102 protein-coding genes and 4 pseudogenes (1 of these 106 cut by a window edge) are annotated in these 113779 nt (G+C 63.1%); 42 read left to right on the top strand and 64 right to left on the bottom strand.

Annotation, left to right across the window (positions count from 1 at the left end; genetic code table 11):
- From HU737_RS25680 to HU737_RS25670, 3 genes are all read left to right on the top strand, one after another.
- Window positions 1-9, top strand: the final stretch of a protein-coding gene (locus HU737_RS25680) for an ABC transporter ATP-binding protein (protein WP_186555580.1). 867 nt of this gene lie to the left of the window's left edge; only the last 9 of its 876 coding nucleotides appear in the window; its start codon lies off the left edge, out of view; it ends in the stop codon at window positions 7-9.
- Entirely contained in the window at window positions 6-722 is a 717-nt protein-coding gene (locus HU737_RS25675) for an ABC transporter ATP-binding protein (protein WP_186555579.1), read from the top strand. The genes HU737_RS25680 and HU737_RS25675 overlap by 4 nt, the downstream gene beginning before the upstream one ends.
- A gap of 596 nt (window positions 723-1318) precedes the next feature.
- Complete coding sequence (locus HU737_RS25670; RefSeq protein ID WP_186555578.1) at window positions 1319-2086, top strand: SDR family oxidoreductase; 768 nt, start codon at window positions 1319-1321, stop codon at window positions 2084-2086.
- A gap of 76 nt (window positions 2087-2162) precedes the next feature.
- Here HU737_RS25670 and HU737_RS25665 read toward each other — a convergent pair whose 3' ends face one another.
- The 3 genes from HU737_RS25665 to HU737_RS25655 form a co-directional block, all read right to left on the bottom strand.
- Window positions 2163-3272: an AGE family epimerase/isomerase gene (locus tag HU737_RS25665; RefSeq protein WP_186555577.1), complete on the bottom strand. Its 1110-nt coding sequence runs from the start codon at window positions 3270-3272 to the stop codon at window positions 2163-2165.
- Between the two features lie 96 nt (window positions 3273-3368).
- Window positions 3369-4001, bottom strand: coding sequence for a TetR family transcriptional regulator (locus tag HU737_RS25660; RefSeq protein WP_186555576.1), 633 nt, complete (start codon window positions 3999-4001; stop codon window positions 3369-3371).
- Between the two features lie 121 nt (window positions 4002-4122).
- Window positions 4123-4578 carry a phage infection protein gene (locus HU737_RS25655; protein ID WP_186555575.1) on the bottom strand — a complete coding sequence of 152 codons (456 nt, stop codon included), beginning with the start codon at window positions 4576-4578 and terminating at the stop codon, window positions 4123-4125.
- A gap of 341 nt (window positions 4579-4919) precedes the next feature.
- Between HU737_RS25655 and HU737_RS25650 the strand changes: the two genes are divergently transcribed.
- Entirely contained in the window at window positions 4920-6983 is a 2064-nt protein-coding gene (locus HU737_RS25650) for an AsmA family protein (RefSeq protein WP_186555574.1), read from the top strand.
- A gap of 103 nt (window positions 6984-7086) precedes the next feature.
- Here the strand turns inward: HU737_RS25650 and HU737_RS25645 are convergent, their stop codons facing one another.
- Window positions 7087-7617, bottom strand: coding sequence for a ferritin-like domain-containing protein (locus HU737_RS25645; protein WP_186555573.1), 531 nt, complete (start codon window positions 7615-7617; stop codon window positions 7087-7089).
- Between the two features lie 43 nt (window positions 7618-7660).
- The gene (gene osmE / locus HU737_RS25640) at window positions 7661-8002 is read right to left on the bottom strand and encodes an osmotically-inducible lipoprotein OsmE (protein ID WP_186555572.1); all 342 of its coding nucleotides are present in this window, start codon (window positions 8000-8002) and stop codon (window positions 7661-7663) included.
- Window positions 8003-8123: 121 nt separating this feature from the next.
- Between osmE and HU737_RS25635 the strand changes: the two genes are divergently transcribed.
- Window positions 8124-9014: an esterase/lipase family protein gene (locus HU737_RS25635; RefSeq protein WP_186555571.1), complete on the top strand. Its 891-nt coding sequence runs from the start codon at window positions 8124-8126 to the stop codon at window positions 9012-9014.
- Here HU737_RS25635 and HU737_RS25630 read toward each other — a convergent pair.
- Window positions 8995-9888 carry a DMT family transporter gene (locus HU737_RS25630; RefSeq protein ID WP_186555570.1) on the bottom strand — a complete coding sequence of 298 codons (894 nt, stop codon included), beginning with the start codon at window positions 9886-9888 and terminating at the stop codon, window positions 8995-8997. The two genes, HU737_RS25635 and HU737_RS25630, sit on opposite strands and share 20 nt — an antisense overlap.
- Before the next feature lie 165 nt (window positions 9889-10053).
- Between HU737_RS25630 and HU737_RS25625 the strand changes: the two genes are divergently transcribed.
- The 3 genes from HU737_RS25625 (at window position 10054) to HU737_RS25615 (ending at window position 12265) form a co-directional block, all read left to right on the top strand.
- The gene (locus HU737_RS25625; RefSeq protein ID WP_186555569.1) at window positions 10054-10839 is read left to right on the top strand and encodes an AraC family transcriptional regulator; all 786 of its coding nucleotides are present in this window, start codon (window positions 10054-10056) and stop codon (window positions 10837-10839) included.
- 74 nt (window positions 10840-10913) lie between these two features.
- Entirely contained in the window at window positions 10914-11186 is a 273-nt protein-coding gene (locus tag HU737_RS25620; RefSeq protein ID WP_186555568.1) for a PsiF family protein, read from the top strand.
- A gap of 71 nt (window positions 11187-11257) precedes the next feature.
- Complete coding sequence (locus tag HU737_RS25615; RefSeq protein ID WP_186555567.1) at window positions 11258-12265, top strand: AI-2E family transporter; 1008 nt, start codon at window positions 11258-11260, stop codon at window positions 12263-12265.
- 221 nt (window positions 12266-12486) lie between these two features.
- Here HU737_RS25615 and HU737_RS25610 read toward each other — a convergent pair whose 3' ends face one another.
- A complete protein-coding gene (locus tag HU737_RS25610; RefSeq protein ID WP_186555566.1) occupies window positions 12487-13758 on the bottom strand; it encodes an Hsp70 family protein in 1272 nt (423 codons plus the stop codon).
- A gap of 163 nt (window positions 13759-13921) precedes the next feature.
- Here HU737_RS25610 and cbpA point away from each other — a divergent pair, with 163 nt between their 5' ends.
- Complete coding sequence (gene cbpA / locus HU737_RS25605; protein WP_186555565.1) at window positions 13922-14887, top strand: curved DNA-binding protein; 966 nt, start codon at window positions 13922-13924, stop codon at window positions 14885-14887.
- Window positions 14888-14889: 2 nt separating this feature from the next.
- On the top strand, window positions 14890-15195 hold the full coding sequence (locus tag HU737_RS25600; protein ID WP_186555564.1) for a chaperone modulator CbpM: 306 nt from the start codon (window positions 14890-14892) through the stop codon (window positions 15193-15195).
- Between the two features lie 96 nt (window positions 15196-15291).
- Here HU737_RS25600 and HU737_RS25595 read toward each other — a convergent pair whose 3' ends face one another.
- From HU737_RS25595 to cbiE, 17 genes are all read right to left on the bottom strand, one after another.
- Window positions 15292-15807 (bottom strand): GNAT family N-acetyltransferase, encoded by a 516-nt coding sequence (locus tag HU737_RS25595; RefSeq protein ID WP_186555563.1) that lies wholly within the window; start codon window positions 15805-15807, stop codon window positions 15292-15294.
- 32 nt (window positions 15808-15839) lie between these two features.
- Window positions 15840-16538: an urea ABC transporter ATP-binding subunit UrtE gene (gene urtE / locus HU737_RS25590; RefSeq protein ID WP_186555562.1), complete on the bottom strand. Its 699-nt coding sequence runs from the start codon at window positions 16536-16538 to the stop codon at window positions 15840-15842.
- A gap of 110 nt (window positions 16539-16648) precedes the next feature.
- Window positions 16649-17506: an urea ABC transporter ATP-binding protein UrtD gene (urtD, locus tag HU737_RS25585; protein WP_186555561.1), complete on the bottom strand. Its 858-nt coding sequence runs from the start codon at window positions 17504-17506 to the stop codon at window positions 16649-16651.
- The gene (urtC, locus tag HU737_RS25580) at window positions 17503-18528 is read right to left on the bottom strand and encodes an urea ABC transporter permease subunit UrtC (protein WP_186555653.1); all 1026 of its coding nucleotides are present in this window, start codon (window positions 18526-18528) and stop codon (window positions 17503-17505) included. The genes urtD and urtC overlap by 4 nt, the downstream gene beginning before the upstream one ends.
- 7 nt (window positions 18529-18535) lie before the next feature.
- Window positions 18536-20023, bottom strand: a complete 1488-nt coding sequence (gene urtB, locus HU737_RS25575; RefSeq protein WP_186555560.1) for an urea ABC transporter permease subunit UrtB — start codon at window positions 20021-20023, stop codon at window positions 18536-18538.
- Between the two features lie 138 nt (window positions 20024-20161).
- Window positions 20162-21427: an urea ABC transporter substrate-binding protein gene (gene urtA / locus HU737_RS25570; protein WP_186555559.1), complete on the bottom strand. Its 1266-nt coding sequence runs from the start codon at window positions 21425-21427 to the stop codon at window positions 20162-20164.
- A 308-nt stretch (window positions 21428-21735) separates the two neighbouring features.
- Entirely contained in the window at window positions 21736-23148 is a 1413-nt protein-coding gene (gene cycA, locus HU737_RS25565) for a D-serine/D-alanine/glycine transporter (protein WP_186555558.1), read from the bottom strand.
- A gap of 194 nt (window positions 23149-23342) precedes the next feature.
- The gene (locus tag HU737_RS25560; protein WP_186555557.1) at window positions 23343-24707 is read right to left on the bottom strand and encodes a PepSY-associated TM helix domain-containing protein; all 1365 of its coding nucleotides are present in this window, start codon (window positions 24705-24707) and stop codon (window positions 23343-23345) included.
- 57 nt (window positions 24708-24764) lie between these two features.
- A complete protein-coding gene (locus tag HU737_RS25555) occupies window positions 24765-26831 on the bottom strand; it encodes a TonB-dependent copper receptor (RefSeq protein WP_186555556.1) in 2067 nt (688 codons plus the stop codon).
- A gap of 66 nt (window positions 26832-26897) precedes the next feature.
- Window positions 26898-27335, bottom strand: coding sequence for a DUF2946 domain-containing protein (locus tag HU737_RS25550; RefSeq protein ID WP_186555555.1), 438 nt, complete (start codon window positions 27333-27335; stop codon window positions 26898-26900).
- 19 nt (window positions 27336-27354) lie between these two features.
- A complete protein-coding gene (locus tag HU737_RS25545) occupies window positions 27355-27837 on the bottom strand; it encodes a copper chaperone PCu(A)C (protein ID WP_186555554.1) in 483 nt (160 codons plus the stop codon).
- A 49-nt stretch (window positions 27838-27886) separates the two neighbouring features.
- Window positions 27887-28276 carry a DUF2946 domain-containing protein gene (locus tag HU737_RS25540; RefSeq protein WP_186555553.1) on the bottom strand — a complete coding sequence of 130 codons (390 nt, stop codon included), beginning with the start codon at window positions 28274-28276 and terminating at the stop codon, window positions 27887-27889.
- A 246-nt stretch (window positions 28277-28522) separates the two neighbouring features.
- On the bottom strand, window positions 28523-29374 hold the full coding sequence (locus HU737_RS25535) for an SPFH domain-containing protein (RefSeq protein WP_186555552.1): 852 nt from the start codon (window positions 29372-29374) through the stop codon (window positions 28523-28525).
- A gap of 26 nt (window positions 29375-29400) precedes the next feature.
- Complete coding sequence (locus tag HU737_RS25530) at window positions 29401-29838, bottom strand: NfeD family protein (RefSeq protein WP_186555551.1); 438 nt, start codon at window positions 29836-29838, stop codon at window positions 29401-29403.
- A gap of 166 nt (window positions 29839-30004) precedes the next feature.
- Window positions 30005-30727, bottom strand: coding sequence for a cobalt-precorrin-6A reductase (locus HU737_RS25525; protein WP_186555550.1), 723 nt, complete (start codon window positions 30725-30727; stop codon window positions 30005-30007).
- On the bottom strand, window positions 30724-31818 hold the full coding sequence (locus tag HU737_RS25520) for a cobalt-precorrin-5B (C(1))-methyltransferase (protein ID WP_186555549.1): 1095 nt from the start codon (window positions 31816-31818) through the stop codon (window positions 30724-30726). The genes HU737_RS25525 and HU737_RS25520 overlap by 4 nt, the downstream gene beginning before the upstream one ends.
- On the bottom strand, window positions 31811-33022 hold the full coding sequence (gene cbiE / locus HU737_RS25515) for a precorrin-6y C5,15-methyltransferase (decarboxylating) subunit CbiE (protein ID WP_186555548.1): 1212 nt from the start codon (window positions 33020-33022) through the stop codon (window positions 31811-31813). Before cbiE ends, HU737_RS25520 begins: the two co-directional genes overlap by 8 nt.
- A 252-nt stretch (window positions 33023-33274) precedes the next feature.
- On the opposite strand from cbiE, the gene cobG reads away from it, so the two are divergent.
- From cobG to cobJ, 4 genes are read left to right on the top strand one after another with little or no spacing between them, the layout of a single operon-like run.
- Window positions 33275-34600 carry a precorrin-3B synthase gene (gene cobG / locus HU737_RS25510; protein ID WP_437182260.1) on the top strand — a complete coding sequence of 442 codons (1326 nt, stop codon included), beginning with the start codon at window positions 33275-33277 and terminating at the stop codon, window positions 34598-34600.
- On the top strand, window positions 34593-35219 hold the full coding sequence (locus HU737_RS25505) for a precorrin-8X methylmutase (RefSeq protein WP_186555546.1): 627 nt from the start codon (window positions 34593-34595) through the stop codon (window positions 35217-35219). Before cobG ends, HU737_RS25505 begins: the two co-directional genes overlap by 8 nt.
- The gene (locus HU737_RS25500; RefSeq protein WP_186555545.1) at window positions 35216-35950 is read left to right on the top strand and encodes a precorrin-2 C(20)-methyltransferase; all 735 of its coding nucleotides are present in this window, start codon (window positions 35216-35218) and stop codon (window positions 35948-35950) included. The genes HU737_RS25505 and HU737_RS25500 overlap by 4 nt, the downstream gene beginning before the upstream one ends.
- Window positions 35938-37644 (top strand): precorrin-3B C(17)-methyltransferase, encoded by a 1707-nt coding sequence (cobJ, locus tag HU737_RS25495; RefSeq protein WP_186555544.1) that lies wholly within the window; start codon window positions 35938-35940, stop codon window positions 37642-37644. The genes HU737_RS25500 and cobJ overlap by 13 nt, the downstream gene beginning before the upstream one ends.
- A gap of 6 nt (window positions 37645-37650) precedes the next feature.
- Here cobJ and HU737_RS25490 read toward each other — a convergent pair whose 3' ends face one another.
- From HU737_RS25490 to HU737_RS25450, 9 genes are all read right to left on the bottom strand, one after another.
- A complete protein-coding gene (locus HU737_RS25490; protein ID WP_186555543.1) occupies window positions 37651-38247 on the bottom strand; it encodes a MarC family protein in 597 nt (198 codons plus the stop codon).
- Window positions 38248-38419: 172 nt separating this feature from the next.
- Complete coding sequence (locus tag HU737_RS25485) at window positions 38420-41191, bottom strand: hybrid sensor histidine kinase/response regulator (protein ID WP_186555542.1); 2772 nt, start codon at window positions 41189-41191, stop codon at window positions 38420-38422.
- A 138-nt stretch (window positions 41192-41329) separates the two neighbouring features.
- The gene (gene purD / locus HU737_RS25480; RefSeq protein WP_186555541.1) at window positions 41330-42622 is read right to left on the bottom strand and encodes a phosphoribosylamine--glycine ligase; all 1293 of its coding nucleotides are present in this window, start codon (window positions 42620-42622) and stop codon (window positions 41330-41332) included.
- 121 nt (window positions 42623-42743) lie between these two features.
- On the bottom strand, window positions 42744-44351 hold the full coding sequence (gene purH / locus HU737_RS25475) for a bifunctional phosphoribosylaminoimidazolecarboxamide formyltransferase/IMP cyclohydrolase (protein ID WP_186555540.1): 1608 nt from the start codon (window positions 44349-44351) through the stop codon (window positions 42744-42746).
- 79 nt (window positions 44352-44430) lie between these two features.
- A complete protein-coding gene (gene fis, locus HU737_RS25470) occupies window positions 44431-44751 on the bottom strand; it encodes a DNA-binding transcriptional regulator Fis (RefSeq protein ID WP_101316071.1) in 321 nt (106 codons plus the stop codon).
- Window positions 44748-45761, bottom strand: coding sequence for a tRNA dihydrouridine synthase DusB (gene dusB, locus HU737_RS25465; protein WP_186555539.1), 1014 nt, complete (start codon window positions 45759-45761; stop codon window positions 44748-44750). The genes fis and dusB overlap by 4 nt, the downstream gene beginning before the upstream one ends.
- A gap of 175 nt (window positions 45762-45936) precedes the next feature.
- Window positions 45937-47283, bottom strand: coding sequence for a DUF3426 domain-containing protein (locus HU737_RS25460; protein ID WP_186555538.1), 1347 nt, complete (start codon window positions 47281-47283; stop codon window positions 45937-45939).
- 27 nt (window positions 47284-47310) lie between these two features.
- Entirely contained in the window at window positions 47311-48204 is an 894-nt protein-coding gene (gene prmA, locus HU737_RS25455) for a 50S ribosomal protein L11 methyltransferase (protein ID WP_186555537.1), read from the bottom strand.
- Between the two features lie 189 nt (window positions 48205-48393).
- Window positions 48394-48792: a ketosteroid isomerase-related protein gene (locus HU737_RS25450; RefSeq protein ID WP_186555536.1), complete on the bottom strand. Its 399-nt coding sequence runs from the start codon at window positions 48790-48792 to the stop codon at window positions 48394-48396.
- A gap of 115 nt (window positions 48793-48907) precedes the next feature.
- Between HU737_RS25450 and HU737_RS25445 the strand changes: the two genes are divergently transcribed.
- Window positions 48908-49498, top strand: a complete 591-nt coding sequence (locus HU737_RS25445; protein ID WP_186555535.1) for a GNAT family N-acetyltransferase — start codon at window positions 48908-48910, stop codon at window positions 49496-49498.
- Window positions 49499-49647: 149 nt separating this feature from the next.
- Here HU737_RS25445 and accC read toward each other — a convergent pair whose 3' ends face one another.
- From accC to HU737_RS25415, 6 genes and pseudogenes are all read right to left on the bottom strand, one after another.
- Entirely contained in the window at window positions 49648-51003 is a 1356-nt protein-coding gene (gene accC / locus HU737_RS25440) for an acetyl-CoA carboxylase biotin carboxylase subunit (RefSeq protein WP_186555534.1), read from the bottom strand.
- A gap of 17 nt (window positions 51004-51020) precedes the next feature.
- A complete protein-coding gene (gene accB / locus HU737_RS25435) occupies window positions 51021-51482 on the bottom strand; it encodes an acetyl-CoA carboxylase biotin carboxyl carrier protein (protein WP_186555533.1) in 462 nt (153 codons plus the stop codon).
- 100 nt (window positions 51483-51582) lie between these two features.
- Window positions 51583-52035 carry a type II 3-dehydroquinate dehydratase gene (aroQ, locus tag HU737_RS25430; protein WP_011535870.1) on the bottom strand — a complete coding sequence of 151 codons (453 nt, stop codon included), beginning with the start codon at window positions 52033-52035 and terminating at the stop codon, window positions 51583-51585.
- A 178-nt stretch (window positions 52036-52213) separates the two neighbouring features.
- Window positions 52214-53989, bottom strand: coding sequence for a protein-disulfide reductase DsbD (locus HU737_RS25425; protein WP_186555532.1), 1776 nt, complete (start codon window positions 53987-53989; stop codon window positions 52214-52216).
- Between the two features lie 254 nt (window positions 53990-54243).
- Window positions 54244-54759 (bottom strand): annotated as a pseudogene (locus tag HU737_RS26735) (methyl-accepting chemotaxis protein); the annotation flags it as partial.
- A gap of 1609 nt (window positions 54760-56368) precedes the next feature.
- Window positions 56369-57985 carry a response regulator gene (locus HU737_RS25415; RefSeq protein ID WP_186555530.1) on the bottom strand — a complete coding sequence of 539 codons (1617 nt, stop codon included), beginning with the start codon at window positions 57983-57985 and terminating at the stop codon, window positions 56369-56371.
- A 249-nt stretch (window positions 57986-58234) separates the two neighbouring features.
- Here HU737_RS25415 and HU737_RS25410 point away from each other — a divergent pair, with 249 nt between their 5' ends.
- The 4 genes from HU737_RS25410 (at window position 58235) to speA (ending at window position 62470) form a co-directional block, all read left to right on the top strand.
- A complete protein-coding gene (locus HU737_RS25410; RefSeq protein ID WP_186555529.1) occupies window positions 58235-59302 on the top strand; it encodes a DUF2333 family protein in 1068 nt (355 codons plus the stop codon).
- 2 nt (window positions 59303-59304) lie between these two features.
- Entirely contained in the window at window positions 59305-59841 is a 537-nt protein-coding gene (locus HU737_RS25405; RefSeq protein WP_186555528.1) for an NUDIX hydrolase, read from the top strand.
- Window positions 59842-60031: 190 nt separating this feature from the next.
- On the top strand, window positions 60032-60403 hold the full coding sequence (locus HU737_RS25400; protein ID WP_186555527.1) for a translation initiation factor Sui1: 372 nt from the start codon (window positions 60032-60034) through the stop codon (window positions 60401-60403).
- Between the two features lie 153 nt (window positions 60404-60556).
- On the top strand, window positions 60557-62470 hold the full coding sequence (gene speA, locus HU737_RS25395; RefSeq protein ID WP_186555526.1) for an arginine decarboxylase: 1914 nt from the start codon (window positions 60557-60559) through the stop codon (window positions 62468-62470).
- A gap of 74 nt (window positions 62471-62544) precedes the next feature.
- Here the strand turns inward: speA and HU737_RS25390 are convergent, their stop codons facing one another.
- Window positions 62545-63882 (bottom strand): MATE family efflux transporter, encoded by a 1338-nt coding sequence (locus HU737_RS25390; RefSeq protein WP_186555525.1) that lies wholly within the window; start codon window positions 63880-63882, stop codon window positions 62545-62547.
- A gap of 194 nt (window positions 63883-64076) precedes the next feature.
- Between HU737_RS25390 and HU737_RS25385 the strand changes: the two genes are divergently transcribed.
- Window positions 64077-68978, top strand: a complete 4902-nt coding sequence (locus tag HU737_RS25385) for an alpha-2-macroglobulin family protein (RefSeq protein ID WP_186555524.1) — start codon at window positions 64077-64079, stop codon at window positions 68976-68978.
- Window positions 68979-69068: 90 nt separating this feature from the next.
- Here HU737_RS25385 and HU737_RS25380 read toward each other — a convergent pair whose 3' ends face one another.
- On the bottom strand, window positions 69069-69362 hold the full coding sequence (locus HU737_RS25380; RefSeq protein ID WP_186555523.1) for a hypothetical protein: 294 nt from the start codon (window positions 69360-69362) through the stop codon (window positions 69069-69071).
- A 59-nt stretch (window positions 69363-69421) separates the two neighbouring features.
- Here HU737_RS25380 and pbpC point away from each other — a divergent pair, with 59 nt between their 5' ends.
- From pbpC to HU737_RS26765, 5 genes and pseudogenes are all read left to right on the top strand, one after another.
- Window positions 69422-71776, top strand: coding sequence for a peptidoglycan glycosyltransferase PbpC (gene pbpC, locus HU737_RS25375; RefSeq protein WP_186555522.1), 2355 nt, complete (start codon window positions 69422-69424; stop codon window positions 71774-71776).
- Window positions 71777-71889: 113 nt separating this feature from the next.
- Window positions 71890-73560 carry a ShlB/FhaC/HecB family hemolysin secretion/activation protein gene (locus HU737_RS25370; protein WP_186555521.1) on the top strand — a complete coding sequence of 557 codons (1671 nt, stop codon included), beginning with the start codon at window positions 71890-71892 and terminating at the stop codon, window positions 73558-73560.
- Between the two features lie 179 nt (window positions 73561-73739).
- Window positions 73740-74198: a helix-turn-helix domain-containing protein gene (locus HU737_RS25365; RefSeq protein WP_186555652.1), complete on the top strand. Its 459-nt coding sequence runs from the start codon at window positions 73740-73742 to the stop codon at window positions 74196-74198.
- Window positions 74199-74231: 33 nt separating this feature from the next.
- Window positions 74232-74414, top strand: a pseudogene (locus HU737_RS26770) (PIN domain-containing protein); the annotation flags it as partial.
- Window positions 74415-74462: 48 nt separating this feature from the next.
- Complete coding sequence (locus HU737_RS26765; protein ID WP_496198509.1) at window positions 74463-74660, top strand: VapC50 family PIN domain-containing toxin; 198 nt, start codon at window positions 74463-74465, stop codon at window positions 74658-74660.
- 10 nt (window positions 74661-74670) lie between these two features.
- On the opposite strand, the gene HU737_RS25355 is transcribed toward HU737_RS26765, so the two are convergent.
- Both HU737_RS25355 and HU737_RS25350 read right to left on the bottom strand, forming a co-directional pair.
- Entirely contained in the window at window positions 74671-75081 is a 411-nt protein-coding gene (locus HU737_RS25355; RefSeq protein ID WP_186555520.1) for a response regulator, read from the bottom strand.
- A gap of 51 nt (window positions 75082-75132) precedes the next feature.
- The gene (locus HU737_RS25350; protein WP_186555519.1) at window positions 75133-75315 is read right to left on the bottom strand and encodes a Flp family type IVb pilin; all 183 of its coding nucleotides are present in this window, start codon (window positions 75313-75315) and stop codon (window positions 75133-75135) included.
- Between the two features lie 286 nt (window positions 75316-75601).
- On the opposite strand from HU737_RS25350, the gene cpaB reads away from it, so the two are divergent.
- The 8 genes from cpaB (at window position 75602) to HU737_RS25310 (ending at window position 83039) form a co-directional block, all read left to right on the top strand.
- Complete coding sequence (cpaB, locus tag HU737_RS25345; RefSeq protein WP_186555518.1) at window positions 75602-76534, top strand: Flp pilus assembly protein CpaB; 933 nt, start codon at window positions 75602-75604, stop codon at window positions 76532-76534.
- An 18-nt stretch (window positions 76535-76552) separates the two neighbouring features.
- Complete coding sequence (locus HU737_RS25340; RefSeq protein ID WP_186555517.1) at window positions 76553-77797, top strand: type II and III secretion system protein family protein; 1245 nt, start codon at window positions 76553-76555, stop codon at window positions 77795-77797.
- Window positions 77794-78984 carry a CpaE/TadZ family protein gene (locus HU737_RS25335; protein WP_186555516.1) on the top strand — a complete coding sequence of 397 codons (1191 nt, stop codon included), beginning with the start codon at window positions 77794-77796 and terminating at the stop codon, window positions 78982-78984. Before HU737_RS25340 ends, HU737_RS25335 begins: the two co-directional genes overlap by 4 nt.
- Window positions 78981-80237, top strand: a complete 1257-nt coding sequence (locus HU737_RS25330; RefSeq protein WP_186555515.1) for a TadA family conjugal transfer-associated ATPase — start codon at window positions 78981-78983, stop codon at window positions 80235-80237. The genes HU737_RS25335 and HU737_RS25330 overlap by 4 nt, the downstream gene beginning before the upstream one ends.
- Window positions 80234-81115 carry a type II secretion system F family protein gene (locus HU737_RS25325; RefSeq protein ID WP_186555514.1) on the top strand — a complete coding sequence of 294 codons (882 nt, stop codon included), beginning with the start codon at window positions 80234-80236 and terminating at the stop codon, window positions 81113-81115. The genes HU737_RS25330 and HU737_RS25325 overlap by 4 nt, the downstream gene beginning before the upstream one ends.
- A gap of 2 nt (window positions 81116-81117) precedes the next feature.
- A complete protein-coding gene (locus HU737_RS25320) occupies window positions 81118-82005 on the top strand; it encodes a type II secretion system F family protein (protein WP_186555513.1) in 888 nt (295 codons plus the stop codon).
- A gap of 13 nt (window positions 82006-82018) precedes the next feature.
- Entirely contained in the window at window positions 82019-82696 is a 678-nt protein-coding gene (locus tag HU737_RS25315; protein ID WP_186555512.1) for a tetratricopeptide repeat protein, read from the top strand.
- Window positions 82697-82784: 88 nt separating this feature from the next.
- Complete coding sequence (locus HU737_RS25310) at window positions 82785-83039, top strand: DUF3613 domain-containing protein (RefSeq protein WP_186555511.1); 255 nt, start codon at window positions 82785-82787, stop codon at window positions 83037-83039.
- 51 nt (window positions 83040-83090) lie between these two features.
- Here HU737_RS25310 and HU737_RS25305 read toward each other — a convergent pair whose 3' ends face one another.
- Both HU737_RS25305 and HU737_RS25300 read right to left on the bottom strand, forming a co-directional pair.
- Entirely contained in the window at window positions 83091-83873 is a 783-nt protein-coding gene (locus tag HU737_RS25305) for a response regulator transcription factor (RefSeq protein WP_189661855.1), read from the bottom strand.
- Between the two features lie 112 nt (window positions 83874-83985).
- Entirely contained in the window at window positions 83986-84456 is a 471-nt protein-coding gene (locus tag HU737_RS25300) for an A24 family peptidase (protein WP_186555509.1), read from the bottom strand.
- A gap of 75 nt (window positions 84457-84531) precedes the next feature.
- On the opposite strand from HU737_RS25300, the gene HU737_RS25295 reads away from it, so the two are divergent.
- Window positions 84532-84969, top strand: a complete 438-nt coding sequence (locus HU737_RS25295; protein ID WP_186555508.1) for a TadE/TadG family type IV pilus assembly protein — start codon at window positions 84532-84534, stop codon at window positions 84967-84969.
- Window positions 84966-87590 (top strand): PAS domain-containing sensor histidine kinase, encoded by a 2625-nt coding sequence (locus tag HU737_RS25290; RefSeq protein ID WP_367616069.1) that lies wholly within the window; start codon window positions 84966-84968, stop codon window positions 87588-87590. Before HU737_RS25295 ends, HU737_RS25290 begins: the two co-directional genes overlap by 4 nt.
- Here HU737_RS25290 and HU737_RS25285 read toward each other — a convergent pair.
- From HU737_RS25285 to HU737_RS25255, 7 genes are all read right to left on the bottom strand, one after another.
- Window positions 87587-89317, bottom strand: coding sequence for a pilus assembly protein TadG-related protein (locus HU737_RS25285; RefSeq protein ID WP_186555507.1), 1731 nt, complete (start codon window positions 89315-89317; stop codon window positions 87587-87589). The genes HU737_RS25290 and HU737_RS25285 overlap by 4 nt on opposite strands.
- Before the next feature lie 88 nt (window positions 89318-89405).
- Complete coding sequence (locus HU737_RS25280) at window positions 89406-89966, bottom strand: DUF4136 domain-containing protein (protein ID WP_186555506.1); 561 nt, start codon at window positions 89964-89966, stop codon at window positions 89406-89408.
- Window positions 89967-89985: 19 nt separating this feature from the next.
- Window positions 89986-90618 carry a DUF4136 domain-containing protein gene (locus HU737_RS25275; RefSeq protein WP_186555505.1) on the bottom strand — a complete coding sequence of 211 codons (633 nt, stop codon included), beginning with the start codon at window positions 90616-90618 and terminating at the stop codon, window positions 89986-89988.
- A 22-nt stretch (window positions 90619-90640) separates the two neighbouring features.
- Entirely contained in the window at window positions 90641-91390 is a 750-nt protein-coding gene (locus HU737_RS25270) for a methyltransferase (protein WP_186555504.1), read from the bottom strand.
- Window positions 91387-91692: a MazG-like family protein gene (locus tag HU737_RS25265; RefSeq protein ID WP_186555503.1), complete on the bottom strand. Its 306-nt coding sequence runs from the start codon at window positions 91690-91692 to the stop codon at window positions 91387-91389. The genes HU737_RS25270 and HU737_RS25265 overlap by 4 nt, the downstream gene beginning before the upstream one ends.
- A 74-nt stretch (window positions 91693-91766) precedes the next feature.
- Window positions 91767-92624: a MaoC family dehydratase gene (locus HU737_RS25260; RefSeq protein WP_186555502.1), complete on the bottom strand. Its 858-nt coding sequence runs from the start codon at window positions 92622-92624 to the stop codon at window positions 91767-91769.
- Between the two features lie 2 nt (window positions 92625-92626).
- Window positions 92627-93979, bottom strand: coding sequence for a 3-oxoacyl-ACP reductase (locus HU737_RS25255; protein WP_186555501.1), 1353 nt, complete (start codon window positions 93977-93979; stop codon window positions 92627-92629).
- A 118-nt stretch (window positions 93980-94097) separates the two neighbouring features.
- Between HU737_RS25255 and HU737_RS25250 the strand changes: the two genes are divergently transcribed.
- Window positions 94098-95375 (top strand): acetyl-CoA C-acetyltransferase, encoded by a 1278-nt coding sequence (locus HU737_RS25250; protein ID WP_186555500.1) that lies wholly within the window; start codon window positions 94098-94100, stop codon window positions 95373-95375.
- A gap of 88 nt (window positions 95376-95463) precedes the next feature.
- Window positions 95464-96252, top strand: a complete 789-nt coding sequence (locus HU737_RS25245; protein WP_186555499.1) for an AraC family transcriptional regulator — start codon at window positions 95464-95466, stop codon at window positions 96250-96252.
- 3 nt (window positions 96253-96255) lie between these two features.
- Here HU737_RS25245 and HU737_RS26730 read toward each other — a convergent pair.
- From HU737_RS26730 to HU737_RS25225, 5 genes and pseudogenes are all read right to left on the bottom strand, one after another.
- A pseudogene (locus HU737_RS26730) lies at window positions 96256-96852 on the bottom strand (methyl-accepting chemotaxis protein); the annotation flags it as partial.
- Window positions 96853-97113: 261 nt separating this feature from the next.
- Window positions 97114-98046: pseudogene (locus tag HU737_RS26725) on the bottom strand (HAMP domain-containing protein); the annotation flags it as partial.
- A 354-nt stretch (window positions 98047-98400) separates the two neighbouring features.
- The gene (gene cueR / locus HU737_RS25235; RefSeq protein ID WP_186555497.1) at window positions 98401-98805 is read right to left on the bottom strand and encodes a Cu(I)-responsive transcriptional regulator; all 405 of its coding nucleotides are present in this window, start codon (window positions 98803-98805) and stop codon (window positions 98401-98403) included.
- Entirely contained in the window at window positions 98802-101201 is a 2400-nt protein-coding gene (locus HU737_RS25230; protein WP_186555496.1) for a heavy metal translocating P-type ATPase, read from the bottom strand. The genes cueR and HU737_RS25230 overlap by 4 nt, the downstream gene beginning before the upstream one ends.
- Window positions 101202-101254: 53 nt before the next feature.
- Window positions 101255-101641, bottom strand: coding sequence for a hypothetical protein (locus HU737_RS25225; RefSeq protein ID WP_186555495.1), 387 nt, complete (start codon window positions 101639-101641; stop codon window positions 101255-101257).
- A 146-nt stretch (window positions 101642-101787) separates the two neighbouring features.
- On the opposite strand from HU737_RS25225, the gene HU737_RS25220 reads away from it, so the two are divergent.
- Both HU737_RS25220 and HU737_RS25215 read left to right on the top strand, forming a co-directional pair.
- Window positions 101788-101985 (top strand): heavy-metal-associated domain-containing protein, encoded by a 198-nt coding sequence (locus tag HU737_RS25220; protein WP_186555494.1) that lies wholly within the window; start codon window positions 101788-101790, stop codon window positions 101983-101985.
- Between the two features lie 106 nt (window positions 101986-102091).
- On the top strand, window positions 102092-103273 hold the full coding sequence (locus tag HU737_RS25215; RefSeq protein WP_186555493.1) for a multidrug effflux MFS transporter: 1182 nt from the start codon (window positions 102092-102094) through the stop codon (window positions 103271-103273).
- On the opposite strand, the gene HU737_RS26325 is transcribed toward HU737_RS25215, so the two are convergent.
- A complete protein-coding gene (locus tag HU737_RS26325) occupies window positions 103224-103421 on the bottom strand; it encodes a hypothetical protein (RefSeq protein WP_225915757.1) in 198 nt (65 codons plus the stop codon). The two genes, HU737_RS25215 and HU737_RS26325, sit on opposite strands and share 50 nt — an antisense overlap.
- Before the next feature lie 599 nt (window positions 103422-104020).
- Here HU737_RS26325 and HU737_RS25210 point away from each other — a divergent pair.
- The gene (locus tag HU737_RS25210) at window positions 104021-104737 is read left to right on the top strand and encodes an ArsR/SmtB family transcription factor (RefSeq protein ID WP_186555649.1); all 717 of its coding nucleotides are present in this window, start codon (window positions 104021-104023) and stop codon (window positions 104735-104737) included.
- Between the two features lie 29 nt (window positions 104738-104766).
- Here HU737_RS25210 and HU737_RS25205 read toward each other — a convergent pair whose 3' ends face one another.
- The 6 genes from HU737_RS25205 to HU737_RS25180 all read right to left on the bottom strand — a co-directional run bounded on the left by HU737_RS25205 (window position 104767) and on the right by HU737_RS25180 (window position 110611).
- On the bottom strand, window positions 104767-105714 hold the full coding sequence (locus tag HU737_RS25205; protein WP_186555492.1) for an adenosine deaminase: 948 nt from the start codon (window positions 105712-105714) through the stop codon (window positions 104767-104769).
- Window positions 105715-105797: 83 nt separating this feature from the next.
- Complete coding sequence (locus HU737_RS25200) at window positions 105798-107153, bottom strand: 8-oxoguanine deaminase (protein WP_186555491.1); 1356 nt, start codon at window positions 107151-107153, stop codon at window positions 105798-105800.
- Between the two features lie 119 nt (window positions 107154-107272).
- Window positions 107273-107959 carry an SDR family oxidoreductase gene (locus HU737_RS25195; RefSeq protein ID WP_186555490.1) on the bottom strand — a complete coding sequence of 229 codons (687 nt, stop codon included), beginning with the start codon at window positions 107957-107959 and terminating at the stop codon, window positions 107273-107275.
- 407 nt (window positions 107960-108366) lie between these two features.
- Window positions 108367-108951 carry an IMPACT family protein gene (locus HU737_RS25190; protein WP_186555489.1) on the bottom strand — a complete coding sequence of 195 codons (585 nt, stop codon included), beginning with the start codon at window positions 108949-108951 and terminating at the stop codon, window positions 108367-108369.
- 9 nt (window positions 108952-108960) lie between these two features.
- Window positions 108961-109623, bottom strand: coding sequence for a TetR/AcrR family transcriptional regulator (locus HU737_RS25185; protein WP_186555488.1), 663 nt, complete (start codon window positions 109621-109623; stop codon window positions 108961-108963).
- 70 nt (window positions 109624-109693) lie between these two features.
- Window positions 109694-110611: a LysR family transcriptional regulator gene (locus tag HU737_RS25180; protein WP_186555487.1), complete on the bottom strand. Its 918-nt coding sequence runs from the start codon at window positions 110609-110611 to the stop codon at window positions 109694-109696.
- A gap of 118 nt (window positions 110612-110729) precedes the next feature.
- Here HU737_RS25180 and aptA point away from each other — a divergent pair, with 118 nt between their 5' ends.
- Complete coding sequence (gene aptA, locus HU737_RS25175) at window positions 110730-112076, top strand: omega-aminotransferase AptA (protein WP_186555486.1); 1347 nt, start codon at window positions 110730-110732, stop codon at window positions 112074-112076.
- A 69-nt stretch (window positions 112077-112145) separates the two neighbouring features.
- Window positions 112146-113639, top strand: coding sequence for a CoA-acylating methylmalonate-semialdehyde dehydrogenase (locus tag HU737_RS25170; RefSeq protein ID WP_186555485.1), 1494 nt, complete (start codon window positions 112146-112148; stop codon window positions 113637-113639).
- Window positions 113640-113779 lie beyond the last annotated feature (140 nt).

The following is a 113779-nucleotide window of genomic DNA, read 5'->3' as shown; positions in this document are numbered from 1 at the left end:
CTGGTATGAGTGCACCCATTCTCGAACTGAAGGACCTGGACGTGTTCTACGGGCCAATCCAGGCGCTGAAGAAAGTCTCGATGCACATCAACGAGGGCGAGACGGTCAGCCTGATCGGCGCCAACGGCGCGGGCAAGTCGACCTTGCTGATGTCGATCTTCGGCCAGCCGCGCGCGGCGTCTGGGCAGATCGTCTACCGTGGCACCGATATCACCCGCAAGTCGTCGCACTACATCGCCTCCAACGGCATTGCCCAGTCGCCGGAAGGGCGGCGGGTGTTCCCCGACATGACCGTCGAGGAAAACCTGATGATGGGCACCATTCCCATTGGGGATAAGTATGCCGCCGAGGATATGCAGCGCATGTACGAGCTGTTTCCACGCTTGAAAGAGCGGCGGACCCAACGCGCCATGACCATGTCCGGTGGTGAACAGCAGATGTTGGCGATTGCCCGAGCGTTGATGAGCCGGCCCAAGTTGCTCTTGCTCGATGAGCCGTCTTTGGGGCTGGCGCCGATCGTGGTCAAGCAGATCTTTGCCACCTTGCGTGAGCTGGCCAAGACCGGCATGACCATCTTTCTGGTCGAGCAGAACGCCAACCATGCGCTGAAGCTGTCGGACCGCGCCTATGTGATGGTCAACGGGCAGATTCGCATGACCGGCACGGGGCAGGAGTTGTTGGTCAACGAAGAGGTGCGTAACGCTTATCTGGGCGGGCACTGAGGTTTGGGGCCGCTTGCGGCCCCATTCCAACGCCCATGTGGACAACTTGTCGCATATCTCGCCAGAGCCACCTCAGAACCCCGCTCCAAGTCATTGTTTCCACAGGCACAAAACTGTCCCCGGATAATGTGGAACCGCCTGTGGAAAACATGGTGGCACTCCGCTGTGAGCCACGATTATCAAGGCCTGCAAAGATCTGTTCGTTTTTTGATCAAGCGCTGCTTGTGCTTGATTTTCATGGGATAACTTACCCCTTCGCGGGCTCTCACCAAACGCCAACTATCTGTGGATAACTCTGTGCAAAAGCCTTGGACAGACTGCTGCAAGCGGCACCGCTGAAAGCCTTGCGCCATCAGCGATGAGATATCCTCAGGCCGCTTGCTTGAAAATCCGTTCAATCCCCTGACAAGTTGCCCCCATTCTGTGGGGAAAGCCCTGTGGATAACATGCGCATAGCCCGCGCGGTCCCCTCTGCTACAAGGCTTTGCCAGGTTTGGATGTTTTTTGAGCAGGGTGCAAAACGGCTTGCTGGCGTCGCCAGTGGCGGGCATGCTTCAAGGCCTGTCGACGACCCCCTTATTGCGAAGGAGAACAGCATGACGTCCACCGTATTCATCACAGGCGCCACTTCCGGTTTTGGCGAGGCGACGGCCCGCCTGTTTGCCGATGCCGGCTGGAAACTGGTCCTGACTGGCCGTCGTAAAGAGCGCCTGGACGCGCTGTGTGCCGAGCTCTCGGCCAAGACCGAAGTGCATGGCATCGTTGTCGACGTGCGTGATCGCGCGGCCATGGAGCAAGCCATCGCAAACCTGCCGCCGGCCTTCGACAAGCTGCGCGGGCTGGTCAACAACGCAGGCCTGGCGCTGGGCGCGGACCCGGCGCAGAAGTGCGACCTGGACGATTGGGAAACCATGGTCGACACCAACATCAAAGGCCTGATGTATACCACCCGCTTGCTGCTGCCACGGCTGATCGCCCATGGTCGCGGTGCGTCGATCCTCAACGTCGGCTCGGTGGCTGGCAACTATCCGTATCCGGGCAGCCACGTGTATGGCGGCACCAAGGCTTTCGTCGGCCAGTTCTCGCTGAGCCTGCGCTGCGACCTGCGCGGCACGGGCGTGCGCGTCAGCAACATCGAGCCGGGGCTGTGCGAAAGTGAGTTCTCGCTGGTACGTTTTGGTGGCGACCAGGCCAAGTACGACGCCACCTACGCTGGCGCCGAAGCGATCCAGCCGCAGGACATCGCCGAGACCATCTTCTGGATTCTCAATCAGCCGGCGCACATCAACATCAACAGCCTGGAGTTGATGCCAGTGAGCCAGGATTGGGCCGGGTTCTCGATCGATCGTTCGGCCAAGGGCTGATCTTAAGGCCATCGCGGGGCAAGCCCGATCCGACAGGGATAGCGACACCCTGGAGCGGACTTGCCCCGCGATGGCTTCAGCTCAACCGCTGCAAGCCTTCCAGGCAAGTGGCCAAGTGATAAGGCGTAGTCGACGGCATGTCATGCCGGCTGACGGTGCCGCTGGCATCCAGGCATTCGTTCCAGCCACCGGCGTGCAGGAATTGCTCTTCCAGCGCGACCAACTGCTCCAGCAACTTGCCATCACTGTCTGCACGCAAGGCCAATGCCCGCAGATATTCCGCCTTGGCCCAAATGCGTTGGGTCGGGTCGATGACCTTGCCCTCGACATCCAGCATCGCCAGTACCGCTGAATCCTTCACCCCATGCTGCTCGGCATAGCCGAATGCCCGGCTGATGGACGCGTGCAGCGGGCTGTCACGCAGCAGTGGCGAGGTATCGAGCAGGTAGAACCATTCGAACTGATGGCCCGGCTCGAACCAGTTATCCACAGCGCCGCGCGGTTTTTCCAGCATCAGGCCCTGTTTAGGCTCGATGAAGTGCGTTTGCAGCGCCTCGCACAGCTGCAGCAAGGCCTGCTGAACAGCTGGGTCGTCACGTACTTGCAAGGTCTGCAGGAAGGCTTCGGCCAAGTGCATCTGTGGATTTTGCAATGGGCCGCTGCCCAGGTCCGACCAGTCTTCGGCAAGGCTCGCTTCATACAAGCCGTCGTCGCGAGCGAAGCGCTCGGCGACGATTTCCAGCGCGGCGTTGAGCGTGGACTCGACCAGACTCTCGCGCACCTTGCCCCAGTAATGGGCACAGGCGAAGACGATGAAGGCGTGGGTGTACAGGTCTTTGCGGCGGTCCAGTGGCTGGCCGGCGGCGTCGATGCTGTAGAACCATCCGCCGTGTTCGGCGTCGTGAAAGTGCCGTTGCAGGGAACGCAACAGGGTTGCGGCCCGCTCGGCCGCGCCCGGTTGCTCGATGCGGCTGCTGAACAGGTACAGCTGACGAGCGACGGCCATGGCGCGGTAGCGCTGTACCGGCAGCGGCTGGTGCTGTGCGTCGAGCGCCTCAAAGGGCAGCGCCAGCTCGGCATTCCACCCCGGACCTTGCCACAGCGGCACGATGCGCTCGGCAAAATGCTGGCGGAAGCGGGCCAGGCGGGTGGTCAGCTCGGGCAGGGTGGGGCGGGGGTCGGACATGGAAGCGCTCGTCGCAATCGGGCAGTGCGCCATGGTAGCAGAACTGGTGAATGACTCTTGATTCTCAGGCGCATGCAAGGGGCGAAGATGTCTGCTTCAAGGCGAAGGGCTAAGTCCCTGCCAATGGCGCGCACCGACAAAGATGAAGCGCAGCTGTTGAGTGATCTTCTCCTGCGCGGTCAGCGGCTGCGGGTCCAGCGGGTCGGGGCTGTCGATCAGTTCGGGCAGGGTGGCGAACACGGTCTTGACCACCAGATCGGCCATCACGCTCAGCGCGGCTGCGTCCAGATGCTTCCAGCGTGGCATCAGGCCGAGGTCGGTGGCCAGGTCCGAGCTGATGTCCTGGCGCAACCTGGCGATGGCCTGGCGCACCGGCTGCGAACCGCCGTATTGCTCGCGGGCGAGGAACAGGAACTGGGCGCGGTGGGCAGCAACCATGTCGAGGAAGATCCGCACCGAGGCATCGGTAATGCCACCCAGCTCGAATTCGTTTTGTCGCACCAGGCGGATGGCGTGGCGGAAGGTAGCGTCGACCTCTTCGACCAGCGCCAGGCCGAGGGCGTCCATGTCCGGGAAGTGTCGATAGAAGCCAGTTGGCACGATGCCAGCGGTCTTGGCCACTTCGCGCAGGCTGATGCTGCCGAACCCGCGGCCACTTTCCATCAACTGGCAGGCGGCATCGAGCAGGGCCTGGCGGGTCTGGAGCTTCTGTTCGGCGCGCGGCAGCATGGGCAGGATTCTGTGACTGTACGGCTGGGCATTCTGGATAAAAAAACAAAGCCCGGTCAATGGACCGGGCTTGGAGGATAGCAGGCGCAGTGTCGAGGGTTGTTCTTTTCGGCCATGGTGATCAGCTCATGCGGCTGATTTCGACCAGACGATCCGAGCCACCTTCGGCAACCCGGCCAGTGCGTTCGATCAGGCGATCCGAACCACCCTCGGCAACCCGGCCAGTGCGTTCGATCAGACGATCCGAGCCACCTTCGGCAACCCGGCCAGTGCGTTCGATCAGGCGATCCGAGCCACCTTCGGCAACCCGGCCAGTGCGTTCGATCAGGCGATCCGAACCACCTTCGGCAACCCGGCCAGTGCGTTCGATCAGACGATCCGAACCACCTTCGGCAACGCGCGCTGCACGTTCCTGCAAGCGTTCAGCGCCACCTTCGGCCAAGGTGTTCAGCGGTTGCGCAACTGTAGCCGAGCTCGAACGCGATTCGGCGGTCAGGTGTTGATCCTGAGCGGGCAGGGCGAAGGCGTTGGCGGCGGCGATGGAAAGGGTCAGGCTCAGCAGCAGATGGCGTTTCATGATTTCGGTGCTCCTCTGGGGGGCTGGAAAGTGGGTACGAAGCCAATGCTACTCCCGGTAACTCCAGAGAAAAGTTCATAAGGCTAATGGTAACAATCGACGGTATTGATACTCAGTTGCGACCCTTCTATCTCGCGTGTTTCTGAGGCTGAGGTGGCGATTTGATGGTTGGCCCGATGGGTAACAGCCGAGCCGGGAACAGACCAAAAGCTGAGAGGGGAGTCAGGAAATTCTTGGTTATCATGGGTTGTTCGATTAAACCCCGCAGCTTTTCATCAGTCCGACATACTAAGTGCCATCGTCGTGCCCGCCTTGTGCCATGCAGTCAGGAGAATTACGCAATGACGCGCCCTGCCAGAATCTTCACCTGGATCTTCACCAGCCTGATCACCGTGCTGGCGATACTGGTGGTGGTCATCGCCACGTTCGATTGGAATCGCGCCAAGCCGCTGCTCAACGAGAAGGTTTCCGAGGCCCTGCACCGGCCCTTCGCGATCAACGGCAACCTCGCTGTGCAGTGGCGCACCGAGCCTGAAGAGGGCGGTTGGCGAGCCTGGGTGCCCTGGCCGCACTTCATCGCCGAAGACCTGACCCTGGGCAACCCCGACTGGCTCAAGGAGCCCACCATGGTCGGCTTGGAGAAGGTCGAATTCCGCCTCTCGCCGTTACCGCTGATGTTCCAGCAGATCGTCATTCCGCGCATCGACCTGACCAAGCCCACAGCCAGCCTCAATCGGCTGGCCGATGGCCGTGCTAACTGGACCTTCGATTTCGGCCCGAAAGATGAAAACGCCGAGCCGTCGAAATGGGTACTGGACATCGGCGCCATCGGTTTCGACCAGGGCAACGTCAGCTTCGATGACCAGACCCTGAAAACCAGCATGAAGGTGCAGATCGATCCACTGGGCAAGCCAATCCCGTTCAGCGAGATCGTTGGCAAGGCCAGCGCCGAGAAAGCCGGTGGCGCCCAGGATTATGCCTTCGGCCTCAAGGCGCAAGGCCGCTACAAGGGCCAGCCGGTGTCCGGTACCGGCAAGATCGGTGGCCTGCTGGCCCTGCAGGACGCCAGCCAGCCGTTCCCGCTGCAAGCGGATGTGCGCATTGCCGACACCCATGTAGTGCTCGCCGGTACCCTCACCGACCCGCGCAACCTGGGCGCGCTCGACCTGCGCCTGCGCCTGGCGGGCAGCAGCCTGGGCAATCTCTACCCGCTGACCGGCGTGACCCTGCCGGATACCCCGGCCTATTCCACCGACGGCCACTTGCTTGCCAACCTGCATGCGCCTGAAGGCGCGCGGTTCAGCTACGAAGGCTTCAACGGCAAGATCGGCGACAGTGACATCCATGGTGACCTGGCCTTCGTCGCCAGCCAACCGCGGCCGAAGTTGACTGGCAAGCTGGTCTCCAACCAACTGTTGTTCAAGGACCTGGCGCCGCTGATCGGCGCTGACTCCAACGCCGAGCAGAAGGCCCGTGGCGGAGCCAGCAAGCAGCCCACCGGCAAGGTGCTGCCGGTAGAAGAGTTTCGCACCGAACGCTGGCGCGCCATGGACGCTGACGTCAGCTTCAGCGGCAAGCGCATCGTGCACAGCGAGCAATTGCCCTTCAACGACCTCTCGGCCCATGTCCTGCTGGAAGACGGCGTGCTGCGCCTGGAGCCGCTGCGCTTTGGCGTGGCAGGTGGCAACCTGGCTTCTAACATCCGCCTGGACGGGCGCAGCGTGCCCTTGCAGGGCCGAGCCAAGCTCACTGCCCGGGGCTTCAAGCTCAAGCAATTGTTCCCCAGCTTTGCGCCGATGCAGACCAGCTTTGGTGAGCTCAATGGCGATGCCGACTTGAGTGGCCGGGGCAATTCGGTGGCGGCCCTGCTGGGTACTTCCAACGGCGATCTGCGCCTGCTGATCAACGACGGCGCGATCAGCCGCAGCCTGATGGAGATCGCCGGGCTGAACGTGGGTAACTATGTGGTCGACAAGTTGTTTGGCGACAAGGATGTGAAGATTAACTGCGCCGCGGCGGATGTCGGTATCAAGGATGGCCTGGCGACCACCCGGCTGTTCGTCTTCGATACCGAGAACGCGATCATCTACGTCAATGGCACGGCTAACTTTGCCAGCGAGCAGCTGGATCTGAAGATCACCCCGGAGTCGAAAGGGGTGCGCTTGTTCTCGCTGCGCTCGCCCTTGTACGTGCGCGGGCCGTTTGCCAAACCCAATGCTGGCGTGCAGGCGGTGCCGCTGGCATTGCGTGGAGTAGGGATGGTGGCGTTGGGGCTTGCTGTAGGGCCTGCGGCGGGGTTGCTGGCGCTGATTGCGCCGAGTGGCGATGTGCCCAATCAGTGTACGCCGCTACTGGAGCAGATGCGGGCTGGGAAGGCGCCGGCGGCGGTCAAAGCCAAGAAGTGAAGCGAATCTTACTCATGCGTGGAAGCGGGCTTGCTCCGCGATAGCGATGGTGAACTCACCGACGCTATCGCGGGGCAAGCCCGCTCCCACGTAAGGGTTTGAATCAAAGGCCTTGGAGCAGATCCGCCATGTCATCAGCGTGCTCTTCTTCCTGCGCCAGGATGTCCTCGAAGATCCGCCGAGTAGTCGGGTCACTCTCACCAATGAACTGAATGATCTCGCGATAGCTATCGATCGCGATGCGTTCAGCCACCAGGTCTTCCAGCACCATTTCCTTCAGCGAGTTACCCGCCACGTACTGTGCATGGGAGTTCTTGCTCAGGTTATCCGGATTGAAGTCCGGCTCGCCGCCCAGCTGGACGATCCGCTCAGCCAGCTTGTCGGCATGCTCCGATTCTTGGTTGGCGTGCTCGAGAAACTCCGCGGCAGCAACGCTGGCCTTGATGCCACTGGCCATGAAGTAATGGCGCTTGTAGCGCAGGACACACACCAGCTCGGTTGCCAGTGACTCGTTGAGCACACGCAGGATCTTCTCGCGATCAGCGCTGTAGCCCTCGGTCACCGCCCCTTGCTCGACATGCTGACGGGCACGCTCGCGCAGGGTTTTCACATCGGTCAGTTCAACGTTGCTCATGGTTATCTCCGAAGATTCAGGGTGGTCAGGGTGTCAGGAGGGCTTAGGCGCCGGGCACGGCTTCCTTGTCCTCTTCTCGTTGCTTGCAGGTCTTGAAGCCCTTCGCATCGACATGGCCAGTGGCATCGAAACGCACGTAGTAGGGCTGTTGGTGGCCGTCGCGGTTGAGGATGTAGTCGTTGCAGGTGCCGCCATGGGGCAGATCGATGACATTCGATGGGCTGCCGCCGATGGCAATCACCTTCTGCATGGTCATGCCGTGTTCGACCTGCTTGACCAGCGGTTCATCGCGGTAGGTGACGTAGTCGACCGGGTTCTCTGGGCGGCTGCCGCAGGCGGCCAGGGTGGCGCTGGCCAGAAGGATTGCCAGGGTCTGCTTGTACATGGTCCCGCTCCTTGCTCAGGGTCTGTTTGGTTTGGAACCGCACGACGCGCCAGGAGTTCGATTGCGATGTTCATCGACATGGCGCTAGTGTTGGCCGACTGACCATGGAGAGGGATGGGCGATGAACCAGGATCTGGCCACGCGTTACCCGTTGGTGCTGGTGCCGGGAATGCTCGGTTTTGTGCGGCTGCTGCTCTATCCCTATTGGTTTGGCATCGTCGCCGCGTTGCGCAAAGGTGGCGCGCAGGTGTTCCCGGTGCAGGTGTCGCCGCTGCATTCGAGCGAAGTGCGCGGGGAGCAGTTGCTGGCGATCATCGAGGACATCTGCCAGCGCACCGGGGCTGAGCGGGTCAACTTGATCGGTCATAGTCAGGGTGCGCTCAGCGCCCGCTATGCGGCGGCCAAGCGGCCAGACCGGGTGGCTTCGGTAACCTCGGTCGCAGGCCCCAATCATGGCTCGGAGCTGGCCGACTATCTCGACCATAAGGCGCCTGGCGACTCACCCCATGGGCGCATTCTCAAGGCCGTGCTACATGGCCTAGCGGTGTTGCTGGTGTGGCTGGAGACCGGTTGGCGCCGCGATCCACTGCCAATCGATGTGCACGCCTCGCATCAATCGCTGACCCACCATGGCGTGGCCCGCTTCAACCAGGCTTATCCACAGGGCCTGCCAGAGGTGTGGGGTGGCGAGGGCGCATATGAAGTCAATGGCGTGCGCTACTACTCCTGGTCCGGCACCCTGCAACCAGGGCGCACTGATCAAGGACGTAATCGCTTCGATGGCAGTAACCGCTTCTGCCGCTTGTTCGCCCGCACCTTCGAGCGCGAGAAAGGCCAATGTGACGGCATGGTCGGGCGCAACAGCTCGCACCTGGGTCAGGTGATCGGCGATGACTATCCGCTGGATCACCTGGACATCGTCAACCAGTCACTGGGCGCGGTCGGCAAGGGCGCCGAGCCGGTGCGACTGTTCACCGAACACGCCGCTCGGCTCAAGGCTGCCGGGCTGTAGCGGCGCGGCGTACGGGGGTGGTCCAACGCTCGGCGAGCAGTACCCCGGCCAGGGTCAGCAGGCCGCCATACAGGTGATAGGCGGCCAGCTGCTCGTCCAGCACCCAGGCGGCGATCAGCGCCGTCACCACCGGCAGCAGGTTGAAGAACAAGGTCGTGCGGCTCGGCCCCAGGCGATGCACAGCCTGCATCCACAGTAGTGGGGCAATCATCGAGGCCAGTACGCAGGCGTACAGCACCAGGCTGAGGTTGTGTGGGTTGAGCCCGGTTTTCGCCGACAGCAGGAACAGCGGCAGCAGTACGATGATCGCCACCAGCACTTGCAGGTACAGCAACTGCAACGGCGGCAAACGCAATTGCCACTTCTTCAGCAAGAAGCTGTACAGGGCGTAGGCGAAGGTCGCCACCAGCATCAGCAGGTCGCCGCGATTCAAGCCCTGGTCGAGCAACCCCAGCGGGTGGCCGGCCGACACCACTTCCAGGACCCCAACGAAGGACACCAGCGCCCCGAGCAGTGCGCCGAAGGTCAACCGCTGGCCGAGCCAGGCGATCGACAGGGCCAGGGACATCAACGGCATCAGCGAGAGAATGATGCCCATGTTGGTGGCGCTGGTGATCTCTGCGGCGAAGTAGGCCAGGCTCTGGTACAGGGCCATGCCGAGGATGCCGAGGATGAAGATCTTGCCCAGGTGCGGGCGGATTGCCGGCCAATTACGCCAGACTTTGGGCAGCAGGAACGGGGTGAACAACAGGCCAGCCAGCAGCCAGCGGTAGAAACCGATCTCGGCCGGGAAGATGGCGCCGGCCGAGAGTTTGGTGACTACTGTGTTGCCGGCCCAGATGAGGATGGCCATGAGGGGGAATGCGTAGTTCATGTAACTGGGGCTCTTTGGATAACGACGAGCGTGGGAGCAGGCTGCGGTGGTGAGTTCACTGCCGCTAGCGCGGGGCAAGCCCGCTCCCACGATGACCGTCATTATCCTTCTGTCTGTATGCAGACCTATACTTGCATCCAGACAACCCACCCCTAGATCCAGACAATGACCGGCAAATACCTCGCCATCCCCCAGTTCGACCAGCTCCCCGCCCCGGTCTACTTTCGCTACGACGAATTCGGCGCCGACACCATCAGCGCGCCCCATCGCCACACCTGGGGCCAGCTCAACTACGCCGCCCACGGCGTGATGCACCTGGATGTCGACGGCCAGCGCTTCATCTCACCGCCGCATCTGGCGGTGTGGGTGCCACCCGGCTGTGAGCATGGTTGCTACAACCCCCAGGCCATCGTCTATCGCTCGGTCTATTTGCACCGCGACCTGTGCCACGACTTGCCGCAGCAGCCCTGTAGCCTGGTGATCAGCGACATTCTCAAGGCGATCCTCAGCGATTTTGCCCGTCGTGACCTCAAGGTCGCCCAGGATCAGTGCGACCTGCGCCTGACCCAAGTCCTGCTCGATCAGCTGCACCTGTCGCCGACCCAGGCCTGCTACCTGCCGTTCGCCCGCAGCGAAGGCTTGAGCCAGATTCTCGACGCCCTCAGCGCCGAGCCAGGCGACAACCGCCCCTTGGCCGACTGGGCCGCGCGTATCCATGTCAGCGAGCGCACCCTGGCCCGGCAGTTTCTGCGCGAGCTGGGCATGAGCTTTGGTGAATGGCGGCTGCGCTTGCGCTTCTTGCGCGCGATCGAGGCGCTGGAGGCCGGCACGCCGATCCAGTCGATCGCCTTCGATCTTGGCTACAGCAGCGCCTCGGCGTTCATCGCCATGTTCCAGCGCCAGGCGCACTGCACGCCGCAGCAGTATCGCCGGCAGGCGCGCGCGGCCTGAGCAGGGGGTGGGCATTGTTGGCTACACTCAGGCGCATGTCCGTGCATCGGGCGCGGAGACAAGGAGACCACTCCATGAAGATGCTGCAAGTGCCGTTGCTGGTGTTGGGTGTGTTGATCAGTGCACAGGGATTCGCCGCCACTGCCCAGCAGGAGAAAATGAAGACCTGCAATGCCGAGGCTACCGAGCAAACCCTCAAGGGCGATGAGCGCAAGGCGTTCATGAGCAAATGCCTGAAAGCCACCCAGCAGGAAAAGATGAAGAGCTGCAACGCCACCGCGACCGAAAAGGCGCTCAAGGGTGATGAGCGCAAGGCCTACATGAGCGACTGCCTGAAGAAGAAATGACCTGCGCCTATGTTTGCCGGGCGAAGGCTGGCAGACTGCGGATCTTTTCCGCTGTCTGCCCCTGAGGCTGTATGACTTTCACCCCTCGCCAAGTCACTCTGGCCAGCTGGATCATCGTGTTTGCCGGCCTGCTGCTGGCGCTGCCGCTGAAGTTGCTGCCGAGCCTGCTGGCCGGCCTGCTGGTCTTCGAATTGGTCAACATGCTCACCCCCAGGTTGCAGCCATTGATCGCCGGGCAGCGTGCGCGCTGGCTGGCCGTGGCGCTGCTCGGCACTCTGGTCGTCACTACCCTGACCCTGTTGATTGCCGGCGCTTTCAGCTTCCTGCTGCACGAAGCGGAGAATCCTGGCGCGTCGTTGGACAAGTTCATAGGTCTGGTCGAGCGCGCCCGTGGGCAGTTGCCGCCGTTCATCGAAGGCTACCTGCCGGCCAGTGCGGCCGAGTTCAAAGTGGCGATTGGTGACTGGCTCAAGAGCCATCTGGGTGAGCTGCAGCTGGTAGGCAAGGGCATGGCGCACATGTTCGTCACCTTGCTGATCGGCATGATTCTCGGCGCCATCATTGCCTTGCAGCGCATCCCGGACATTTCCCGGCGCAAACCTCTGGCCGCCGCGCTGTTCGAGCGTCTGAGCCTGCTGGTCAAGGCGTTTCGCAATATCGTTTTCGCCCAGATCAAGATTTCCCTGCTCAACACCTTCTTCACCGGCATCTTCCTGGCGGTGGTGTTGCCGATGTTCGGCGTGCACCTGCCGCTGACCAAGACCCTGATCGTGTTGACCTTCCTGCTGGGGTTGCTGCCGGTAATCGGCAACTTGATGTCCAACACCTTGATCACCATCGTTGGTCTGTCGCTGTCGATCTGGGTGGCGGTGGCGGCGTTGGGTTATCTGATCGTGATCCACAAGGTCGAGTACTTCCTCAACGCGCGGATCGTAGGTGGGCAGATCAGTGCCAAATCGTGGGAATTGCTCTTGGCCATGCTGGTGTTCGAGGCGGCGTTTGGTTTGCCGGGGGTGGTGGCGGGGCCGATCTACTACGCCTATTTGAAGAGTGAGTTGCGCCGGGCTGAGTTGGTCTGAGGGTTGAGTTCGTCAGTACCTGCCTCTTCGCGGGCAAGCCCGCTCCCACAGGGTTCAGTGCAACGGTTACTACGGTGCTGAGCCTGTGAAATTTGGCTCAGCGCAATCATCAGAACAACGCTGAACCTGTGAAATTTGGTTCAGCGCAATCATCAGAACAACGCTGAACCTGTGGGAGCGGGCTTGCCCGCGAAGAGGCCGGGACAGACTGGCGAAATGACTCAGACAGTTCCGTAGCGCTTGCGCGCCTCGATCGCCAGACCACTACCAATGCTGCCAAAGATATTGCCTTCGACATGCCGGGCATTGGGCAGCATCGCCGCCACGCTGTTGCGCAGCGCCGGGATCCCGCTCGAACCACCGGTAAAGAACACCGTATCCACCTGGCTCTCAGTGACCCCGGCCTTGTTCAGCAACTCGCTGACACTGCCGCGTACCCGCTCCAGCAAACCGTCGATGGCCTCCTCGAACACTGCCCGGGTCAGCTCCACACCCAGCTCTGGCTCGATCCGACGCATGTCGATGCGCCGGCTCGGCTGCTCGGTCAGTTCGATCTTGCTGGCTTCCACTTCCATGGCCAGCCAGTGCCCGGCACGCTGCTCGATGACCTTGAACAGGCGGTCGATACCCAGCGCGTCTTCGATGTCATAGCGCATGCTGCCCAACGCCAGCTGCGATTTCTGCGAGTACACCGAGTTGATGGTGTGCCAGGTCGCCAGGTTCAGGTGGTAGCTGGTCGGCATCAGGGCGCCGCTCTTCATCCGGCTGCCATAACCAAACAACGGCATCACGCCCTGCAGGCTGAGCTGTTTGTCGAAGTCGGTCCCGCCGATGTGCACACCGCCAGTGGCGAGGATGTCGCTCTGGCGCTCATCCAGCAGATGACGTTCCGGCGACAGGCGGATCAGCGAGAAGTCGGAAGTACCCCCGCCGATGTCGACGATCAGCACCAGCTCTTCGCGGTCGATGCCCGACTCATAGTCGAAGGCCGCGGCGATCGGCTCGTACTGGAACGACACGTCCTTGAAGCCGATCTTGCGCGCGACGTCGGCCAGGGTGTCCTCGGCCTCCTGGTCGGCAGCCGGGTCTTCATCGACGAAGAACACCGGACGGCCCAGTACCACCTGCTCGAACTCGCGGCCGGCAGCGGCCTCGGCACGCTTTTTCAGCTCGCCGATGAACATCCCCAGCAGGTCCTTGAACGGCAGCGCAGTGCCGAGCACGCTGGTGTCATGCTTGATCAGCTTGGAGCCGAGCAGGCTCTTGAGCGAGCGCATCAAGCGCCCTTCGTAGCCTTCCAGGTACTCGTGCAGGGCCAGGCGGCCGTATACCGGGCGACGCTCCTCGATATTGAAGAAGACCACCGAGGGCAAGGTGATCTTGCCTTCTTCCAGGGCGATCAGCGATTCGGCACCTGGGCGGTGCCAGCCGACCGTGGAGTTGGAGGTACCAAAGTCGATGCCCAGGGCGCGGGCCGGGGATACGTCGGACATGAAAAATAGCTTCCGGAGGCAAAACGGCCGCGCAGTTTATGCCAGTGGCCAGCAGAATCAAGACCAGTCGTCTGCTCTCGAGCAACCCCAAGCTGCCCTTGAAAGGCTATGCTTGACCCCTATCTTCAGAAGCAACGTGCAATTTCTCATTGGTGATCCATAGATGGACTTCAAAGACTATTACAAGATACTCGGCGTAGAGCCCACCGCGGACGACAAGGCGATCAAGGCCGCGTACCGCAAGCTGGCGCGCAAGTATCACCCCGATGTCAGCAAGGAGCGCGACGCCGAGGACAAGTTCAAAGAGGCCAACGAGGCCTACGAAGTGCTCGGCGACGCGCAGAAACGCGCCGAATTCGACGAGATCCGCAAGTATGGCGGCCAACATGGCCGGCCGTTCCAGGCACCCCCTGGCTGGCAGAGCCGGGGTGGTGCGGGTGCTGGCGGTGGCTTCGAAGGCGGCGATTTCTCGGATTTCTTCAGCTCGATCTTCGGCGCCCGGAGTGGCAGCCCGTTCGGTCGTGGCCAGCAGCAACAACAACGTAGCGCGGGCAGGCGAGGGCAGGACGTGGAACTGGAGCTGGCAGTCTTTCTTGAAGAGACGCTGAATAACGAGTCCAAGCAGATCAGCTTCCAGGTCCCGCAGACCAATGGCGCCGGCCAGCGTACCGGGTTCACCACCAAGACCCTCAACGTCAAGATTCCAGCTGGTGTTGCCGACGGCGAGCGTATCCGCCTCAAAGGCCAAGGCGCGCCCGGTGTCGGCGGCGGCGCCAATGGCGACTTGTTCCTGACCATTCGCATGGCACCGCACCCGCTGTTCGATGTCGAAGGTCATGACCTGATCATCACCGTGCCGCTGGCGCCGTGGGAGGCTGCGCTGGGTGCCAAGGTTGAAGTGCCGACCCTGAGCGGCAAGATCAACCTGACCATCCGCCCCGACAGCCAGAGCGGCCAGCGCCTGCGGATCAAGGGCCGGGGCCTGGCGACCAAGCACGGCGAGCGCGGTGACTTGTATGCCCAGCTCAAGGTGGTCATGCCGACCCAGTCGGATGCCGAGACCCGCGAATTGTGGAGCAAGCTGTCCGAGAAAGCCGCGTTCAATCCGAGGACACAATGGAGTAGTTGATCATGAGCAGCACCCTGATCGTTCAACTGGACATGCGTACCCTCTGTCAGGAAGCCAACCTTTCGGCCGACTGTGTGATCGAAATCGTCGAACATGGGATTGTTGAACCTTCAGGGCGAACGCCTGAAGACTGGCTGTTCGACGACCGCGCGCCGGTGACGGTCAAGCGTGCGGTGAAGCTGCATGATCAGCTTGAGCTGGAGTGGGAAGGCGTAGCGCTGGCGCTGGAGCTGCTTGAAGAAGTGCAGCATCTGCGCAGTGAGAACAGCATGCTCCGGCAGCGCCTGGGGCGTTTCACCCAGCTGTAGAAACATCTGGTATCACGTGGGAGCGGGCTTGCCCCGCGATAGCGAGGGTAATTGCACTGCTGCTATCGCGGGGCAAGCCCGCTCCCACGTACGCGACTACTGTGGCTGTGCGCCGGGGTTCAACACCAGCTGCATGAAGGTCAAATCCAGCCAGCGGCCAAACTTCACCCCCACCTGCGCCATCTGCCCGGTGACCACGAACCCCAGCCGCTCATGCAGGCGCACCGACGCCGCATTGCCACTCTCGATCGCGGCCACCATCACATGCTTGCCACACGCCCGGGCCCGTTCCAGCAGTGCCTGCATCAGCACCGGGCCCAGGCCCTTGCCGCGCTGATCATCGCGCACGTACACCGAATGCTCGACGGTGTAGCGAAACCCCTCGAACGGCCGCCAGTCGCCAAACGACGCATAACCCAGCACGCCACTGGCATCCACCGCCACCAGGATCGGATAGCCCTGCTGCGCCCGCGCCGCAAACCAGGCTTGGCGGTTGGCCAGGTCGACCGGGGTTTCGTTCCAGATCGCCGTGGTGTTGCGCACGGCATCGTTGTAGATGTCGAGGATGCCCGGCACATCGCCTGGCAGGGCATCGCGGATCTCGTAACTCATGACAAGCGTCTCGCAGGGGAAGTGGGTGCAGATTAAATGGTTACCAGCCCGCGCACACCTTCGGCCTGCATGTTTTCCCCACGCCCCTGCTGGATGATCTCGCCACGGGCCATGACCAGGTAGTGGTCGGCAAGCTCGGCGGCAAAATCGTAGAACTGCTCGACAAGTAAAATGGCCATGTCGCCACGGTCGGCCAGCGTGCGGATCACCGCGCCAATCTCCTTGATCACCGACGGCTGGATGCCCTCGGTCGGTTCGTCGAGGATCAGCAGCCGCGGACGGCTGGCCAGGGCGCGGCCGATGGCCAACTGTTGCTGCTGACCACCGGAGAGGTCGCCGCCGCGGCGTTGCTTCATCTGCTCCAGCACCGGGAACAGCTCGTAGATGAACGCCGGCACCTCGCGGGCTTCGCGCGCCGGAAAGCGCGACAGGCCCATCAGCAGGTTTTCCTCGACGCTCAGGCGCGGGAAGATCTCGCGGCCCTGGGGCACGTAGGCGATGCCGGCGTGGACCCGTTGTTGTGGCTTGAGATTGGTGATGGCTTTGTCTTCCCAGTGCACGCTGCCTTCGCGTGCCGGGACCAGGCCCATCAGGCAGCGCAGCAGGGTGGTCTTGCCCACCCCGTTGCGCCCGAGCAGGCAGGTGACTTCACCGATCTTGGCCTCGAACGACAGGCCGCGCAGGATGTGGCTGCCGCCGTAGTACTGGTGCAGGGTGTCGATTTTCAGCATGAGTAGTCCCTTGATGTCCGTGGGAGCGGGTCTGCCCCGCGACAGCGACGGTGAATCCACTACCGCCATCGCGGGGCAAGCCCGCTCCCACGTAATGAAAATGAACGGCTTCAGCGGCCTAGATAAACCTCGATCACCCGTTCATCCGCCTGCACCTGTTCCAGCGATCCTTCGGCCAGCACACTGCCCTGGTGCAGCACGGTGACATGGTCGGCAATGCTGCCGACAAAGCCCATGTCATGCTCCACCACCATCAGCGAATGCTTGCCGGCCAGGCCTTTGAACAGCTCGGCAGTGAATTCGGTCTCGGCATCGGTCATGCCCGCCACCGGTTCGTCGAGCAGCAACAGCTGCGGCTCCTGCACCAGCAGCATGCCGATCTCGAGAAACTGCTTCTGCCCATGCGACAACAGCCCGGCCTGGCGCGCAGCCAGCGGCAGCAGGCGCACGGTGCTGAGCACCTCGTCGATGCGCTGTCGCTGCTCGCCCGACAGCCGCGCAGCCAGGCTGGCCCACACCGACTTGTCGGTTTTCAGCGCCAGCTCGAGATTTTCGTAAACCGTCAGCGCTTCGAACACGGTGGGTTTCTGGAACTTACGGCCAATCCCGGCCTGGGCAATCTGGTACTCGCTCATGCGGGTCAGGTCGAGGGTGTCGCCGAAGAACGCCGTGCCGGTATCCGGCCGGGTCTTGCCGGTGATCACGTCCATCAGGGTGGTCTTGCCGGCGCCGTTAGGGCCGATGATGCAGCGCAGCTCGCCGACCCCGATGTACAGGTTCAGTGCATTGAGCGCCTTGAAACCATCGAAACTGACGCTGATGTCTTCCAGGCTCAACACAGTGCCGTGGCGCACCTCCAGGCCTTTGCCGCGGCGCTGGCCAAGGCCGATGGCATCGCGGCCAGCACCTAACTGATCGAACACCGGTTCGAGCATGAACTCGGGGTGTACCGGGGGCACGCCTTTCATGGCTGGCTCCTTTTCTTCAACAGGCCGACCACACCCTTGGGCAGGTAGAGGGTGACGACAATGAACAGCGCACCGAGGAAGAACAGCCAGAACTCCGGGAAGGCCACGGTGAACCAACTCTTCATGCCATTGACCAGACCGGCGCCGAGTAGCGGCCCGATCAGCGTGCCACGCCCGCCCAACGCGACCCACACTGCGGCTTCGATGGAGTTGGTCGGCGACATCTCGCTGGGGTTGATGATGCCCACCTGCGGCACGTACAACGCCCCGGCCAGGCCACACAGGACGGCGCTGAGCACCCACACCAGCAGCTTGAAGCCGCGCGGGTCGTAGCCGCAGAACATCAGCCGGTTTTCCGCATCACGCAGCGCGGTAAGCAGCCGGCCAAACTTGCTCACGGTCAGCCGCCAGCACAGGAACAAGCTCGCCAGCAACAAGCCGACCGTGAGCAGGAACAACACCGCCCGGGTGCCTTGCGCGGCGATATCGAAGCCCAGGATGGTGCGAAAGCTGGTAAAGCCGTTGTTGCCGCCAAAGCCGGTCTCGTTACGGAAGAACAGCAGCATGCCGGCGAACGTCAGCGCCTGGGTCATGATCGAGAAGTACACGCCCTTGATCCGCGAGCGGAAGGCGAACCAACCAAACACCAGCGCCAGCAGGCCCGGCGCCAGCACCACCAGGCACATGGCCCAGGCGAAGTGCTGGGTGCCGGCCCAGTACCAGGGCAGCTCGGTCCACGACAGGAAGATCATGAAGCCCGGCAGGCTATCGCCGGCGGCCTGGCGCATCAGGTACATGCCCATGGCGTAGCCGCCCAGGGCGAAGAACAGCCCATGGCCGAGCGACAGCAGCCCGGCGTAGCCCCAGACCAGGTCCAGGGCCAGGGCGACGATGGCGTAGCAGAGGATCTTGCCGACCAGCGTCAGGGTATAGGCCGATACCTGCAGCGGGTGATCTGCCGGCAGCAGCGACAGCAGCGGCAGGGCCAGCAACAGCAGGACGACGGCGATGCCGATAGCCAGCGGTTCATCAGTCGATTACCCGTCCCTTGAGGGCGAACAGGCCTTGCGGACGCTTCTGGATGAACAGGATGATCAGCGCAAGGATGAGGATTTTGCCCAGTACCGCACCCATCTGCGGCTCCAGCAATTTGTTGGCGATGCCCAAGCCAAACGCGGCCCACAGGCTACCGGCGAGTTGCCCGACACCGCCGAGCACCACCACCAGGAACGAGTCGATGATGTAGCTCTGGCCAAGATCCGGGCCGACGTTGCCGACCTGGCTCAGGGCCACCCCACCAAGGCCAGCGATCCCCGAGCCGAGGCCGAAGGCGAGCATGTCTACCCGGCCTGTGGAGACGCCGCAGCAGGCGGCCATGTTGCGGTTTTGGGTCACCGCACGCACGTTAAGGCCCAGACGGGTGCGATTGAGCAGCAGCCAGGTCAGCAGCACCACAGCCAGAGCGAAGCCGATGATCACCAGGCGGTTATAGGGCAAGACCAGGTTGGGCAGCACCTGGATGCCGCCCGACAGCCAGGCCGGGTTGGCCACTTCGACGTTCTGCGCGCCGAACAGCAGGCGGATCGCCTGGATCAGGATCAAGCTGATGCCCCAGGTCGCCAGCAGGGTTTCCAGCGGCCGGCCATACAGATGGCGGATCACCGTGCGCTCCAGCGCCATGCCGACCCCGGCACTGACGGCGAAGGCCACAGGCAGGGCGATCAGCGGGTAGAACTCGATGGCCCCGGGCAGGTAGCGCTGCAGCAGCACCTGGACCATGTAGGTGCTGTAGGCGCCGAGCATGAGCATCTCGCCATGGGCCATGTTGATCACCCCGAGCAGGCCGAAGGTGATCGCCAGGCCCAGTGCCGCGAGCAACAGGATCGAACCTAGCGACAGGCCGCTGAAGGCCTGGCCGAGCAGCTCGCCGATCAGCAACTTGCGTTTGACCTGGGCCAGGCTGGTTTCAGCCGCGGTGCGTACGGCCGCATCGTTTTCGGCGCCAGGCTGCAGCAGCGCCTCCAGGCGCGTGCGGGCCAAGGGGTCGCCGGTTTCACCGAGCAAGCGCACCGCCGCCAGGCGTACGGCCGGTTCGCTGGCGCCCAGTTGCAGGTTGGCCAGGGCCAGGCCGAGGGCGGCGTGCACGGCGGCGTCCTGTTCGCTGGCGAAGCGTCGGTCGAGAAAGGCCATTTGCGCTGGTTGGGCGCTGCGTTGCAGCTCGCTGGCAGCGGCCAGGCGCACGCTGGCATCGTCGCTGAACAGTTGGTGGCTGGCCAAAGCGTTGCCGATCAGCCCACGCAAGCGGTTGTTCAGGCGCACTTTGCGGGTGTCGTCGGGCGCGATGCGGCCTTGCTTGAGCGAGCTGAGCAGGGCCAGCCGAGTGGGGTCTGGCTGCGCCGCCCAGTCCTGGAGCAGGCGCGCCTGCTCAGCGGGTTTGGCGCTGAGGAAAAATTCGCCTTCGCTGGCCTGGGTTGCCAGGGGCAGCAGCAGGAGCAGGGCGAGCAGAAGTCGATACATGGGGTATCCCTGGACGAGGGTGGTGTATTCATCGCGGGGCAAGCCCGCTCCCACGGAGATTGCACAGGTTTTCGAAACGTGCTCGTTACCTGTGGGAGCGGGCTTGCCCGCGAATGGCCGCGTAGCGGCCACAGCCAATCAGTTACCTTTCACGGCGTAATCTGGCCGCTTGTCATTCCCCGGAATGAACGGGCTCCAAGGCTGCGCCCGCAGTGGCTGCTCGGTCTCCCAGACCACGCTGAACTGCCCGTCATCCTGGATCTCGCCGATCATCACTGGCTTGTGCAGGTGGTGGTTGGTCTTGTCCATGGTCAAAGTGAAACCGGACGGTGCCTTGAAGCTCTGTCCGGCCAGCGCCTCGCGCACTTTGTCGACATCGGTCGATTTGGCCTTCTCGGCCGCCTGCGCCCACATATGGATACCGACGTAGGTGGCTTCCATCGGGTCGTTGGTCACGGCTTTGTCAGCGCCCGGCAGGTTCTTGGCCTTGGCATAGGCCTTCCAGTCGGCGACGAACTTCTGGTTGACCGGGTTATCCACCGACTCGAAGTAGTTCCACGCCGCCAGATGCCCCACCAATGGCTTGGTGTCGATGCCGCGCAGTTCCTCTTCGCCGACCGAGAACGCCACCACCGGCACGTCGGTCGCCTTCAGGCCCTGGTTGGCCAGCTCTTTGTAGAACGGCACGTTGGAGTCGCCGTTGACGGTGGAGATCACTGCCGTCTTGCCGCCTGCGGAAAACTTCTTGATGTTGGCGACGATGGTCTGGTAATCGCTATGGCCGAACGGCGTGTAGACCTCTTCGATGTCCTTGTCGGCCACGCCTTTGCTGTGCAGGAAGGCGCGCAGGATCTTGTTGGTGGTGCGCGGATAGACGTAGTCGGTGCCCAACAGGAAGAAGCGCTGGGCGCTGCCACCGTCTTCGCTCATCAGGTACTCGACCGCCGGGATCGCCTGCTGGTTGGGTGCTGCGCCGGTGTAGAACACGTTCGGCGACATCTCTTCACCCTCGTACTGCACCGGGTAGAACAGCAGGCCGTTGAGCTCTTCGAACACTGGCAGCACCGACTTGCGCGACACCGAGGTCCAGCAGCCGAACACCACCGCCACCTTGTCCTGGGTCAGCAACTGGCGGCTCTTCTCGGCGAACAGCGGCCAGTTGGACGCCGGGTCGACCACCACCGGTTCGAGCAGCTTGCCATTGACCCCGCCCTTGGCGTTGATCTGCTCGATGGTCATCAAGGCCATGTCCTTGAGCGAGGTCTCGGAAATCGCCATGGTCCCGGACAGCGAATGCAGGATGCCGACCTTGATGGTCTCGGCGGCCTGGATGCTCCAGCTAAGGCCCATCGCCGCAATCGATGCGCTGAGGGTAAAAGCCTTGATCAGACTGCGACGCTTCATGTGCTCTCTCCGTTGAGTTTTTTATGGTGTTGGCAACCCGGGAGAGGGCATGTGCAAGGGGTGTGCCCAGTTTTTGGACACGGCAAAGCCGCCGTTTTTCGGGGCTTGCAGAGGTGGGGGTGGAGAAATGAGGTCCAGCTTGGTGCCAGTAGGCCCTGCGTGCACAGGATTGGGGCCGCTGTGCGGCCCTTCGCGGCGGTTCGGCGTCCTGACAAGCCCGCCCTAACAGGTGCGCGCTATCCCTGTGGGAGCGGGCTTGCCAGGACGCCGAACCGCCGCGAAGGGCCGCACAGCGGCCCCACAGGCTTTCAGTCTTGCGCGTTGCTGACAGCCGCGCGCGGATGACGACGGCTACGCACGAACTGATAAGTCACCGCCAGGATCACGAACCACAACGGCGTCACGATCAACGCCTTGCGCGTGTCGTCTTCCAGGGCCAGCAGCACCAGGATGCCGGCGAAGAACACCAGGCACACGTAGCACATGAAGCGCCCGCCCGGCATCTTGTAGGTCGAAGCCTGGTGCAGCGCCGCGCGCTGGACGCGGTACTTCAGGTACGACAGCAGGATCAGCGTCCAGACGAACATGAACAGTAGCGCCGATACGGTCGTGACCAGGGTGAACGCCTCGACCACATCAGGGATCACGTAGATCAACACCGCCCCCAGCAGCAGGCAGGTGCACGAGAACAACAGACCATTGGCCGGTACCGCGCGACGCGAGAGTTTCTCGAACGCCTTGGGCGCATCGCCCTCCTGGGCCAAGCCGAACAGCATGCGGCTGGTGGAGAACACGCCGCTGTTGGCTGAGGAGGCCGCCGAGGTCAGCACCACGAAGTTGATGATGCTCGCCGCTGCCGGCAGGCCCGCCAGCACGAACAACTCAACGAACGGGCTCTTGCCCGGCACTACGTCGCGCCATGGCGTGACGGCCATGATCGCGATCAGCGCCAGCACGTAGAACACGATGATGCGGATCGGGATCGAGTTGATCGCCCGTGGCAGGGTGCGTTGCGGGTCCTTGGCTTCGGCGGCAGTGGTGCCCACCAGCTCGATGCCGACGAAGGCGAACACGGCGATCTGGAAGCCGGCGAAGAAACCCATCAGGCCATGCGGGAACATCCCGCCGTCGTTCCACAGGTTGGCCAGTTGCGCGGTGCGCCCGCTCGGCGATTCGAAGCCGGTGATGACCATGTACAGGCCAGTGGCGACCAGGCCGAGGATGGCGACGATCTTGATCATGGCGAACCAGAACTCAAGCTCGCCGAACATCTTCACGGTGACCAGGTTCAGCGACAGCAGCAGCGCCACGCAGGTCAGCGCCGGTATCCACTGGGGCAGGTCAGGGAACCAGAACTGTGAATAGGCGGCAATGGCGACGACGTCGGCGATACCCGTGACCACCCAGCAAAACCAGTAGGTCCAACCGGTGAAGTAGCCGGCCCAAGGCCCGAGCAGGTCGGCCGAGAAGTCGATGAAGGATTTGTAGTTGAGGTTCGACAGCAGCAGCTCGCCCATCGCCCGCATGACGAAGAACAGCATGAAGCCGATGATCATGTAGACGAAGATGATCGACGGGCCGGCGAGGCTGATGGTCTTGCCCGAGCCCATGAACAGGCCGGTGCCGATCGCGCCGCCGATGGCGATCAATTGGATGTGGCGGTTGGTCAGGTTGCGTTGTAGATGCTGGTCATCAGCAGGCGTGGAGGAGGTCCGGGTCATTGGCTGCATTCCATTGAGGGTCAGTCTTTTTGTGCGAGCCGAGTAGGCTAACACGCGCGTCCCAATTCGGGGCGCGACAGATCGACACGACATCTGTGCTGTTTTTGTCCTCATCGCGGGGCAAGCGCGCTGCCACGAATTGCAAATGCTTCGTGGGAGCGGGCTTGCCCCGCGATGAGGCCATCAGTTCAGAATCAGGCCCTAGCCATCACCCTGCGCCGCACCACCAGGCTATCGACCATCCACATCACCAGCATCGACACCCCCACCAGCGGGAACGCCACGCCCAGCACCAGCATCACCACCGTCGCCGTCTTCCAGCGCGGCAGGTCATGACGCAACGGCGGTACCCCCAGCCCACCCGTCGGCCGGCGTTTCCACCACATCACCAGGCCACTGACCGAGCCCAGCAGAATCATCAGGCACACCAGCAAAATGATGATCTGGTTCAGCGCCCCGAACATCTTGCCCTCATGCAGCATCACCCCAAGCTCGGTGGCCCGGGCGACTGGGCTGTAGTCCTGCCAGCGCACATCCGCCAGCACCTTGCCGGTGTACTGGTCGACATGCAGGGTGGCGTCGTTACGCGGATCATCAGCGAACACCGCCAGGGTGAACACGCCATCGGCAGTGGTCGGCAGGGTGATGCTGTAGCCAGGCTCGACCTGGCGATGGGTGGCGATGTCCTCAACCTGCTGCAGGCTGACCTGCGGCGCGGCCGGGGCGCTCGACATCATGTGATGGCCAGCATGTTCGGCATGCGCGCCGGACTGCGGCATGGGCGTGTTCTCCATCGCCCAAGGCACGGTCTGGCGATGCGCCTGGTTGAGCACGCGAGCTTGTTGGTCCGACGTGGGCACGTCATTCCACATGGCAGCCGGGAAGCGATTCCACAAATCGGCATACTGCTTGCCCCACAGGCCGGTCCAGGTCATGCCGCTGAGCAGCATCAACAGCAGCAGCGCCGAGCCCCAGAAGCCACTGACCGCATGCAGGTCGCGCCACAGCACCCGGCCGCGGGCAGACAGGCGTGGCCACAGCACACCGGCACTGTTGCGCCCGCGCGGCCACCACAGGTACAGCCCCGACACGACCAGGACGATGCCCCAGCCAGCCGCCAGCTCCACCAGGCGATCGCCCACGGTGCCGACCATCAGCTCGCCGTGCAGGGCGCGGGCCACGGCTTGCAGGTTCTGCTTGGCGTCTTGCTCACCGAGCACCTTGGCGCTGTATGGGTCGACGAACACGTTCAGTTCGCGGCCGCCGTCATGCACCACGAACTGCGCGCTGCGCTCGGCGTTGAGTGGGGGCAGGTATTGGGCCACATGCCCCTGCGGGTAGGCCTGGTGCACCTGGCTGAGCAGGGTGTCGGCGTCTTGGCGGTGATGACCGGCCTCGACCACCATCAGCTCGCGGTACATCAGCGGGTCGAGCTGTGGCTTGAACAGGTAGATGATCCCGGTGATCGCCAGCAGGATCATGAATGGCGCGACGAACAGCCCGGCGTAGAAATGCCAGCGCCAAGCCAGGTTATAGAAGGAAATGCGTGGTCCGCTCATGGAACCTCCCATCGGCAAGGTGAAAGGGCGCGTCCGTAGCCGCGCCCATTGTTGTTGTCAGAAGCTGATATCGACCTTGGTCCAGAAGGTCCGGCCTGGCTCGCTAACCGGCTGTGGATCGCTGGCCGGATAGCCGAACCCGGCGTTCCCGGCCAGGTTCAAGTGCTCGGCGTAGGCTTTGTCGAACAGGTTGTCGACGCCCGCGCTGAGCTTGAGGTTGTTGTTCACCTTGTAGGCACCATTGAGCGAGAACACCCCAAAGCCTGCGCTTTTTTCGTAGTCCTTGCCGACCACGTTGCCTTGGTTTTCGGCGATGCGATTCTGCGCCGCCACCAGTCGCCACAACGCCCCAGTGCTCCACTTGTCCTGGCTGTAGGTCAGGCCCAGGCGGCTTTCCAGGGGCGGCATCTGTGGCAGCGCTTTGCCATCACTGCTGTTCTTGCCCCAAGCGTAGGCCAGGGTCGCGTCGGCTTTCCAGTTTTCCGACAGCTTGTAGGCTGCGCCAAGTTCGCCGCCCATGATCCGAGCGTCGATGTTCTGCGCCTGGGAGGTGCTCATGCCCATCATGCCGGTGCGGTAGTCGAACAGGATGTAGTCGCGGATCTGCCCGACATAGCCCGAGGCCCAGGCCTCCATGCGCTCGTCGCGGTACTGGATACCGAAATCGAGCTGGGTGGTCTTCTCCGGCTTGATGCCGTCAAAGGCATTGGCTGCACCGGCCGGGCCTTGCTTGGGCGAGAACAGCTCCCAGTAATCGGGGAAGCGCTGGGCATGGCCGAGGCCGATGTAAGTGGTTGCCGAAAGCGCCGCCAGATCATGCTCATAGCGCACGAAACCGCTGGGCAGGGTGTCGGCGCGGGTGTCGCCGCCGGTGGCGCTGGTCTGGCGGAAATCGCGGGCAGAGGCGCGGTCCAGGCGCGCACCGGTAATCAGACGGTCAGCGCCTGTGGCGTACCAGGTCAGTTCGCTGAACAGCCCATAGTTATGGAAGTCGGCATCCTTGGTCCATGACTGGCCCTTGTGCGCATCGACGCCCATGCCGCCGCGCTTGCGGTGCTCGTTGGTCTGGGCATCGATGCCGCTGATCAACTGCACATCGGCCCAGCGCCAAGTGGCCTTGATCCGCGCGCCCAGGGTGCGACGGTCGACGTTGCTGACCATCGGCATGCCCATCATGCCGCTGCCTGACGGTGTGCGCAGGCTGTAGTTGTCCATCACGTGGTCGGCGTAGTTGTAGTAGACCTGCGCCTCGATCTTGTCGAGCACCTCGCCGAGGTTGGATTTCTCGAAACGCAAGCCGAGGCTTTCGCGCTTGAACTGCGAGCCGTCCATGCCACGTCCGGCGTAGCGCGCCTCGCCATCGCCCTTGCCGGCGGTGAGTTCGAGCAGGGTGTCGGCGTCCGGGGTCCAGCCGAGGGTGAGGTCGCCGTTCCACTTGTCCCAGCGCGAGGGCACGCTGTCGCCGTTGCCGTCTTGATAGTCGTCGGAGCGCGATTGGTTGCCGACAAAGCGCGCATAGGCCTGGCTGTTGCCGGCAGCTGCGTCGAGGACTTTGTCGAAGCGGCCGTTGGAACCGGCCAGCAGGCTGGCGTTGACCCGGCTGCCGAGCGTGCCGAAGCGTTCCGGCTCGCGTTCGAAGAGGATGGTCCCCGCCGAACCGCCCGGCCCCCAGATCACGCTTTGCGGGCCTTTGATCACGGTCAGGCGGTCGTAGGTTTCCGGCGAAATGTAGGAGGTCGGGGCGTCCATTCGGTTGGGGCAGGCGCCGAGCATCACGCCGCCGTTGGTGAGGATGTTCAGGCGCGAGCCGAACATGCCGCGCAACACCGGATCGCCATTGGTGCCACCGGAGCGAATCGCCGAGAAGCCCGGGATGGTCTTCAGGTAATCGGCGCCGTCGCTGGCCGGTACTGGCTGGCGTGGGTCCTTGGGGTTGGTGACGATGGTCAGCGGCGAGCTGGGCGCGACAGCGGTGATTACCGTCGGGCTGAGCTCGGCAGAATCGTGCTCATGGCCTTGGTGGCCGGGCTCGGCCGCCAGCGCCAGGGGGGCCAGCAGCGAGCCGCAGAGCACGGCGATGGTCCCGCGCAGGGACAGGGCAAAAACAGGGGTGCAGCCGGACATAATGATTCCAGTCGATCAGTCATGAGTGGGCGCGAAGCCTCCTGGCTCCGTGCGGTCAATAGGTGTTCAGACGTCGATCGACAAGAAGGGCGGAGCGCGACTGCGCGCACCAGGGAAGACGGCCTGACCGGCGTGGCCCTGGCGGGTAAGCGCATGCAGGGGTGGGGCGGGCGGGGTACTACTGGCGTTGAGCGGACTGAAGGTTTGCGGCAAGGCTGGGCAGTTGAACAGCAGGCTGCAATAGCCGCATTTTTCCCACAGCGCGTGCAGCTCGCCATCGCTGCCATGGCCATGGTGCCCGGCGTCGGCATGGCTGTGGCCGGCGGACATGCTCATGTCCATCGGCATATTCATGCCGGCGTGGTGATCCATCGGCATCGACTGGGAAACCAGTGGGCCGATGAAGATCATCCACATGGCGAACAGGCTCAGCCAGCCGCCACCGGCGCGCCTGCGATCAGGGCGGGTGGTACGGCGGATGGTCCGTTCGCGCAGCACGCTCATGGCGAGTGCCTGTCAGCGATCAGTGCGCGTGCTGGTGCTCTGGCTGGTCGGTCGGTGGTTGTTTCTGCACCGCGACCTGCACGGTGATGTCACCGGCCTTTTCGAAGTGCAGGGTCAGCGGGAAGCGTTTGCCGTCGCTGAGCAGGCTGCGGTCCTTGGGCTGCATGAGCATCACGTGGTAGGCGCTGGGGGCGAATACCAGGTCCTGGCCTGCCGGGATCGCCACGCTGGGCACCTGCTGCATTTTCATCAGGCCTTCGGCGGTCTTGGCGTGCTCGTGCAGTTGCGCATCATCGCTGATCGGGCTGGCGACGCTGAGCAGGCGATCATCCTGCTTGCCGTTGTTGTGCACGACGAAATAGGCCGCCACGTTGGGCGCGTTGGGCGGCAGTTCCAGCGACCACGGGTGGGCGATGTGCAGGTCGCCCTGGGAGTATTCATGGGCGTTGGCGAAGGCGCCGGGCAACAGCAGGGCGGCCAGGACGAGGGCTTGCTTGAGCATGGAATGAGATCTCCGATCTGTGCAGGTTCAGGGCGATAGCGTCGAGAACTCAGGCCAGCGGAGAGGCACGCGGGTTTAACGCCGGCCAGAGCTGGCGAGGCGTAGGTTGATAGCGGGCGAGGTTGGGTAGTTGGCCAATGCTCAGGTGCGCCGGGCTGTGCAACTGTGGCGGCTGGCCGGGTAGGGCCAGTAGCGGCGCTGCGCCCGAGCAGCACCAGCAGTGCTGCATGTTGGCGTGCGCGTCGCCTTGATCGCCGAGATCGATCTTGGCCAGGGCCTTTACATCGAGCTTGGCTTTGGCGCCCATGCTGGAACAGAAAGCCCCCCACAGCAGCTGCTCGGTCGCGCTCTTGGGCGCGGCCGATGACAGCGGCATGGCCAGCAAATTGAACAGCACTGCAAGGCAGGCTATCCAGGCGATGTGCCGACGTGGGGGCATGGAGAGATCCGGTCAGGAATCGTGGCGGGTATTGTACGGCGGAGTATAGGTAAAAATGCCGGGGTGCGGTGAAGTGCCGCAGGCATGAGGTGAGTGTTGCCTTATCAGCAGGCCCGATACCTTCCAGTCGGTGTCGTTTGCTTTGGGGCCGCAGCGCGGCCCTTCGCGGGTTAACCCGCTCCCACAGGTCTCGCATTGATCTTGCGCTCGATGCTGTGCCTGTAGGAGCCGAGTTGTCGGGGTGTCTTAGGCCTTGCGCCCAAGCAACCCGCGCACGGTCTCTTGCAGATCCGCAGGCAACACCACAACCTTGGCGTTGTCGCTGCCGGCCAGATTCTCCATCGCGCCAATGTAGCGCTCACCGAGCAGGTACATGGCCGGGGTGGTTTCCGTCCCTACTGCATCGCGCACCAGCGAAATCGCACGCGCCGACGCTTCTGCCAGGTTGATCTGCGCCTCGGCATCCAGCTTGGCCGATTGCAGGCGGGCTTCGGCTTCCAGAATCGCGGCCTGCTTGGCGCCTTCGGCACGGGTTACATCGGCTTTACGCTCACGCTCGGCAGCCGCCTGGCGCTCCATGGCCATCTGCATGTTCTCGGACGGCTTGATGTCCTGGATCTCTACCGAGCGCACGGTCACGCCCCAGTCTTCGGTCTGTTCGGACATCGCCTCGCGCAGGCGTGCCTTGATCTGCTCGCGGCTGGACAATGCTTCGTCCAAATCCATCGCGCCGACGATAGCCCGCAGCGAAGTCATGGTCAGGCTGGTCACGGCGAAGGAGAAATTCTGCACGCCGTAGGAGGCTTTTTGCGGGTCGACCACCTTGGCGAAGCACAGGGCGTTGGCGACGATCACCGCGTTGTCCTTGGTGATGATTTCCTGCTGCTGCACATCGAGGATGATGTCTTTGGTCGGCAGGCGGTAGGCGACCACGTCCATGTACGGGATGACGATATTCAGGCCGGGCTTGAGGGTGCTGTGGTAGCGCCCCAGGCGCTCGACGATCCACTCCTCGCCCTGAGGCACGATGCGCACCCCTTTGAACACGGTGATGAGAACGAACACGGCGAGGGTGCCGACGACGATAAGACTGGTCATGCTACGAACTTCCTTTTAGTACGGATTCAGGCCCGGCTGACCCGGGCGGTGTTGCCTTCGATGGCGGTCAGGCGCACGCGCTCGCCAGCGGCGATGTCGCTGTCAGCGATGCAGGTCCATTCTTCGTTGCCCAAGATCGGCTTCTGGAAACGCACTCGGCCTTTCTGGAACTCAGAGACACTGGCGGTGAGCAAGCCGACTTCACCAATCACGCTATCGGCGGTCCAGCGCACATCGGCCTTCTTGCGCCGAAATAGCTTGAACCACAGAACGGTGGTGACAGAGGAAAACAGCACCCACAGCAGCACCTGCATATCCAGCTGCAGGTTTGGCGCGAGCAGGGCAATCAGCGACACCAGCACGGCACCGATGCCGAACCAGAGAATGAAGAACGTGGGCAGGACCAGTTCGAGTAGGATCAGGGCCACGCCGAAGACGAGCCAGATCCACCATTGCATTTCCATATGGGTGGGCCTTCCAGGAGAGAAGGGCGGAGTTTACGGCAGATTGCAGGCACAGGGCCATCTGCTTGTACGGTATGAGGGGGCTGAAATCTCCGAATATTGTGTAGGGAGAAACCTGCGAAAAGCTAGAGCGATGTCACCCAGTCTTCGACCCCAGGGCGCGCTCCTAGTCGGTAGCTAACGCCGTCAGCAACGACTCGATCTGGCTGAATTCGCGATCCACAGCCGGTAACACCGGCCGCTTGAGCACCAGCACAGGCACGCCCAGCTCGCGCGCCACCTCAAGCTTTGGTTCTGTGGCCACGCTGCCGCTGTTCTTACTGACCAGCACATCGATGCGCCGTCGTGCGAACAGTGCGCGTTCATCGGCAATCTGGAAAGGACCACGGGCGCCGATGACCTCGCAGCGATCATTGCCAGGGCAGGCGTCGAGGGCGCGCAAGGTCCAGAACTGCTGCGCGGGGATTTCGTCCAGATGCTGCAAGGGCTCGCGGCCCAGGGTGAACAGCGGGCGCGCGAAGGGTTCGAGCGCTTGCATCAGCTCAGCCCAGTCGGTCACCTCACGCCAGTCATCACCGGGCTGCGCCTGCCACGCAGGGCGGCGCAAGGCCCAGCACGGGATGCCCGCCGTCTGCGCCGCGCGGGCTGCGTTGTGACTGATCTGGGCGGCGTAGGGATGGGTGGCGTCGATCAGCAGCGTGATGCGCGCCTCTTGCAAATAGGCGGCAAGCCCTTCGGCACCGCCATAGCCGCCGACCCGCACCGTGCAGGCCAGGTCCTGCGGCACACGGCCGATGCCGGCCAGGCTGTAGACGTGCTCGGGGCCCAGGCGCCGGGCGATTGCCAAGGCCTCGGTGACGCCGCCTAGCAGCAAGATGCGTTCGCTCATTGCACACCTGCCTGGCCAACGATACCGCCCTGGCGGTCGATGGCGAAGACTTCGACGTGCACCTGAGCCGGGACCACGCTGCGGGCGAACGCCTGGGCATGGGCGCACACTGCGTCGCCCAGTTCGATCCCTGCTGCATGGGCCAGGGCCAGCGCTTGCTGGCTGGTATTGGCGGCGATGATCGCCTCTTGCAGGGTTTGATCGGCGCCAATCTCCCGCGCCCAGCCGGCCAGTTGCGGCAGGTCGATACTCGAGTGGCGGCTGTGCAGGTCCATGTGCCCGGCGGCGAGCTTGCTGATCTTGCCAAAACCACCGCACAGACTCAGGCGCGCCACCGGCACTTTGCGCAGGTGCTTGAGTACCGCGCCGACGAAGTCGCCCATCTCGATCAGGGCGATCTCCGGCAGGTTGTAGACCCGGCGCATGGTGTCCTCGCTGGCATTGCCGGTGCAGGCAGCGATGTGCGTGTAGCCATTGGTGTGGGCAACATCGATGCCCTGGTGGATCGAGGCGATGTAGGCCGAGCAGGAGAACGGCCGGACGATCCCGCTGGTGCCGAGGATCGACAGGCCGCCGAGAATACCTAGCCGTGGGTTCATGGTTTTCAGCGCCAGTTGATCGCCATCGCGCACATTCACCGTAACCTCGAAACCGCCGCTGTAGGCGCAATCGCTGGCCAGCTGTTGCAGGTGCTCGGTGATCATCCGGCGAGGCACCGGGTTGATCGCCGGTTCCCCAACCGCCAGCACCAGCCCTGGGCGGGTGACAGTGCCGACGCCGATGCCGGCGACAAAGCGGATACCTGGGGCATCGAGCAGGCGCACCTGGCTGTAGAGCAGGGCGCCGTGGGTGACGTCGGGATCGTCGCCGGCATCTTTCAGGGTGCCGGCCTCGGCGCGCTCGCCATCGCGTCGACAGAACTCCAGGCGCATCTGTACTTGCTTGCCCTTGGGCAGGGTGATGGCTACGGCGTCATGGCGTTGCCCGGTCAACAGCAGCCGGGCAGCAGCCAAGCTGGTGGCGGTCGCGCAGCTGCCGGTGGTCAGGCCGCTGCGCAGAGGCGCGGGTTGTTCGCGGGTCTCTTCACGCATCGAAGGGTTTCACCACGTCGAGCAGGGTGATCGGCAAGGCCTGGCGCCAGGTATCGAAGCTGCCCAGGGGTTGCGTCTGGGCGACATGGATGCGGGTCAGCTCGCCGCCATGCTGCTGGCGAAACTGCGCCAAGGCCACTTCGCTTTGCAAGGTCACCGCGTTGGCCACCAGCCGGCCGCCGGGGCGCAGGCGCTCCCAGCACAGCGGCAACACGCCGTCGCGGGTGACGCCGCCGCCGATGAAAATGGCATCGGGTCGTTCCAGCTCGACCAAGGCTTGCGGAGCCTTGCCGCAGATCAGTTGCAGGCCAGGCACGCCGAGCGCGTCGCGGTTGTGTTCGATAAACCCCTGGCGGCCTTCGTCGGCCTCGATCGCCAATGCCCGGCAGCTGGGGTGGGTACGCATCCATTCGATGCCGATCGAGCCACAGCCAGCGCCGACATCCCACAGCAGCTCGCCGGGCTGCGGGGCCAGGCGGGCGAGGGTGATGGCGCGGACATCGCGCTTGGTCAGCTGGCCATCGTGACGAAAGGCGCTGTCGGGCAGTCCGCAGGCTGTCGACAAACGCGGTGCGTCGGGCGTTGCCAGGCACTCGATGGCCACCAGGTTGAGGGCGGCGCTGTGGGCATGCGGCCAGTCTGCAGCGGTGCCGCTGAGCTGACGTTCTTCAGGGCCGCCGAGGTGCTCGAGGACGTGCATCCGGCTTGGGCCAAAGCCGCGTTCGCGTAGCAGTGCGGCGATCTGCGCCGGGCTGTCGCCATCGTTGCTCAGCACCAGCAGGCGCACGCCGCTAAAGAGCTGGGCATTGATTGCGGCCAAGGGGCGGGCGACGATCGACAGAATGTGCACCTCCTGCAATGGCCAGCCGAGGCGGGCTGCGGCCAGGGCGCAGGAGGAGGGCGTACTGAGCACGCGCATGTGCTCGGCAGGAACCTGCCGCGCCAGGCTGGCACCGACGCCGTAGAACATCGGGTCGCCGCTGGCCAGGACGCACACCGGTTCGCCGCTTTGGGCCAGCACGGGCGCCAGTGAGAATGGGCTCGGCCACTGCACGCGTTCGCCGTTCACACAGCGTGGCAGCAAGGCCAACTGGCGTGGGCTGCCGAAGATCCGCGAGGCGCCCAGCAGAGCACGCCGGGCGGGTTTGCCCAGGCCGCTGAAACCGTCTTCACCGATACCTACTACTGTCAGCCACGGGGCCATTAATTTCACTTCCATCATTTTGGGGCCGCTTCGCGGCGGTGCGGCGCTCCGACAAGCCCGCTCCTACAGGATTAGCGCAGCTCTTGCGGCTGGCGCAGTCCCTGTGGGAGCGGGCTTGTCGGAGCGCCGAGCCGCCGCGAAGGGCGCGAAGCGGCCCCTGAATTCCATACGATCTTCGACCGCCGGTTTTTCATGCCGCCGGACAAAGCAGGCATAATACCGCGCCTTCTACACTCAAGCGCACTTTGACGATTGCCGGATGCCCTCTTGAACCCGTCCCTGCCCCCCGCCATTTCGCCCCGCCCCTCGGCCTGCCCGGGGTTGTGGCGTATCGTCGCCGCGCGCGATGGCGGTATCTGCCGGATCAAGCTGCCCGGTGGTGTGCTGCTGGCCGACCAGGCCGATGCCGTCGCTGCGGCGGCAGAGCGATTTGCCGGCGGCGTGATCGAGGCGACCAACCGCGCCAACCTGCAGATTCGCGGCATTGGCGCGCAGCATCGCGAGCTGATCGAGCACCTGCTCGCAGCCGGCCTCGGCCCGCGTGAAGCCGCGGGCGACGATGTGCGCAACGTGATGCTCAGCCCATTGGCCGGTCTCGATCCGCTCATGCTCGTCGATACCCAGCCGCTCGCTGCGCAGATTTTGCAGATGCTCGAAAGCACCCCGCGTTTGCACCAGCTGTCGGCCAAGTTCGCCGTGCAGCTCGATGGCGGCGAAGGCCTGGCGATGCTTGAACACCCGCATGACCTGTGGCTCTCGGCGGTTGAGCTCGATGGCGAGCGTTGGCTGGCATTCGGCCTGGCAGGTTGCCCAAGCCGGGCACTGGGTGCGGTCCCTGTGCAGGCAGGGCTGGCGCTGACCCGTGCGGTGCTGGAGCGCTTCCTCGACTTGGCCAGCCCTGAGCAATCGCGGATGCGCCAGTTGCTCGAAACCTGTCCGGTCGAGCACTTCATCGCCGGACTGGCGCTTGAGATCCGTCGCGACGCCGCGGTGCTTGGCTGGCAGCGTTCAGCGACCCGCACCGGCTGGTTGGGCAGGCTGACCCAACGGCAGGGCCTGGCCCTGGGCATCGCCCCGCCCCTGGGCCGCTTGACCCCCGCCATGCTGCGCGGTGTTGCCCGTATTGCGCGCCAGGCAGGCGACGGTCAACTGCGCCTGAGCCCCTGGCAGAGCGCGGTACTGACCAATATCGACCCCGCGCAGATCGACGCCGCCCAAGCCGAGCTCAACGCCCTCGGCCTGCTTTGCGATGCTGCGCAGCCCTTGGCGCGTCTCACCGCCTGCACCGGCTCCAGCGGCTGCGCCAAAGCCCAGGCCGACACCAAGAACGATGCCCTCACCCTGGCCAGCGGGCTGCCTGCTGGCGCACTGGCCAGTGTGCACCTGTCCGGCTGCAGCCGATCCTGCGCCGCGGCCCATGTCGCCCCGGCCACCCTGCTGGCCCGCGCGCCGGGCCGCTATGACCTTTATCTGCGCGATGCGCGCCTGCCGGGCTTCGGAGCCCTGCGCGCGAGCGACCTTACCTTGAAAGAAGCAGGCGCCATGCTCGACCTGCCCACGGAGCACCTTGATGATTGACTACATCCGCGATGGTCAGGAGATCTATCGCAATTCCTTCCGGATCATCCGTGAGGAAGCCAGGCTCGAGCGGATCCCCGCTGACCTGGAAAAACTTGCTGTACGGGTGATCCATGCCTGCGGCATGGTCGAGGCCATCGACGGCCTGCAATTCTCCGAAGGTGCGGGTACGGCGGGGCGTGCAGCCCTGGCCAAGGGTGCGCCAATCCTGTGCGACGCGCATATGGTTGCCGAAGGCATCACCCGCGCGCGGCTGCCGGCCAACAATCCGGTGATCTGCACCCTGCGTGACCCGAGCGTGCCAGACCTGGCCAAAGCGCAGGGCAACACGCGCTCGGCGGTGGCCCTGGAACTGTGGCGGCCGCACCTGGAAGGCAGCGTGGTGGTGATTGGCAACGCGCCGACCGCACTGTTCTACCTGCTGGAAATGATCGATGCCGGCGCGCCGAAACCAGCACTGATCCTCGGCTTCCCGGTGGGCTTCGTCGGCGCCGCCGAATCCAAGGCCATGCTGGCTGCAGACAGCCGTGGGGTGCCGTTCGTGATCATGCAGGGCCGACTGGGTGGCAGCGCCATGGCGGCGGCGGCGGTCAACGCACTGGCCACGGAGGTCGAATGATGCAGGCGCGTGGACGTCTTCTCGGCCTGGGCGTAGGCCCTGGCGATCCTGAACTGATCACCGTCAAAGCCCTGCGCCTGCTGCGCGAGGCGCCGGTGGTGGCGTATTTCGTCGCCAAGGGCAAGCGCGGCAATGCCTTTGGCATCATCGAGGCGCACCTGCAAGCCGAGCAGACCCTGCTGCCGCTGGTGTACCCGGTAACCACCGAAGTGTTGCCGGCGCCGTTGTCCTACGAGCAGGTGATCAGCGATTTCTATGATGAAGCCGGCCAACAAGTGGCCGCGCATCTGGACGCCGGCCGGGATGTGGCGGTGATCTGCGAGGGTGATCCGTTCTTCTATGGCTCCTACATGTACCTGCATGATCGCCTGGCCCAGCGTTATGAAGCCGAAGTGATCCCTGGAGTGTGTTCGATGCTTGGCGGCGCTTCGGTGCTGGGTGCGCCGCTGGTCTACCGCAACCAGACGCTGACCGTGCTGTCTGGCGTGCTGCCTGCCGAAGAACTCAAGCGCCGCCTGGCCGATGCCGATGCGGCGGTGGTGATGAAACTGGGGCGTAACTTGCCCAAGGTCCGCCAGGTGCTTGGCGAGCTCGGTCTGCAAGGGCGTGCGCTGTACGTTGAACGCGCGACCATGGCCAACCAGAAGATCGTTCCGCTGCAAGAGGTCGACCCGCAGTCTTCGCCATACTTCTCGCTGATCATCGTGCCGGGGGAAAAATGGCAGGGATGAACATGCGCAAGGCCCCCGCAATCGTCATCCTCGGCGCTGGCAGCCTGGCCACCGCGCAGCGGATCCAGCAGCTTTATCCACAGGCCACCCTTCACGGCCTGCGCGGTCGGGTCGAGGCGGTCGACAGCCTGTATGAATCCTTTGGCGAGACGCTGCGTGGCCTGTATCAGCAGGACACGCCGATCATTGCCCTGTGCGCGGCGGGTATCGTGATTCGCACCCTGGCCAGCCTGCTCAGCGAAAAGGACGTCGAGCCGCCCGTGCTGGCCGTGGCCGAAGATGGCAGTGCAGTGGTACCACTGCTCGGCGGCCTGGGCGGGGTCAACCTAATGGCGCGTGAGATCGGCGAGGCGTTGGGCGTAGCGCCTGCCATCACCACCAGTGGTGAGCTGCGCTTTGGCACCTGCCTGCTCAATCCGCCAGAGGGTTATACCCTGGCCGATCTGGAGCAGGGCAAGCGGTTCGTTTCTGATCTGCTGGCCGGCCAGAGCGTGCGTATCGAAGGCGATGCGCCGTGGCTGGCGCAAGCGCAGCTGCCGGCTGATGCCCACGCGCAGCGCACTATCCACGTGGGCTACCAAGCCCGCCCGGACCATCGCGATGAGCTGCTGATCCACTCGCGCTCGGTGCTGGTGGCGGTCAGCGCCACCCAGTCGGACCTCACCACTGAAGTGCGCGCGGCGCTGGCCGAAGCCAACATCGCCGAGCAAGCTTTGGCCTGCTTGCTGGCCAGTGAGCAGGATATGGCTGCCCCCGCGCTGCACCAAGCTGCGCGCGTCCTGGACGTACCGCTGCGTTTCACGGCGCCGGCCGACAGCCTGCAGAGCATGGTTGCGCACGTCGTGCCTGAGGCGCAGACGCTGGCAGTTTCAAACGTGGTAATCGCCGCGACCCCAGCACCCATCGAGGTCGCCAAGGTTGGGCGAGTACGGGGCCGGCTGGCGGTGATTGGCCTCGGCCCAGGCGCGGCCGAGCTGATGGTACCGGCGGTCAAGGCCGAGCTGGCGCGGGCCGAGGATGTGCTGGGTTATGAAACCTATGTGCGCATGGCTGGCCCGTTCCGCGCTGATCAAGTGCTGCACTGCACCGATAACCGCGAAGAAATGCAGCGTGCCCGGCATGCCTTCGAGCTGGCCGCTTCCGGGCGTTCGGTGGTGGTGGTGTCGTCGGGTGATCCGGGCGTGTTCGCCATGGCCGCGGCGGTGCTCGAAGCGCTGCACGAGTCCAGCGATCCGGCCTGGCATCGGGTCGATCTGGAGATCCTCCCTGGCGTCTCGGCATCGCTGGCCACCGCCGCGCAAGCGGGAGCGCCGTTGGGCCACGATTTTTGCGTGATGTCGCTGTCCGACAACCTCAAGCCCTGGTCGATCATCGAGAAGCGTCTGGACCTGGCCGCTCAGGCCGATCTGGTCTTGGCGTTCTACAACCCGATCTCCAAGTCCAGGCCGACCCAACTGGGTGTGGCCCTGGATATCGTCCGTCGCCATCGCCAGGGGCAGACGCCGGTAGTGCTGGGGCGCGACATTGGCCGGCCAGGGCAGACGCTACGGGTGGTGACCCTCGCCGAGCTGCAGCCGGAAATGGTCGACATGCGCACCATGGTGCTGATCGGCTCGTCGCTGACCTGTACCTTCGCGCGTGACGGTGGTGGTCAGTGGGTGTACACACCACGCTGGTATGGCGAAAAACCCTGATAGGGTTCAGGCCACCAGGTAGCCTTTGATCCCGGTGAAAATGATCTGCGCCGCCAGGGCGCAGACGAACAGCCCCATCAGCCGGCTGACGATCTGCAAGCCCTGGTCGCCGAGGATCCGCTCGATGCGGTGGGACAAATAGAGCACCAGGCCGACGGTGAAGCTGGCCAGGGTAATGCTGACGATGGCCAGCAGCTTGTCGTCCCAGTGCGGCTGGCCGACGCCCATCACCAGCAGCGCGCCGATGGTGCCGGGGCCGACGGTCAGGGGGATGGTCAGCGGTACGATGGTCACATCCTGCTGGACGTTATCGGCCTGCACCGCCGGCTTGCCTTGAGCCATGCCCAGCGCCGAGATGAACAGCACGCTGCCAGCGCCGATGCGAAAGGCGTCGGCGGTGATGCCGAACACGCCGAAAATCACCCGCCCGAACAGGTACAGCAGGACGCTGGCGATCAGCACGGCAATGGCCACGCGCCAGGCCAGCTGCTTGCGCTCTTTGCTGGAGTGACCGCGGGTCAGGCTGATGAAGCAGGACAGCACGAAGAACGGGCTGTAGAGCACGAGCATTTTCAGGTAGACGCTGAACAACTCATGGAGCATGGCCGAGGTCCATGGCGGGGGAGGGTGCGAGGAAGTGTATCAGCTGTGAAGGCCTGAGCGCGTTGAGCAGTGCGGGCGCTATCGCGGGGCAAGCCCGCTCCCACGCAGACGCAGGGTGACTACAAGGTCCTCGTGGGAGCGGGCTTGCCCCGCGATAGAGCCCACACGATCTTCAGGAGGTATGCAGTGTGTCGGACTTGGCCTCACGCTGGCCCGCCCAATACTGGATCAGCTCGCGCAACTGCGACAATTCCACCGGCTTGGCCATGTGCCCATCCATCCCGGCCAGGCGCGCGCGTTCCTTGTGCTCGTTGAGAATGTGCGCGGTAAGGGCCACCACCGGCGTGCGCTGGCGCTGATTCTCGGCCTCCCAGGCACGCAACTGCTGGGTCGCGGAGAAACCATCGAGTACCGGCATTTCACAGTCCATCAGCACCAGGTCATAGCGCCGCGCCTTCATCGCGCGCAGGGCTTCTTCGCCATTGCTGGCGGTGTCCGGCTCCAGGTTGAGCTTGCCGAGCATGCCACGGATGACCTTGGTCGAAATGCTGTTGTCCTCGGCCACCAGCACATGGAAATCGACCGGCAGTTCCACCGCTGGCGTAGGTGCGGCGAACACTGCTGGGATCGCCTGTTCGCGACCCCGCTGGGCCAGCTCTTCGGCCAGGGTGGTTTTCAAGGTATAGCCGGCCACCGGCTTGGCCAGGATGCGTTTGACGCCAGCGTTGCGGGCAATCACTTTGCTCGGCGCATTGCTGATACCGGTGAGCATCACCACCAGGATGTCGTGGTTAAGGCTTGGGTCTTCCTTGATCTTCGCCGCCAACTGCATACCGGTCATGCCGGGCATGTTCTGGTCCAACAGCACCGCATCGAAGTAGTCGCGCAAATGCGCCTTGGTGCGCAGCAGGGCAAGCGCTTCCTTGCCCGAGGGCACGGCACTGACATTCATGCCCCAAGCGCTGCACTGCTGCACCAGCACCTTGCGGCAGGTGTCGTTGTCGTCCACCACCAACACCCGCGCATCGCGCAGCGGGCCGTCGAGGTCGGCCGGTGGTTGCTCCAGGCGCGAGGGGTCGAGTGGCAAGGTCAGCCACAGGGTGTTGCCCATGTTACTGCTGCTCTTGATGCCGAACTCGCCCTGCATCAGGCCGATCAGCTGCTTGGCAATCACCAGGCCCAGGTGGCCACCGAGCTTGTTGCTGGAAAGGAACTGGTGGCTGTGCAATTCGGCCTGCAGCAGCGCTTCGCGCTCGGCTTGGGGCATGGCTGTACCGCTATCCTGCACGGCAATGCGCAGGCGTGGCTGGTCGGCACGTTGGTCGAGCGCCACTACCAGCAGAATCTCACCTTGCTCGGTGTTTTTCAGGGCGTTTTCCAGCAGGCTCGACAGGGCCTGGCGCAGCCGCGTCGGGTCGCCGCTGATAACCCGAGGGACTTGCGGCTGGGTAAAGCTGATCAGCTCGATATTCTGTTGTTCGGCCTTGGCCCGGAAGATGTTCAGGCAATCTTCGATCAGTGCATTGAGGTCGAACTGCACATCGTCCAGCTCGATCTGCCGCGACTCCAGCTTGGAGATGTCGAGGATCTCGTTGATCAGCGTCAGCAGCTCGTTGCCGGCGCTGTGGATGGTCTGCACGTAGTCGCGTTGCTTGACCGACAGCGGCGTGCCGAGCAGCAGTTCGGTCATGCCCAGCACACCGTTCATCGGGGTGCGAATCTCGTGGCTGATCTTGGCCAGGAATTCGGCCTTGGCGTTGATCTCGGCATCGCTGGCGGCCAGTGCGCGGCTGGCGCGGAAGCGCTCCTCGCTGATCTTGCGCAGGCGCTCGCTGACCGCCAGGTTGAGCAGCAGGCCACTGGTTACCGTCAAGGCCATGAGGATGCACAGCAACCAGGGCGTCGAGGTTCGGGTCAGGCCCAGCAGGGCCGGCAGCAGCACCAGGCCGCCCAGGTTGAACACCAGCATCGCCAGGGCAAACAGGCGCGCCGGGCCGTAGCCTTTGTACCAGTGATAGCTGCTGACCAGCAGCATGCTCACGCTGCCCACGGCGAGCAGGGCGTAGGTCATCAGGTTCAGCGGCAAGGTGTCGACGAACAGCAGCACCAGGCCGCTGACGGCAGCCACCAGCATCTCGCCTTGCAGTAGCCGGTTAAGCCGCGGCGAGCCACAGGGGCTGAAGAAGTGCTGGGTGAAATACAAGCCGGCCAGGCCCGCCATCACCAGGGTCAAATAGGCGGCTGGGGTCTGGGCGCTATGCCACAGGTGCCACCAGGGCCCGCTGAGGTTGAGCAGGATCAACCCACTGAGCAGCATCAGGCCGTGATACAGCGCCAGGATCAGGGTGGTACTGGAGCGGCTGTAGAAGAAGCGAATCAGGTTGTGCAGGATCAGCATCACCAGCCCGCCGAACAGCAGGCCGAACAACAAGGGGCGGGTCTGGTCGGTCGCGGCCGAGGCGGCGGTCTCCAGGCTGATCGCGGGACGCAGTTGATGTTCCGAGACCAGGCGCAGGTAGATATCCAGCGGCTGGCTGCTATTGGGTAGCGGTAACACGTGATCACTGCCGCGCAGGGTCGGGCTGGCATCGCCGGCCTGTTGCCCATGGTGCAGTTGACGCAGCAGCTTTTCGCCGTCCAGTGCGTAGAGGTCGAGGCGCGATAGGTCTGGGGCGAATACCCGCAGCAGGCGTTCTTGCTCGCCGGGCTCCAGGCGATAGTGCAGCCAGAGTGCTTGATCGGCGGCGGAGGCTTGTAGCTCGTTGAGCTGCAAGGGACTGAATTGGTTGCGGTAGCGGTCCGAGCGCACATCGCTCAATTGCAGGTTGGCCTGTTCGTCGAGCAGCACCGTCCAACCACCGCCTTGATCGGCCGAAGCCGGGAGCAGGCAGAGCAGGGTCAGCAGGCTGACGATAAGGGCAGTGGCAATCCGAAGCCGACGCACGACGAAATCCCTTCTTAGCTAATGTGCCGGATAACAACTATGCGCGGCGCGCCAAGGCGAAGGCAAGGCCCATCGGGGCCTTGTCGACGAGCCGAAGGCCGTGCGCCAGGGGCTTCACGGCCATTCGGTAATGCAATGTTACTGTTGCTCACCGCGCTCGCGGGCAATGGCCCGGTAGCCGATGTCGCTGCGATGGAAACTACCGTCCCAGCTGACTTCCTTGGTCAGGCGATAGGCTTGCTGTTGCGCAGCCTCGACAGTCTGGCCCAAGGCAGTGGCGCACAACACGCGGCCGCCGTTGGTCACGACTTGGCCATCCTTCAGCGCGGTGCCAGCGTGGAACACTTTGCCTTCCAGCTTGGCGGCAGCGTCCAGGCCGCTGATCACAGCGCCTTTAGCGTAGTCGCCCGGGTAGCCACCGGCAGCCAGTACCACGCCCAGGCTCGGGCGCGGATCCCATTGTGCTTCGACCTTGTCCAGGGCCTTGGCGAACGCTGCTTCGATCAGCAGCACCAGGCTCGACTCCAGGCGCAGCATGACTGGCTGGGTTTCTGGGTCGCCGAAGCGGCAGTTGAACTCGATGACCTTGGGGTTGCCCGCCTTGTCGATCATCAGGCCGGCGTAGAGGAAGCCGGTGTAGACATTGCCTTCTTCGGCCATGCCGCGCACGGTCGGCCAGATCACCTGGTCCATGACCCGCTGGTGCACATCGGCAGTGACCACTGGCGCCGGGGAGTAGGCACCCATGCCGCCGGTGTTCGGGCCGCTGTCGGCATCGCCAACGCGCTTGTGGTCCTGGCTGGTGGCCATTGGCAGCACGTTGTGGCCGTCGACCATGACGATGAAGCTGGCTTCTTCGCCATCGAGGAATTCTTCGATGACGACGCGCGAACCGGCTTCACCGAAGGCATTGCCGGCGAGCATGTCGCGTACAGCGTCTTCGGCTTCCTGCAGGGTCATGGCGACGATCACGCCTTTACCGGCGGCCAGGCCGTCGGCCTTGATCACGATCGGTGCGCCTTTTTCCTTCAGGTAAGCCAGGGCTGGCTCGATCTCGGTGAAGTTCTGGTAGTCGGCGGTGGGGATCTTGTGGCGCGCCAGGAAGTCCTTGGTGAAGGCCTTCGAGCCTTCCAGCTGGGCGGCGCCGGCGGTTGGGCCGAAGCAATCCAGGTTGCGGCTGCGGAACAGGTCGACGACACCGGCGACCAGCGGCGCTTCCGGGCCGACGATGGTCAGTTGGACATTCTTTTCGGCGAAGTCGGCCAGTTGCTCCAGGGCAGTGACCTGGATGTCGACGTTCTCGCACTTGGCTTCGGTGGCGGTGCCAGCGTTGCCGGGAGCGACGAAGACTTTCTCAACGCGTGGGTCCTGGGCGACTTTCCAGGCCAGGGCGTGCTCACGGCCGCCGTTGCCGATGATCAAAACTTTCATGTCAAAACCTCGAATTCTGTAAGCGCTGTGATCTCTAGGGGCGGGAACGTGGGAGCGGGCTTGCCCCGCGATCGCTATCGCGGGGCAAGCCCGCTCCCACGTTCTACACACACACTGGTGATCAGTGGCGGAAGTGGCGCATGCCGGTAAACACCATCGCGATGCCAGCTTCGTCGGCAGCGGCGATGACTTCAGCATCACGCATCGAACCCCCTGGCTGGATAACCGCGGTGATACCGACTTTAGCTGCATTGTCGATGCCATCACGGAACGGGAAGAACGCGTCCGAGGCCATGACCGCACCCTGCACCTGCAGGCCAGCATGCTCGGCCTTGATTGCAGCGATACGGGCCGAGTTGACGCGGCTCATCTGGCCGGCGCCGACGCCGATGGTCTGGCGCTGCTTGGCGTAGACGATGGCGTTGGATTTGACGAACTTGGCCACTTTCCAGGCGAAGATCAGGTCGTGGATTTCTTGCTCGCTCGGCGCGCGCTGGGTGACGATCTTCAGGTCGTCAGCGCCAATCATGCCGATATCGCGGCTCTGTACCAGCAGGCCGCCGTTGACGCGCTTGAAGTCCCAACCGGCAGCACGCTCGGCTGGCCACTCGCCGCACTCGAGCAGACGCACGTTCTGCTTGGCCGCGACCACGTCACGGGCAGCTTGGGAGATTTTCGGCGCGATGATCACTTCGACGAACTGACGCTCGACGATGGCTTTGGCGGTCTCGCCATCGAGCTCGCGGTTGAAGGCGATGATGCCGCCGAAAGCCGACTCGGTGTCGGTGGCGTAGGCCAGCTCGTAGGCCTGGCGGATGCCGCCTTCGTTTTCCGGGACCACGGCAACGCCGCACGGGTTGGCGTGCTTGACGATCACACAGGCCGGCTTGACGAAGCTCTTCACGCATTCCAGCGCGGCATCGGTGTCGGCGACGTTGTTGAACGACAGCTCTTTGCCCTGCAACTGAACGGCAGTCGAGATGCTCGCCTCGCCCTTGTTCGCTTCAACGTAGAACGCCGCGCTCTGGTGCGGGTTCTCGCCGTAGCGCATTTCCTGGGCTTTGACGAACTGGCTGTTGAAGGTGCGCGGGAAGGCGCTGCGCTCTTGCGTCGACAGGGTGTCTTTGGCCTGGTCGATGGTGCCCATGTAGTTGGCGATCATGCCGTCGTAGGCGGCAGTGTGCTCGAATGCCTTGAGCATCAGGTCGAAGCGCTGGGCGTAGGTCAGGCCACCGGCCTTGAGGCTTTCGAGTACTTGGCTGTAGTCGCTGGCGTTGACCACGATGGCCACGTCTTTGTGGTTCTTGGCCGCCGAGCGGACCATGGTCGGGCCGCCGATGTCGATGTTCTCGATCGCGGTCGGCAGGTCGCAGCCTGGCTTGGCGATGGTGGCTTCGAACGGGTACAGGTTGACCGCAACCAGGTCGATCGGCTTGATGCCGTGCTCGTTCATGATGGCGTCGTCAGTGCCGCGACGGCCGAGGATGCCGCCGTGAATTTTCGGGTGCAGGGTCTTGACCCGGCCGTCCATCATTTCGGCGAAGCCGGTGTAGTCGGCCACTTCCACCGCGTCGACGCCGTTGTCCTTGAGCAGCTTGTAGGTGCCACCGGTGGACAGGATCTCGACACCGAGCTGTTGCAGCTCACGAGCGAATTCGAGGATACCGGTCTTGTCGGAGACGCTGATCAGGGCGCGGCGGATCGGCAGGCGGGTAGTCTGGTCGGTCATTTCGGATTCCATAACGCGGTGGAGTCAGCAAAAAAGGCGCCTCCTTCGGGAGCCGCCTTTTCTGATTGGGATTCTGGCTTTACAACAAGTCGTACTGCTTGAGCTTCTTGCGCAGGGTGCCTCGGTTGAGTCCGAGCATCTCGCTGGCCTTGGTCTGGTTACCCTTGACGTAGTTCATCACACTTTCGAGCAGCGGCGCCTCGACCTCCGAGAGCACCAGGTTGTACACGTCCGTGACGGAAGCGCCTTCGAGGTGGGCGAAGTAGTTATGCAGCGCCTTCTCGACGCTGTCGCGAAGGGTCTGGCCCTCTTCGCTTGGCGTATTGAGGTGCTGTTTGAGGTTGGCGTTGTCGCTCACGGGCGTTGTTCCACTCACTAAAGTCTCGGTCATCATCGTCATGCGGCCACCCCTTGTTCGTCCTTTGTTTCAAGGCTCTGTCGACATTCGCGAAAGAACTCGCGAACGTTGGCGCACTGCGCTTGTGTCTCATCCAAAGCGTTGAACCGGGAGCGAAACTCCTTGCCGCCGGGTCGTGTTGCCAGGTACCAGCCAACGTGCTTGCGGGCGATACGTACGCCCATCACATCGCCATAGAAGGCATGCAACGCGGCCAGGTGCTCCAGCAGAATGCGTTCCACCTCGTCCAGCTCGGGAGCTGGCAGGTGTTGGCCGGTCCGCAGGTAATGCTCGATCTCGCGGAAGATCCACGGCCGCCCTTGGGCGGCACGGCCGATCAGCAGGCCGTCGGCACCGGTGGCGTCGAGCACCAGTCGGGCCTTTTCTGGCGAGGTTACATCGCCGTTGGCAAACACCGGGATCGACACCGCCTGCTTGATCGCAGCGATGGTGTCGTACTCGGCTTCGCCGGTGTACAGGTCGGCGCGTGTGCGGCCATGCACCGCAAGCGCCTGGATGCCAGCCTGCTCGGCGATCTTCGCCACGTTCAGGCCGTTCTTGTTCGCCCGGTCCCAGCCGGTACGAATCTTCAGCGTCACCGGGACCTCTACTGCGCCGACCACGGCATGGAGGATCTCGCTGACCAAGGCTTCATCTCTCAATAAAGCAGAGCCTGCGGCCTTGTTGCAGACTTTTTTTGCCGGGCAGCCCATGTTGATATCGATGATCTGGGCGCCCGCCTCGACATTGGCCAGGGCCGCCGCTGCCATCATCTGCGCATCACCGCCGGCGATCTGTACCGAGCGTGGCTCGGGATCGCCTTCATGGATGCGGCGCAGACGCGACTTGCGGCTGTCCCACAGGCTCATGTCGCTGCTGACCATTTCCGAGACCACCATGCCTGCGCCGAGGCGTTGGCAAAGTGTGCGGAAAGGTTGGTCCGTAACCCCGGCCATGGGCGCAAGGATCAGGTTGTTTCGCAGTGTATAAGGGCCGATGCGTACCGCCGACATAGGTGTTCCCTGTTGTGGGGCCGAATCATTGGAGTTCGAAAAAGGGTTGGCATAATACCCGCTCTCGATGACCGGATAAAGATGAATCTGGATAAAATCTGAACAGCTGCGGCCTTATGCCCCTGGGTTTGGGACAGCCCTCCGGCGCCGGTAAACCGGCGACCGGGTAGGGTGGTTATTCCGGAGAGCGGAAGCTGAGGCTGTAGTTCACCGCCTTCGGGCCTGGGTCGAGGATATCCAGGGCGATGTGGATGGGCGTCTGGCTGGGCATTTCGCCACGACCGGCCAATTCGCCGGAGAGGTATTCGCTGGGTTTGAAGCGACGGCTGGCAATCAATTGACCGTTGAGGTCGGCGAAGCGCAGCTCCAGCAGCGGGAAGGGCTGGGAGAATGGCGCGCGGTTGTAAATGATTGCATCGACGATCAGGGCACCTTTGAAGTCCGGGTGGCTGCGTACTACCAGGTTACTGCTCTTGATCCGGGCGATATCGACCCGAGTGGGCACTTGGCAGCCGACCAGCGGACACAGCTGCTGGAACCACGGGCGGTACTGATCCTGACGGGCCATCTCGTCGAAATGGAACCAGACATACTGGAACGCCAGCAGCCCGGCAGCGAGCAAGGTCAGGGTGCCCCACAGCAGGCGCTTGGCCCAATTGGCCTTGGGCTTTTGCCAGTCCAGTTGCAACGGGTCGTCGACCACATCGATCAACGGCTCCTTGCGCCGCGTTGCGCGGGCACTGAGGCCGGGTTCGATGCGTTCGTTGCGTTCGTTGCGAGCTGGGTCGAGGTCGTCGTCGGCATGGGCCGAGAGGTGCTCGCTGCGCATTTCTTCGTCGAGCGCGGATATGCCTTTTTCCGTCAGCTCGTCGTCATCGCGCGCGGCCAGCCGGTCGTGCAGATGGAGTTCAGGCTCAGGCTCGTCCAGGGCAATGGTCGGTTGCTGACGAGCCGGTTCGTCGTCGGCTTCCAGGTCCAGGCTCAGGGTTGGCTCGGTGCGTTCGCCGGGGGCCGGTTCCAGGTCCAGTGGTTGTGCCTCGATCAACGGCGGCTGTGGCTCGAGCAGCGCCGGGAGCTCTTGCGCGGGCTCGTCGGTGGCATTGCCGAACGGCTGGTCGTGGTGTTCGTCCAGGCTGTGATCGTCACGCCGGGCTTGCAGCGCATCGTTGCGGGCTTCGGCCTGGCCTTCTACCGGCTGGTCACGGCGCTCCAGATGAGCCAGCGCCTGGTCCAGGTCGAGGTCATCAAGGGCTTGCGAGGTGGCCGCCCAGTTGTCGGCGGTTGGCGCGTCGACAGGCGCCGGTGCTGGCGCGTCGACAGCTTCTGGCGTCGGCGCGACGGCCGTCGCCGGAGCGGGCTGGGCAGTGCCGGCACGGTTCTGCTCAAGCAACTGCTTGGCGGCGTTGAACACCTGTAGGCACTGGCCGCAACGAACCACCCCACGGGCCACGCTCAACTGATGATGAGTGACGCGAAAGCTGGTCTGGCAATGCGGGCACTGGGTGACGAAACTGTCGGTCATGCGGCAATCCGGGGGTTGTGCAAGGAATTATTCTAGGCCGACTGAACGACGGCGACCACTGATGCGCACCCAACCGTCGCGTTCAGCGATCGGATCCAGGTCGAAGTCCTTGGTGTAGGCTGCGGCGACTTCCTCACCTTGTTCGGCGAGGATCCCCGACAACGCCAGCAGGCCACCGGGGCGAACCAGCCCGGACAATTGCGGGGCCAGCGACACCAATGGGCCTGCGAGAATATTGGCGACCAGCACGTCGGCCTGCATGGCCGGCATGTGTTCCGGCAGGTACAGCGGGAAGCGCTCTGCGCCTATGCCATTGCGCCCGGCGTTGTCGCGCGAAGCTTCCAGCGCCTGTACGTCGATGTCGGTGCCGACCGCTTCGCGGGCGCCGAGCAGCAGCGCGGCGATGGCCAGAATGCCCGAGCCGCAACCGAAGTCCAGCACCTGGCTGTCCTGGAGCTGTTGGCCATCGAGCCATTCCAGGCACAGTGCGGTGGTCGGGTGGGTGCCGGTGCCGAAAGCCAGGCCCGGATCGAGCAGCAGGTTCACTGCATCTTTTTCCGGCGCTTCATGCCAGCTCGGCACGATCCACAGGCGACGGCCGAAGCGCATCGGCTGGAAGTTGTCCATCCAGCTGCGTTCCCAGTCCTGGTCCTCGATCACCTCGGCGTGGTGCTCGGGCAGTTCGGCGTTGGTCAGCAGGCGCAGGTGGGCGAATACCTGCTCAGGCTCGGCATCGGCTTCGAACAAGGCCAAAAGGTGGGTGTGCGACCACAGCGGGGTGGTGTTGAGGTCCGGCTCGAAGATCGGCTGGTCCTCGGCGTCCATGAAAGTCACCGAGACAGCACCCACTTCCAGCAGGGCATCTTCGTAGGTTTCGGCTTGTTCTGGGCTGATGGCCAGGCGTACTTGCAGCCAGGGCATGGCGGGTACCTTTGATGAATCGAGTTGGGGGCAGCACTGGGCTGCGCGAAGGGGTGCAGTTTACTTGAGTGCGTGGGGTTTGTGCGATTTGCTGCTAGTGGCAGAGTGGATGATGGCGCACTAGGCAGATGGCGTTTTTGCTCTGGCGCGTTGAATCAACAGCGCACGGGCTACAGCGCGGGGCAGGGCTCACACCACCTGCTCGAGCCAATCATTGAGGTTGGAGTAATGACTTATCCGGGCAATCTTGCCGCAGTGGATATAGAAGAACGCCCCGGCCGATAGCACATAGGTCTGCCCTTTGGCCGGGGGCAACCCAGGGGCATCGGCAAGATACGCCCCATGCACGGTAAATTCGGCCGCTGCGCGAGTGCCTTCGGTATTTTCCATGACCACCAGATCGGCCAAGCGCTCGCTATAGCAGCGGTTGAAGTTGTCCAAGAATGCGGCAAACGCTCGCTTGCCCATCTGCCGCTCGCCTTGGTTGATGTCATGGATCACATCTTCGCTGAGCAGGGCGAGCAAGGCTGGCAGGTCCTTGGCGTTGAGGGCGCGGTAGTAGGCGTTGACCAGTTCAGTAGCGGTCATGGCAATGTTCCTGTCGTGTTCGGGAAAGGAGGGGGCATGCAAGCGATGATAGGGTCTTGACTCAGGCCCGGCTTAGCCGAGTACGTCATCCACATCGACAAAACGACCGCCCCGCATGGAAATCCGCCTGCTGCACGGCGCCGCGATTGCGCCTTACATCGATGACCTCGCTCGCCTGCGCCTGACGGTGTTTCGCGAATTTCCCTACCTCTATGATGGCACCCTGGAGTCTGAGGCCGACTACCTGGCCAATTACGCCCGCTCTGGGCGTAGTCTGGTGGTCCTGGTCCTGGACGATAGCAAGCTGGTTGGTGCCTCGCTTGGCCTGCCGCTGGTCGATGGATCGAGCCAGTTGCAGCAGCCGTTCCTGGCGCAGGGGCGCGATCCGGCAAGCGTTTATTACTTTGCTGAGTCGGTGTTGCTACCCGCCTATCGAGGCAGGGGCCTGGGGGTGCGCTTTTTCATCGAACGCGAGTCTTATGCGCACAAGCTGGCTGAATTCGACTATTGCGCGTTCTGCACGGTGGAGCGCCCGAATGGTCATCCACTAAGGCCGACGGACTACAAGCCACTGCACGGGTTCTGGCGCAACCGGGGGTTTCTTGACGAGCCATCCTTGCGCAGCTCACACGCCTGGCGCGATCTGGATGAGCAGGAGGAATCGGCCAAGATCATGTCGTTCTGGCTCAAGCCGCTGCCGCTCTGAGCGCCAGACGGCCCGGCAGCTGCGCAGGGCGCAGCACTTGCTCGCTCTAAGAGGCTACTAATTCGAAGGGACGCCGTGTAACCACGGCGATAGCTCAAAAAAAACCCCGGCACCAGGCCGGGGTTCTTCACAACAGCATTAGCTCAAGATCAATCCTGGTTAGCCAGTTTGTGCTCGAGGTAATGGATGTTGACGCCACCTTTGCAGAAACCTTCATCACGCACCAGGTCGCGGTGCAGTGGGATGTTGGTCTTGATGCCGTCGACGACGATCTCGTCCAGGGCATTGCGCATGCGCGCCATGGCCTCGTCGCGATCCTTGCCGTAGGTGATCAGCTTGCCGATCAGCGAGTCATAGTTCGGCGGAACCGAATAGCCGCTGTACAGGTGCGAATCGACCCGCACGCCATTGCCACCTGGGGCATGGAAGTGCTTGACGGTACCTGGGCTTGGGATGAACTTCTTCGGGTCTTCGGCGTTGATCCGGCACTCCAGCGAGTGACCGCGGATCACCACGTCTTCCTGGGTGAACGACAGCTTGTTGCCAGCGGCGATGCTGAGCATCTCCTTGACGATGTCGATACCGGTGACCATCTCCGAAACCGGGTGCTCCACCTGAACACGGGTGTTCATCTCGATGAAGTAGAAACGACCGTTCTCGTAGAGGAACTCGAAGGTGCCAGCGCCACGGTAGCCGATCTCGATGCAGGCATCGACGCAACGCTTGAAAACTTCCTGGCGGGCCTGCTCATCGATGCCTGGGGCCGGAGCCTCTTCCAGCACCTTCTGGTGACGGCGCTGCAAGGAGCAGTCGCGATCGCCCAGGTGGATGGCATTGCCTTGGCCGTCGGACAGCACCTGAACTTCCACGTGACGTGGGTTGGTCAGGAACTTCTCCAGGTAGACCATCGGGTTGCCGAAGGCTGCACCGGCTTCGGTACGGGTCAGTTTGGCCGAGGAGATCAGATCCTCTTCCTTGTGCACCACGCGCATACCGCGACCACCACCGCCACCGGCGGCCTTGATGATCACCGGATAACCGACTTCGCGAGCGATCGCCAGGGCGGTTTCTTCGTCTTCCGGCAGTGGGCCGTCAGAACCCGGAACGGTTGGCACGCCGGTCTTGATCATCGCGTCCTTGGCCGAAACCTTGTCGCCCATCAGGCGAATGGTATCGGCTTTCGGGCCGATGAAGGCGAAACCGGATTTCTCCACTTGCTCGGCGAAGTCGGCGTTTTCCGCGAGGAAGCCGTAGCCAGGGTGGATTGCGGTAGCGCCTGTCACTTCGGCAGCGGCGATGATCGCCGGGATGTGCAGGTAGGAGTCTTTGGACGAAGCAGGACCAATGCAGACCGACTCGTCTGCCAGGCCCAGGTGCATCAGTTCACGGTCGGCCGTGGAGTGCACGGCGACGGTCTTGATGCCCAGCTCTTTGCAGGCACGCAGGATCCGCAGGGCAATTTCCCCACGGTTGGCGATCAGGACTTTTTCCAGCTTCCCAGACATCGTTGGCTCTCCGCGAATCAAACGATGGTGAACAGCGGCTGGTCGAACTCAACCGGCTGACCGTCTTCTACCAGGATGGCGTCGATGACACCGCCGATTTCGGCTTCGATGTGGTTCATCATCTTCATCGCTTCGACGATGCACAGGGTGTCGCCCTTCTTGATGCTCTGACCGACTTCAGCGAAGTTCGGCGAGGTCGGCGAAGGCTTGCGGTAGAAGGTACCTACCATCGGCGAACGGACCACGGTGCCTTTCAGTGCAGGTGCGGCGGCAGCGGCTTCAGCCACTGGTGCGGCTGCAACTGGAGCGGCGGCGACGGGCGCTGCGTGCATCGGTTGTGGAGCGAAGTACTGCTGGGCAGCTGGGGTCTTGCTGTGACGGCTGATGCGAACGGACTCTTCGCCTTCCTTGATCTCCAGTTCGTCGATGCCGGACTCTTCCAGCAGTTCGATCAGCTTTTTGACTTTACGGATATCCATTAATCAGCAACTCCCAAGGTTCGGTCGGGGACGTAATTTGAAAACGTGTCGAAAACGTTTCTCTATGACCTCGGCCCCAAGGGGCCAAGGCCTTGTGTCATCAGGGCTGTGCGTTGGCAGCCAGGTGTTCCAGCGCAGACTCCAGGGCCAACCGGTAACCGGTGGCGCCCAAGCCGCAGATCACCCCTACAGCAACATCGGAAAAGTAGGAGTGATGACGGAACGGTTCACGCTTGTGCACGTTGGACAGGTGCACTTCGATGAATGGGATGCTCACTGCCAGCAATGCGTCACGTAATGCGACGCTGGTGTGGGTGAAAGCAGCCGGATTGATCAGGATGAAGTCGACGCCTTCGTTACGCGCGGCGTGGATACGGTCGATCAGTTCGTATTCGGCATTGCTCTGCAGGTACTGCAGATGGTGGCCTGCGGCGCGGGCACGCTGCTCCAGGTCCTGGTTGATCTGGGCGAGGGTGGCGGCACCATAGTGACCTGGCTCGCGGGTACCGAGCAGGTTGAGGTTGGGGCCATGCAGCACCAGTAGGGTTGCCATCTGCGGGTTCCTTGGTCTTGTAGGGCAATTCGACATGCGCGGCGACTATGCCGCAAAGCGACCACGAGTGTCCAGTTCCCTGCAATAGCCAGCACGATGTCCGAGATTCGCGCAAAGTATGTGACCAAATGATTAATTTTGGTCACCTATACAGAGAAAAGTCCCAGTCAGCGGGAAGTTATAGACCGAGTTTGCCGCGCACGCGCGTGAGAATGTCTGCAAATTCGCCGGCGTTTATTTCGCCAACGACCCGATCGCTGGTCATTTCGCTGCCGTTCGCGGCAAAGAACAGCAGTGCTGGCGGGCCGAACAGCTGGTAACGGTCGAGCAGGCCGCGCTGCTCGGCGTTGCTTTCGGTGATATCGAAACGCAGCAATTTGAAGGTGCCCAGCTGAGCTTGCACCTGGGGTGCGCTGAGCACTTCGTGCTCGATCACCTTGCAGCTGATGCACCAGTCGGCGTACCAGTCGAGCAGCACCGGCTGGCCTGCCGCCTTGGCCTGAGCCAAGGCCGCATCCAGCGCTGCGGGGGTGGTGATGGTCTGCCAGGCATCGGTCTTGCTCACCGATGTGCCTGCGCTTGTCGCCACCGCGGCGTGCGGCAGTGGCCGCAACGGATCGCCCTGGCCGCTCAAGGCGCCGTACCAGCAGGCCAGCGCATACACCAGCAGGGCCAGGCCCAGCAGTTGCGCCAGACGTTCCCGGGGCGTCTTGATGACAAACTCCAGCGCGCCAAGGAACAGCGCTACGCCTGCCGCCAGCAGACCAATCAGCAGCAGCGTCACTGGGCCTGGCAAGACTCGGCTGAGCAGACCGATCGCCAGGCCCAGCAGCAGTACGCCAATCGCGTTCTTGACGGTATTGAGCCAAGCACCGCTCTTGGGTAGCCAGGCTGCACCGCCGGTCGCCACCAGCAACAGTGGCGCACCCATGCCCAGGCCCAGGGCGAACAGCTTCAACGCGCCGCCCAGCGCATCGCCACTGGCGCTGATATACAGCAGGGCGCCGGCCAGCGGCGCCGAGACGCAAGGCGAAACCAGCAGGCTGGAGAGTACGCCGAGCACCGCCGCGCCTAGCAGCGAGCCACCTTTGGTGCGGTTGGCGACGCTGTCCAGGCGATTGCTCAAGGCTTGCGGCAGCTTCAGCTCGAATAAGCCGAACATGGCCAGGGCGAAGATCACGAAGAACAGCGCAAACGGCACCAGTACCCAGGCCGATTGCAGGCGTGCCTGCAGGTTCAGGCTGGCACCGAAGACGCCCATCAGCGCACCGAGCACGGCGAAGCAGGCGGCCATCGGCAGCACATAGGCCAGCGACAGGCTCAGGCCACGCCATCCGCCCACCTGACCGCGCAGGACCACCCCAGAGAGGATTGGCAGCATCGGCAGTACGCAGGGGGTGAAGGTCAGGCCGACACCGGCTAGGAAGAACAGCAACAGCGATTTCCAATTCCAGCCGGCGTCTGATGAGCCTGGGACTACGCCACCCTCGCCAGTGATCGGCAGTCGCGCGGTTTCCGGCGGATAGCACAAACCCTTGTCGGCGCAGCCCTGGTAGCCCACCAGCAGGGTGAAGGCACGTTGATCGGCGGCTGGGCGTGGGAGGGTGATGTCGAGGACGCCGTGATACACCTCGACATCGCCGAAGAATTCGTCGTGCTTGGCCTCGCCTGGCGGGATCTGCGCCGTGCCCAGGGCAATGTCGGCCGGCTCGCTGCGAAACTGGAAGCGGTGGCGATAGAGGTAGTAGCCGTCGCTGGCAACGAAACGCAGCTTGATGGTGTGCGCGTCGCTACTGACCAGGCTGAGCTTGAAGGCCTCGTGCACCGGCAGGAAGTCGGCGCTGTTGCTCAGCGAAGACGCGCCGAGGGTGGCGCTGGGGCGGTTATCGAGCAGGCCGCTGGCGAAGGCGGGGCTTGCCAGCAGCAGGAACAGCAGGAAAAACAGGCGGCGCATGGCGGACTCGCGAGGTGGAACGTGGGGGCATGATAGCGGAGTTGCTGTTGATTGGGGTTGTACCAGGCTGTGGCGCGACACATGGCCGCTGGGGTTGTGCTGCCTGCACCATCGCTATCGCGGGGCAAGCCCGCTCCCACGTGTAACCCCTTGCAAGGCGCTATCGCGGGGCAAGCCCACGTGTAACTCCTGGCAAGGCGCTCGGCGTGGGAGCGGGCTTGCCCCGCGATAGCGTCGGTACGGGCGACGCCCCCTCAGAGCCTGAACGCCCGCACCGCGCTATTGAGCTGCCCACCCAGCTTGAGCAGTTGCTCACCCTGCTCGCGGCCTTCGCCAATGCGCTGCAGGTTGTCTTCGCCCAGCTCATGGATTCGCTCACTGTGATCCCTGATTTCGCTCACCGCCCCTGTCTGCTGGGCGGTGACATCGGCAATTCGCACGGCGGTATCGGAGATGGTCCGAATCGCACTGACAATCTCATCCAAGGCGCCGTCGGCAGCCTGCGCCTGGCTGGCGGTCGCCTCGGCATGCTCAAGCTGGATGCGCATGCCATTGACCGATTCGCGCGCAGCCTGTTGCAGCCGGTCGATCAGCGCCTGGATCTCACCGGTAGCGCCGGTGGTGCGCTGGGCCAGCGAGCGCACCTCGTCGGCCACCACGGCAAAGCCGCGGCCCATCTCGCCTGCTCGAGCGGCTTCGATGGCGGCGTTGAGGGCCAGCAGATTGGTTTGTTCGGCAATCGAGCGAATCACTGTCAGGACGCCGCCGATGGTCGCCGACTCTTCGGCCAGTTGCTCGATCATCTGCGCATTGCCCTGCACTTCATCGACCAAGGCACGTAACCCGGAAAGGCTTTGGCCAATCACCGCCTGGCCATGCTCGACGGCGCGCCCGGCATCGTGGCTGGCATCGGCCGCGGAGCTGGCGTCGCCCGCCACCTGTTGAATGGTCGCCTCCAACTCGCCCAGGGCATCGCGGATCTGCGCAGTGTCGCCGGCCTGGCGCTCGGCGCCATCGTGCAGGGCGCTGCTCATGCTGGCCAGGGCATGGCTGCTGCCGGCCACTTGCTCGGCGTTGGCGCGCAGGGTGCCGACCAGTTCGACCAGGTACAGGCGCAGGCGGTTGAGCGACTCCTGGATATCGTGCAGTTCACGGTTGGTCTTGCCCAATGCAATGGCTTGGCCGAAGTCGCCCTCGGCCCAGCGTGACAACGCTGGGGCCAGGTGGGTCAGGGTGCGGGTGAGGCGGCGCTGGAGGGTGTCGATGAGCAGCGCGATCAGTAGGATCAAGCCGATCATCAGGCCTTGGATGATGCGCACCTCGCTGGCGATCTGGCCATGTTGCGCACGTACCTGCGGCTCTAGGGCGGCGATGGCCTGTTGCACCGCATCCAGACGTTCGCCGGTGCTGGTGGCCAAAGCTGCGCGGCGCTGGATCTGTTCGCGGGTGCGTTGCAGTTCGCCAGGATAACGACTGAGCAGGCTCTGTAGCTCGCGCTTGAGGCCTACGGCAACGTCTTCCTGTTGCTCGCTGGCCTGGGTTTGCAGGCCCATCAGCGCGGCGAAGTCGTCGGCGTTGGACTCGGCGGCGCGCGTCACCCCGAGCAGGGGTAGGGCGTCGATCGCCTCGGCCTGGGTGCGGATCAGCTGCAGTTCGCGCTCGACTTCGTCGGCCAGCTCTGCTCGGCCACTGCTGACCAGCTTGTCGCGTGCCAGTGACAAGCGCCCCAGGTGTACGGCGGCGTCCAGCACGGGAGCAAGATAGCGAGGGGCATCGCTGCTGCCGCTGTCACGGGCGTAGCTTGCCAGTTGTTCGAGGTTGGCCCCCAGCTCACGTTCGGCTTGCAGCAGCAGGGCTTGCGGATCGCCTGCAAGCTTGCCGGCGGCAAGGAGCTCGTTAGTGGTGAAGGCCTGCAAGTTATCCAGGCTCGGCCGCAGTTGTTCTGCCAGTGGCTGCGGCCATTGGGCTAGCGCCTGGTGCAATTGTTGATTGGCTTCGGTGGCGGCTGCGTGGCGCAGGGCGTCGCCACTGGCCAGATATGCCTGGATGTTAAGTGCGGCTTGGTTCTGGAACTGCTGCGACAGGCCCAGGTAGCGCTCCATCAATTGATAGGGACGCTCGAGGGCGCGTTGCGACCACCACAAGGTTGCGCCCAGGGCAATGCACACGGTTACCAGCAAGAGGGTATTGAAATTGGTCAGCCACTTCAGGCGCATGGCGCGAACTTCCGGCGGGAGTGGAGAGATAGGTGCCTGAAGTTATTGCGATTTTGTGACGCGGTGATGACGGCGGAGGGTTGGCGCCCTAAAAAAGTGGCTATTTGCCTTTATCTCGGTGTTGACCGGTTTGTTGAGGCGCTAAAGCGCTAATGCGAAGGCGCTACGGCTCTACTCGCACCACACAGTTACGTCCCGCATGTTTGGCTCGGTACAGCGCCTCGTCTGCGGCACTGGCCATGGTCAGCGCATCATGCTGTTCATCCAGTTGCACCACCCCGGCGCTGAAAGTGCAATGCAGGTCCTGCGGCTGGGCTGGATAGAGAATCTCGGAGAACCGCCGACGAATTTCGTCGAGCACCTTATGCGCTGCCGCCAGGTGGGTATTGGGCATGACAATGGCGAACTCTTCACCGCCATAGCGGCCGATATAGTCGGTCTTGCGCAACCGTTGCTTGAGAAACAACGCCAGGCTCTTGATCACCCGATCGCCCATGGGGTGGCCGTGGCGGTCGTTGATCTTTTTGAAGTGATCGATATCGAGCATGGCAAAGCTCAGCGGCTGCGCTTCGCGGCGGGCGCGAAAGCTGCAGTCCTCCAGCAGTTGGAGAATGTGGGTGTGGTTGTACAACCCAGTCAGGCTGTCACGAACCATCCGCGCCTTGAGATGGCGCGCACGGGCGGCGCGGTTGCGCACGGTGGTGATCAGGTGGCGCGAACGGATCGGCTTGGTCAGGAAGTCATCGCCGCCCTCGCTCATGGCATCGAGCTGCTTGTCCAGGTCATCCTCGGCCGACAGGTAGATGATCGGCACACTGACATAGCGGTCGTTGTGGCGTATCACTTTGGCCAGCTCAGTGCCGGTGCAATCGGGCATGTACATATCGAGGATGATCAGGTCGGGCTGAAAATCGGCAAGCTCGGCCATGGTGCGGATCGGTTCGGTGAGCGTGCGAGTGATCATTCCGGCGCCGTTGAGCAGGCGTTCGGTGTGCATGGCCTGGGCGCGCGAATCGTCGATGATCAGCACCCGAAACGGGTCGTACTGGGCGGCGCTGGTCAGCAGTTCGACTTTCTCCAGCAGGCTGGAGGCTTCCAGGGTGCCGGTGAGAAATTCCTGGCCACCGGCGCGCACCGCGGCCAGGCGGGTAGGGGTGTCGGTTTCGTGCAGGCTGAAGAACAGCAGCGGGATGTGCTGCTCCAGGCCCTGCTGGGCCTTGGCCGCTAGCTGCAAGCCGCAACCTGGGCCGCTGAAGTCGACGTCCATCACGATCGCCGCAGGCAGCCGTTCATTCATCGACGAGCAGAACGCCTCGGCGCTGAACAAGGCCTGCACGCCCAGGCCAAAGAATTCCAGCTGCTGGGCCAGGCGCTCGGCGCGATCGTGATCTTGTAGCAGGATATACACCGGCTTGCGCAGTGGTGGCAGCGGCACGTTATCGAGCTGATCACCTTTGCGCAGGCCGGTGCGCGACAGGCGCTGCATCAAGCGGTTGAGCTCAGCGATCGACTCGGAGTTGAGTCGCGCACTGTTGGCTTCGATGGCGCGCAAGGTCTGCCCGATCGCCACTGACAGGCTGCCATGCTCGGGCTGTTCGAAGCGCTCGGCGTACCGTTGCAGGCGCAGGTTGGCCTCGCTCAGCTCGCCCAGGTCGCTCGCCGACCACTCGCCACGTTGCAGGCGCTGCCAGATCTCGAGGATCTGTCGGGCCTGGTGGATGACCCGCTGGGCGAAGTGCTGCTTGAGGCGCTCGTGGCTGGGCTCTGCTGGCTGGGTCATGTCCTGACTACTTATAGATTGGGAATATGCAGGTGCGATGATGGCTCTATGCTAGCACCGCTTTTCCGACAAGCGAGTGCTTCGTGTCAACAAAGCGTTCAAGTCTGCTTATTCAGTTGCTGACCGATTGGTCGCTTATGCGTAAGGCGGTGTCTGCTTTATAGTGCTGCGACGCGGGCTTGCCGTGGCACCCTGGGGCAGACCTGAGGTCCAAGCCCTCAACCGTCGTGACAAATTAAGGACAAAGCCATGCTGGACTGGAAAAACCGCGAGGCCAAAGCTGAGCCCCGCGAGCGGGCCGACACCCGTGGCGCTGCTACTCGTAGCTACCTTGGTGGCCTTTGGAGCCGTGCCCTGGGCACCCTGATTGGGCTGTACCTGCTGGTATGCATCGGCCTGGGTTGGTACTGGAGCCAGGAGCCGGAGCTGTTCCCGGTGCAGCAAAATGCCCAGGCCGCCTCCGAGCGCACTGGCCACAAGATGGTCGTCGGCTACACCACCATCGAAACCCTCAAGACTGTCGCCGGCACGCTGCTCGACAAGCCCGGTGGCTACATTTCCAACGACCGTTTCCCACCTGGCTTGTGGATGGACAACATGCCGAGCTGGGAATATGGCGTGCTGGTCCAGGTGCGTGACCTGTCGCGTGCGCTGCGCAAGGACTTCGCCCGTTCGCAGTCGCAGTCCACCGAGGATGCTGACCTGGCCAAGGCCGAGCCGCGCTTCAACTTCGACAACAAGAGCTGGATCCTGCCGTCGAGCGAATCGGAGTTCGAAGAAGGCATCAAGTCGCTGAACCGTTATCAGGCGCGCCTGGCCGCTGGTGACCAGGGCGCGATCTTCTACACCCGTGCCGACAACCTGAACAACTGGCTGGGCGACGTCGCCACGCGTTTGGGCTCGCTGTCCCAGCGCCTGTCGGCCAGTGTTGGCCGGGTCAAGCTCAACAGCACCCTGAAGACCGAAACGGTGGTTGCCGGCCAAGCGCCGCAGCTCGATGAGGAACTGGTCGAGACGCCGTGGCTGCAAATCGACAACGTGTTCTACGAAGCCCGTGGCCAGGCCTGGGCGCTGTCGCACCTGCTGCGTGCGATCGAGGTCGACTTTGCCGACGTGCTGGCGAAGAAGAACGCCACGGTCAGCGTGCGCCAGATCATTCGTGAGCTGGAAGCTTCGCAGGAAGCGCTGTGGAGCCCGATGGTGCTCAATGGCAGTGGCTTTGGCATGTGGGCCAACCATTCGTTGGTGATGGCCAACTATATTTCCCGCGCCAACGCCGCTGTGATCGACCTGCGTCAGCTGCTGTCGCAAGGCTGAGTATGCCCATCACCCCAGCCGAGGCCGCCCACCGCGCGGCCTCCGACCTTGAGCAGATTGCCTGGGTCGATGACGCCGACCAACTGCTCGGGGCATTGCCCCGGGCCGAGTTGCGCGAGCGTGGCTTGATCGGTCGTGGCACCTTCATTCTGCTGTTCAACAGTGCTGGCGAGCTGTGCATCAACCGCCGTTCGTTGAGTAAAGCCGTGTATCCGGGGTATTGGGACGTGGCGGCAGGTGGCATGGTCGCGGCCGATGAGAGCTATGCCGAGTCGGCGGCCAGGGAGCTTGAAGAAGAGCTCGGCGTTTGCGGCGTCGAGTTGCGGTTTCACGAGAAGTTCTTCTTTGACCAGCCGGGTAACCGGCTCTGGTGCGCGGTGTTCTCGGCGGTCTGGGATGGCCCGCTGCGGTTGCAACCGGAAGAAGTCATCGAAGCCCGCTTTGCCAGCCTCGAACAGGTCGAGATCGAGCAGCAGCAGCTGGCGTATTGCCCGGATTCTCTGGCCGCGTTGCAGCGCTACCGGCAGCGCTTGGCCTGACGTCGCGAATGCTTCGTAAAATGGCGCATTCCAGTACTTAGCAACCGGCGCATTTATCGTTACACTGCGCGCCCTTTTCGGGCTGTCGCAAGATCTGCGTCAGTAGCGCCGCCCCTGCCAGAGTGGGGCTTCGCGGTCGGTTCCAGGCAATGGCGTCGACCAGTTTTTGTCCTCAGCAAGAGGAACAAAAGTGGCCAAGAAAGCTTCTTCCTTCTCCGCCCTTGGCGGTCTCGTGTATTCCACCGATGCCGGTCGGCATTGCCCAGCGTGCGGCAAGCCGGCGGACGCCTGCATCTGCAAGCAGCACGTCATCCCCGAAGGTGACGGAATCGCCCGCGTGCGCCGCGAAAGCAAAGGTCGCGGCGGCAAGACCGTGACTACGGTCAGCGGCGTACCGCTGGCCCTCGAACAGCTCAAGGAGCTGGCCACCAACCTCAAGCGTCGCTGTGGCACGGGCGGAGCGCTGAAGGATGGGGTCATCGAGATTCAGGGCGACCACGTCGAGCTGCTGCTCGGCGAGCTGACCAAGCTGGGCTTCAAGGCGAAAAAATCCGGCGGTTGATCCGCCTGGACGCATTTTTCCCCAGGGCTTTCTAAACTCGTTTCCGTAGTCAGGGTCTATCCCTGGACATGGACGAACCGTCATTTTCAGTTTCTACACTGCCAGCGCCCTTTCGGTAGGGCAGTGTCTTCGACTTTTCTACAGGGGACTTGAATGTCCGTACGACGCACACGCAAAGACGATGGTAGCCAGTGGACCGTGGCCGATAGCCGCAGTGTTTATGGCATCCGCCATTGGGGCGCAGGGTATTTCGCCATCAATGAAGCCGGGCGCGTCGAAGTGCGCCCCAATGGCCCCAACAGCGCGCCGATCGACCTGTTCGAGCAGGTCGACGAACTGCGTCAGAGCGGCCTGTCGCTGCCGCTGCTGGTGCGCTTCCCCGATATTTTGCAGGACCGCGTGCGCCAGCTGACCGGCGCCTTCGACGCCAACATCGCGCGCCTGGAGTACCAGAGCCAGTACACCGCCCTGTACCCGATCAAGGTCAACCAGCAAGAAGCGGTGGTGGAAAACATCATCGCCACCCAGAACGTCTCGATTGGCCTGGAGGCCGGCTCCAAGCCCGAGCTGCTGGCCGTGCTGGCGCTGGCGCCCAAAGGCGGCACCATCGTCTGCAACGGTTACAAGGACCGCGAGTTCATTCGCCTGGCGCTGATGGGCCAGAAGCTTGGCCACAACGTGTTCATCGTCATCGAGAAAGAATCCGAAGTCGCCCTGGTGATCGAGGAAGCCGCTGAGCTGAAGGTCAAGCCGCAGGTCGGCCTGCGCGTGCGCCTGTCGTCGCTGGCGTCGAGCAAGTGGGCCGATACCGGTGGCGAGAAGTCCAAGTTCGGTCTGTCTGCGGCCCAGCTGATCTCGGTGGTCGAGCGTTTTCGTGGCGCCGGCCTGGATCAGGGCATTCGCCTGCTGCACTTCCACATGGGTTCGCAGATCGCCAACCTGGCGGACTACCAGCACGGCTTCAAGGAAGCTATCCGCTACTACGGCGAGCTGCGCGCACTGGGCCTGCCGGTCGATCACATCGACGTCGGTGGCGGCCTGGGGGTCGACTACGACGGCACTCACTCGCGCAACGCCAGCTCGATCAACTACGACATCGACGATTACGCCGCAGTCGTGGTGGGCATGCTCAAGGAGTTCTGCGATGCCCAAGGCCTGCCGCACCCGCACATCTTCTCGGAAAGCGGCCGCGCCCTGACTGCGCACCACGCGATGCTGGTGGTGCAGGTCACCGACGTCGAGAAGCACAACGACGAAGTGCCGACCATCGAGAACAAGGAAAGCCTGCCGGAGACCGTGCAGTGGCTGGTCGACCTGCTCGGCCCGACCGATATCGAGATGGTGACCGAGACCTACTGGCGCGCTACCCACTACATGGGTGACGTGGCCGCGCAGTATGCCGACGGCAAGATCAGCCTGGCCGAGAAAGCCCTGGCCGAGCAGTGCTACTTCGCTGTGTGCCGCCGCCTGCACAACTCGCTCAAGGCTCGCCAACGTTCGCATCGCCAAGTGCTCGATGAACTCAACGACAAGCTGGCCGACAAGTACATCTGCAACTTCTCGGTGTTCCAGAGCCTGCCGGACACCTGGGCGATTGGCCAGGTACTGCCGATTCTGCCGCTGCATCGCCTCAACGAAGAGCCGCTGCGCCGCGCCGTGCTGCAGGATCTGACCTGTGACTCGGATGGCAAGATCAACCAGTATGTCGATGAGCAGAGCATCGAGACCAGCCTGCCGGTGCATGGCATCAACGAAGGTGAAGACTACCTGTTGGGGATCTTCCTGGTCGGTGCTTACCAGGAGATCCTGGGCGACATGCATAACCTGTTTGGTGACACCGATTCGGTGAACATCTACCAGAATGCCGATGGCAGCGTGTACCACGCCGGGATCGAGACCCATGACACCATCGAAGACATGCTGCGCTACGTGCACTTGTCGCCGGAGGAGTTGATGACGCATTACCGTGACAAGGTCGCCAGCGCCAAGATCACTGCGCGTGAGCGTACCCAGTATCTGGATGCGTTGCGCCTTGGCTTGACCCGCTCTTCCTACCTGTCGTCGTAAGCTTCAAAGGCTTGGGTGTAATCCAGATCTTGGGGCCGCAAGGCGGCCCCAAGATCTTGAGAACATCACTGCACTCAGGGCACCCACTGTCCCTGCCGCTCCAACCGCCACCCCAACCACCCCAGCGTCACCGCCCGCAACCCCATGAAGCCGAGAAACGCCAACCACAATCCATGGTTGCCGAACCCACTCGCCATCCACGCCAACGGGCAAGCCAGCACCACGCTGAGCAGCATCGCATTGCGCATTTCCTGCGCCCTGGTCGCGCCAATGAACAAGCCATCGAGCAAATAACTCCACACCGCCACCAGCGGCAGCAACGCCAGATAGGGCAAGAACGGATACGCCGCCGCACGTACGCTCTGGATATCTGTCTGCAAGTCGATGAACAGATGCCCGCCAAGCAGGAACAACAGCGCAAAGCCGATACTCACGATCAACGACCAGCCGCCCGCCACCACCAGCGAGCGGCGCAGGGTCTGGCGATCACGCGCGCCGATGGCGTGGCCGCATAACGCCTCGACCGCATGGGCCAGGCCATCCAGGGCATAAGCCGTCAGCATCAGGCCATTGAGCAGCAAGGCATTGGCCGCCACTGTCGCCTCGCCCAAGCGCGCGCCTTGTACCGTCAGCAGCAGGAACACCAGCTGCAAGGCCAGGCTGCGCAAAAAGATATCGCGGTTGACCGCCAGCAACGGCCGCCAGGCCTGCCAACGCTTCAACGCCGCCCAGGCGATCTGCCCAGGGTAGGCGCGCAACGCCGGGCGGGTGAGGGCCAGGCCCAGCAGCGCAGCACTCCACTCAGCGATCACCGAGGCCCGCGCCGAACCGACCACGCCCCAGTCCAGGCCAAGGACGAACCACAGGTTCAGGGCAATGTTCAGCACGTTGGTAGTGAGCAGGATGGCCAGCGGCGCGCGGGCGTTCTGCGTACCGAGGAACCAGCCGACCAGGGCGTAGCTGGCCAAGGCTGCCGGCAAACCCAGCAAGCGCGTGTGGAAAAAATCTTCGGTGGATTGATGCAGCGCCGCGCTCGGCTGCATGGCGTGCAACGCCAATTGGCTGAAGGGCAAGGCAAGCAGGCCGATGACGATGGCGAAGCCCAGCGCCAGCAGCAGCCCTTGCACCAGCACCTGGCGCAACGCTGCACCGTCGGCGCGCCCTGCAGCCTGGGCAGCGAAGCCCGTTGAGCCCATGCGCAGGAAGCCCATCAGCCCGACCATGAAGGTGAACAGGGTGGCGCCCACCGCCACCGCGCCGAGCTGGTGAGCATGCGGCAGATGGCCGATGACGGTGCTGTCGACTAGCGCGACCAGGGGCACCGAAATGTTGGACAGGATCATCGGCGCGGCCAGGCCCCAGACCTTGCGGTGGCTCGGGCGATCACGCCAGTCGGCGATAAGAGAAAACATGCGAAGTCCTGGAAGTGGAACTGCCTGTAAGACTGTTTCGGGTAAGGGGTGGATTTGCCCGACGGCATTGTAGCGGCCAGGCAAGCAAACTGCGCGAACGCGGTCTCACTTGCCGCTCCATACCGGGTGCGGCGCTCGCGGTTGCGCTATAGTTGGTGCCCTTACGAACACGCTGCCGAAGAGTCCCCTCTCTCATGCTCAACAAAGGATTGTTGCTGGCCTGCGCGCTGGCCCTGCTCAGTGCCTGTGATTCCTCCTCCAAGGACACCCCTGCACCCGCGGAAAAACCGGCGGCCACTGCGCCTGCCGAAGCTAAACCGGCCAAGCGCGAAGACCCCGCCGTTCTCGCAAAACGCTATGCCGGTCGCGAGCTGACTGTACTGGATGTCTCGGAAACCCAGGTCGACGGTGCCAGTGCGTTGTCGATCAGCTTTTCCGCTCCGCTGGATGCCAGCCAGGACTTCGCCGCCAAGGTGCACCTGGTCGATACCGTCAAAGGCAAGGTCGATGGCGCCTGGGAGCTCTCGGACAACCAAATGGAGCTGCGCCTGCGCCACCTTGAGCCGCAGCGCAAGCTGGTCCTGACCGTCGACAAGGGCCTGCTGGCAGTCAATGGCAACGCGCTGGCCAGTGAATCGGTCAGCCGCCTGGAAACCCGCGACATGCAGCCGACCATCGGCTTCGCCAGCCGTGGCTCGTTGCTGCCCACTCGCCTGGCCGAAGGCCTGCCGGTGATCGCCTTGAACGTCGACAAGGTCGATGTCGAGTTCTTCCGTATCAAGCCGGAAATGCTCTCGACCTTCCTGGTCAACTGGGGCCGTAACAGCAGCTTGTACTACTACCAGTCCAAGGAAACGTTGCAGATGGCCGAGCTGGTGTACAGCGGCCGCTTCGACCTCAACCCTGCGCGCAACACCCGCGAAACCGTGTTGCTGCCCATCGCCGGGATCAAGCCACTGCAAGACCCAGGCGTGTACCTGGCCGTGATGCGTGCCTCCGGCACCTACGACTACTCGCAGCCGGCGACCCTGTTCACCCTCAGTGACATTGGCGTCTCCGCGCACCGTTACCGCGACCGTCTGGACGTATTCGCCCAGGCCCTGGAAGGCGGCAAGGCGCTCAACGCGGTCAACCTCGAACTGCACGATGACAAGGGCAAGCTGCTGGCCCAGGCCAAGACCGACAGCGACGGCCATGCGCAACTGCCGATCACGGCCAAGGCCGACACCCTGATCGCCACCCAAGGTGTCCACACCACCTTGCTGCGTCTGAACACCGCTGCCCTGGACCTGGCTGAATTCGATATCACCGGCCCTCAAGCCAACCCGCTGCAGTTCTTCATCTTTGGCCCGCGCGACTTGTATCGTCCGGGTGAAACCGTGTTGCTCAATGGCCTGTTGCGCGATCAGGACGGCAAGCCCATCAAGGTCCAGCCGGTGAGCGTGGAAGTGCGCCGACCGGATGAGCAGGTCAGCCGCAAATTCGTCTGGGAGGCCGATGCCAATGGCCTTTATCAATATCAGCTGCAATTGGCCACTGAGGCGCCTACCGGTCGCTGGCAACTGCTGCTGGACGTGGGCGGTGGTCGCAAGCAAGTGTATGAGTTCCTCGTCGAGGATTTTTTGCCCGAGCGTCTGGCGCTTGAGCTCAAGGGCAGTAGCACGCCGCTGAGCCCTGAGCAAACCGCACACATCCAGGTCAACGGCCGCTACCTCTATGGCGCGCCTGCTGCCGGCAACCGCCTGAGCGGCCAGGCCTATGTGCGGCCGCTGCGTGAGGCAGTGCCGGCGTTGCCGGGTTATCAGTTCGGTTCGGTCACCGAGACCGAGCTCAATCAGGATCTGGAACTGGACGAAGTCACCCTCGACCAGGCCGGCAAGGCAACAGTGGACATCGAGAGCCGCTGGGCCGAGGCTCGTTCGCCCCTGCAACTGACTGTGCAGGCCAGCCTGCAAGAGTCGGGTGGTCGGCCGATTACCCGCCGCCTCGAACAACCGATCTGGCCGGCCGAGCGCCTGCCGGGCCTGCGCGGGCTGTTCGAGGGGGAAGAAACCGACAGCGACGGCCCAGTCGAATTCGAAGTGCTGGTGGCCGACCGCAATGGTAAAAAGCTCGCAGTCGATAACCTCAAGGTGCGCCTGATCCGCGAGCGTCGTGACTACTACTGGAACTACTCGGACAGCGACGGCTGGAGCTACAACTACAACGAGAAGTTCCTGACCCAGAGCGAGGAGACTGTCAGCGTCAAGGCCGGCTCCACGGCCAAGCTCAACTTCCTGGTCGAGTGGGGCCCATACCGGGTCGAGGTGGAAGATCCGCAGACTGGCCTGGTGTCCAGCGCACGCTTCTGGGCTGGCTACCGTGCCCAGGACAACGCCGAAGGCGGCGCGGTACGTCCCGACCAGGTCAAGCTGGCGCTGGACAAGAAGTCCTACGCCGATGGCGCCACTGCCCAGGTCACCGTCACCCCACCGGCCGCCGGCAGTGGTTACCTGATGGTCGAATCCAGCGACGGTCCGCTGTGGTGGCAAGAGATCGATGTGCCTGCCGAGGGCAAGACCTTCGACGTCAAGCTCGATAGCAAGTGGGCGCGCCACGACCTGTATATCAGCGCCCTGGTGATCCGCCCCGGTGAGCGCAAGGCCAATGCCACGCCCAAGCGCGCGGTTGGCGTACTGCACCTGCCGCTCGATCGCGCCGAGCGCAAGCTGGCGGTGACCTTGCAAGCGCCGGAGAAAATGCGTCCCAAGCAGCCGCTGACGGTCAAGTTCAAAGCCGTCAATGCCGATGGCAGCGTTCCCAAGCAGGTGCATGTGCTGCTGTCTGCGGTGGATGTCGGCATCCTCAATATCACCGACTTCAAGACCCCAGACCCGTTCGCCAGCCTGTTCGGCCGCAAGGCCTATGGTGCTGACCAATTGGACATCTACGGCCAGTTGATCGAAGCTGGCCAAGGCCGTCTGGCGAGTTTGGCGTTCGGTGGCGATGCGGGCATGGCCAAGGGCGGCAAGCGCCCCAATACCACAGTGACCATCGTCGCTCAGCAGAGCCTGCCAGTGACCCTGAACGACAAGGGTGAAGGCGAGGCCACTGTGGACATCCCCGATTTCAACGGTGAGCTGCGGCTGATGGCCCAGGCCTGGAGCGACGAGCACTTCGGCATGGCCGAAGGCAAGACGGTGGTCGCCGCGCCGCTGATCGCCGAGTTGTCGGCGCCACGCTTCCTGGCCGGCGGCGACCGCACCAACCTGGCGCTGGATTTGGCCAACCTGTCCGGTCGCGCCCAGCAACTGACTGTGCAACTGAGCACCGAAGGTCAGCTTGGCCTGGTTGCCGCCAATCAGCAAAACATCACCTTGGCCGAAGGCCAGCGCAGCACCTTGATGATTCCGGTTCAAGCCCAGGGTGGCCTTGGCCAGGGCAAGGTCCATGTGCAGGTCAACGGCTTGCAACTGCCAGGCGAGCCTGCCATGGCCTTCGAGCGTGAATGGACCTTGGGCATTCGCCCGGCCTACCCGGCGATGCTCAAGCACTACCGGGTGGCACTCAAGGATCAACCCTGGAGCTTGCCGGAGAGTGATCTGGCCGAGTTCGAACCAGCGGGCCTGGAAGCCAGCCTCGCCCTGTCGAGCCGCCCGCCACTGAACCTCGCCGAGCAGATCCGTGCGCTTGAGGCGTATCCCTATGGCTGCCTGGAACAGACCACCAGCGGCCTGTATCCGTCGCTCTACGCCGACGCCGAAAGCCTCAAGCGCCTGGGCATCAAGGGCGAGCCGGCCGATGTGCGCAAACGCAAGATCGAGATGGGTATCGAGCACCTTTTGGGCATGCAGCGCTACAACGGCAGCTTCGGCCTGTGGAGTTCGGACAGCGAGGAAGAGTACTGGCTGACCGCCTATGTCACCGACTTCCTGCTGCGCGCTCGCGAGCAAGGTTATGGCGTGCCGGCCGAAGCTTTGAAGAAAGCCAACGAGCGCCTGCTGCGTTATCTGCAAGAGCGCAACTTGATCGAAGTGAACTACAGCCAGAATTCCGAGCACACCCGCTTCGCGGTGCAGGCCTACGCTGCGCTGGTGCTGGCCCGCAGTCAGCAGGCGCCACTGGGTGCCTTGCGCAGCCTGTTCGAGCGCCGCAGTGACGCCCGCTCCGGCCTGCCCTTGGTGCAACTGGCGGTGGCGCTGGACAAGATGGGCGACAAGCCGCGTTCGCAGCAGGCCTTGCAGGCCGGCCTGGGCATTGGTCGCAGCGACGGCTGGATGGCCGACTATGGCAGCGCGGTGCGCGATCAGGCGCTGATCCTGGCGTTGCTGCAGGAGAACAACCTGGCCAGTAACCAGGTCGACCAACGTCTGTTCGCCTTGTCCGATGAGTTGGCGGCCAATCGCTGGCTGTCGACCCAAGAGCGCAACGCGCTGTACCTGGCTGGCCGTGGTCTGCTGGGTAAACCCGAAGGCAAATGGCAGGCGCGTCTGGACAGTGCCGGTGAGATTCGTGAGCTGGATAACGCGGAATCTGGCATGAAGCTCGAAGGCCCTCTGCTGGCATCGCCATTGACGGTGCAGAACCAAGGCAGCGAGACCCTCTACCAGCAACTGACCCTGTCCGGTTATCCGCGCCAGGCGCCTGCGCCAAGTGGCAATGGCATGGAGATTCGTCGCGAGTACCTGGGCATGAACGGCCAGTACCTTGATCTGCGTAATCTGCGCAGTGGTGATCTGGTCCTGGTGCATCTGGCGCTCAAGGCGCACAGCCAGGTGCCGGACGCGCTGGTCGTCGACCTGCTGCCTGCGGGGTTGGAGCTTGAGAACCAGAACCTGGCCCAGAGCGCGGCCAGCCTGGAAAACGCCAGCAGCGCGGTGAAGCAGTGGCGCGAGTCGATGCAGAACGCCAACGTGGTTCATCAGGAATACCGTGATGACCGCTACGTAGCGGCGCTCAAGCTCGATAGCTACGGCACCACGCACCTGTTGTACCTGGCGCGTGCGGTCACCCCGGGCACCTATCGGGTGCCGCCACCGCAGGTCGAGTCGATGTACCGGCCGAACGTACAGGCGGTGGGCGAAAGCCAGGGTGAGTTGGTGGTCAAGGCGCGCTAGGGGCGGCTGGCCTCATCGCGGGGCAAGCCCGCTCCTACAGGGCAGGCCCATGTAGGAGCGGGCTTGCCCGCGATGAGGACCGATCCTGGATCAATGAATGATCCAGCTCAGCACCCACAACCCCAACACCAACCAGATGATCCCAAGGATGATCGAAGCGCGCATGAAAGCGCGGATCGCCGAGTACAGCAGCAACAGGCCGACGATCAGGGCCAGGATGCTGACCAACGAGGTGTCCATGCCCAAGGTGCGCGCCAGACCATCGATAAAGTTGCCGCCGGCATTGGCCAGCAGGTTGAACAGCCCGCTCAATGCGTCGACGATAAAGCGGATCAACGCGCCCAATGCCTGGCCCAGCCAATCGAAAAAACCTTCTACATGCATAATCGCTTCCTGATGATCAATCCAAGGCTTTGGCCATCACCTGGCCAGGTCGGTTCCCGATGCCAAGCTTAGTACGCCCACATAGCCGTGCGGGACGGCTACTGCGCGGCATTGTCGTGGGCTGCCTGCTGGCGATGGGCCTGCTGTGGTTGGCCGATCGTATCTGGCCATTGCCAATGCCCGCCGATGACCTGGCGCGGGTGGTCCTGGCCGAGGATGGCACGCCGCTTTGGCGTTTTGCCGATGCCGATGGCGTCTGGCGTTATCCCATCAGCCCCGATGAGGTGTCGCCGCTGTATTTGCAGGCGCTGCTGACCTACGAAGACCGCTGGTTCTACCGCCACCCTGGGGTCAATCCGCTGGCGCTGGTGCGCGCGGCCTGGCTTAACCTCAGCGGTGGCCGGGTGGTATCCGGGGGCAGCACCTTGTCGATGCAGGTGGCGCGTTTGCTCGACCCGCACGAGCGCACCTTGCTGGGCAAGTCGCGCCAGCTGTGGCGAACGTTGCAGCTGGAGTGGCACCTGTCCAAGCGCGAGATCCTCCAGCTGTATCTCAATCGAGCACCGTTTGGCGGCACTCTTCAAGGCGTGGCGGCGGCCAGTTGGGCGTATCTGGGCAAATCCCCCAAACACCTCACCCCAGCGGAGGCGGCCATGCTCGCCGTATTGCCGCAGGCGCCCAGCCGTTTACGCCCAGACCGCCATCCGCAACGGGCCCAGGCGGCTCGCGACAAAGTCCTGCAGCGCTTGGTCGAGTATCAGGTGTGGCCCGCGCAACAGGTCGATGAGGCGCGCGAGGAGCCCTTGCTGCTGGCGCCGCGCCAGGAACCGGCGCTGGCTCCGCTGCTGGCGCGAAGGCTCAATAGCGCCAACAGCCCACCGCTGATTCGCACCACCGTCGATGCCTCGTTGCAGCGGCGTCTGGAAGATTTGCTGCTGGGCTGGCGCGCCCGGCTGCCCGAGCGCACCTCGGCGGCGATCCTGGTGGTCGATTCGCAGACCATGGCGGTGCGCGCCTACCTGGGTTCGATCGACCTCGCCGACGAGCGCCGCTTCGGCCATGTCGATATGGTTCACGCGCTGCGCTCGCCCGGCTCGACGCTCAAGCCGTTCCTTTACGGCATGGCCTTGGATGACGGCCTGATCCATTCCGAATCGCTGTTGCAGGACGTACCGCGCCGCTATGGCGACTACCGCCCGGGCAACTTCTCCATGGGCTTCAGCGGGCCGGTCTCGGCCAGCTCAGCCTTGGCCCTGTCGCTCAACTTGCCGGCGGTGCAATTGCTGGAGGCCTACGGCCCTAAGCGGTTCGCTGCGCAACTGCGCATGGGCGGCATGCCGCAGATACTGCCGCCATTGGCCGAACCGAACCTGTCGCTGATTCTGGGCGGTGCTGGCAGCCGTCTGGAAGATCTGGTCGGCGGCTATGCGGCCTTGGCCCGCGCCGGGAACAGTGCACGTATCCGGCTGCAACCTCAGGACCCGTTGCTCGAACGCCGGCTGCTCTCACCTGGGGCGGCGTGGATTATCCGGCGTATTCTCAGCGGCCAGGCGCGCCCGGACCGCGACCCGCACGCAGAACTGGTACAGCGCCCGCAGCTGGCCTGGAAGACCGGCACCAGCTATGGCTTTCGTGATGCCTGGGCGGTGGGGGTAGGACCACGTTATTTGATCGGGGTGTGGATTGGCCGCCCCGATGGCACTCCGGTGCCTGGCCAGTTCGGCCTGGCCTCGGCGGCGCCGTTGATGCTGCAAGTGCACGACCTGTTGAGCAATCGCGACAGCCAGCGGGGCATCAGTGCGCCTGTCGAGCAGGTGCCAGCGTCGGTTGGCGTTGCCGCGATCTGCTGGCCGTTGGGCCAGCCGATGAATCGGCAAGACCCCAATTGTCGGCGCCAACGCTTTGCCTGGACCCTCGACAACACCACCCCGCCGACCTTGCAGGCGGCTGACCAGCCGTTGGGCTTGAGCCTGCGCGAAACCGTCTGGGTCAATGACCAAGGCTTGCGTGTCGATGCCAGCTGCGCCGGTGCCAAGGCGCAGGACATCGCCCTCTGGCCGGCCCCATTGGAACCTTGGCTGGCCCGGGTCGAGCGGCGTGCAGCGCGTCTGCCGCTAGTCGATCCAGCCTGCCCGCCGCAGGTTCCGGCCAGCGCGCCACCGCTGTCGATCGTCGGCGTTCGCCCCGGTGATAACCTGCGTCGCCCGGCGACCAGCAGCGAGCCTTTGCAGCTGCATGTTTCGGCGTTAGGTGGCGCTGGCCTGCGCTGGTGGTTCGTCAATGGCCAGCCGCTGGGTGAAACCCGCGGGCAGGACAGCATGCTGCTGCGTTTCGAACAGGCCGGGCGCATCGAACTCAGTGCCTTGGACGAGAGCGGCGAGACGGCGCGGGTAGAGTTCCAGGTCAGCGAATGATTCACCGGCGCCAGGCGCGTACAAGGTTCGACGTTTACTGGGCCAGCGCCTAGGCTTTGCACGTGACGGGGCGGCACTTGCGGCCCTTATCCACGGGATCATGGAGTGTCCGAATGCGCCCTCTGGTCGTGTCCCTGCTGATGCTGTCCTGGGCGGGGCTGGCCGGGGCCCAGCCTTTGCCCAGCTTTCTCAACAGCAACGACATCGAGCGACGCCTACCCAGCGCGAATGTGCCGGTCGACGCCTATCGTCCTAACGTGCCGGTAATGCACGTTGCGCCGATAGCTGTCGGTCAGCCACATGCACTGCCCCTGAGCAGCCGGTTCGAGCTGCGCAAGGTCCGCTTCGAGGGCGGTACGGTGTTCCCCTTGAGTGATCTGCGCGAGCATTACCGGCCATTGATCGGTCGCAGGGTCACGTTGGGCGAACTGGTCGAGTTCACCCAGCGCTTGACCCAGCGCTATCAGCAGGATGGTTACCTGCTCTCATACGCCTACCTGCCACCCCAGGACTTTGCCGATGGCCGGGTGCGCGTGGTGCTGGTGGAAGGTTATATCCGTGATTACCAGATAGAGGGCGACATCGGTCCGGCTGCCACCTACCTGGACACCCTGTTGGGCAAGCTCAAGGCCGAGCGTCCGCTGACCCGGACCACCTTCGAGCGCTATACCAGCCTGATTAATCGCATCCCGGGAGTGAGCTTTGCCGCGCACTTGGCTGCGCCAGCCAGCGCTGATGGCGCTGCGCGGCTGGTCGCCCAGGCCTCGCGCAAACCGCTTAGCACTTCCGTGCAGGTCGTCGAGGGCAGTCGCGATGATCCACAAGCGCTGATTGCGCTGACCAGCAATGGGCAAACCCGCTTCGCCGAACAGCTCTCGGCCAGCGCACTGGTGCCACCTGGAGAGGATGAGAGTCATTATGGCCGGCTGGATTATGGCCAGTACCTGGATGGCGAGGGCAGCCGCCTGCTGCTTTCGGCTGCGCGCTACCGCAGCGAGCCCAGTACGCGGGTACGCCTGGACAATGGCATCGATCTAACCCAGCAGCGCGAGACTGATCGCTACTCGGTCGGTATCAGCCAAACCCTGATCGCCTCGCCCAGGCAATGGCTGGACGTGGTTGGACGCTTCTATGTGGTCAAGGACCGGATCGACTACCAGCGGGTTGGCTCTGGGCTGAAGTCAGATAGCCAGACCCACCTGCGTGCGCTGTCCTTCGAGGGCGACTGGCGCCAGGCCGACCCTGGCCGCCTGCGGATTGTCAGCGCCGGCGTGTACCAGGGGTTGGACTATTTCGGGGCGCGGACCAATGCCGACTACGACTTGGACTTTCTCCGTCTGCGCCTGTCTGCGTTGCAGAGTGATCAGTGGTTCGACAACTGGCAAGGCGTAGCTTCGGCGGCGTTGTCCTGGAGCGGTGACAGCCTGCCGGACAGCGAGCGCGTGGTGTTTGGTGGGCAGGGCTTCGGCCGTGGTTACCCCAGTGATCAAGCCTGGGGCGACAAGGGCTGGGGTGTGGCCTATGAGCTGAACTACAGCTTCAAGCGAGAAGGCCATTGGCTGAAGGTGCTGCAACCCTACGTCGTGTTGGACGCCGCCCGCACCTGGTTCAACGAGGTTGATATCCGCGAGGCACGCCTGTCATCGGCAGCGCTCGGCGTGAGGCTGGGTGATGCGCGCTACTACAACGTTGCCCTGGAAGTCGCCAAGCCGCTATCGGACATCGCCCTGGACAGCCTCGATCGGCGGCCGCGGATGACCTTGAGTTTCAGTTGGCAGTTGTGAGTTTCAGAGAAACGCCTGACGCACGCTGTCAGAACGTCGTCTGATAGCCCCAACAGATGTTTGTTCTTACCCTTGGAAGCGTTGCCAGCGGCTTGCCCTTGCCGAGGAGATTGGAGTTGAGTTTTCGTTTATTTCGATTAGGCTCAGGTGATATTGGCATGGCAATGGGAAATACAGTCATGAGCATATCCCGCAAATCTGACTTTCCACAGGCTCGAGAGATCGCTGCAGCGGTACAGGGGCAGCGAGCGCTCGCCGCATTTCTCTGCACCAAAGAAGATATGCAGCGAATCGAAATCTACGATGAGAAAAACAAGGCACATGCAGTTGAATTGCCGACGAGCGCTTTGCGCTTGCTGATGGATGTATTGGGTGAACTGGCGCTAGGAAATTCCGTACGTGTGGTGCCGGTTCATGCCGAACTGACTACTCAGGAAGCCGCAGACTTACTGAGTGTTTCACGGCCTCATCTGGTCAAGCTGCTGGAGGAGGGGGCACTGCCTCACCACAAGGCTGGCCGCCATCGAAGAGTGTTTTTTTCCGACCTTATGGCCTACAAGCAACAGCGTGATGACGCCAGACACAAGGCCTTGAATGAGTTGACGAGCCTGTCTGAAGAGCTTGGGTTGGGCTATTGATGGGCACACGACGAAGAGTGGAAGCGTAACCTTCTACGCAATAGGGAGGACCTGAGCAGGGAACAACTCGATCGGGTATCTAGGCTAATGGAGGCCGCGATTCCCGATGCTTTAGTTAAAGGCCATGAACAACTCCTCGACTCGATCGAGCTGCCAGATCCGGATGATGCTCATGTTCTGGCTGCCGCCATCAGAAGCAGCGCGGAAATCATCGTCACGTTTAATTTGAAGGATTTTCCGTCCTCGACGCTCAATGCGTTCGATGTGCAAGCGCAGCATCCTGATGAGTTCATCATGGATCTTTGGGACCTGGATCAAGCTGCGGTACTCGCTGCGGTAGCTGAAATGCGCCAAGCCCTGGTGCGCTCGCCCTATACCGCTTACGCCCTGATCGAGTGTTTACTCAAGCAGGGGTTGCCCCAAACGGCGGGCATGTTGCGTGGCTACGCCATGCTCATCTGAGCGATGTACGTTACTGGCGAACCACCTGCATCCTCGGTGTGGGAAACAGGTTCTCCAGCGTCTCCAGCAGGCGGGCGTGGAAGATCGGCTTGCGAAACAGATCCAGTACCTGCAAGCGCAGCAGGTCGCTGACATCTTCCAGATCGGCATGCCCGGACATGACGATCACCGGCAGGTGTTGGCGGGAGGTGTGGTCGCGCAGGCGCTTGATCAGGCCGATGCCGCTTTCTTCGGGCATGCGCAGGTCGGTGATGACCAAGGCGACGTCAGGGTAGCGCGTGAGTTGCTGCAGTGCGGCTTTGACTGAGGTGGCGGTGTGGCACTTGAAACCTTCGTTTTCCAATAATTCGGCAAGTTCGAGCAGTGCCTCTTCCTCGTCGTCGACTAGAAGGATCTGTTGACGCAAGGAAGAGGTTGGCATCGTCGGCTCCTGACGGGTAGGTAGCGCAGGGCATGCGTGTGCGGCTTTCGATCAAGGCGTGATGGCGGTCTGGATGGTGCCCATCATGGTTTTGATCTGTGCGGAGATCGGATCGACGAAGGCCGCCAGTGCTACGGCAACCATTGCCGCAATGACTGCGTATTCGATACCGGAGGCTCCGTCCTTGCGTTGCAGGAAGTTCTGGCAGTGGATGAGGATCTTGAGCAGCAACATGGCACATCTCCTTGCGCGGGCGGCGCCGGTTTGTGGGGCGTAATGCGGTGATGCCCCTTTGCTATCACAGAATCGTCAAGCTACGCCGGAGTGCAAATGTAAGAAGGCATTAATCACAAAGTATTAGGTTGGTTCAGCGACGCTAAGCGCCTGTTTTGTCTCAGCGTCAAATTCATGGCTGGAAAAACTTAGTATCGCTCATGGCGATTTAGCCGCTCTGAACTACCGTGCAATAGCGAAATAGTTACTTTTTGCCATCATGGGTTTCAGGTGCGGGAGAGCGGTAATGAGCAGTCGCTTGACCATGATCCTTGCCGGGCTGTTTCTGGTTGCGGCATTGCTTGCAGGGTATTGGGGGTTGGTGCTGAGTCGACCGCCCGCGCCCGTCGCTGCGCCGCCGAGTGTCGAGGTGACGGCTCAGCCAGTAACCGCTCCGGCACCGATTCAGGTGGAGGAACCGCGCCGCTCGCCCATCGTCGTGTTGCGCCGCGACGTGGCCGCCAATACCCCTCTGAGCGAAGACGATCTGCTGATCGAGCGCTTGCAGGTGGTGCCTCAGGGCGCTTTCCAGCACATCGAGCAAGTGCTTGGCCGGCGCAGTGAGCGCGCCTTGGCTCAAGGGGCTTGGCTCGACGAACACAGCTTCCAATCAGGTGGCCCGCTGGCGCGGATGATCCGCAGCCACGAGCGGGCGGTGGCTGTGGCAGTCGATGATGTCGTTGGCGCGGCAGGGCAGGTGCGCCCCGGCGACTATGTGGATGTGCTGCTGTTCTTGCGTGAAGAAAACCACAACCCGCAGTCCTCCGCCCAGGTCATCTTGCCTGCGCTGCGGGTATTGAGCGTCGGTGAGCAGACGGGCTTGGCCAATGACGGCCGCCCGGCGCAAACCGCCGAAGAGCAGCAGGGGCGGCATGACCCGATCGGCACTGGCAATCGCACCGTGGCCTTGGCCGTGCCTGAAGCCTTCGCCAGCCGCCTGATGCTGGCAGCCCAGGCCGGCACCCTGCGCTTGGCCGTGCGTAGCGCCGATGAGCAGCTGCTGGCGGGCTATTGGGCCAATCCACAGGCCAAGCCCCAGGTCGAAACTGCCAGTCGCGATCTGTTTCGCTTTAGCCAATTGTCCCAGGTGCCTATCGCTAACGTCGCGCCTGCGGCGGGCAACCCAGGTATGCAGATCATTCGCGGCGCCCAGAGCAACGATTCAGTCAAGACACCCTGACCCAGCAAGGATGCAGCCATGCGTAGTTCCGCGCGGATATTCACCCCGTTGTGCCTCGCCCTGTCGCTGATAACGAGCCTGCCCATGGCACAGGCGGCGGAAAAGGGCTGTGCGGCGTTTGCCGACTTGCCCTCGGTGATCGAGATGGACCAGGGCCTGCAACAAGAGCTGCGCCTGCCGGTGACTATCAGCCGGGTGGCGGTGGGCGAGCCGAAGGTCGCCGATGTCCAGGCGAGTGGCGAGCGTGCGGTGCTGCTCACTGCAGTGGGGCCGGGGAGCACCACCTTGATGCTGTGGACCGCCTGCGCCCCTTCGCCGCATCGGGCAATGCTGTTCGTCAAGGGCAGGGCCAGTGCCGACATGGCCGAAGACGCGCTGCTGCCTTCGCAGGATGAGCAACTGCCGACCCAGGTGCAGGCCGATATCCGTTTCGTCGAGGTGCGCCGGAGCAAATACAAGGAAGCCGGCGCGCGGTTGTTCTTCAAGGGCTCGAACAACAGCCTGATCGGCTCGCCCAATACCGTGCCCAATACCGCTGTCACCCCTGGCAACGTGCCTATCGCGCGTCCTGCCATACCGCTTGATGACAGTGTGTTCAATATCGTCTGGGGCGGCGGCAGCAGCCGCTTCCTGGCTGCGATCAACGCGCTGGAAAATAGCGGCTTTGCCTACACCCTGGCGCGCCCGAGCCTGACCGTGCTCAGCGGCCTTACCGCGAGCTTCCTGGCCGGTGGCGAGATTCCTATCCCGGTGCCCAGTGCTGGCAGTGACAACGTCTCGATCGAGTACAAGGAGTTCGGCGTACGCCTGGCCCTGACCCCGACGGTGATCAGTCGCGACCGCATTACCCTCAAGGTGGCACCGGAAGTCAGCGAGCTGGACTACAACAATGCGGTGACCATCGCCGGTACCCAGGTGCCTGGCTTGAGCGTGCGCCGCACGGATACCAGCATCTCCCTGGCCGACGGCGAGAGCTTCATCATCAGCGGTTTGATCAGCAGCAACACCCGCTCTTCGGTAGACCGTCTGCCCGGGCTGGGCAGCTTGCCGATACTGGGCGCGTTCTTTCGCCAGTCGGCCTTGGTCCGCGATGAGACCGAGCTGCTGATGATCGTTACCCCGCACCTGGTCCAGCCATTGGCTGCCAACGCCCGCCTGCCCGAGCTGCCGGGTGAGCACCTGCGCACCTACGACCCCAGCTGGGGGCAGCTGTTCTTCCTGGAAAACGGCAATTTCGATGGCCGCAGTGGGTTATCACGATGAACGAGAGCCTCAACCAGACGTACCTGGCGATCACCCGCAACGAGCAAGACCTCAACTGGTTGCAGGGCGCTTTGGCCCAGCAGGGCCAGGTGATCGGCGCCAGTGGCGGCAGCCTCGACGAGTTGCTGGCGCTGGTTGACGTGACCTTCAGCAACTTGGTGTTCATTGGCTTGGACCGCGAGCAGTTGGTCACTCAGTGCGCCTTGATCGAAGGCGTTTTGGAGGCCAAGCCGATGTTGGCGATCGTCGCCCTAGGCGATGGCATGGACAACCAATTGGTGTTGCATGCCATGCGTGCTGGCGCCCGCGACTTCGTTGCTTACGGCTCGCGCGCCAGCGAGGTGGCTGGCCTGGTCCGGCGTCTGGGCAAGCGCTTGCCAGCGGTGACCAGCAACCCCAGCCTGGGTGGCCTGACCGTGCTCTACGGCGCCCAGCGCGGTGCCGACGGTGCGCTGCTGACCACTCATCTGGCGCGGGTGGTGCAGGACAGCGGCCAACAGACCCTGCTGCTCGACCTGGGCTTGCCGCGTGGCGACAGTCTGGCCTTGCTGGGCTTGGAAGCGTCGTTCTTCTTCGGCGACGCCTTGCGCCATTTGCGTCGGCTGGACGCCACGTTGATCGACAGCGCCTTCACCCGCGACAAGAGCGGCCTGCGCATTCTGGCCTATGCCGAGGCCGACGAGCCGCTGCGCAAGACCAGTGCCGCCGAGCTATACATGTTGCTCAGCGCGCTGCGCCAGCACTTCCAGCACATTGTCCTCAACCTCACCGGGCAGACCGACAGTGAAGCGTTGCGCACTATCGTCAGTCATTGCGACAAGCTGATTCTCTACACCGATCAGAACATCCTCGATTGCCGGCGCAACCTGGAAGTGCTCGATCAATGGCGCGACCGCGGGATCAAGCTGGAGCACGCCAGCTTGCTGGTGGACCGCTACCTCAAGCATGTCGCGCCAGACGCCGAGGCCTTGGCCAAACGTTATGGGTTGCCGTTGCTCAAAGTCATGCCGTACAGCCCTGAGGTGCGTCTGAATGCCAAGAACCAAGGCCTGAGCCTGTTCGAACTGGCCCCGCGCGAAAGCCTGACACAAGCCTTGCAGGGCCTGGGCGAGCGCCTGGCGCAGCGTTCGCAAAGCCTTGAAACGCCCACGCTGACCTGGCTGCGACGCCTGTGGGGGAGCAAATGAGCGGCGACGAACCTTTTGGCGGTCAACGCCATGCTGCGGCTGAGCCGCAAGCGCTCAAGCGCGCCTTGCACCGGCACGTCATCGACAGCATCGAGGACAGCGGGCGCAACTTGCTCGAAGGTGCCCGGCCAGCCCTGACGCAGTTCGTCTTCGAGCAGGTTGGCGACTATGTGGCGCGTATGCGCCTGGCCCTGTCGCGTTACGAAATGGAGCGCATGGCCGAGGAGCTGGTCGACGAACTGACCGGCTATGGCCCACTTGAGGTACTGCTACGCGATCCCAGCGTCACCGAAATTCTGGTCAACGGCCCGCACCGGGTGTTCGTCGAACGCGCCGGTTTGTTGCAGCTGACGGACCTGCGTTTTATCGACGCGCACCATGTCGAGCGGGTCATGCAACGCATCCTGGCGCCCTTGGGGCGGCGCCTGGATGAGTCTTCGCCGATGGTCGATGCGCGCCTGCCCGATGGCAGCCGGGTCAATGCCATCATCCCGCCGGTGGCCTTGGACGGGCCGTGTCTGTCGATCCGAAAATTTCGCCGCGACATGCTCAAGAGTGCCGACCTGCTCGCGACCCGGGCGATCGATCAGGCCATCTTCGACTTTCTTGAACGCGCGGTGGGGCGGCGCTGCAATATTCTGGTCAGTGGCGGCACCGGGACCGGCAAGACCACCTTGCTCAATATCCTCAGTCTGATGATTGCCCCGCAGGAGCGCCTGGTGACCATCGAAGACGTCGCTGAACTGCAGCTCAATCACCCTCATGTGGTACGCCTGGAGACGCGCCCGCCGAACGTCGAGGGGCATGGTGAGATCAAGGCCAGCGAGCTGATTCGCAACGCCTTGCGGATGCGCCCGGATCGCATCCTGCTGGGTGAGATCCGCGGCGCCGAAGTGCTCGATGTGCTCACGGCGATGAACACCGGTCATGATGGCTCGATGAGCACCGTGCATGCCAACACCGCCCAGGACGCCTTGCTGCGCCTGGAAACCCTGGTCGGTCTGAGCGGCCGGCAGATTGCCGAGAAGACCTTGCGCCAGATGATCTGCGCGGCGCTCGACGTGGTGATTCAGTTGACGCGGCTGGCCGATGGCCGTCGCTGCGTCAGCGAAGTGCTGGAAGTGGTGGGGGTGCGCGACGATGTGTACGTGACCAACACGCTGTTTCGTCTCGACCGCCGCGGCGGCACCAGCTTTCTGCGCGAAGCACCGAACCCGGCTGGCGCCAAGTTGCGCAACGACGGTGTGCTGTGACTGGCGCCCTGCTGCTGGCGCTGTCGCCGCTGTTGCTCGGCGTCGCCCTGCTGCTGTTTCGCCTGGCCCTGTACAAGCGCGGCGAGGAGCGCATTCTGCAGCGCCTGGGCCGAGCCTATCGCTCGGTGCGCAGCGGCAAGGCGCGGCGTGAATGGTTCGACCCGCTGCTGCAACGGGCAGGCGTGGATACTGCCGCGTTCAATCCCAGGCCATGGCTGCTGGCGTGGGGCGGATTGGTCATGGCTGGCCTGCTGGCCTCTGGCTGGGCGTTCGGCTTGATGGTGCTGTTGAGTGTGCCTGTGCTGGGCTATCTGTACTTGAGTTGGCGATATCGGCTGCGCGTGCGCCAGATCATCCAGCAACTGCCGGGCCTGTTGGACTACAGCGTGCGTAGCTTGAAGGCCGGGCGGACGCTGAACGATTCGGTGCTGGGCGGAATCGATGGCACTCGCGAACCGCTGCGTTCGGCCATGGAGCGGGTGCGGCGCAATGTCCGCCTGGGGGTAGCGCTGGAGGTAGCGGTCAGCGAGCTGGCCGAACTCTATGATCAGGACGAAATGCGCCTGTTCGCCCTTGGTCTGCGGATCAACCAGCAGTATGGCGGCAATGCCAGCGAGTTGATGGAGAACCTGATCAAGCTGATCCGCGAGCGCGAACAAGGCACGCGCCAGCTCAAGGCCTTGACCGGTGAAACCAGGGTCACCGCATGGATTCTCGGGGCGCTGCCGTTGAGCATGGTCGGCTACTTCCTGCTCGGTAACCCCGGCTACTTGCTGGGTATGTGGCGCGACAGCCAGGGGCAGATGCTGCTGTTACTGGCCTTTGCCTTCCAGGCGCTTGGTTGCCTGGTGCTATGGCGCATGATGAGGAGCCTGTGAACATGGCCTGGCTGATCTGCGCGGTGTTCCTGCTGGCTGGATTCGCCTTGCTCGGCATGCAGGCCTTGAAGCAGTTGCGCGTACGTTTGCTGATCGCGCGGCGCTTGCAAGGTCAGCTGGCACGCGAGGAGCGGTTGGGCGACTGGCTGCACTGGCTAGGCAGCAGCAACCTGGGGCGGCGCTTGCAGCGGCTCGATGGCGAAACCCAGGCGCTGCTTGATCGTGTGGGTTGGCGGCGCAGTCGCCAGCGAGCGCTGTTTGCCGCTGTCCAGTTGGGGCTGCCGCTACTGGCAGTGGGCCTGACGCTGCTGTTGCAACACGGATTGATGGGCGCCTGGACTGGCCATTGGTTGGTGCGGCCGTTGTGTGCCTTGGGGGTCGGCTATCTACTGCCCAAGCGCCTGCTGGCGCTGGCGGCTGCGCGTCGTCAACAGCGCATCGCCCTGGAAGTGAGCTTGCTGATTCCCTTGTTGCGCATCCTCTTTGAAACCGGCCTGGCCGTCGAGCAAGCCCTGCGGGTGCTCAGTCACGAAGGGCGTACCTTGGTGCCGGAGATCAGCGAAGAGCTGCGCCTGGTCCTGCAACGGGTGGACTCCGGCCTGGCGCTGGCGCCTGAGCTGGAAAAGACTGCGAAACTGCTGGCGGTCGATGAGCTGATCGACACCTGCGTGATCCTGCGCCAGCTACTGGTGCAGGGCAGTGGGGCGATGAAGTCGCTGCAAGCCCTGAAGACCTTGCTCGATGACCGCCGGATGACCCGTTTGCAGGAGCGGGTGTCGAAGATGTCGGCGAAGATGTCGGCGGTGATGATGATATTTCTGTTTCCGGCCCTGCTGATTGTCTTGGCCGGACCTGGCTTGACCGCGTTGGCGCGGGCCTTGGGATCGTGAGGGGAGGGTGGGGATGAGATCAATATTGATAGCCCTGGGGCTGTTGCTGCTTAGCGGTTGCGCCGGGCACTCGCCGCAGGGCCTGGCGCAGGTGTTCGCTGGCAACACATGCGGCAAGCCCGACGCTGACCAGCAGTTGGCCCTGAACCTGGCGGATGAAATGCTCAACGACGGCCGCCCGCATGCCAGCCTTGCGCATTTGCAGCAGTTGCCAGATGAACTCGACCAGGTGCGCCTGCGCAAAGCCAAGGTCCTGCGCCTGCTCGGGCGTAGCGAGGCCGAGCCGCTGTACCGCAGCCTGCTCGGCGGTTGTCTTGCCTCTGAAGGCGAGCACGGCCTTGGCCAGCTGGCATCGGCCCGCGGAGACGACGCCCAGGCCCTGCGCAATTTGCAGCGGGCTGTGCGCCTGGCGCCGACCGATGAAAAGGTGCGTAACGATTTGGGCGTGGTGCTGATGAACCTTGGCGATCATGAGCAGGCGCGCTTTGAGTTTCTGACGGCGATTGAGCTCAAGGATGATAACCCACTGCCGGCGGTCAACCTGGTGGCCTTGTCGTTGCTGCAGGACAACTGGCAGCAGGCGGCAGATCTGGTGGCCCGTCTGCGGCTTAAGCCTGCGCAATTTGCCGAGGCCCAGGCGCGCGCCAGGCAGTTGAAGTCGACCGGGCGGGGTGTTCTGCCGGTCAGTTGAAGGGTCGGCCAGCGAGCCTTGTAGGCGCTGGCTTGCCTGCGATGGGCCGCAAAGCGGCCCCAATCCACGCAACAGGAGGCACTTTCCGATGCTCAGATCCTTAATTCTCCTGGCCTGCATTCCCCTGGCAGCAGTGGCCGAAGAACCGCCACGCCAGCCGCCAGCGCAAACCGCCACCGAAGCCCTGTTGCGCGTGCAATCGAGCAACCAGCAAGCCTCGACCAAGCTCCAGCGGCAAACCGCCAGCGAGCGCGACCAATCGATGTACCGCTGGCTGGAAACCTACAAGTACCCGATCCCCGACCATTTCCGCTGGGTGAAGATCAGCACTGAGAACAACTAGAGCCCCGTTTCAACGCAGTATGGGCGAGTGCGGAAGCAGTTCGTACAGAGCCTAGTGGGTGGTAAAACGCTGGTGCAGGGGTGATGAGCGTGGCGTCAGGGCCAGCGCCAGCTGGGTGCGGTTGTGCATGTGGGTCAGGCGCAGCACCTGCGACACGTACAGCTTCACAGTGTTCTCGGTGATGCCCAGCTCACAGGCGATCTGGTAATTGGTCTTGCCCTTGCTGACCAGCTTGGCCACTTCCAGCTGACGTGGCGAGAGTTTCTCGAACACTGCCGGCAGTTCACCCTCTGGCTCTTCGGCATCGGTGGCGCGTCGGTGCACACCTTGGCCGCGGGCCTTTTCCAGATCCTGGTAAAGGTCGTCGATGGAGTCCGCCAGATATTGCAGGCGTTGGTTCAGGCTGCCCAGCTCGCGGAAATTGCGCCGCCGCTCCAGCAGCGCCTGCTCCTGTCGACGTACGCCTTCGAGCAGTTCGTTGAGGTCCATGGGCTTTTGATAGTAATCGGCAAACCCCTCGCGCAGGGCACGGATCACATCCTGTTTGTCGGCGCGGCCCGTGAGCATGATCGCTTCGAACATGCGCTGGCGGCCAGCAATCTCTTTCAGCGCCCGGACCAGTTCGATGCCATCGCGCCCGGGCATATGCAAATCGCAAAGCACCAGGCCGATTGCGTCTTCGGCTTGGTAGCGTTCGATCGCTTCGCCAGTCGAGTGGGCGGCAACGCACACATAGCCTTGGCTTTCGAGAAATTCACATAACTCTTCGACAATTACCGCCTGGTCATCGACAACCAGAATCTTCACCTCACTCACGGTCTTGTTCACGATCAACTCCCTGTTCGATTCGCCCCGCTCCCGTGCCAGACGCACTGACGCTTAAGAAAGTAGTCGCACTTTGCGGTTATGTACAAGGGCTGTACAAGTTATCCGACCGCATGGTCACTCATTGGATCCATACCGCGGTCAATAAAAAGCCCACCAGTACATAGGGAGCGAAGGGCTGTTTGTCGCCGACCTGTTCGGCCAGGACTTGTAGGCGTTTCTTGACCTTGGGGTTGAGCAAGGTCCATAGCCGGCGTCGGCTGAGCATCCACAGCAGCACGGCAATGCCGGCACCGATGAAGGTGCCGAGCACGTATTGATGACTGGTCGCCAGCGCCAGCGCGCCCAACAACTTGACGTCGCCCGCGCCAAAGCGCCCAAGCATGTAGCCAGGCAGGGTGAGCAGCATGACGATGGCCAGCGCCCAGCCCGCATCACTGGGCTCGGCGCCGATCCAGCTGTGGCCGGTGGCGAATAGCCAGGCCAGGGCGCAAGCGGCAGCACCCAGCGTCAGGGTGTTGGAAATCTGCCGTTCACGGACATCTTGTTCAGTACACAAGGCAAGCCACATCAAGAGAACAATGCTGTGCATTGGCAAATTGCCATCCCTATTCGTTGAACGGTTCTATGCTGTCATTCAGGTTTCATAGTCAGGGTAGACGCGATCATGCAAGCAGGCCTGGCAGGACGGCAAAAAGGCGCAGCAGCCATCGAATTTGTCGCGGTATTCATGGTGTTTTTTGCGGTGTTCTATGGCCTGGTCAGCTATGCGCTGCCGATGCTCATGTTGCAGTCGTTCAACCAGGCTAGCAGTGAGGCGGTGCGCCGCTGCGTGGCGCTCGATCCGGCTACGGCCAACTTCCAGGCGCAGGCGCAGACCCTGGCGCGCCAGGTGGTGGCTCAGCAACTGGCGTGGATGCCCAAGTCGTTGGCCTTCCAGGCCAACGATACCCAGGTCAGCCTGGTCGATGACTTGCTGACCGTGACGATCACCTACCCCAAGCAACGCCTGACCGCCGTGGTCCCGGTGTTGGTGCTGCCGGTAATCGGTGAGGTACCACGCCTGCCTGCGCAGTTGAAGGCCCAAGCGAGTTTGCAACTGTGAGTGGCCTGTTCGATCGTTGGCGCACAGCGCCACTGCCTGTCACCGAAGCTGCGCCGCCGGTGGCCATCGGGCTACAGGTCTGGCTGGACGATCAGGCGCGGGTATTACGTCTGTCCGGCCCGCTGCGCAGCGCACTGGCTTTGCCTAGCCACAGCGGTGCGCGGGTCCATGACTATCTTGAGCGACACAGCTGGCTGGTGCTCGAAGGTGAGCCTGCCGATTGGCAGGGGTTGGCCTTGGACCTGGATTTTCATACCGTGCTTGGCCATGTCTTGCATACCCGCGGCTGGTTGTTACGCCAGGGCGAGGGCTGGATGCTGCAACTGTTCGACATCGGCGATCTGCTGCATGAGCGTGACAGTGGCCGTCACGAGCATGCCGAACATCAGTTGGCGGTTCAGATCGGTGATGCCCTGCGCGAAGCCGGCGAGGCGCATCTGGTGCAGGCAGCGACCGAACAGTTGCAACGGCTAGCCGAGCACTGGCAAGCGGCGTCGTTGCGATTGATGCTGCATGAGGGCGGACAATGGCGCAGTTACGCCAGCAGTGATGACTGGCCTTGGCCCGAGCAGCAGCGGCTACAGTCCTGGTTGGAGCAGTTACCGCCGCACGCGCTGCTCGACACGCGTGCTTACCCTGATTGGTTGACCCGTAGCGCCGGTGCCACGCTTTGCCTGTTGCCTTACCGGCAGGGCGCGCAGGTGCAGGCCTGGTTGCTCTGCGCTGGCGTCAAGCAAAGGTTGCAGCTGGAGTCGGCAGAGCCGTTGATGCAGGCGCTAGCCCAGCCGTTGGTGAGCCGTTTGCATCAGGCCCAGGCGCAGCGCCTGGCGTGTCATCTGGATCAATTGCAAGGGCAGCTGGGTGCCGGTTGGTGGCAATGGCCACGACAAGAGCCGCTGCAGTTGGACCCGAGTCTAGCCGCCAGCCTTGGCTTGCCGCGCGTGCTGAGCCAGGCGCAATGGCTGGCACTTGTGCACCCCGCTGATCGCGAGCCTGCACAGCTGGCCCTGGAACAGGCCTGGGCAGGGCGCGAGCTGAACCTCAGCCTGCGCTTGGTGCACGCCGAGGTACCGCGCTGGGTGCATTGGGCAGGTCAACTGCACGCTGGCCAGTTACGCGGATTTCTACTCGATATCAGTGCGCTCAAGGAGCAAGAGCAGCAGGCCGGCGCTGCGCGTGAGCGGCTGGAGAACCTGATTGCCAGCTCTCCGGCGGTGATCTACGTTCAGCGCTGCGTCGAGGGTGCCTTGCTGGGCGAGTTCTACAGCGCCAGCCTTACGCCCCTGCTGGGGTGGGCCAACGACAGTGAGCAGGCGCGCCAGCCCGGGCTGGCGGTGCATCCCGATGATCATGGCCTGTGGTTGCAGCGCACCCGCAGTCTGCTACGTGACGGCCAGGTACGCTGTCGCCTGCGTCTGCGTGACAGCCTTGGCGGCTATCACTGGATCCTCGATGAAGCGCGCCTGCTGCGTGACGACCTTGGCCAGCCGCGGGAAGTGGTCGGGCTGTGGCTAGACGTCAGTGAGGCGACCGAAGCGGCTGAACGGGTCCGTCAGAGTGAGGAGCGCTACCGGGTGCTGGTGGAAGATTCACCGGCGATGATCTGTCGCTACCGTCCAGATTTGAGCCTGGTTTTCGGCAATCGGCCCTTGGCCGATTACCTGCACTGTAGCCCTGAGCAGCTAGTCGGCATGAACTTGGGCCAGTGGATGTCCCAGGGCCAGCGCGATGAATTTCTCCAGCGCTTGCAAGCGCTGACGCCGCAGCAGCCGATGAGCAGCGCGGAAATCTGTTTGCAGTTGCCTGGGCGTGAGCATGCCTGGTGGATCTGGGCCGACCGCGGCCTGTTCGACGAACAGGGCCGGTTACTGGAAGTCCAGGCGGTAGGCCGGGACAACACCGAGGTGCGGCGTAGTCAGCGGCAATTGTTGCAGGGGGCCAAGATGGCCACCTTGGGCGAGTTGGCCACAGGCTTGCTGCACGAAATCAATCAGCCGCTCAACGTCATGCGCATGGCGACGGCCAATGCGCTCAAGCGTCTGCAAAATGGCGATGTAGACCCGGCCTACCTGGAGCAGAAGCTGCAGCGTATCGAGGCACAGATCGAGCGTACGGCGCGGCTGGTGGACCACATGCGGGTATTCGGCCGGCGCTCGGAGGTCGAAGGCACGCGCTTTGCCGCCTGGTCGGCGGTGCAGGGGGCGGTGGCACTGCTCGAGGAGGGGCTGCAAGGCAAGGGCGTGACCCTGCAGGTTGAGCAGCCCAGCGATCAGCCGCAGGTGATGGGCCATGCGGATCAGTTGGAGCAAGTGCTGATCAACCTGATGGTCAACGCCCGTGACGCGCTGCTGGACAAGCGCGGCGGCCAAGGCAAGCTCTGCATTCACCAAACCCTCACAGCCGGGCAGGTATTGCTGTGGGTGCAAGACAACGGCGGTGGTATCGACCCACTGCTACTGGAGCGGATCTTCGAGCCGTTCTTCACCACCAAGGCAGCCGGTGTCGGCACCGGGCTTGGCTTGTCGGTAAGCCATGGCATCGTGGCCGCCATGGGCGGCAGCTTGAGCGTCGACAACCGCAATGGCGGTGCCTGTTTCTGCATCAGCTTGCCGTGTGCCTAGATCAGCAGCTCTGGCCGGCCGCTCTGGCAGCTGAGGTGGGCGTCGATGGTGACTGCGTTGAGATCGATGCCCAGCAGTGCCAGCAGGTTGTTGACCAGCGGATCGAGCAACGAGCCCAGCAGCCCACCGATCAGCCCGGTGATGATATTCAGCAAGGCGCTCACCAGCGGTATCTGTGGTGAAAGCTCCAGCCCACCGAGCGTCGCGCCCAGGCTGGCAACGATGTTCTTGGTGTCCATGGTGCGGCTTGCCGGGGGTGACTGGTCGATATTCGGCGGCTTGAGGTAGTCGTAGGTTTCCGCCTGGGAAAACACCGGCGAGTTGGCGCCCAAGCCGACATCGAGGCCCAGCAACGGCACGCGCAACAGCACCAACGGGCTGGCGGTTACCGGCTGGTTGGAAAAGAACTTGCTGTTGTCGATGGTGCCGATCATCACCTTGGCGGCAGCGCCGTCGTTCTTCACGCGCAGGCGTTTGCTCGATGCGCTGCTGCAGTCGTAGCCGCGTACATGGCTGCTGGCGCTGGCCACTTCCAAGCCCACGTCCAGGCTGGGGCTGGGCACCAGTTGGATGATGCCCAGGTTGAGCCCGCCCAGCAGCGGGCCGAGATTGACCTGGATGAGAATCCGGGTCTGCGCGGTGCGCACATAGATCTGCCCGGCTGCCATCGGGTTGGCCTGCGCCAGCGAAGGATCGCCCAGGGCGGAGAACTGCGGCGGCTCGATGATTTTCAAGCGCGTGGTGATGTTCGCCAGCCCCAGCACACTGACCGGCAGCGTGGTTTCTACGGCGTGCTTGCTGTTGGCCAGCTGGATGGTGCCCTGGACCAGTTGCAGCACCTGCAAGGTTGCATCCAGGCCTGCATTGGTGCCGCCGTTCTGGATGTTGAGCAGTTCGCCCAAGACGATCCCGCCCGCATCCTTGCCTGCGACGGCCAGATCCACCAGGCCGCTGACATTCACCAGCGGATTGTCCTGCGCGGCCACTTCGGCCATGACGTCGAGTACATCGCCCACTTTCAAGGTTTTGTTCAGCAGGTCGGTGTAGTTGCCGGCGGCAACCTTCGCCTCGATGGCGAGCGCGTCGAGAAAACGCAGCAGATTGAGATCAGCGTCGAGCAAGCCCTGCCATTGCGCCACGCCCAGGTTGATCTGTGTCCCCAACAGGGCGCCGAGCAGCTTGTTCAGTTGATCGCTCTTGGCCGTGTTGATGGTCAGCAGGCTGCTGCGAATCGACAGTCGCGCCAAGGCCGGGCCTGTGCGCCCCGCTGTTGCTTGGGCTTGCAGGCGGGTTTTGCTCTGCAGGCCGTTGCCGTCGGCCAGGGCCCAGACCCCTGCGGCAATGCTGGTCGCCACCTGGTGCGTAGCGGTGACGCGGATGGCCTGGGTCTGCTGCGGATCAACGGTGAATGCCCGGATACCGTTAGCCGCCGCTTTGACACTGCCGCATTCGACCAAGAGGGTTCTATCCGGAGAATCAGCATGGCCGTTGCGCAGCGCCGCGCGACGGGCCAGGGCATTGGCATCAGCGACCCCTGCAACACAACTGCCCCCGCCATTGAGCGCTTCCAGGGCCGCCATGTCAGCGATGCGCTGGAGCTTGCGCTGTTCCAGGTAGAGCCGGCCGCTATCGACCACCAGCAGCATGAACAACAGCGCCATACCCAGGGTAATGGCGGCCATCAGGCCAATCGCGCCGCGCTGGCGGACAACGGAACGAACAACCACGGGCACTCCTTTGCCGGCCATGGCCCTACAGCGTGGCGGCGGTCAAAGGAGTGTAGCCAAGATGATGGCAAGTTGCCTTGATTGCGCTTCAGTGCGGTGGGTACTGGCTCAGTACCTGGGCGACGGTTTTCTGGATGGCCGCATTACGCTCCTGTGGGCTGGGCGGGTAGTTGTTCATGATCTGTTCGGCACTGCCGCGCCAGACCAGTTTGCCGTCGCGGCTATCGAACATGTCGACCTGGATGGTGGCCACCTTGTAGTCGACGCTTCGGGTTTCGTTGTACATCGGCCCACCCCAGTAGCCGCCCCAGTAACCTCCCCAGCCGCCGCCGTAGTTGGTGGTGATCTGCTGCTGGCGCTGCTCGACGATCAGGTAGGCGCGCACGTTGACATCGGCCTGGGCATTGCCTTGTACCGGGCGTAGGCCGCGCTGGTCGAGTTGGCCGGCCACGGCTTGGCGAATGCGTTGCTCGGTGAGGTCGCTCTTGATCCGCGGGTCGTCCGGGCGGTACTGCAATCCAGGTTCCTGCCAGGTCCAGCTGCGATAACCGGCGAAATCGCGACTGGCGTCGAAATCCTGCTGAACGTTGTTGCTTGAGCAGGCGGCAAGCAGCAGCGCGAATGACAGCACAACGAGACGGCGCAACATGATGGTTCTCCGTTAAGCGTTAACTGGGAGGATAGCCGCTGAGGGCCTTGTGCACCGACTCGCGCAGGGCGCTCTCGCGATCGCGGGGTGAGTCCTTGTCGCTGCCGCTTTCGGCACTGGCACTCCACACCGGTTGGCCGTCGCGCGCATCGAACAGGTCGATACGCACGACCATCACCTCGACTTCATAGGTGCGCACGATCGGCACGCTGCCATAGGCGCCATAACCATTGCGGTAGCCGCCGTAACCGACGCTGCCGTAGGGGTAGGGGCCATAGTAGGGGTCGTAGTCATAATCGCGCACTTGGCGCAGGCGGCGCTCCAGGCGCAGGTCAGCGCTTACCAGCAGGTCTGCGCCGTTATCGCGCGCGGGGCGAAGCCCGTGCTGGTCGAGCGCGCCGCTTATCGCGTCGGCCAACTGCGCCGGATCGGCATTGGCGCTGCCGCTGGGCAACTGGCCGTTGCGCCAGCTCCAGCTGCGATAGCGGCCGTAGTCGCGAGGCGGCGCTGGGTAAGCGCTGCTATCGAAGGTACTGGCTGCCTGGGCCGGTGCAGGCGGGATCGGGCGGCCGCTGGCGACATAAGGGTTGCTGCCCTGGCAGCCAGCCAGGGCAACGGGAAGCAGGGCCAGGCACAGCAGACGATACGGCATGTAGTCCTCCCGGCGGGCAGGGTCAGCGTGGTCGGCAGATCCAGTGCAGGTAGCGGCCCAGCCCGGCGAAGCTTGGATGACGGCGGTGGGCCAGTTCCATTTCCAACAGGTCGAGCAACTCGGCCTTGGCCTGGAACTCCTTGGGCATGTAGTCGTGGAACACCCTGACCCCACTTTCGCTTTCGACCGTCCACATGGGTTCAAGTTGCGCCTTGAGTTCACGCGGATCAAGCGGTTTTTGCGGGGTCAGGCTCTGCTTCTCACCCGCCAGGTGATTGCTGCGCAACTTGCGGAAATGGCCCTTGAGCAGATTGCGATACACCAGCGCATCGCGGTTGTAGAACGCCAGTGACAGCCAGCCGCTTGGCGCGGTCAACTGATGCAGGACCGGCAGGATGCTCTCGGGCTCGGCGAGCCACTCCAGTACGGCGTGGCATAGCACCAGGTCATAGGGCTCGGTCAGTTGGCCGAGCAAATCCTGCCAGGGCGCTTGAATGAAGGTCGCTTGCTGGCCGGCTTCGGCAAAACGCGCTCGGGCACCGTCGAGCATGGGCGCGGCCGGCTCGGCGAGGGTCAGCTGATGGCCGCGCTGGGCCAGCCACAGGGCCATGTGGCCGAGGCCCGCGCCGATATCGAGAATGCGCAGCGGACGATCCGGCAAGGCTTCAGCGAGGTCTGCCTGGAGCACCGCCAGGCGAATCGCGCCTTTGGCGCCGCCGTAGATTTTCTCGGCGAAGCGGGTCGCCAGTTGATCGAAGTGACGGTCGTTCATACGGCGAAGCGCCTTTCGCTGTCGGCCAGCTTGGCGCGTACCACCTGCTCCATGTCCAGCCCCAGCTCACTGCACAGCAGCAACAGGTAAAGGACGATGTCGCCGACTTCCTGGCCGGCATGGGCGAGTTGTTCCGGCGGCAGCTGGCGCGACTGGTCCTCGCTCAGCCATTGGAAGATTTCCACCAGCTCGGCCATTTCCACGCTGGCCGCCATGGCCAGGTTCTTCGGGCTGTGAAAACCGCGCCAATCATTATTGTCGCGGATCTGGTGCAGGCGTTCTGTCAGTTCTTGCAAGTTCATCGGGGCTCTCCTCATGGCGCATAGCTTCGGACGAGCCCCGGCGTAAAGCAAGTGAACTACATGTGCGGTAACGCTCAGAGCGAACGCCAGTGGCCGACCATGTGCAGCAACTCGCCATGCCCGTCCAGGCGCAGCTCACCTTCGGGCCCGGCAGGGCTCGCGCTGAGGATCACTTCCGACGGTAAGCGCACTGGTTTGCGGAAATCGACGGCGAACTCAAACCCTGCACGCGGCAGATGTCCACCCAAGGCAGCCAGGCTCATGGCCTTGCTCCACATGCCATGGGCAATCGCCTTGGGAAAGCCAAACAGCCGTGCGCTGGGAGCGCTGAGGTGAATCGGGTTGTAGTCGCCACAGACCTTGGCGTAGCGCCGGCCAATATCGCTGTCGGCATACCAGCGGGTGGCTTCGGCCAAGTTGCCGGGCTCGACCTCGACCTCGACCTCTTCGCTGGCCCCGCCGTCCAGCTTCAAGCCTCGCACCAGCATGCGGCTGGTCTCGCGCCAGATCAGGCCGAGGCCGTCTTCGGCTTCGGTGATCAGGTCGAAGGTGCCGCCTTTGGCATGCGCTTGCAGATTGTCGGCGTACACCGCAAAGCGCAGCCCATCGATGCCGCCCAGCGGCCGCAAGATCTGAATGCTGTTGTGCAGGTGAACCAGGCCGAGGAGCGGGAAGGGGAAGTCACGGCCGGTGAGCAACTGCAGTTGCAGGGTGAATGCCATGACATGGGGATAAGAGCCGGGCAGGCGGCCGTCGTCGGCGAAATGACAAAGCCGTCGATACGCCGCCACATGCTCGGGATTGACGCGCAGGAAGCAGCGCAGGCCTTGCGCGGGGAGGCTGGCGCCGCTGATCTTGCGCTTGCTGGCGGCGCGCAAGTAGAGGCTGGCGCTTGAGTCGGGGTTGTGCAGGTCGTGCCATTGGCGTGTCATGGTCAGGCTCCCATCAAGGCCTGGCCACACACCCGCAGGACCTGGCCATTGACGGCACCGGAGCCGGGTTGGCTCAGCCAGGCGATCGCCTCGGCGACATCCTGTGGGCGACCTCCCTGGCCCAGCGAGCTCAGGCGCCTGCCAGCCTCGCGCAAGCCCATGGGCATGGCGGCGGTCATGTGCGTCTCGATAAAGCCTGGGGCCACGGCGTTGATGCTGGCGCCGCGTTCAGCCAGCTTTGGCGCCCACGCCTGGGCGAAGCCGATCAGGCCGGCCTTGCTCGCCGCATAGTTGGCCTGGCCGCGATTGCCGGCGATGCCGCTGACCGAAGCCAGCAGGGTGATACGTGCCTGCTCGCCCAGAGTGCCGGCGTCAAACAGTGCCTGAGTCAGAACCTGCGGCGCCTTGAGGTTGACTGCCATGACTGCGTCCCAGTATTCGGGGGTCATGTTGGCCAGGGTTTTGTCGCGGGTGATGCCGGCGTTGTGCACAACGATGTCGATGCCGTCGGGCAGGGCTTTGATCAATTGTGCAGCAGCATCATTGGCGCAGATATCCAGCGCCAGTGCTCGGCCACCCAAGCGGGCGGCGAGGCCATCAAGGTCCTTCTGCGCCTGGGGAACGTCGAGCAGCACCACATCGGCGCCATCTCGGGCCAGGGTTTCGGCTATAGAGGCGCCGATGCCGCGAGCGGCACCGGTCACCAGCGCCCGCCGTCCCGCCAGCGGCCGGGTCCAGTCCTGGACCTGGCTGGCGCAGGCTTCCAAGCGCAGCACCTGGCCGGAAACAAACGCGCTTTTAGGCGAAAGGAAGAAACGCAGGGCGCCTTCGAGTTGATCCTCAGCCTGCGGGCTGACATACAGCAGCTGCGCGGTGGCGCCATTGCGCAGCTCTTTGCCCAATGAGCGGCTGAAACCTTCCAACGCGCGTTGGGCGACGCTGGCCAGCGGGTCATCGATGCGCTCGGGGGCGCGACCAAGAATCACCACGTGGGCGCAGGGGGCCAGGCTGCGCAGCAGCGGCTGGAAAAATTCTCGCAACTGGCTGAGCTGGTCGCTGTCGGACAAGTGACTGGCATCGAACACCACCGCCTTGAGCTTCGGTCCAAGCCCTGCGACCCAGGCCGGTGCTTGCAAGTCGTTGCCGGCAAAGCTGTAGAGCTCATCGGTCAGGCGCGGGGCAATGGCTTCGAGCTGGTTCGCCAAAGGCCCGCCGCCCAGCACCAGGGCGCCCTCTACCGGGCGCAGCCGGCCTGCCTGCCAGCGCTCCAGCGGTGCCGGGTGCGGCAGGCCCAGAGCGTCGACCAGGCGGCGACCGAGGTTGGAGTTGGCAAAGCCGAGATAGCGATCACTCATGTGCGGGTCTCCCTGAAGGCAAGCATGCAAGTGTGGACCAAGTTTATGTAACGGTCGTTCGAATGCTTTAAAAAGACCTAGGCTGTACGGATCAAATTGTTTCAGGAGGAACCTACACATGCGTTCACCTCGCCGGGTCGCGATCCTGGGTGGCAACCGAATTCCCTTCGCCCGTTCCAACGGCGCCTATGCCAACGCCAGTAACCAGGCGATGCTGACTGCCGCCCTCGAAGGCCTGATCGAACGCTATCGCCTGCATGGCCTGCGTTTGGGCGAAGTGGTCGCAGGCGCTGTGCTCAAAGCCTCGCGAGACATGAACCTGACTCGCGAGTGCGTGCTGGGTTCGCGCTTGTCCGCGCAAACCCCTGCCTATGACATCCAGCAGGCGTGTGGCACCGGTCTGGAGGCCGCCTTGCTGGTGGCTAACAAGATCGCCCTGGGGCAGATCGACAGCGGCATCGCAGGCGGCGTGGACACCACCTCCGATGCGCCAATCGGGGTTAACGAAGGCTTGCGGCGTATCTTGTTGCAGGCCAATCGCGGCAAGAGCCTGGGCGAGCGGCTGAAACCGTTTTTAAAGTTGCGACCCGGTCACCTGAAACCTGAACTGCCGCGCAACGGCGAGCCGCGTACCGGGCTGTCGATGGGCGAGCATTGCGAGCGTATGGCGCAGACTTGGCAGATCGAGCGGGCGGCGCAGGATGAGTTGGCTTTGCTCAGCCATCAGAACCTGGCCGCGTCCTTTGCCGAGGGCTGGCACGATGACCTGCTCACCCCCTACTCGGGCCTGAGCCGGGATAACAACCTGCGCACGGATCTCACGCTGGAACAGTTGGCCAAGCTCAAGCCGTCGTTCGATCGCAGCGGTCTGGGCACCCTGACGCCAGGCAACTCGACGCCGCTGACAGATGGTGCTTCGCTGGTATTGCTCGGTAGCGAGCAGTGGGCCGAGCAGCAGGGGTTGTCGGTGCTGGCCTATCTGGTCGATGGCGAGACCGCGGCCGTGGATTTCGTCAAAGGCCAGGAGGGGCTGCTGATGGCCCCAGCGTATGCGGTGCCACGCCTGCTGGCGCGCAATGGCCTGAGCCTGCAGGACTTTGACTATTACGAAATCCATGAGGCATTTGCCGCGCAGGTGCTGTGTACCCTCAAGGCTTGGGAAGATGAAGCGTTCTGCCGCACGCGGCTGGGGCTGGCTGCGCCGCTGGGCTCGATCGACCGCAGCAAACTCAATGTGAAGGGCAGCTCGTTGGCCGCCGGGCATCCGTTTGCCGCTACTGGCGGGCGGGTATTGGCCAATATGGCCAAGCTGCTGGCTAGCGCGGGCAAGGGGCGAGGGCTGATTTCAATTTGTGCGGCGGGTGGGCAAGGGGTTACGGCGATCGTGGAGCGCTGAGAGGCGGTGGCTTGCCCCGCGATGAGGCCGGGACTGACACCCTGGCAAACCTGATACGCTTGTCTGATCACAACTACAAGATTAGGTCATGCCGAGCATCGGACAACTTTCTGCGCCCCGTCCCATTCCGAATCTGGAGCAGTTACCCAGGCCCGTCTATGCCCGCGCCGAAAGCCTCGGCGCAGGCTCTTGGACCACCCGCCATCGCCACGACTGGGTGCAGTTTTCCTACGCGATCAGCGGCGTGCTCGGCATTTACACCAGCGACGGCAGCTATTTCGCGCCGCCGCAGTGGGGCGTATGGATCCCTGCTGATACCGAGCATGACGTCGCCAGCTCGATGCAGGCGGAAATGCGCAGCCTGTACGTGCGGCGCGACGCTTGCCCATGGGCGCCAGACCATTGCCGAGTGCTTGAGGTAACCCCCCTGGCGCGTGAGCTGATCAAGCAGTTTTGCCTGTTGCCGGTGGAATACCCGGAAGGCGACAGCGCCGAGGCGCGTTTGGTGGCCGTGCTGCTTGACCAGCTGCAAGCGCTGCCGGAGGTGGGGTTTTCCTTGCCGCTGCCGCGTCATCCCGGGCTGCTGAAGCTGTGCAACGGGCTGATTGCCGCGCCCGACCTGCCGCAGACCCTGCAGCAATGGGCGCTCGAACTGGGTTGCTCGGAAAAGACCCTGATGCGCCTGTTCCAACGTGAAACGGGCCTGAGTTTTCGCAGCTGGCGCCAACGCATGCGCCTGCTGTCGTCGCTGGCCCTGCTGCAGTCGGGCGAGAGCGTCACTGAAGCGGCGCTGGGCTGTGGTTACGACTCGACCTCAGCCTATATCGCCGCATTCAAGCAGCTCTTCGGTTTCACGCCCGGAGAGCTGCGGCTGTAGCGTTTAGGTGCGGAAACGCCGCACCAGGGTATCGAGCTCATTGGACAGGCCGGCCAGGCTTTCCGAGTCCTGGCGCGCCGCATGGGCAAGCTCTGCTACCAGCTGCGCATCCCCGTGGATCTGGCTGATATGGCGGTTGATGTCTTCGGCGACCTGGTGTTGCTCTTCGGCGGCAGTGGCGATTTGGGTGTTCATGTCGCGGATGATGTCCACCGATTCGCGGATCTGGCCGAAGCTGTCGCGGGCCAGGCCAATGCGGCTGACCGACTGCTGTGAGACATCCAGGCTGGCGTGCATCTGCTGGGCGACTTCAGCGGTGCGGCTGGCCAGGTTGCCGAGCAGGCCGTCGATCTCGGCGGTGGAGTCGGCAGTGCGCTTGGCCAGGGCCCGGACTTCATCGGCGACCACGGCAAAACCACGGCCTTGCTCGCCGGCGCGGGCGGCTTCGATGGCCGCGTTGAGGGCGAGCAGGTTGGTCTGCTCGGCGATCGAACGGATGGTGCCGAGAATCGACTGGATGGCATTGCTGTCGCGTTCCAGTTGCTGGATCGACTGCGCCGATTGCTCGATTTCCTGGCTCAGACGGTCTACGCTTTGCACTGCGGCGTCGATCTGCTGCTGGCCTTCACGGGCTTGCTGCTGGCCGCTGTCGGCCGATTGTGCGGCCTGGCTGCATGAGCGGGCCACTTCGTTGGCGGTGGCGACCATTTCGTGGAAAGCGGTCGAGACCATATCCACGGCTTCGCGCTGACGTCCGGCGGCTTCGGACATGTCGGCGGACACCTGGGTCGAGCGGCTCGAGGTGCTGAGGATCTTGCCGGCGGCCGAGCCGATATGCTGGATCAGGCTGCGGATGGCGCCGAGGAACTGGTTGAACCAGCTGGCCAGTTGCGCGGTTTCATCACGGCCGCGGATTTCCAGGCTGCGGGTCAGGTCGCCTTCGCCCTGGGCGATGTCTTCCAGGCCGCTGGTGACGCTGTTGATCGGGCGCACGATGAGTTTGGCGAATGCAGCGCCGACGATGGCGAACACCGCGGCCAGCACCAGGGCGATGATGCCGATCAGCCAGGTCAGGCGGGTGGTGGTTTGCATCACTTCGTCTTGCTGGATCAGGCCGATGAAGGTCCAGCCCAGTTGCTCGTCAGGGTAGACGTTGGCCATGTAGCGCTCACCGTTGAGCGTTACTTCAACCAGGCCTTTGCCTGCCTTGGCCAAGTCGACATAGCCATCGCCAAAGCTCGCCAGCTGCTTGAAATTGTGGCTGGCGTCACGCGGGTCGACCATCACGTTGCCGCTGTTTTCCATCAGGATCAGGTAGCCGCTTTCGCCTAGCTTGATCTGTTTGACGATTTCGGTCAGGCCTTTGAGCGACACGTCGATGTTGACCACACCGCCTGGGTTACCCAACTGGTTGGCCACCGCGCGTACGGTGCTGACCAGCACGGCATCATCGCCGGCCCAGTAGTAGGGCGCGGTGCGCAGGGTCTTGCCGGGGTTGGCCATGGCTGTCTGGTACCACGGGCGGGTGCGTGGGTCGTAGTTGGCCATTTTCGGATCGCCAGGCCAGAAGGCGTAGCCGCCGTCTGCCAGGCCATAGGAGACATAGGCGTAGTCGGGGTGACTCTTGGCCAGGCGGCTGAAGAAGTCGAACAGCGTCTTGTCCTGGTCATTGGGGGCAATTTGTGCGGCGTCGGCGGCGAGGTGTTTTTTCACGTTGCCGTCTGCCTCGGCGATCAACGGCTGCGAGGCGAGATACTCGACGTTTTGGGTGATGCCCTGGAAGAAGATGTTCATCGCGTTGCTGACCTGACGAATCTCTCGGCTGCTGTTGTCGAGAAAATCGTCGCGGGCTTCACCGCGCAGGTTGAGGACCACCAGGGTGGCCACGAGGACGATGGGCAAGCCGGCGATAACGGCAAAGGCCCAGGTCAGTTTTTGCTTGATGTTCATCCACGCTCCCGGAATTTTTCTTGTCGATGCATGAGGCAGGTACTAGGGCATCGGCAGGATTCGGGATTGTTGTAGAAAAAAAGCCCGTATTTATTGGGCGAGGGCGGGTTTGGTGACTATTCGGTCGTGTCGGGGCTAATATGGCATACCAAAATCAGGCGGTGCGGTGTTGGGGCCGCGAAGCGACCCCTATACACGTCAGTGGCAACAGCTTTTGCCATTGGCCAGATCCTTGAGGATCGGACAGTCCGGCCGGTCGTCGCCCTGGCAGTGGGCGACCAGCTCGCTCAAGGTATCGCGCAGGCTCACCAACTCTTCGATCCGCTGGTTCAGGGCCTGGATATGCTCGGTGGCCAGCGCCTTGACGTCGGCGCTGGCGCGTTGCCGGTCCTGCCACAGGGTGAGCAGTTTCGCCACCTCATCGAGCGAGAACCCCAGGTCGCGGGAGCGTTTGATGAAGGCCAGGCTGTGCAAATCTTCTTGCTGGTACAGTCGATAGCCGCTGTCGCTGCGCTGAGCCGGCTTGAGCAAGCCAATCGACTCGTAGTAGCGAATCATCTTGGTACTCAGCCCACTGCGGCGGGCTGCCTGGCCGATGTTCATGGCGCCTCCTGCTGGTCGTCGCTAGGTTTCCAGGTCTTCAGCCACAGGGCATTACTCACTACGCTGACACTCGACAGCGCCATGGCCGCGCCGGCCAGTACCGGATTGAGCAGACCAAAGGCGGCCAGCGGAATGCCGATCAGGTTGTAGATGAAGGCCCAGAACAGATTCTGACGGATTTTCGCGTAGGTCTTGCGGCTGATTTCCAGCGCCGCCGGCACCAGCCGTGGATCGCCGCGCATCAGGGTGATGCCCGCCGCCTGCATGGCCACATCGGTGCCACCGCCCATGGCGATGCCGATATCGGCGGCGGCCAGGGCCGGGGCGTCGTTGATGCCATCGCCGACCATCGCGACCACGCCGTCGCGTTTGAGCTGGCCGACCGTGGCGGCTTTATCGGCTGGCAGCACTTCAGCGTGCACATCATCGATGCCCAGTGCCTCGGCGACCACCTTGGCGCTGCTGCGGTTGTCGCCGGTCAGCAAGTGGCTGCTGATACCTTTGCCATGCAAGGCGCGAATGGCGTATTCGGCGCCGGGCTTGAGGCTGTCGCCGAAGGCGAACAGCCCGAGCACCTGGGGTTTAGGGGCCTGTTCGATGAGCCACGACAGGGTGCGGCCTTCGGCCTCCCAGGCCTGCGCCTTGCTGGCCAGGTCGCCCGCGTGCAGCCCGCATTCATCGAGCAGGCGGCGGTTACCCAGCGCCAGTTGGCGATGTTCCACGTGACCGGCGATCCCGCGCCCGGTCAGCGACTGGCTGTCGCTGACTTGCGGCACCATCAGGCCCTGCTCGCTGCAGGCATCCAGCACCGCCTTGGCCAGCGGATGCTCGCTGCCGCGCTGCAGGGCGCCGGCCAGGCGCAGCAAGTCGGCGTTGTCACCCACGCCAGCCTGGCTATGGACGATCCGCGGGCTGCCGGAGGTGAGTGTGCCAGTCTTGTCGAACACCACCCGGTTGACGGCGTGGGCGCGCTCCAGCGCCTCGGCGTCCTTGATCAGGATGCCGTGCCGGGCCGCGACGCCGGTGCCGGCCATGATCGCTGCCGGAGTGGCCAAGCCGAGTGCGCAAGGGCAGGCAATGACCAGCACGGCGACGGCATTGATCAACGCGGTTTCGATCGGTGCGCCCGCCCACCACCAGCCGAGCAGGGTGAACAGGGCGATCACCAGTACTGCCGGGACGAACACCTGGCTGACCCGATCGACCAGCTTCTGGATCGGCGCCTTGGCTGCCTGGGCATCTTCGACCAGGCGAATGATGCGCGCCAGTACGGTTTCCGTGCCCAGGGCCAGGGTCCGCACCAACAGCCGGCCTTCGCCGTTGATGGCGCCGCCGGTGACGTGGTCGCCGGGCTGCTTGGGCACGGGCAGGCTTTCGCCGCTGATCAACGCTTCGTCGGCGTGGCTGCTGCCTTCGAGCACTTCGCCATCGACTGGGAAGCGTTCACCCGGCTTGACCAGGACCAGGTCGTCCAGGCGCAATTGGCTGATGGCCACGTCTTCCTCAAGGCCATCGACCACCCGCAGCGCACGATCTGGCCGTAGCGCTTCAAGTGCACGTATGGCGCTAGCGGTCTGGCGTTTGGCGCGGCTTTCGAGGTACTTGCCGAGCAATACCAGGGCGATGACCACCGCCGAGGCTTCGAAATACAGGTGTGGCTCGACGCCCGCTTCGGCCCTGGCCCATTCATACAGGCTCAGGCCATAACCGGCACTGGTGCCCAGCGCGACCAGCAGGTCCATATTGCCGGCACCGGCGCGTACTGCTTTCCAGGCGGCCACGTAGAAGCGCGCGCCGAGGATGAACTGCACCGGGGTGGCCAGCAGGAACTGCGCCCAGGCCGGCAGCATCCAGTGCAGGCCGAATGGCTGGACGATCATCGGCAGCACTAGCGGCAGCGCCAGTATCAGGGCGGCGCCGACTGCCAGGCGTTCTTTGCGCAAACGCCGCTGCGCGTCGGCCTGGTCATCCCGAGCGGCTTGGGGCAGCGCGGCGCTGTAGCCGGCCTGCTCGACTGCGCCGATCAGCACACTGTCGTCGACTGCCTTGAGCACTTCGATATGCGCGCGTTCGCTGGCCAGGTTGACGCTGATCTGTTCGACCCCAGGCACTTTACCCAAGGCCCGTTCGACGCGGCCGGCGCAGCTGGCGCAGGTCATGCCGCCGATCTGCAGTTCGACGCTGCGGGTGGGCACGCCGTAGCCAGCCTGACGCACGGCGTCGACCAGCACCGGGAGGCTGTCGGCCGGGGCCTGGACCCGGGCCTGTTCAGTGGCGAGGTTGACGCTGACCTGCTCGGCGCCGGTGACCTTGCGCAGGGCGCGCTCGACTCGGCCGGCGCAGCTGGCACAGGTCATGCCGGAGATCGGCAGGTCGAAGATGGTGGATGCAGACATGGGCTCTCCTCCTTGGACAGGCCCTCAGCATCAACCTTGCCACACGGTCAAGGTCAATAGTCCAAACTGGCCTTGTTCAAATGCAGGCCACTGTGGTCCATGGCAATGCGATATTTGCTGATCTGCCCGGCGTGCAGGGTCAGGCGCTGGCTGTGCTGATTTTCCAGCCCCGGCGCGCAGCCCGGTGCCTGACCCGGCAACAGTCGCAGGCGGATATCCACAGGCCCTGGCGGCAGGTTGAACGAGGTCGATTGTTCTTGGAACAGACGCCCGGACAGTTGGTCATTGAGGTAGACGCCGATCTCGCAGGTGGTGGCCACTTCCAGGCGCTCTCGAGAAATGATCAGCACGCTGTAGTCCGAGTTGCCTTGGGCGCTGGCCTGGGGCACGGCGGCCAGTGCACCCATTAGTCCGACAAGGCCCAATGCTGCCTTGATCATGGTGAATCTCCTGCTTGGCAAAATCGTCAAAGGCGCAGCTTGGCCGAGCTGCGCGCGGATTTCCAGTCCGGTTGATTCACGGGCTACTTGACCTTGTCCCGATGGCAAGCTTGAAACTGCGCAAAACCCATAAGGAGACACACCCGATGCAAGTATTCAATGTGCAAGGCATGACCTGTGGCCACTGCGTAAAGGCAGTGACAGCGGCGGTGCAGGGGCAGGATCCAGCGGCCAAGGTAGAAGTCGATTTGGCCGCCAAGCAGGTGCGCGTGCAGAGCCAGGTTGGGGTTGAGCAGATTCTTGCGGCGATCCGCGATGAAGGTTATCCGGCGGAAGTTGCCTGAATCCTGAGAGGGCCAGGGACGGCCGTTATTGTTACAAAGGTTTTCATGCTGGTGAGGTGCTGTGCAGGTAGACTAAGGCGCTTGCTTAGCCAGCTATGGATTCCTGATGAACCTGCGTTTTGTGCTGATCCTGGGCGCCCTCAGTGCGTTCGGGCCGTTGGCGATTGACTTCTACCTGCCCGCCTTTCCGGCCATGGCGCAGGCTTTTGCGACTGACGAACAACATATCCAGACCACGTTGGCGGCCTATTTCCTGGGCTTGTCCATTGGACAGCTGGCCTATGGCCCGGTGGCTGATCGCTTTGGCCGGCGCAAGCCACTGTTGTTTGGCGTCACCCTCTTTACCTTGGCCTCGTTGGCCTGCGCCTATGCACCGAATCTGGATACCTTGATCGTCGCGCGCTTCGTCCAGGCCTTGGGCGGCTGCGCCGGCATGGTGTTGTCGCGGGCGATCGTCAGCGACAAATGTGATGCGGTCGCTTCGGCCAAGGTGTTCTCGCAACTGATGTTGGTCATGGGCCTGGCGCCGATTCTTGCGCCGATGCTGGGTGGGGTACTGGTCAACCTGGCCGGCTGGCAATCGATCTTCCTTGCTTTGAGCCTGTTCAGTGCCGCATGCCTGTTGGCCGTGAGCTTGGGGCTGCCGGAGAGTTTTCCGGCGGACATGCCACGCCAGCCACTCTCAGGCGCATTTCGCCAATACTGGCGTCTGTTGCAGGATCGGGTCTTCATCGGCCATGCACTGACCGGTGGCACCGCCATTGCCGGAATGTTTGCCTACATCGCCGGCTCGCCCTTCGTATTCATCAAGTTGTATGGTGTGCCGCCCGAGCATTACGGATGGCTGTTCGGCACCAACGCTGCCGGCTTCATCCTGATGGCACAGGTCAATGCGCGGCTGCTGGCCAAACGTGGTCCGGCATTCTTGCTGGCACGGGCGGTCTGGCTGTATCTGGCGGCGGGGTTGCTGTTGCTGGGCGTTGCGGCGTTGCGTCCTGCTCAGCTTTGGCCGCTGTTGGTGCCATTGTTCGTTTGTATCGCCAGCCTGGGCTGCATCATCCCCAACGCTTCGGCCTGCGCCATGAGTGGGCAGGGCGCGCGTGCCGGCAGTGCCTCGGCGTTGATGGGCTGCCTGCAGTTCAGCGTGGCCGCAGGCGCGGCAGCGTTGGTCGGCGCGCTACACGATGGCAGCGCGGTGCCGATGGCGCTGGTAATCAGCCTGTGCGGCGCGCTGGTGGTCAGTGTCGCGATGCTGACTCGGCGCTTGCAGGCCAAACATCGGGTGTAAACGAGTGGGGCGCCTGCAGGCGCGTTTCCAGCGTGGCGACAAACGCGCGCGCCTCAGCCTCACTGCGAAAACTCACCACATGCTGATCGAGCCGGACTTGCCAGGGGCAATTGGGCTGACGGTTCGACGCACTGACGACAATCTTCATCGCGGCATACCTCCAGAGATCGAGAGCGGCTCAAGTTTAGCGCTGCTGCTCGGCCTCGCCACGACTTGTAGGCGGTGTCCTGACTGACGGTCGTGGCCGTAGCTTCTACGATCGAGCATGTCCAGTTGGGGCAGCCCTGAGGTCGAAGGGATGCTTCTCATTTATGCGCCGTAATTGGGGAAGTTCCTTGTCAGTACAGTCTTCAGAGTTTTCTGACATCAGCACCGGGTGATCTAGGTACACCGTTGATTTAATGGATGTATTGGCCAATCCCACTCACTGACTAGCCGTCATGGTCCTGATCGGCGCCTGTTAGGGGCGCTATACCCAACGCATTTTCGGCTATTGGCCGCCGATTGCAGGCAAATGTGCAGGGCTACGCGCGGCTTATACTGGCTGCGGCCGCTAGCGGCAGCGAGAGATACTTCCCCGCCAGGGAACGGCACTGCTTTGGCTCATCTGGGCCTTGGCTACTCATGCGTGAGCGTCGCCAAATTTGGCCTACAGCCTCTGGATGCGCGCCCTTGGCAGGTGCGTTAACCGCGCTGTCGTGGTTGGCCATCGCCATCAGACGTGATCTTCCAGGGAGTTACAGGGATATGAGTGCAGTGAGTAGTATCAGCCAGATAGCCGGCCTGATGGCCGACCCCAAGCGCAGCGCCATGTTGTGGGCGCTGATCGACGGTTTGCCGCGTCCTGCCGATGAACTGGCATCGATGATCGGCGTCACCTCCTCATCAGCCTGTGCGCACCTTACCTTGCTGTCCTCGGCTGGCTTGTTGAAGCACGAGGCGCGTGGTCGCAAACGATTTTTCCGCTTGGCCACACCGGAAGTGGGGGCCGCGGTTGAAGCCTTGGCCAGCCTGCGGCTGGATGATCTTCGGTTGCGCAACAGCCAGTTCAAACCCTTGCAGGTACCGCTGTCGATGCGCCGGGCGAGACGTTGCTCAGATCATATGGGCGGGGAGTTGGCCGCTGAGTTGCTCGAGCGGTTGATCGCTTGCGGCTGGCTGGAAGGATACGACCAGCAACTGCGGGTGAGTCAGGAAGGGCGCGTTCAACTGGCGGCCCTTGGCGTCTACATCGAAGCGTTGGCGCAGCGACAGCAGGGCAGTTGTACCGTGTGCCACTGCAATGAATGGAGTGACCAAGGGCCTCATTTAGGCGGCAGTCTAGGGCAGGCACTGCTGAAGTTGTTCCTGCAATCGGGCTGGATACAGGAACAGGAAGGTTCCAGGGCACTGCAGATATCCGCATTGGGGATTCAGCAGATCAACCGTATCGCTCGGCTGCAGCCCACATTGCAGGTCGGTTAGGCCGCCTGCAATGCGCTGTCGCGGACAAGTCAGAGCAGCCGGGCATCCAGGCTGTTCTGAGCCAGGCGGCGGGCTTGGTCTTCGGTCATGCCCAGGTGGGTGTGAAGTGCATGGAAGTTTTCGGTGACATAGCCGCCAAAGTAGGCCGGGTCATCCGAGTTGACCGTGACTTTCACGCCGCGCTCGAGCATGTCGAGGATGTTGTGTTGGCTCATGTGGTCGAACACGCAGAGCTTGGTGTTGGACAGCGGGCAGACGGTCAGCGGGATCTGCTCATCGATGATGCGCTGCATCAGGCGTTCGTCCTCGATGGCACGTACGCCATGGTCGATGCGCTTGATCTTCAGCAGATCCAGGGCTTCCCAGATGTACTCGGGCGGGCCTTCTTCGCCAGCGTGGGCGACCGCCACGAAGCCTTCGCTGCGGGCGCGGTCGAAGACGCGCTGGAACTTGCTCGGCGGATGACCCTTTTCCGAGCTGTCCAGGCCAACGGCAATAAAGGCATCGCGAAACGGCAGCGCCTGGTCGAGGGTCTTTTGTGCCTCTTCTTCACTGAGGTGGCGCAAGAAACTCAGGATCAGGCCGCTGCTGATGCCCAGTTGCTCACGACCATCCTTGAGGGCCTGGCGAATGCCGGTCAAGACCACTTCGAACGGGATGCCTCGATCAGTGTGGGTCTGCGGGTCGAAGAACGGCTCGGTGTGGATAACGTTCTGCGCTTTGCAGCGTTGCAGGTAGGCCCAGGTCAGGTCGTAGAAATCCTGCTCGGTACGCAGGACATCAGCGCCCTGGTAGTACAGGTCGAGGAATTCCTGCAGGTTGTTGAACGCGTATGCGCTGCGTAGGGTTTCCACATCTGCCCACGGCAGGGCGATCTTGTTGCGTGCGGCCAGGGCGAACAACAGGTCAGGCTCCAGGGCGCCCTCCAGGTGCATGTGCAGTTCCGCCTTGGGCAAGGCGTTTAGCCAGTCGTACATGTATGCAAATCTCGAATCAGGAACGGTTGGCGGTCATTCTACAGGGCCAGGCCGGGCAATGCGCCCAGCCTGGCCCTGTAGCATCAACCGGCGATCAGTTGCGCCGCTGCCTGTCGGTGATTGGCGATCAAGCCTTGCACATCCAAGCCTTCGATTTGCCCATCGATCACCCGCCAATTGCCGCCAACCATGACCCGATCAGCGCGGTCGGCGCCGCACAGCAGCAACGCCGACAGTGGGTCGTGGCTGCCGGAGAAGCGCAGTTCGTCAAGCTTGAACAAGGCCAGGTCGGCTTGCTTGCCTACCGCCAGCTGGCCAATATCGCTGCGTCCGAGCAGGCGTGCCGAGCCGCGCGTGGCCCAGCCCAGTGCACGCTCTGGGGTGATCTGTTCGGCGCCATAGCGCAAGCGCTGCAGGTACAGGGCCTGGCGCGCTTCAAGGATCATGTTCGAGGCATCGTTCGAGGCCGAGCCATCTACCCCCAGGCCGACTGGGGCTCCGGCGGTTTCCAGGTCGACAGTCGGGCAGATGCCGGATGCCAGGCGCATGTTGGAACTTGGGCAATGGCAAATACCAGTACCGGCGGCGCCCAGGCGGGCGATTTCATCGGGGTTGAAATGAATGCCATGAGCCAGCCAGGTACGCGGGCCGAGCCAGCCGACGCTGTCGAGGTAATCCACAGTACGCAGGCCAAAACGTTGCAGGCAGAAGTCCTCTTCGTCGAGGGTTTCGGCCAGGTGGGTATGCAAGCGCACGTCCAGTTCTTCGGCAAGTACGGCGCTGGCGCGCATGATTTCTGGAGTGACCGAGAACGGCGAGCAGGGCGCCAGGGCGATCTGGATCTGCGCGCCATCGCCGCGCTCATGGTAGCTGTGGATAAGACGTTGGCTGTCGGCCAGGATCACTTCGCCCTGTTGCACCGTCTGTTGCGGTGGCAGGCCGCCGTCGTCCTCACCCAGGCTCATCGAGCCGCGCGTGAGCATGGCGCGCATGCCCAGTTTGCGCACTGCCTCGACCTGTACGTCGATGGCGTTGTCCAGGCCCTGAGGGAATAGGTAATGGTGATCAGCCGCAGTGGTGCAGCCCGACAGCAGCAATTCGGCCAAGGCGACCTGGCTGGCCAGCTCCAGCTTGGCCGGGGTCAGCCGCGCCCACACTGGGTACAGGGTCTTCAGCCAGGGGAATAGGGGTTGGTTGACCACCGGCGCCCAGGCGCGGGTCAGGGTCTGGTAGAAGTGGTGATGGGTGTTGATTAGACCGGGCAGGATGACGTGCTCGCGGGCATCGAAAACCTGATCGCAGGGCGTGCTGGGGTTCTCGCCGAGGGCTAGAAGTTGAGTGATGCGGCCGTCTTCGATGACCAGTCCGCCGCGCGCATCGGCGTCGTTGGCAGTGAAGATGGCAAGGGGGGATTTCAACCAGGTACGGGTCGCAGGCATGGTGCCGGCTCCTCTGAAAGTGGGTTCAGGTAAGCCAGCTCAGTTTTGCCCTGTCTGCTGATCCAGGTTCGCCGTGGGGCGAGGCATCGAGTCTACTGCCTCCCCCGCCGGCTTTCAATTCACCAGATGAGGGCTTCGCCTTTGTAGTTGATGAAGCGCAGTCCGCCATTACCGCTCTGCGCCTTGATCTGCTCAAGCATGCCGCGGGTGCTGGTGAGCACGTCGATCTCGGCGTTTTCGCCGCCCATGGCAGTTTTCACCCAACCGGGGTGCATGGCTAGCACGCTGAGGTCGGGGCGCTGCAGCTCGACTACGAAGCTGTTGATCATCGAGTTCAGCGCGGCCTTGCTGGCTTTGTACAAAGGGATCTCGCCGCCATCGGGAATGGTCACGCTGCCAAGGATCGAGCTCATGAAGGCCAGCACGCCACTGCCTTCGCGCAACTGGTCAGCCAGGCGCCGGGCGACCCTGATCGGCGCCACGGCATTGGTCATGAACAGATCGCCAATCTGCTGGCTGCTTACCGCTTCCAGATCCTGCGGCAACGGGCCCATCACACCGGCGTTGACGAACAACAGATCCAGCACCTGGCCGTGCAGGATCTGTTGCAGCGCATCCAACTGCTCGGTGTCGTTCATTTCCAGGGTTTCGATCTGTACCCCGGCAATAGTGCCCAGCTCGCTGGGGTTCTGCGCATCGCGCACAGTAGCGATGATGTTCCAGCCATCTTCGTGCAAGCGCTGCACCAGACCCAGGCCCAGGCCACGCGAGGCGCCGATGATCAAGGCTGTCTTGTTTGCAGGCATTTCGATACTCCTTCAAAAAAGGGGGGCGTGTTAGCGGCCGTTACCGGAATTCGCAGCGTAGCTGCTGTGCATTGCCCAGTGGCTGTTCCCGATGCACGGCTGATTAAAAAATGTACAGTTGGCCGCGAGGCTTACGGCGTCAGGTCCAAGCCAGATGGTTCACGGGTTATCCACAGGCTCCTCCACAGTATTTGTGTGCAAGCCGAAGCCTGTGAATTAGCGGGGCCTAACGAGCTGAAAGCCCTGCTGGTTGGGGATAACTAACTGAAATATGGTCATTTGCATGACCGTCATGAAAATGTGATCAAAATATGCTCAATGGCTCGAACGCCTTGTGATTCGTGGCTTGCACGAGAGTGCCCCAAGCTTATCCACAGGCAGGCCCACAGTAGTTGTGGGCAAACCCTTCAGTAGGGTTGCAGCAGGATCCGTCCACGACTGAGGTCGGCCAGCTGGCGTTGCAGTGCATCAAGATGCGCTGCGCCCACCGCCAGCTGCAAATCTACGCCATTGGCGGTGAACTGCTCATCGAGTACCAGCCCGTCGACTTCGGCCAAGCGCAACTTGAGTAGCGCAAGTTCGCTGAAGCTGCAGCTGCAGCGATACTCACTGCGCTGCACCAACAAGCGTTTGGGCGCTTGCTGCAGGCATTTGTTCGCCCCGCCGCCATAAGCTCGGGCCAGACCGCCGGTACCCAGTTGAATGCCGCCGTACCAACGAATCACCAACACCACTACCTGATCGCAGTCCTGGGCTTCGATGGCCGCGAGTATGGGCCGGCCAGCGGTGCCGCCGGGTTCGCCGTCGTCGCTGCTGCGGTACTGGTCACCCAGCTTCCAGGCCCAGCAGTTATGAGTCGCGGCCAGATCACTGTGGCGTTCGATGAAGCTCATCGCCTCGGCGGCGCTGCTGATCGGGCCGGCGAGGGTGATGAAACGGCTCTTGCGGATCTCTTCACGAAATTCGCAAAGCTCGAGCAGGGTAGAAGGCATAAGTCCGGGTCAGGCAGGCGAGTGAATGCCGCAGCCTTTGAGAATGATGTGGATAAGGTTGTTGCTGGCATCTTCCATGTCTTGCTTGGTCAGGCGACTTCGGCCGGTAACCTGGCAGATCTGCGTGGAGAAGTCGGCATAGTGCTGGGTACTGCCCCAAAGCAGGAAGATCAGGTGCACCGGGTCGACTGGGTCCATCTTGCCGGCGTCGATCCAGGCTTGGAACACGGCGGCGCGGCCGCGGAACCACTCACGGTAGTCGGCGCTGAAGTACTCGCTCAGGCATTCGCCGCCGCTGATCACTTCCATCGCGAAGATTCGCGAGGCCTGAGGGTTGCGGCGCGAGAACTCCATCTTGGTGCGGATGTACTGGCTCAAGGCCGGACCTGGATCGTCATCGACGCTCAGGGCGTTGAAGGTGCTGTCCCACAATTCGATGATGTTGCTCAAAACCGCGATGTACAGGCCCAGCTTGTTGGTGAAGTAATAATGCAGGTTGGCCTTGGGCAAGCCGGCTTTCAAGGCGATGGTGTTCATGCTGGTGCCCTTGAAGCCGTGGCGGGCGAACTCGTCTTCGGCGGCCTGGATGATGGCCTGTTCGTTCTTCTGGCGAATGCGGCCAGCGGGCTTGCCCGAGGCGGAGAGGCGATGCGCAGGGACTTCTAGGGTCATGGACGATTCCGTGCCAGTCGGAGTAAACGGATGTCCGACAGATTACCTGCCTGTGCCGAAGTGACAAGCATTAGCGTGTCGCCGCCAGGCTTTCCAGGAAACTTTCCAATACAAGATTTGGCCGGCGCCCTTTACGCGTTACCCAACTCAGGCTCAACTCGTAGTGGCGTTGGGACGGTTTGAGTGCCCGCAGGCGCCCCTGCTGGACCCAGAAGCTGGCGTAGTGGTCCGGCAGGTAGCCAATAAAGCGCCCGGTCAGGATCAGAAACGCCATGCCTTCGCGGTCCGAGGCACTCGCCGTGCAGTGCAGGGCCTGATAATGCGCCTGGATGTCGGCCGGCAGGCGGAAGGTTGGGGCGATGGCATCCTGACTATTAAGGCGCTGGTCGTCGATCTTCTGGTCATCGGCGTAGAACAGCGGGTGGCCCACCGCGCAGTACAGCAGCGAACGCTCGCTATACAGCGGTTGGTATTCCAGGCCCGACAGAGGGCTGGTCTGCGGCACCACGCCGACATGCAGGCTCCCATCGAGCACGCCTTGTTCGACCTGGCTTGGGGCGATCATGCGAATCTGGATACGCACGTCCGGCCCGCGGTCCTTGAGTTCGGCCAAGGCATGGGTGATGCGCATGTGCGGCAGGGTCACCAGGTTGTCGGTGAGGCCGATGTTCAGCTCACCGCGCAGATGCTGGTGTAGGCCATTGACCTCGGTGCGGAAGGTTTCGATGGCGCTGAGCAGTTGCAGGGCCGAATGGTAGACATCGCGGCCTTCCTCGGTCAGCGAGAAGCCGGCGCGACCACGTTGGCACAGGCGCAGGCCGAGGCGCTGCTCAAGGTCGCTCATTTGCTGGCTGATCGCCGAACGGCCGATGCCCAGGACATTCTCTGCTGCCGAGAAACCGCCGCACTCGACCACGCTGCGGTAGATCTTCAACAGGCGGATGTCGAAATCACTGACCTGGGCGAGGGGATCGGGGCGTCGGCTCATTAGTTTAGTCCGCTGCTAACTTAAGATTAGAAATGTTGGCTTTTCTAGACTTTATCCGCGTGACAAGTTAGCTGCAACAACGCACATCGTTGCCTAATCGTCTTCCGAGGAACCGCCGATGAACATGCCCGAAACCGCGCCGTCCGGTATCGCCAGCCAGCTCAAGCTGGACGCCCACTGGATGCCGTACACCGCCAACCGTAACTTCCAGCGCGACCCACGGTTGATCGTGGCCGCCGAAGGCAGCTACCTGGTCGACGACAAGGGCCGCAAGATCTTCGACGCCCTGTCTGGTCTGTGGACCTGCGGCGCCGGGCATACCCGCAAGGAAATCACCGAAGCAGTCGCCCGCCAGGTCGGTGTGCTGGACTACTCGCCGGCGTTCCAGTTCGGCCACCCGCTGTCGTTCCAGCTGGCAGAAAAAATCACCGAGCTGACCCCGGGTGATCTGAACCATGTGTTCTTCACCAACTCGGGCTCCGAATGTGCTGACACCGCGCTGAAGATGGTGCGTGCCTACTGGCGCCTGAAGGGCCAGGCGACCAAGACCAAAATCATTGGCCGTGCCCGTGGCTATCACGGGGTGAACATCGCCGGCACCAGCCTGGGCGGCGTCAATGGCAACCGCAAGATGTTCGGCCAGTTGCTGGATGTCGATCACCTGCCGCACACCGTGCTGCCGGTCAACGCCTACTCCAAGGGCATGCCGGAGGAGGGCGGTATTGCCCTGGCCGACGAGATGCTCAAGCTGATCGAGCTGCATGACGCCTCGAACATCGCTGCTGTGATCGTCGAGCCGCTGGCAGGCTCGGCCGGCGTACTGCCGCCACCGAAGGGTTATCTGAAGCGGCTGCGCGAGATCTGCACGCAGCACAACATCCTGCTGATCTTCGACGAAGTGATCACCGGTTTCGGTCGCATGGGCGCGATGACGGGTGCTGAAGCGTTCGGTGTGACTCCGGACTTGATGTGCATCGCCAAGCAGGTCACCAACGGTGCGATTCCGATGGGCGCGGTGATCGCGACCAGCGAGATCTACCAGACCTTCATGAACCAGCCGACCCCGGAATACGCCGTGGAATTCCCCCATGGCTATACCTACTCCGCGCACCCGGTGGCATGCGCTGCCGGCATTGCCGCGCTGGACCTGTTGCAGAAGGAAAACCTGGTGCAATCGGCCGCCGAGCTGGCGCCGCACTTCGAGAAGCTGCTGCACGGCGTCAAGGGCACCAAGAATATCGTCGACATCCGTAACTACGGCCTGGCCGGTGCGATCCAGATCGCCGCACGCGATGGCGATGCCATCGTCCGTCCATATGAAGTGGCGATGAAGCTGTGGCAGAAAGGCTTCTATGTCCGCTACGGCGGCGACACCCTGCAGTTCGGGCCGACCTTCAATACCCAGCCGCAAGAGCTCGATCGCTTGTTCGACGCGGTGGGCGAGACCCTGAACCAGATCGACTGATCTTTTCGACTTCGACGGCAGGCGCGCGTAGACGCGCCTGTTTCATCCTTATTGTTTCTGGAGTTATGCATGAGCATCGTTCAGCACCTGATCAATGGTGAGCTGGTTACCAAGGGCGAGCGCACCGCCGATGTCTTCAATCCTTCCACCGGCCAGGCCGTGCGCAAGGTCGAGTTGGCCAGCCGGGCTACCGTGCAAGAGGCCATCGATTCTGCCAAGGCGGCGTTTCCGGCCTGGCGTAACACGCCACCGGCCAAGCGCGCCCAGGTGATGTTCCGTTTCAAGCAACTGCTTGAGCAGAACGAGGAAAAGATCTCGCAGATGATCAGCGAAGAGCACGGCAAGACCCTCGAGGACGCGGCGGGTGAGCTCAAGCGTGGCATTGAGAACGTTGAGTTCGCCTGCGCGGCACCTGAAGTGCTTAAGGGCGAGTACAGCCGCAACGTCGGCCCGAACATCGATGCCTGGTCTGATTTCCAGCCGCTGGGTGTGGTTGCCGGGATTACCCCGTTCAACTTCCCGGCCATGGTTCCGCTGTGGATGTACCCGCTGGCGATCGCTTGCGGTAACGCCTTCATTCTCAAGCCATCGGAGCGCGATCCAAGCTCGACCCTGTACATCGCCCAGCTGTTGCTTGAGGCTGGCCTGCCTAAAGGCATCCTCAATGTGGTGCATGGCGACAAGGAAGCGGTCGATGCGCTGATCGAGGCACCAGAGGTGAAAGCCCTGAGTTTCGTCGGCTCGACCCCGATTGCCGAGTACATCTATGCCGAAGGCACCAAGCGCGGCAAGCGCGTGCAGGCCTTGGGCGGCGCCAAGAACCACGCCGTGGTGATGCCAGACGCCGACCTGGACAACGCCGTCAGTGCACTGATGGGCGCTGCGTACGGTTCCTGTGGCGAGCGTTGCATGGCCATTTCTGTGGCGGTGTGCGTGGGTGATCAGGCCGCTGATGCGCTGATCGCCAAGCTTGAGCCGCAGATCAAGGCGCTGAAGATCGGTGCCGGCACCTCTTGTGGTCTGGACATGGGCCCACTGGTAACCGCTGCTGCGCGTGACAAAGTGGTCGGCTATATAGATGACGGCGTTGCCGCCGGTGCCAAGCTGGTGGTCGATGGTCGTGGCTACCGGGTTTCGGGAAATGAAGATGGCTACTTTGTAGGGGGGACGCTGTTCGACAACGTCACGCCTGAAATGCGCATCTATAAAGAAGAGATCTTCGGCCCTGTGCTGTGCGTGGTCCGCGTCAACAGCCTGGAGCAGGCCATGCAGCTGATCAATGATCACGAGTATGGCAACGGCACCTGCATCTTTACCCGTGATGGTGAGGCTGCGCGGCTGTTCTGCGACGAAATCGAAGTGGGCATGGTTGGCGTCAACGTGCCGCTGCCGGTACCGGTGGCCTATCACAGCTTCGGTGGTTGGAAGCGTTCGCTGTTCGGTGACCTGCATGCCTACGGCCCGGATGGCGTGCGCTTCTATACCCGTCGCAAGGCGATCACTCAGCGCTGGCCACAGCGCAAGAGTCATGAAGCCTCGCAGTTCGCTTTCCCTAGCCTCTAATAGAGGTGGGTAGAAGCGGGGAGGTCGAAAGGCCTCCCCGCTTTGTTTTTAGAGCTCTAACGGCAGCACCGCTATCTGTTTAGCTGCACCTTTAGGCGCAGGCCCGCGCCGCGATTCTGACCCTAATTTCAACAATATTG

The sequence above is a fragment of the Pseudomonas urmiensis genome (assembly GCF_014268815.2).
GTDB classification, from domain to species: Bacteria; Pseudomonadota; Gammaproteobacteria; order Pseudomonadales; family Pseudomonadaceae; genus Aquipseudomonas; species Aquipseudomonas urmiensis.
The sequence above is the reverse complement of the archived record's forward strand: the minus strand, read 5'-3'. Positions and strand labels throughout refer to the sequence as shown.

Bases quoted from the DNA above. Each gene is read 5' to 3' on its own strand.
- HU737_RS25500 (WP_186555545.1), top strand. From the start codon at position 35,216: ATGATGCAGGCGCGTGGACGTCTTCTCGGCCTGGGCGTAGGCCCTGGC.
- HU737_RS25635 (WP_186555571.1), top strand. From the start codon at position 8,124: ATGAACCAGGATCTGGCCACGCGTTACCCGTTGGTGCTGGTGCCGGGA.
- HU737_RS25390 (WP_186555525.1), bottom strand. From the start codon at position 63,882: ATGTTTTCTCTTATCGCCGACTGGCGTGATCGCCCGAGCCACCGCAAG.
- HU737_RS25625 (WP_186555569.1), top strand. From the start codon at position 10,054: ATGACCGGCAAATACCTCGCCATCCCCCAGTTCGACCAGCTCCCCGCC.
- accB (WP_186555533.1), bottom strand. From the start codon at position 51,482: ATGGATATCCGTAAAGTCAAAAAGCTGATCGAACTGCTGGAAGAGTCC.
- HU737_RS25560 (WP_186555557.1), bottom strand. From the start codon at position 24,707: ATGAGCGGACCACGCATTTCCTTCTATAACCTGGCTTGGCGCTGGCAT.
- HU737_RS25540 (WP_186555553.1), bottom strand. From the start codon at position 28,276: ATGCCCCCACGTCGGCACATCGCCTGGATAGCCTGCCTTGCAGTGCTG.
- HU737_RS25655 (WP_186555575.1), bottom strand. From the start codon at position 4,578: ATGAAACGCCATCTGCTGCTGAGCCTGACCCTTTCCATCGCCGCCGCC.
- fis (WP_101316071.1), bottom strand. From the start codon at position 44,751: ATGACGATGATGACCGAGACTTTAGTGAGTGGAACAACGCCCGTGAGC.
- HU737_RS25250 (WP_186555500.1), top strand. From the start codon at position 94,098: ATGCGTTCACCTCGCCGGGTCGCGATCCTGGGTGGCAACCGAATTCCC.
- HU737_RS25200 (WP_186555491.1), bottom strand. From the start codon at position 107,153: ATGCCTGCGACCCGTACCTGGTTGAAATCCCCCCTTGCCATCTTCACT.
- cueR (WP_186555497.1), bottom strand. From the start codon at position 98,805: ATGAACATCGGCCAGGCAGCCCGCCGCAGTGGGCTGAGTACCAAGATG.
- HU737_RS25405 (WP_186555528.1), top strand. From the start codon at position 59,305: ATGCCCATCACCCCAGCCGAGGCCGCCCACCGCGCGGCCTCCGACCTT.
- HU737_RS25650 (WP_186555574.1), top strand. From the start codon at position 4,920: ATGACGCGCCCTGCCAGAATCTTCACCTGGATCTTCACCAGCCTGATC.
- HU737_RS25600 (WP_186555564.1), top strand. From the start codon at position 14,890: ATGAGCAGCACCCTGATCGTTCAACTGGACATGCGTACCCTCTGTCAG.
- pbpC (WP_186555522.1), top strand. From the start codon at position 69,422: ATGCCAAGCTTAGTACGCCCACATAGCCGTGCGGGACGGCTACTGCGC.
- HU737_RS25275 (WP_186555505.1), bottom strand. From the start codon at position 90,618: ATGCCGTATCGTCTGCTGTGCCTGGCCCTGCTTCCCGTTGCCCTGGCT.
- dusB (WP_186555539.1), bottom strand. From the start codon at position 45,761: ATGTCGGCGGTACGCATCGGCCCTTATACACTGCGAAACAACCTGATC.
- HU737_RS25270 (WP_186555504.1), bottom strand. From the start codon at position 91,390: ATGAACGACCGTCACTTCGATCAACTGGCGACCCGCTTCGCCGAGAAA.
- HU737_RS25415 (WP_186555530.1), bottom strand. From the start codon at position 57,985: ATGACCCAGCCAGCAGAGCCCAGCCACGAGCGCCTCAAGCAGCACTTC.
- aptA (WP_186555486.1), top strand. From the start codon at position 110,730: ATGAACATGCCCGAAACCGCGCCGTCCGGTATCGCCAGCCAGCTCAAG.
- HU737_RS25445 (WP_186555535.1), top strand. From the start codon at position 48,908: ATGGAAATCCGCCTGCTGCACGGCGCCGCGATTGCGCCTTACATCGAT.
- HU737_RS25330 (WP_186555515.1), top strand. From the start codon at position 78,981: ATGAGCGGCGACGAACCTTTTGGCGGTCAACGCCATGCTGCGGCTGAG.
- HU737_RS25460 (WP_186555538.1), bottom strand. From the start codon at position 47,283: ATGACCGACAGTTTCGTCACCCAGTGCCCGCATTGCCAGACCAGCTTT.
- HU737_RS25185 (WP_186555488.1), bottom strand. From the start codon at position 109,623: ATGACCCTAGAAGTCCCTGCGCATCGCCTCTCCGCCTCGGGCAAGCCC.
- HU737_RS25225 (WP_186555495.1), bottom strand. From the start codon at position 101,641: ATGATCAAGGCAGCATTGGGCCTTGTCGGACTAATGGGTGCACTGGCC.
- HU737_RS25530 (WP_186555551.1), bottom strand. From the start codon at position 29,838: ATGGAAATGCAATGGTGGATCTGGCTCGTCTTCGGCGTGGCCCTGATC.
- HU737_RS25380 (WP_186555523.1), bottom strand. From the start codon at position 69,362: ATGCATGTAGAAGGTTTTTTCGATTGGCTGGGCCAGGCATTGGGCGCG.
- aroQ (WP_011535870.1), bottom strand. From the start codon at position 52,035: ATGGCAACCCTACTGGTGCTGCATGGCCCCAACCTCAACCTGCTCGGT.
- HU737_RS25505 (WP_186555546.1), top strand. From the start codon at position 34,593: ATGATTGACTACATCCGCGATGGTCAGGAGATCTATCGCAATTCCTTC.
- cbiE (WP_186555548.1), bottom strand. From the start codon at position 33,022: ATGGCCCCGTGGCTGACAGTAGTAGGTATCGGTGAAGACGGTTTCAGC.
- HU737_RS25190 (WP_186555489.1), bottom strand. From the start codon at position 108,951: ATGCCTTCTACCCTGCTCGAGCTTTGCGAATTTCGTGAAGAGATCCGC.
- HU737_RS25520 (WP_186555549.1), bottom strand. From the start codon at position 31,818: ATGCGTGAAGAGACCCGCGAACAACCCGCGCCTCTGCGCAGCGGCCTG.
- HU737_RS25230 (WP_186555496.1), bottom strand. From the start codon at position 101,201: ATGTCTGCATCCACCATCTTCGACCTGCCGATCTCCGGCATGACCTGT.
- cpaB (WP_186555518.1), top strand. From the start codon at position 75,602: ATGAGCAGTCGCTTGACCATGATCCTTGCCGGGCTGTTTCTGGTTGCG.
- HU737_RS25205 (WP_186555492.1), bottom strand. From the start codon at position 105,714: ATGTACGACTGGCTAAACGCCTTGCCCAAGGCGGAACTGCACATGCAC.
- HU737_RS25265 (WP_186555503.1), bottom strand. From the start codon at position 91,692: ATGAACTTGCAAGAACTGACAGAACGCCTGCACCAGATCCGCGACAAT.
- HU737_RS25365 (WP_186555652.1), top strand. From the start codon at position 73,740: ATGAGCATATCCCGCAAATCTGACTTTCCACAGGCTCGAGAGATCGCT.
- HU737_RS26325 (WP_225915757.1), bottom strand. From the start codon at position 103,421: ATGAAGATTGTCGTCAGTGCGTCGAACCGTCAGCCCAATTGCCCCTGG.
- HU737_RS25670 (WP_186555578.1), top strand. From the start codon at position 1,319: ATGACGTCCACCGTATTCATCACAGGCGCCACTTCCGGTTTTGGCGAG.
- HU737_RS25425 (WP_186555532.1), bottom strand. From the start codon at position 53,989: ATGCGCCGCCTGTTTTTCCTGCTGTTCCTGCTGCTGGCAAGCCCCGCC.
- HU737_RS25350 (WP_186555519.1), bottom strand. From the start codon at position 75,315: ATGTTGCTGCTCAAGATCCTCATCCACTGCCAGAACTTCCTGCAACGC.
- HU737_RS25355 (WP_186555520.1), bottom strand. From the start codon at position 75,081: ATGCCAACCTCTTCCTTGCGTCAACAGATCCTTCTAGTCGACGACGAG.
- HU737_RS25410 (WP_186555529.1), top strand. From the start codon at position 58,235: ATGCTGGACTGGAAAAACCGCGAGGCCAAAGCTGAGCCCCGCGAGCGG.
- HU737_RS25620 (WP_186555568.1), top strand. From the start codon at position 10,914: ATGAAGATGCTGCAAGTGCCGTTGCTGGTGTTGGGTGTGTTGATCAGT.
- cbpA (WP_186555565.1), top strand. From the start codon at position 13,922: ATGGACTTCAAAGACTATTACAAGATACTCGGCGTAGAGCCCACCGCG.
- HU737_RS25335 (WP_186555516.1), top strand. From the start codon at position 77,794: ATGAACGAGAGCCTCAACCAGACGTACCTGGCGATCACCCGCAACGAG.
- speA (WP_186555526.1), top strand. From the start codon at position 60,557: ATGTCCGTACGACGCACACGCAAAGACGATGGTAGCCAGTGGACCGTG.
- HU737_RS25170 (WP_186555485.1), top strand. From the start codon at position 112,146: ATGAGCATCGTTCAGCACCTGATCAATGGTGAGCTGGTTACCAAGGGC.
- HU737_RS25220 (WP_186555494.1), top strand. From the start codon at position 101,788: ATGCAAGTATTCAATGTGCAAGGCATGACCTGTGGCCACTGCGTAAAG.
- HU737_RS25245 (WP_186555499.1), top strand. From the start codon at position 95,464: ATGCCGAGCATCGGACAACTTTCTGCGCCCCGTCCCATTCCGAATCTG.
- HU737_RS25180 (WP_186555487.1), bottom strand. From the start codon at position 110,611: ATGAGCCGACGCCCCGATCCCCTCGCCCAGGTCAGTGATTTCGACATC.
- urtD (WP_186555561.1), bottom strand. From the start codon at position 17,506: ATGAAAGGCGTGCCCCCGGTACACCCCGAGTTCATGCTCGAACCGGTG.
- HU737_RS25525 (WP_186555550.1), bottom strand. From the start codon at position 30,727: ATGAGCGAACGCATCTTGCTGCTAGGCGGCGTCACCGAGGCCTTGGCA.
- HU737_RS25595 (WP_186555563.1), bottom strand. From the start codon at position 15,807: ATGAGTTACGAGATCCGCGATGCCCTGCCAGGCGATGTGCCGGGCATC.
- HU737_RS25340 (WP_186555517.1), top strand. From the start codon at position 76,553: ATGCGTAGTTCCGCGCGGATATTCACCCCGTTGTGCCTCGCCCTGTCG.
- HU737_RS25675 (WP_186555579.1), top strand. From the start codon at position 6: ATGAGTGCACCCATTCTCGAACTGAAGGACCTGGACGTGTTCTACGGG.
- HU737_RS25450 (WP_186555536.1), bottom strand. From the start codon at position 48,792: ATGACCGCTACTGAACTGGTCAACGCCTACTACCGCGCCCTCAACGCC.
- HU737_RS25215 (WP_186555493.1), top strand. From the start codon at position 102,092: ATGAACCTGCGTTTTGTGCTGATCCTGGGCGCCCTCAGTGCGTTCGGG.
- purH (WP_186555540.1), bottom strand. From the start codon at position 44,351: ATGACCGACCAGACTACCCGCCTGCCGATCCGCCGCGCCCTGATCAGC.
- urtE (WP_186555562.1), bottom strand. From the start codon at position 16,538: ATGCTGAAAATCGACACCCTGCACCAGTACTACGGCGGCAGCCACATC.
- HU737_RS25195 (WP_186555490.1), bottom strand. From the start codon at position 107,959: ATGCCTGCAAACAAGACAGCCTTGATCATCGGCGCCTCGCGTGGCCTG.
- HU737_RS25555 (WP_186555556.1), bottom strand. From the start codon at position 26,831: ATGTCCGGCTGCACCCCTGTTTTTGCCCTGTCCCTGCGCGGGACCATC.
- HU737_RS25610 (WP_186555566.1), bottom strand. From the start codon at position 13,758: ATGTCCGACGTATCCCCGGCCCGCGCCCTGGGCATCGACTTTGGTACC.
- purD (WP_186555541.1), bottom strand. From the start codon at position 42,622: ATGAAAGTTTTGATCATCGGCAACGGCGGCCGTGAGCACGCCCTGGCC.
- accC (WP_186555534.1), bottom strand. From the start codon at position 51,003: ATGTCTGGGAAGCTGGAAAAAGTCCTGATCGCCAACCGTGGGGAAATT.
- cobJ (WP_186555544.1), top strand. From the start codon at position 35,938: ATGGCAGGGATGAACATGCGCAAGGCCCCCGCAATCGTCATCCTCGGC.
- osmE (WP_186555572.1), bottom strand. From the start codon at position 8,002: ATGTACAAGCAGACCCTGGCAATCCTTCTGGCCAGCGCCACCCTGGCC.
- HU737_RS25370 (WP_186555521.1), top strand. From the start codon at position 71,890: ATGCGCCCTCTGGTCGTGTCCCTGCTGATGCTGTCCTGGGCGGGGCTG.
- HU737_RS25615 (WP_186555567.1), top strand. From the start codon at position 11,258: ATGACTTTCACCCCTCGCCAAGTCACTCTGGCCAGCTGGATCATCGTG.
- HU737_RS25630 (WP_186555570.1), bottom strand. From the start codon at position 9,888: ATGAACTACGCATTCCCCCTCATGGCCATCCTCATCTGGGCCGGCAAC.
- HU737_RS25260 (WP_186555502.1), bottom strand. From the start codon at position 92,624: ATGACACGCCAATGGCACGACCTGCACAACCCCGACTCAAGCGCCAGC.
- HU737_RS25315 (WP_186555512.1), top strand. From the start codon at position 82,019: ATGAGATCAATATTGATAGCCCTGGGGCTGTTGCTGCTTAGCGGTTGC.
- HU737_RS25490 (WP_186555543.1), bottom strand. From the start codon at position 38,247: ATGCTCCATGAGTTGTTCAGCGTCTACCTGAAAATGCTCGTGCTCTAC.
- urtB (WP_186555560.1), bottom strand. From the start codon at position 20,023: ATGTATCGACTTCTGCTCGCCCTGCTCCTGCTGCTGCCCCTGGCAACC.
- HU737_RS25535 (WP_186555552.1), bottom strand. From the start codon at position 29,374: ATGACCAGTCTTATCGTCGTCGGCACCCTCGCCGTGTTCGTTCTCATC.
- HU737_RS25255 (WP_186555501.1), bottom strand. From the start codon at position 93,979: ATGAGTGATCGCTATCTCGGCTTTGCCAACTCCAACCTCGGTCGCCGC.
- HU737_RS25550 (WP_186555555.1), bottom strand. From the start codon at position 27,335: ATGAGCGTGCTGCGCGAACGGACCATCCGCCGTACCACCCGCCCTGAT.
- HU737_RS25310 (WP_186555511.1), top strand. From the start codon at position 82,785: ATGCTCAGATCCTTAATTCTCCTGGCCTGCATTCCCCTGGCAGCAGTG.
- HU737_RS25300 (WP_186555509.1), bottom strand. From the start codon at position 84,456: ATGCACAGCATTGTTCTCTTGATGTGGCTTGCCTTGTGTACTGAACAA.
- HU737_RS25545 (WP_186555554.1), bottom strand. From the start codon at position 27,837: ATGCTCAAGCAAGCCCTCGTCCTGGCCGCCCTGCTGTTGCCCGGCGCC.
- HU737_RS25320 (WP_186555513.1), top strand. From the start codon at position 81,118: ATGGCCTGGCTGATCTGCGCGGTGTTCCTGCTGGCTGGATTCGCCTTG.
- HU737_RS25645 (WP_186555573.1), bottom strand. From the start codon at position 7,617: ATGAGCAACGTTGAACTGACCGATGTGAAAACCCTGCGCGAGCGTGCC.
- HU737_RS25385 (WP_186555524.1), top strand. From the start codon at position 64,077: ATGCTCAACAAAGGATTGTTGCTGGCCTGCGCGCTGGCCCTGCTCAGT.
- HU737_RS25295 (WP_186555508.1), top strand. From the start codon at position 84,532: ATGCAAGCAGGCCTGGCAGGACGGCAAAAAGGCGCAGCAGCCATCGAA.
- cycA (WP_186555558.1), bottom strand. From the start codon at position 23,148: ATGACCCGGACCTCCTCCACGCCTGCTGATGACCAGCATCTACAACGC.
- HU737_RS25210 (WP_186555649.1), top strand. From the start codon at position 104,021: ATGAGTGCAGTGAGTAGTATCAGCCAGATAGCCGGCCTGATGGCCGAC.
- HU737_RS25665 (WP_186555577.1), bottom strand. From the start codon at position 3,272: ATGTCCGACCCCCGCCCCACCCTGCCCGAGCTGACCACCCGCCTGGCC.
- prmA (WP_186555537.1), bottom strand. From the start codon at position 48,204: ATGCCCTGGCTGCAAGTACGCCTGGCCATCAGCCCAGAACAAGCCGAA.
- HU737_RS25660 (WP_186555576.1), bottom strand. From the start codon at position 4,001: ATGCTGCCGCGCGCCGAACAGAAGCTCCAGACCCGCCAGGCCCTGCTC.
- HU737_RS25280 (WP_186555506.1), bottom strand. From the start codon at position 89,966: ATGTTGCGCCGTCTCGTTGTGCTGTCATTCGCGCTGCTGCTTGCCGCC.
- urtA (WP_186555559.1), bottom strand. From the start codon at position 21,427: ATGAAGCGTCGCAGTCTGATCAAGGCTTTTACCCTCAGCGCATCGATT.